This window comes from Oerskovia paurometabola (assembly GCF_016907365.1).
Taxonomy (GTDB): domain Bacteria; phylum Actinomycetota; class Actinomycetes; order Actinomycetales; family Cellulomonadaceae; genus Oerskovia; species Oerskovia paurometabola.
This window is the reverse complement of record NZ_JAFBBV010000001.1, coordinates 3,952,518-4,066,125: the sequence shown is the minus strand read 5'-3', so window position 1 is coordinate 4,066,125 and position 113,608 is coordinate 3,952,518. Positions and strand designations below refer to the sequence as shown.

At 71.8% G+C, this 113,608-nt stretch carries 100 protein-coding genes, 1 tRNA gene and 1 riboswitch (1 of these 102 running past the window's edge); of the genes, 51 read left to right on the top strand and 50 right to left on the bottom strand.

The window, feature by feature from the left end:
• Positions 1–12, bottom strand: the 5' end (the start) of a protein-coding gene (gene narH / locus JOD48_RS18125; protein ID WP_191790246.1) for a nitrate reductase subunit beta. 1,695 nt of this gene lie to the left of the window's left edge; the window shows 12 of its 1,707 coding nt (coding positions 1–12); it begins with the start codon at positions 10–12; its stop codon lies beyond the left edge, outside the window.
• A complete protein-coding gene (locus JOD48_RS18120) occupies positions 12–3,938 on the bottom strand; it encodes a nitrate reductase subunit alpha (protein ID WP_204810000.1) in 3,927 nt (1,308 codons plus the stop codon). The genes narH and JOD48_RS18120 overlap by 1 nt, the downstream gene beginning before the upstream one ends.
• Positions 3,939–4,069: 131 nt before the next feature.
• Here JOD48_RS18120 and JOD48_RS18115 point away from each other — a divergent pair, with 131 nt between their 5' ends.
• Positions 4,070–4,600 carry a MogA/MoaB family molybdenum cofactor biosynthesis protein gene (locus tag JOD48_RS18115; protein WP_191790248.1) on the top strand — a complete coding sequence of 177 codons (531 nt, stop codon included), beginning with the start codon at positions 4,070–4,072 and terminating at the stop codon, positions 4,598–4,600.
• 90 nt (positions 4,601–4,690) lie between these two features.
• Here the strand turns inward: JOD48_RS18115 and JOD48_RS18110 are convergent, their stop codons facing one another.
• From JOD48_RS18110 to JOD48_RS18080, 7 genes are read right to left on the bottom strand one after another with little or no spacing between them, the layout of a single operon-like run.
• On the bottom strand, positions 4,691–4,927 hold the full coding sequence (locus JOD48_RS18110) for a MoaD/ThiS family protein (protein ID WP_204809999.1): 237 nt from the start codon (positions 4,925–4,927) through the stop codon (positions 4,691–4,693).
• A gap of 1 nt (position 4,928) precedes the next feature.
• The gene (locus JOD48_RS18105) at positions 4,929–5,258 is read right to left on the bottom strand and encodes a DUF6457 domain-containing protein (RefSeq protein ID WP_204809998.1); all 330 of its coding nucleotides are present in this window, start codon (positions 5,256–5,258) and stop codon (positions 4,929–4,931) included.
• Positions 5,255–5,908, bottom strand: coding sequence for a molybdenum cofactor guanylyltransferase (gene mobA, locus JOD48_RS18100; RefSeq protein ID WP_307824248.1), 654 nt, complete (start codon positions 5,906–5,908; stop codon positions 5,255–5,257). Before mobA ends, JOD48_RS18105 begins: the two co-directional genes overlap by 4 nt.
• On the bottom strand, positions 5,905–6,378 hold the full coding sequence (moaC, locus tag JOD48_RS18095; RefSeq protein WP_191796781.1) for a cyclic pyranopterin monophosphate synthase MoaC: 474 nt from the start codon (positions 6,376–6,378) through the stop codon (positions 5,905–5,907). The genes mobA and moaC overlap by 4 nt, the downstream gene beginning before the upstream one ends.
• Complete coding sequence (locus JOD48_RS18090) at positions 6,375–7,736, bottom strand: molybdopterin molybdotransferase MoeA (protein WP_204809997.1); 1,362 nt, start codon at positions 7,734–7,736, stop codon at positions 6,375–6,377. Before JOD48_RS18090 ends, moaC begins: the two co-directional genes overlap by 4 nt.
• Before the next feature lie 26 nt (positions 7,737–7,762).
• A complete protein-coding gene (locus JOD48_RS18085; RefSeq protein WP_204809996.1) occupies positions 7,763–8,524 on the bottom strand; it encodes a methyltransferase domain-containing protein in 762 nt (253 codons plus the stop codon).
• 58 nt (positions 8,525–8,582) lie between these two features.
• The gene (locus JOD48_RS18080) at positions 8,583–9,809 is read right to left on the bottom strand and encodes an MFS transporter (RefSeq protein ID WP_307824247.1); all 1,227 of its coding nucleotides are present in this window, start codon (positions 9,807–9,809) and stop codon (positions 8,583–8,585) included.
• Between the two features lie 203 nt (positions 9,810–10,012).
• Here JOD48_RS18080 and JOD48_RS18075 point away from each other — a divergent pair, with 203 nt between their 5' ends.
• Together JOD48_RS18075 and JOD48_RS18070 are read left to right on the top strand one after the other, a co-directional pair.
• Positions 10,013–10,717, top strand: a complete 705-nt coding sequence (locus tag JOD48_RS18075) for a DUF1361 domain-containing protein (protein ID WP_191790254.1) — start codon at positions 10,013–10,015, stop codon at positions 10,715–10,717.
• 49 nt (positions 10,718–10,766) lie between these two features.
• The gene (locus tag JOD48_RS18070; protein ID WP_204809995.1) at positions 10,767–11,267 is read left to right on the top strand and encodes a hypothetical protein; all 501 of its coding nucleotides are present in this window, start codon (positions 10,767–10,769) and stop codon (positions 11,265–11,267) included.
• 91 nt (positions 11,268–11,358) lie between these two features.
• Here JOD48_RS18070 and JOD48_RS18065 read toward each other — a convergent pair whose 3' ends face one another.
• A complete protein-coding gene (locus JOD48_RS18065) occupies positions 11,359–12,435 on the bottom strand; it encodes a LacI family DNA-binding transcriptional regulator (protein ID WP_343903023.1) in 1,077 nt (358 codons plus the stop codon).
• Positions 12,436–12,687: 252 nt separating this feature from the next.
• On the opposite strand from JOD48_RS18065, the gene JOD48_RS18060 reads away from it, so the two are divergent.
• The 5 genes from JOD48_RS18060 (at position 12,688) to JOD48_RS18040 (ending at position 17,318) form a co-directional block, all read left to right on the top strand.
• Positions 12,688–13,431, top strand: a complete 744-nt coding sequence (locus tag JOD48_RS18060; protein ID WP_191790257.1) for a glutamine amidotransferase — start codon at positions 12,688–12,690, stop codon at positions 13,429–13,431.
• The gene (locus JOD48_RS18055; RefSeq protein WP_204809993.1) at positions 13,431–14,414 is read left to right on the top strand and encodes a ribokinase; all 984 of its coding nucleotides are present in this window, start codon (positions 13,431–13,433) and stop codon (positions 14,412–14,414) included. The genes JOD48_RS18060 and JOD48_RS18055 overlap by 1 nt, the downstream gene beginning before the upstream one ends.
• Before the next feature lie 142 nt (positions 14,415–14,556).
• On the top strand, positions 14,557–15,648 hold the full coding sequence (locus tag JOD48_RS18050; RefSeq protein WP_204809992.1) for a DMT family transporter: 1,092 nt from the start codon (positions 14,557–14,559) through the stop codon (positions 15,646–15,648).
• Entirely contained in the window at positions 15,645–16,694 is a 1,050-nt protein-coding gene (locus JOD48_RS18045; RefSeq protein ID WP_204809991.1) for a phosphotriesterase family protein, read from the top strand. The genes JOD48_RS18050 and JOD48_RS18045 overlap by 4 nt, the downstream gene beginning before the upstream one ends.
• A gap of 177 nt (positions 16,695–16,871) precedes the next feature.
• Positions 16,872–17,318: a YdeI/OmpD-associated family protein gene (locus tag JOD48_RS18040; RefSeq protein WP_204809990.1), complete on the top strand. Its 447-nt coding sequence runs from the start codon at positions 16,872–16,874 to the stop codon at positions 17,316–17,318.
• Positions 17,319–17,354: 36 nt separating this feature from the next.
• Here JOD48_RS18040 and JOD48_RS18035 read toward each other — a convergent pair whose 3' ends face one another.
• Both JOD48_RS18035 and JOD48_RS18030 read right to left on the bottom strand, forming a co-directional pair.
• The gene (locus tag JOD48_RS18035) at positions 17,355–18,782 is read right to left on the bottom strand and encodes a serine hydrolase (protein WP_204809989.1); all 1,428 of its coding nucleotides are present in this window, start codon (positions 18,780–18,782) and stop codon (positions 17,355–17,357) included.
• Positions 18,783–18,849: 67 nt separating this feature from the next.
• Positions 18,850–19,119 carry a DUF4235 domain-containing protein gene (locus JOD48_RS18030; protein WP_138822447.1) on the bottom strand — a complete coding sequence of 90 codons (270 nt, stop codon included), beginning with the start codon at positions 19,117–19,119 and terminating at the stop codon, positions 18,850–18,852.
• 171 nt (positions 19,120–19,290) lie between these two features.
• A riboswitch (TPP riboswitch) is annotated at positions 19,291–19,417 on the top strand.
• A 58-nt stretch (positions 19,418–19,475) separates the two neighbouring features.
• Between JOD48_RS18030 and JOD48_RS18025 the strand changes: the two genes are divergently transcribed.
• From JOD48_RS18025 to JOD48_RS18010, 4 genes are read left to right on the top strand one after another with little or no spacing between them, the layout of a single operon-like run.
• Positions 19,476–20,567, top strand: coding sequence for a thiamine ABC transporter substrate-binding protein (locus tag JOD48_RS18025; protein WP_204809988.1), 1,092 nt, complete (start codon positions 19,476–19,478; stop codon positions 20,565–20,567).
• 5 nt (positions 20,568–20,572) lie between these two features.
• A complete protein-coding gene (locus JOD48_RS18020; protein ID WP_191790306.1) occupies positions 20,573–22,282 on the top strand; it encodes an ABC transporter permease in 1,710 nt (569 codons plus the stop codon).
• Positions 22,282–23,460, top strand: a complete 1,179-nt coding sequence (locus JOD48_RS18015; protein ID WP_204809987.1) for an ABC transporter ATP-binding protein — start codon at positions 22,282–22,284, stop codon at positions 23,458–23,460. The genes JOD48_RS18020 and JOD48_RS18015 overlap by 1 nt, the downstream gene beginning before the upstream one ends.
• A gap of 49 nt (positions 23,461–23,509) precedes the next feature.
• On the top strand, positions 23,510–23,836 hold the full coding sequence (locus JOD48_RS18010) for a DUF4235 domain-containing protein (RefSeq protein WP_191790265.1): 327 nt from the start codon (positions 23,510–23,512) through the stop codon (positions 23,834–23,836).
• A gap of 6 nt (positions 23,837–23,842) precedes the next feature.
• Here JOD48_RS18010 and JOD48_RS18005 read toward each other — a convergent pair whose 3' ends face one another.
• Positions 23,843–24,496: a response regulator gene (locus tag JOD48_RS18005; RefSeq protein ID WP_204809986.1), complete on the bottom strand. Its 654-nt coding sequence runs from the start codon at positions 24,494–24,496 to the stop codon at positions 23,843–23,845.
• Positions 24,493–25,689 (bottom strand): sensor histidine kinase, encoded by a 1,197-nt coding sequence (locus JOD48_RS18000; protein ID WP_239527480.1) that lies wholly within the window; start codon positions 25,687–25,689, stop codon positions 24,493–24,495. Before JOD48_RS18000 ends, JOD48_RS18005 begins: the two co-directional genes overlap by 4 nt.
• Positions 25,690–25,878: 189 nt before the next feature.
• Here JOD48_RS18000 and JOD48_RS17995 point away from each other — a divergent pair, with 189 nt between their 5' ends.
• The 3 genes from JOD48_RS17995 (at position 25,879) to JOD48_RS17985 (ending at position 27,912) form a co-directional block, all read left to right on the top strand.
• On the top strand, positions 25,879–26,349 hold the full coding sequence (locus JOD48_RS17995; protein WP_239527478.1) for a DUF6069 family protein: 471 nt from the start codon (positions 25,879–25,881) through the stop codon (positions 26,347–26,349).
• A 169-nt stretch (positions 26,350–26,518) separates the two neighbouring features.
• Positions 26,519–27,139 (top strand): dihydrofolate reductase family protein, encoded by a 621-nt coding sequence (locus tag JOD48_RS17990; protein WP_191790268.1) that lies wholly within the window; start codon positions 26,519–26,521, stop codon positions 27,137–27,139.
• 92 nt (positions 27,140–27,231) lie between these two features.
• On the top strand, positions 27,232–27,912 hold the full coding sequence (locus tag JOD48_RS17985; RefSeq protein WP_204809985.1) for a hypothetical protein: 681 nt from the start codon (positions 27,232–27,234) through the stop codon (positions 27,910–27,912).
• Between the two features lie 204 nt (positions 27,913–28,116).
• Here the strand turns inward: JOD48_RS17985 and pgi are convergent, their stop codons facing one another.
• The 5 genes from pgi to JOD48_RS17960 form a co-directional block, all read right to left on the bottom strand.
• Complete coding sequence (gene pgi, locus JOD48_RS17980) at positions 28,117–29,823, bottom strand: glucose-6-phosphate isomerase (protein WP_191789732.1); 1,707 nt, start codon at positions 29,821–29,823, stop codon at positions 28,117–28,119.
• Positions 29,824–30,036: 213 nt separating this feature from the next.
• The gene (locus JOD48_RS17975; RefSeq protein ID WP_204809984.1) at positions 30,037–31,245 is read right to left on the bottom strand and encodes a GNAT family N-acetyltransferase; all 1,209 of its coding nucleotides are present in this window, start codon (positions 31,243–31,245) and stop codon (positions 30,037–30,039) included.
• A gap of 67 nt (positions 31,246–31,312) precedes the next feature.
• Positions 31,313–32,488: a GNAT family N-acetyltransferase gene (locus tag JOD48_RS17970; protein WP_204809983.1), complete on the bottom strand. Its 1,176-nt coding sequence runs from the start codon at positions 32,486–32,488 to the stop codon at positions 31,313–31,315.
• Positions 32,485–33,618 carry an N-acetyltransferase gene (locus JOD48_RS17965; RefSeq protein ID WP_204809982.1) on the bottom strand — a complete coding sequence of 378 codons (1,134 nt, stop codon included), beginning with the start codon at positions 33,616–33,618 and terminating at the stop codon, positions 32,485–32,487. The genes JOD48_RS17970 and JOD48_RS17965 overlap by 4 nt, the downstream gene beginning before the upstream one ends.
• A 118-nt stretch (positions 33,619–33,736) precedes the next feature.
• Positions 33,737–34,003, bottom strand: coding sequence for a GlsB/YeaQ/YmgE family stress response membrane protein (locus JOD48_RS17960; RefSeq protein WP_030150204.1), 267 nt, complete (start codon positions 34,001–34,003; stop codon positions 33,737–33,739).
• Positions 34,004–34,215: 212 nt separating this feature from the next.
• Between JOD48_RS17960 and JOD48_RS17955 the strand changes: the two genes are divergently transcribed.
• The gene (locus tag JOD48_RS17955; RefSeq protein ID WP_191789728.1) at positions 34,216–34,584 is read left to right on the top strand and encodes an RNA-binding S4 domain-containing protein; all 369 of its coding nucleotides are present in this window, start codon (positions 34,216–34,218) and stop codon (positions 34,582–34,584) included.
• 93 nt (positions 34,585–34,677) lie between these two features.
• Here JOD48_RS17955 and JOD48_RS17950 read toward each other — a convergent pair whose 3' ends face one another.
• The 3 genes from JOD48_RS17950 to JOD48_RS19985 all read right to left on the bottom strand — a co-directional run bounded on the left by JOD48_RS17950 (position 34,678) and on the right by JOD48_RS19985 (position 37,934).
• Positions 34,678–35,667, bottom strand: coding sequence for a type IV toxin-antitoxin system AbiEi family antitoxin domain-containing protein (locus JOD48_RS17950; protein WP_204809981.1), 990 nt, complete (start codon positions 35,665–35,667; stop codon positions 34,678–34,680).
• A 418-nt stretch (positions 35,668–36,085) separates the two neighbouring features.
• Positions 36,086–36,844: a lytic polysaccharide monooxygenase gene (locus JOD48_RS19770; protein ID WP_239527476.1), complete on the bottom strand. Its 759-nt coding sequence runs from the start codon at positions 36,842–36,844 to the stop codon at positions 36,086–36,088.
• A 271-nt stretch (positions 36,845–37,115) separates the two neighbouring features.
• Entirely contained in the window at positions 37,116–37,934 is an 819-nt protein-coding gene (locus JOD48_RS19985) for a lytic polysaccharide monooxygenase (protein ID WP_275581482.1), read from the bottom strand.
• Between the two features lie 463 nt (positions 37,935–38,397).
• Between JOD48_RS19985 and JOD48_RS17935 the strand changes: the two genes are divergently transcribed.
• Positions 38,398–38,964, top strand: a complete 567-nt coding sequence (locus JOD48_RS17935) for a flavodoxin domain-containing protein (protein WP_204809979.1) — start codon at positions 38,398–38,400, stop codon at positions 38,962–38,964.
• 181 nt (positions 38,965–39,145) lie between these two features.
• Positions 39,146–39,487: a YciI family protein gene (locus tag JOD48_RS17930; protein WP_191789724.1), complete on the top strand. Its 342-nt coding sequence runs from the start codon at positions 39,146–39,148 to the stop codon at positions 39,485–39,487.
• A 51-nt stretch (positions 39,488–39,538) separates the two neighbouring features.
• Here JOD48_RS17930 and JOD48_RS17925 read toward each other — a convergent pair whose 3' ends face one another.
• Both JOD48_RS17925 and JOD48_RS17920 read right to left on the bottom strand, forming a co-directional pair.
• Positions 39,539–39,946 carry a GntR family transcriptional regulator gene (locus tag JOD48_RS17925; protein ID WP_191789723.1) on the bottom strand — a complete coding sequence of 136 codons (408 nt, stop codon included), beginning with the start codon at positions 39,944–39,946 and terminating at the stop codon, positions 39,539–39,541.
• Complete coding sequence (locus tag JOD48_RS17920; RefSeq protein ID WP_204809978.1) at positions 39,943–40,893, bottom strand: hypothetical protein; 951 nt, start codon at positions 40,891–40,893, stop codon at positions 39,943–39,945. Before JOD48_RS17920 ends, JOD48_RS17925 begins: the two co-directional genes overlap by 4 nt.
• A 216-nt stretch (positions 40,894–41,109) precedes the next feature.
• Between JOD48_RS17920 and JOD48_RS17915 the strand changes: the two genes are divergently transcribed.
• Both JOD48_RS17915 and JOD48_RS17910 read left to right on the top strand, forming a co-directional pair.
• Positions 41,110–42,645, top strand: a complete 1,536-nt coding sequence (locus JOD48_RS17915) for a helicase associated domain-containing protein (protein ID WP_204809977.1) — start codon at positions 41,110–41,112, stop codon at positions 42,643–42,645.
• A 71-nt stretch (positions 42,646–42,716) separates the two neighbouring features.
• Positions 42,717–43,346, top strand: coding sequence for a GNAT family N-acetyltransferase (locus tag JOD48_RS17910; RefSeq protein ID WP_204809976.1), 630 nt, complete (start codon positions 42,717–42,719; stop codon positions 43,344–43,346).
• A gap of 19 nt (positions 43,347–43,365) precedes the next feature.
• On the opposite strand, the gene JOD48_RS17905 is transcribed toward JOD48_RS17910, so the two are convergent.
• From JOD48_RS17905 to JOD48_RS17890, 4 genes are all read right to left on the bottom strand, one after another.
• On the bottom strand, positions 43,366–43,890 hold the full coding sequence (locus JOD48_RS17905; protein ID WP_204809975.1) for a putative immunity protein: 525 nt from the start codon (positions 43,888–43,890) through the stop codon (positions 43,366–43,368).
• A gap of 120 nt (positions 43,891–44,010) precedes the next feature.
• Positions 44,011–46,590, bottom strand: a complete 2,580-nt coding sequence (locus JOD48_RS17900; RefSeq protein WP_191789718.1) for an ABC transporter permease — start codon at positions 46,588–46,590, stop codon at positions 44,011–44,013.
• Entirely contained in the window at positions 46,590–47,402 is an 813-nt protein-coding gene (locus tag JOD48_RS17895) for an ABC transporter ATP-binding protein (protein ID WP_204809974.1), read from the bottom strand. Before JOD48_RS17895 ends, JOD48_RS17900 begins: the two co-directional genes overlap by 1 nt.
• A gap of 258 nt (positions 47,403–47,660) precedes the next feature.
• Positions 47,661–49,922, bottom strand: a complete 2,262-nt coding sequence (locus JOD48_RS17890) for a transglycosylase domain-containing protein (protein WP_191789717.1) — start codon at positions 49,920–49,922, stop codon at positions 47,661–47,663.
• Between the two features lie 191 nt (positions 49,923–50,113).
• Here JOD48_RS17890 and JOD48_RS17885 point away from each other — a divergent pair, with 191 nt between their 5' ends.
• From JOD48_RS17885 to JOD48_RS17875, 3 genes are all read left to right on the top strand, one after another.
• Complete coding sequence (locus JOD48_RS17885; RefSeq protein WP_204809973.1) at positions 50,114–50,638, top strand: SRPBCC domain-containing protein; 525 nt, start codon at positions 50,114–50,116, stop codon at positions 50,636–50,638.
• Complete coding sequence (locus tag JOD48_RS17880; RefSeq protein WP_307824245.1) at positions 50,635–50,949, top strand: ArsR/SmtB family transcription factor; 315 nt, start codon at positions 50,635–50,637, stop codon at positions 50,947–50,949. Before JOD48_RS17885 ends, JOD48_RS17880 begins: the two co-directional genes overlap by 4 nt.
• A 119-nt stretch (positions 50,950–51,068) precedes the next feature.
• Entirely contained in the window at positions 51,069–51,368 is a 300-nt protein-coding gene (locus tag JOD48_RS17875) for a hypothetical protein (RefSeq protein WP_204809972.1), read from the top strand.
• An 88-nt stretch (positions 51,369–51,456) separates the two neighbouring features.
• Here JOD48_RS17875 and JOD48_RS17870 read toward each other — a convergent pair whose 3' ends face one another.
• A complete protein-coding gene (locus JOD48_RS17870; protein ID WP_204809971.1) occupies positions 51,457–52,155 on the bottom strand; it encodes a phosphatase PAP2 family protein in 699 nt (232 codons plus the stop codon).
• A 125-nt stretch (positions 52,156–52,280) separates the two neighbouring features.
• Here JOD48_RS17870 and JOD48_RS17865 point away from each other — a divergent pair, with 125 nt between their 5' ends.
• Together JOD48_RS17865 and JOD48_RS17860 are read left to right on the top strand one after the other, a co-directional pair.
• Complete coding sequence (locus JOD48_RS17865; protein ID WP_204809970.1) at positions 52,281–53,072, top strand: TIGR02569 family protein; 792 nt, start codon at positions 52,281–52,283, stop codon at positions 53,070–53,072.
• A 94-nt stretch (positions 53,073–53,166) separates the two neighbouring features.
• Complete coding sequence (locus JOD48_RS17860; RefSeq protein WP_204809969.1) at positions 53,167–53,805, top strand: NUDIX domain-containing protein; 639 nt, start codon at positions 53,167–53,169, stop codon at positions 53,803–53,805.
• Here JOD48_RS17860 and JOD48_RS17855 read toward each other — a convergent pair.
• Both JOD48_RS17855 and JOD48_RS17850 read right to left on the bottom strand, forming a co-directional pair.
• Complete coding sequence (locus JOD48_RS17855) at positions 53,713–54,687, bottom strand: DNA polymerase III subunit beta family protein (RefSeq protein WP_204809968.1); 975 nt, start codon at positions 54,685–54,687, stop codon at positions 53,713–53,715. The genes JOD48_RS17860 and JOD48_RS17855 overlap by 93 nt on opposite strands.
• 33 nt (positions 54,688–54,720) lie before the next feature.
• Positions 54,721–55,908, bottom strand: coding sequence for an MFS transporter (locus JOD48_RS17850; RefSeq protein ID WP_204809967.1), 1,188 nt, complete (start codon positions 55,906–55,908; stop codon positions 54,721–54,723).
• A 147-nt stretch (positions 55,909–56,055) separates the two neighbouring features.
• On the opposite strand from JOD48_RS17850, the gene JOD48_RS19980 reads away from it, so the two are divergent.
• Positions 56,056–56,985 carry a cold-shock protein gene (locus JOD48_RS19980; RefSeq protein ID WP_204809966.1) on the top strand — a complete coding sequence of 310 codons (930 nt, stop codon included), beginning with the start codon at positions 56,056–56,058 and terminating at the stop codon, positions 56,983–56,985.
• Between the two features lie 331 nt (positions 56,986–57,316).
• On the opposite strand, the gene JOD48_RS17840 is transcribed toward JOD48_RS19980, so the two are convergent.
• From JOD48_RS17840 to JOD48_RS17830, 3 genes are all read right to left on the bottom strand, one after another.
• Positions 57,317–61,009 (bottom strand): YobI family P-loop NTPase, encoded by a 3,693-nt coding sequence (locus JOD48_RS17840; RefSeq protein ID WP_204809965.1) that lies wholly within the window; start codon positions 61,007–61,009, stop codon positions 57,317–57,319.
• Entirely contained in the window at positions 60,972–62,237 is a 1,266-nt protein-coding gene (locus tag JOD48_RS17835; protein WP_204809964.1) for a COG3415 family protein, read from the bottom strand. Before JOD48_RS17835 ends, JOD48_RS17840 begins: the two co-directional genes overlap by 38 nt.
• Before the next feature lie 82 nt (positions 62,238–62,319).
• Entirely contained in the window at positions 62,320–63,048 is a 729-nt protein-coding gene (locus tag JOD48_RS17830) for a TnsA-like heteromeric transposase endonuclease subunit (protein WP_204809963.1), read from the bottom strand.
• A gap of 385 nt (positions 63,049–63,433) precedes the next feature.
• Between JOD48_RS17830 and dnaK the strand changes: the two genes are divergently transcribed.
• The 5 genes from dnaK to JOD48_RS17805 all read left to right on the top strand — a co-directional run bounded on the left by dnaK (position 63,434) and on the right by JOD48_RS17805 (position 68,209).
• Positions 63,434–65,314: a molecular chaperone DnaK gene (dnaK, locus tag JOD48_RS17825; RefSeq protein WP_204809962.1), complete on the top strand. Its 1,881-nt coding sequence runs from the start codon at positions 63,434–63,436 to the stop codon at positions 65,312–65,314.
• The gene (gene grpE / locus JOD48_RS17820; RefSeq protein WP_204809961.1) at positions 65,311–65,952 is read left to right on the top strand and encodes a nucleotide exchange factor GrpE; all 642 of its coding nucleotides are present in this window, start codon (positions 65,311–65,313) and stop codon (positions 65,950–65,952) included. The genes dnaK and grpE overlap by 4 nt, the downstream gene beginning before the upstream one ends.
• 178 nt (positions 65,953–66,130) lie before the next feature.
• Positions 66,131–67,150 (top strand): DnaJ C-terminal domain-containing protein, encoded by a 1,020-nt coding sequence (locus JOD48_RS17815; RefSeq protein WP_204809960.1) that lies wholly within the window; start codon positions 66,131–66,133, stop codon positions 67,148–67,150.
• A gap of 55 nt (positions 67,151–67,205) precedes the next feature.
• On the top strand, positions 67,206–67,709 hold the full coding sequence (locus tag JOD48_RS17810) for a heat shock protein transcriptional repressor HspR (RefSeq protein ID WP_191789706.1): 504 nt from the start codon (positions 67,206–67,208) through the stop codon (positions 67,707–67,709).
• Positions 67,710–67,900: 191 nt separating this feature from the next.
• Positions 67,901–68,209 carry a DUF1540 domain-containing protein gene (locus JOD48_RS17805; protein WP_204809959.1) on the top strand — a complete coding sequence of 103 codons (309 nt, stop codon included), beginning with the start codon at positions 67,901–67,903 and terminating at the stop codon, positions 68,207–68,209.
• Positions 68,210–68,355: 146 nt separating this feature from the next.
• Here JOD48_RS17805 and JOD48_RS17800 read toward each other — a convergent pair whose 3' ends face one another.
• Positions 68,356–69,123 (bottom strand): hypothetical protein, encoded by a 768-nt coding sequence (locus JOD48_RS17800; RefSeq protein WP_191789704.1) that lies wholly within the window; start codon positions 69,121–69,123, stop codon positions 68,356–68,358.
• Positions 69,124–69,358: 235 nt separating this feature from the next.
• Here JOD48_RS17800 and JOD48_RS17795 point away from each other — a divergent pair, with 235 nt between their 5' ends.
• Entirely contained in the window at positions 69,359–73,378 is a 4,020-nt protein-coding gene (locus JOD48_RS17795) for a sigma-70 family RNA polymerase sigma factor (protein WP_204809958.1), read from the top strand.
• 79 nt (positions 73,379–73,457) lie between these two features.
• Here the strand turns inward: JOD48_RS17795 and JOD48_RS17790 are convergent, their stop codons facing one another.
• The 4 genes from JOD48_RS17790 to upp all read right to left on the bottom strand — a co-directional run bounded on the left by JOD48_RS17790 (position 73,458) and on the right by upp (position 77,388).
• Complete coding sequence (locus JOD48_RS17790) at positions 73,458–74,543, bottom strand: glutathione S-transferase family protein (protein ID WP_191789702.1); 1,086 nt, start codon at positions 74,541–74,543, stop codon at positions 73,458–73,460.
• Positions 74,544–74,587: 44 nt separating this feature from the next.
• Positions 74,588–75,580, bottom strand: coding sequence for a DUF8094 domain-containing protein (locus JOD48_RS17785; protein ID WP_204809957.1), 993 nt, complete (start codon positions 75,578–75,580; stop codon positions 74,588–74,590).
• Between the two features lie 166 nt (positions 75,581–75,746).
• Positions 75,747–76,427, bottom strand: coding sequence for a winged helix-turn-helix domain-containing protein (locus tag JOD48_RS19975; protein WP_204809956.1), 681 nt, complete (start codon positions 76,425–76,427; stop codon positions 75,747–75,749).
• Between the two features lie 325 nt (positions 76,428–76,752).
• A complete protein-coding gene (gene upp, locus JOD48_RS17775) occupies positions 76,753–77,388 on the bottom strand; it encodes a uracil phosphoribosyltransferase (RefSeq protein ID WP_191789700.1) in 636 nt (211 codons plus the stop codon).
• Positions 77,389–77,544: 156 nt separating this feature from the next.
• On the opposite strand from upp, the gene JOD48_RS17770 reads away from it, so the two are divergent.
• Together JOD48_RS17770 and JOD48_RS17765 are read left to right on the top strand one after the other, a co-directional pair.
• The gene (locus JOD48_RS17770) at positions 77,545–77,976 is read left to right on the top strand and encodes a nucleoside deaminase (RefSeq protein ID WP_204810674.1); all 432 of its coding nucleotides are present in this window, start codon (positions 77,545–77,547) and stop codon (positions 77,974–77,976) included.
• A gap of 169 nt (positions 77,977–78,145) precedes the next feature.
• Complete coding sequence (locus JOD48_RS17765) at positions 78,146–80,110, top strand: glycoside hydrolase family 5 protein (protein WP_204809955.1); 1,965 nt, start codon at positions 78,146–78,148, stop codon at positions 80,108–80,110.
• Between the two features lie 57 nt (positions 80,111–80,167).
• Here JOD48_RS17765 and JOD48_RS17760 read toward each other — a convergent pair whose 3' ends face one another.
• Together JOD48_RS17760 and JOD48_RS17755 are read right to left on the bottom strand one after the other, a co-directional pair.
• On the bottom strand, positions 80,168–81,322 hold the full coding sequence (locus JOD48_RS17760; protein WP_191789698.1) for a metallophosphoesterase family protein: 1,155 nt from the start codon (positions 81,320–81,322) through the stop codon (positions 80,168–80,170).
• The gene (locus JOD48_RS17755; protein WP_204809954.1) at positions 81,319–83,397 is read right to left on the bottom strand and encodes a DUF5054 domain-containing protein; all 2,079 of its coding nucleotides are present in this window, start codon (positions 83,395–83,397) and stop codon (positions 81,319–81,321) included. Before JOD48_RS17755 ends, JOD48_RS17760 begins: the two co-directional genes overlap by 4 nt.
• Positions 83,398–83,656: 259 nt before the next feature.
• On the opposite strand from JOD48_RS17755, the gene JOD48_RS17750 reads away from it, so the two are divergent.
• The 4 genes from JOD48_RS17750 to JOD48_RS17735 all read left to right on the top strand — a co-directional run bounded on the left by JOD48_RS17750 (position 83,657) and on the right by JOD48_RS17735 (position 88,851).
• Positions 83,657–84,673, top strand: coding sequence for a carbohydrate ABC transporter permease (locus tag JOD48_RS17750; RefSeq protein WP_372440783.1), 1,017 nt, complete (start codon positions 83,657–83,659; stop codon positions 84,671–84,673).
• Between the two features lie 134 nt (positions 84,674–84,807).
• Entirely contained in the window at positions 84,808–85,614 is an 807-nt protein-coding gene (locus JOD48_RS17745) for a carbohydrate ABC transporter permease (RefSeq protein WP_191789776.1), read from the top strand.
• A 53-nt stretch (positions 85,615–85,667) separates the two neighbouring features.
• Complete coding sequence (locus JOD48_RS17740) at positions 85,668–86,996, top strand: extracellular solute-binding protein (RefSeq protein WP_191789695.1); 1,329 nt, start codon at positions 85,668–85,670, stop codon at positions 86,994–86,996.
• Between the two features lie 79 nt (positions 86,997–87,075).
• Positions 87,076–88,851, top strand: coding sequence for a glycoside hydrolase family 35 protein (locus JOD48_RS17735; protein ID WP_204809953.1), 1,776 nt, complete (start codon positions 87,076–87,078; stop codon positions 88,849–88,851).
• An 11-nt stretch (positions 88,852–88,862) separates the two neighbouring features.
• On the opposite strand, the gene JOD48_RS17730 is transcribed toward JOD48_RS17735, so the two are convergent.
• Positions 88,863–89,915, bottom strand: a complete 1,053-nt coding sequence (locus tag JOD48_RS17730; RefSeq protein WP_204809952.1) for a LacI family DNA-binding transcriptional regulator — start codon at positions 89,913–89,915, stop codon at positions 88,863–88,865.
• Between the two features lie 93 nt (positions 89,916–90,008).
• Here JOD48_RS17730 and JOD48_RS17725 point away from each other — a divergent pair, with 93 nt between their 5' ends.
• From JOD48_RS17725 to JOD48_RS17705, 5 genes are all read left to right on the top strand, one after another.
• The gene (locus tag JOD48_RS17725) at positions 90,009–92,228 is read left to right on the top strand and encodes an alpha-galactosidase (RefSeq protein ID WP_204809951.1); all 2,220 of its coding nucleotides are present in this window, start codon (positions 90,009–90,011) and stop codon (positions 92,226–92,228) included.
• Complete coding sequence (locus JOD48_RS17720) at positions 92,225–93,070, top strand: EamA family transporter (protein WP_307824244.1); 846 nt, start codon at positions 92,225–92,227, stop codon at positions 93,068–93,070. Before JOD48_RS17725 ends, JOD48_RS17720 begins: the two co-directional genes overlap by 4 nt.
• Before the next feature lie 216 nt (positions 93,071–93,286).
• Positions 93,287–94,450: an OmpA family protein gene (locus JOD48_RS17715; protein ID WP_204809950.1), complete on the top strand. Its 1,164-nt coding sequence runs from the start codon at positions 93,287–93,289 to the stop codon at positions 94,448–94,450.
• Positions 94,447–95,070, top strand: coding sequence for a hypothetical protein (locus tag JOD48_RS17710; protein ID WP_204809949.1), 624 nt, complete (start codon positions 94,447–94,449; stop codon positions 95,068–95,070). The genes JOD48_RS17715 and JOD48_RS17710 overlap by 4 nt, the downstream gene beginning before the upstream one ends.
• Before the next feature lie 54 nt (positions 95,071–95,124).
• The gene (locus JOD48_RS17705) at positions 95,125–95,688 is read left to right on the top strand and encodes a hypothetical protein (protein ID WP_204809948.1); all 564 of its coding nucleotides are present in this window, start codon (positions 95,125–95,127) and stop codon (positions 95,686–95,688) included.
• Between the two features lie 71 nt (positions 95,689–95,759).
• Here JOD48_RS17705 and JOD48_RS17700 read toward each other — a convergent pair whose 3' ends face one another.
• Positions 95,760–96,611, bottom strand: coding sequence for an NAD-dependent protein deacetylase (locus tag JOD48_RS17700; RefSeq protein WP_307824243.1), 852 nt, complete (start codon positions 96,609–96,611; stop codon positions 95,760–95,762).
• Positions 96,612–96,910: 299 nt separating this feature from the next.
• Here JOD48_RS17700 and JOD48_RS17695 point away from each other — a divergent pair, with 299 nt between their 5' ends.
• Complete coding sequence (locus JOD48_RS17695; RefSeq protein WP_191789691.1) at positions 96,911–98,623, top strand: glycosyl hydrolase family 18 protein; 1,713 nt, start codon at positions 96,911–96,913, stop codon at positions 98,621–98,623.
• A 97-nt stretch (positions 98,624–98,720) separates the two neighbouring features.
• Here the strand turns inward: JOD48_RS17695 and JOD48_RS17690 are convergent, their stop codons facing one another.
• Genes JOD48_RS17690 through JOD48_RS17680 form a run of 3 tightly spaced genes read right to left on the bottom strand, consistent with a single transcriptional unit; the run spans position 98,721 to position 102,366 of the window.
• Positions 98,721–100,874, bottom strand: a complete 2,154-nt coding sequence (locus JOD48_RS17690; RefSeq protein ID WP_204809947.1) for a carbohydrate-binding domain-containing protein — start codon at positions 100,872–100,874, stop codon at positions 98,721–98,723.
• Positions 100,874–101,731, bottom strand: a complete 858-nt coding sequence (locus JOD48_RS17685; protein WP_204809946.1) for a polyphosphate polymerase domain-containing protein — start codon at positions 101,729–101,731, stop codon at positions 100,874–100,876. The genes JOD48_RS17690 and JOD48_RS17685 overlap by 1 nt, the downstream gene beginning before the upstream one ends.
• Complete coding sequence (locus JOD48_RS17680) at positions 101,728–102,366, bottom strand: DUF4956 domain-containing protein (protein WP_204809945.1); 639 nt, start codon at positions 102,364–102,366, stop codon at positions 101,728–101,730. The genes JOD48_RS17685 and JOD48_RS17680 overlap by 4 nt, the downstream gene beginning before the upstream one ends.
• 238 nt (positions 102,367–102,604) lie before the next feature.
• On the opposite strand from JOD48_RS17680, the gene JOD48_RS17675 reads away from it, so the two are divergent.
• From JOD48_RS17675 to JOD48_RS17655, 5 genes are all read left to right on the top strand, one after another.
• A tRNA-Ser gene (locus JOD48_RS17675) sits at positions 102,605–102,691 on the top strand.
• Positions 102,692–103,633: 942 nt separating this feature from the next.
• The gene (locus JOD48_RS17670; RefSeq protein WP_204809944.1) at positions 103,634–104,740 is read left to right on the top strand and encodes a PTS sugar transporter subunit IIC; all 1,107 of its coding nucleotides are present in this window, start codon (positions 103,634–103,636) and stop codon (positions 104,738–104,740) included.
• Between the two features lie 632 nt (positions 104,741–105,372).
• The gene (gene lepB, locus JOD48_RS20260) at positions 105,373–106,359 is read left to right on the top strand and encodes a signal peptidase I (RefSeq protein WP_307824242.1); all 987 of its coding nucleotides are present in this window, start codon (positions 105,373–105,375) and stop codon (positions 106,357–106,359) included.
• A gap of 93 nt (positions 106,360–106,452) precedes the next feature.
• Positions 106,453–107,679: a polysaccharide deacetylase family protein gene (locus JOD48_RS17660; protein ID WP_204809943.1), complete on the top strand. Its 1,227-nt coding sequence runs from the start codon at positions 106,453–106,455 to the stop codon at positions 107,677–107,679.
• Positions 107,680–107,682: 3 nt separating this feature from the next.
• The gene (locus tag JOD48_RS17655; RefSeq protein ID WP_307824241.1) at positions 107,683–108,150 is read left to right on the top strand and encodes an NUDIX hydrolase; all 468 of its coding nucleotides are present in this window, start codon (positions 107,683–107,685) and stop codon (positions 108,148–108,150) included.
• A 95-nt stretch (positions 108,151–108,245) separates the two neighbouring features.
• Here JOD48_RS17655 and aztD read toward each other — a convergent pair whose 3' ends face one another.
• The 4 genes from aztD to JOD48_RS17635 form a co-directional block, all read right to left on the bottom strand.
• The gene (aztD, locus tag JOD48_RS17650; protein WP_204809942.1) at positions 108,246–109,517 is read right to left on the bottom strand and encodes a zinc metallochaperone AztD; all 1,272 of its coding nucleotides are present in this window, start codon (positions 109,515–109,517) and stop codon (positions 108,246–108,248) included.
• A gap of 135 nt (positions 109,518–109,652) precedes the next feature.
• Entirely contained in the window at positions 109,653–110,378 is a 726-nt protein-coding gene (locus JOD48_RS17645) for a hypothetical protein (protein WP_204809941.1), read from the bottom strand.
• Between the two features lie 5 nt (positions 110,379–110,383).
• Positions 110,384–111,172 (bottom strand): ABC transporter permease, encoded by a 789-nt coding sequence (locus tag JOD48_RS17640; RefSeq protein WP_204809940.1) that lies wholly within the window; start codon positions 111,170–111,172, stop codon positions 110,384–110,386.
• The gene (locus JOD48_RS17635; RefSeq protein WP_204809939.1) at positions 111,169–111,882 is read right to left on the bottom strand and encodes an ABC transporter ATP-binding protein; all 714 of its coding nucleotides are present in this window, start codon (positions 111,880–111,882) and stop codon (positions 111,169–111,171) included. Before JOD48_RS17635 ends, JOD48_RS17640 begins: the two co-directional genes overlap by 4 nt.
• A gap of 130 nt (positions 111,883–112,012) precedes the next feature.
• Here JOD48_RS17635 and JOD48_RS19730 point away from each other — a divergent pair, with 130 nt between their 5' ends.
• The gene (locus JOD48_RS19730) at positions 112,013–112,867 is read left to right on the top strand and encodes a sensor histidine kinase (protein WP_307824240.1); all 855 of its coding nucleotides are present in this window, start codon (positions 112,013–112,015) and stop codon (positions 112,865–112,867) included.
• A complete protein-coding gene (locus tag JOD48_RS17630; RefSeq protein ID WP_307824239.1) occupies positions 112,864–113,592 on the top strand; it encodes a response regulator in 729 nt (242 codons plus the stop codon). Before JOD48_RS19730 ends, JOD48_RS17630 begins: the two co-directional genes overlap by 4 nt.
• Positions 113,593–113,608 lie beyond the last annotated feature (16 nt).

Genomic DNA, 113,608 nt, shown 5'->3' with positions numbered 1-113,608 from the left:
CATCACCCGCATCAGTACGTCACCTCCTGCGAACGACGACGGATCGTCGTGACCTCGTCGCGCTGGTTGCCCGTGGGGCCCAGGTAGTTGAACGCGAAGGCGAGCTGCGCGTAGCCGCCCACGAGGTGGCTCGGTTTGAGCAGCACCCGCGTCAACGAGTTGTGGATGCCGCCACGCAGCCCCGACGTCTCGGCGAGCGGGACGTCGATCGTGCGGTCGGTCGCGTGGTGCATGTACACCGTGCCCTCGGGCATGCGGTGCGAGACCACGGCCCGCGCCACGACCACGCCGTTGCGGTTGTACGCCTCGATCCACTCGTTGTCGCGCACCCCGATCTTGTCGGCGTCGCGCGGCGACATCCAGATGTTCGGCCCGCCGCGCGACAGCGAGAGCATGAAGAGGTTGTCCTGGTACTCCGAGTGGATGGACCACTTCGAGTGCGGCGTCAGGTACCGCACCGCGACCTCGGCCTGGCCCTCCGAGCCCGGGTAGCCGCTCGGTGAGCGGTCGCCCAGCGGCGGCGAGTCGGGGAACAGGCGGTGCATGTCGAGCGGCGGCCGGAAGACCGGCAGCTGCTCCCCGAGCTCGGTCATCCAGTCGTGGTCGAGGAAGAAGTGCTGGCGTCCCGTCAGGGTGTGCCACGGCTTGAGGCGTTCGACGTTGATCGCGAACGCGGTGTACCGCCTGCCCCCGTGCTCCGAGCCGGACCACTCCGGGGAGGTGATGACCGTCGTCGGGCGGGACTGGACGTCCGGGAACGTGACGCGCTTGCCCTGCTCGTCGCGCGCGAGGTCCGCGAGCTCGACGCCCGTGCGCTTCTCGACGTGCTCGAAGCCCTGGACCGCGAGGCGACCGTTCGTCGTGCCCGACAGCGCGAGGATCATCTCGCACGCGTGCGTGTCCTTGTCGAGCCGCGGGCGCCCCGCCGCGGGGCCCGAGGGGACGAGGCCGTTCTTCTGCCCCAGGACCCGCACCTCCTCGCCGGGCGAGAACTGCACGCCCTTGGTGACCATGCCGAGCTTCTCGGTGAGCGGTCCGAGCGAGGCCATGCGGTCCGCGAAGGCGGGGTAGTCGCGCTCGACCACGACCAGCTTGGGCATGGTCACGCCCGGGACCAGAGGACGGGACGCGGACCCCTCGCCCGAGTCGACGATCGTGCCGTGCGGTACCGACATGGCGTCGGGGGTGTCGTGCAGCAGGGGAGCGGCCACGAGGTCCTTGCGCACGCCCAGGTGCTCGACCGAGTACTCGCTGATCTTCCGCGCGATCGTGTGGAAGATGTCGAAGTCCGTGCGGGTCTGCCACGGCGGGCTGATCGCCGGGTTGAACGAGTGCACGAACGGGTGCATGTCCGTCGTGGACAGGTCGTGCTTCTCGTACCAGGTGGCCGCGGGCAGCACGACGTCCGAGAACAGCGTGGTGCTCGTCATGCGGAAGTCGAGCGTCGTGAGCAGGTCGAGCTTGCCGCGCGCGCCCTCCTCGGCCCACTCGATCGACTGCGGGCGCCGCGCGGGCGCCGACTCGTCCGCGAGCACCGCCGAGTCCGTCCCCAGCAGATGCTTGAGGAAGTACTCGTTGCCCTTGCCCGAGGACCCCAGGATGTTGGCCCGCCACACCGTGACGCAGCGCGGGAAGTTCTCGGGGGCGTCGGGCGCCTCGACCGCGAACCGGAGCGCGCCGCTGCGCAGCTCGGAGACCACGTAGTCCGCGGGGGCGACGCCCGCCGCCTCGGCCTGGTCCACGAGGTCGAGCGGGTTCCGGTCGAACGTCGGGTAGCTCGGCATCCAGCCGCGCTGCGCCGACTCGACCAGGCAGTCGGCCGTGGTCCGGCCCGCGAAGAGACCCGAGCCCAGCGGTGTCGCGAGCGCGTCCGCCGGCAGCCCGTCGTAGCGCCACTGGTCCGTGGCGACGTACCAGAACGCCGTGCCGATCATCTGGCGCGGTGGCCGCGACCAGTCCAGGCCGCCCGCGTACTGTGCCCATCCGGTGACGGGCCGACACTTCTCCTGCCCGACGTAGTGCGCCCAGCCGCCGCCGTTGACGCCCTGGCAACCCGTCATGGTCGTCAGCGCGAGCATGGCCCGGTAGATCGTGTCGGCGTGGAACCAGTGGTTCGCCCCCGCGCCCATGATGATCATCGAGCGCCCGCCCGACCGCTCGGCGTTGTCCGCGAACTCGCGACCGATCCGTGCGGCCGCCGCGGCCGGGACCCCCGTGAACTGCTCCTGCCACGCCGGGGTGCCGGGCGAGTCCGCGTCGTCGTAGCCCGAGGGCCACTCACCCGGCAGGTCCAGGTCCTCGCGGTTCACGCCGTAGCGGGCGAGCAGCAGGTCGAACACCGTGGTCACCAGGTGCCCGCCCACGCGCCGGACCGGCACGCCGCGCGTGACCGAGCCCGCGCCGCCGGTGTGCCTCCCGGTCTCGCCTTGGTCGGGGTCGGGGGACAGGTCGAAGCGCGGCAGGTCCACGCTGACGGCGGTGTGGTGGGACGCGCCGTGCGTCTCGTGCGCGGCCCCCGGGATCCCCGGAGCGCCCGCCACGCCGTCCGCGACGGACAGCAGCGGGACCACGCCCTCCAGGTCGAGGTTCCACCTGCCCTCGTCGGCCTCGCCGAACCGGTGCCCGAGCGTGCCGTTGGGGATGACGACGCCCCCGTCGGCGTCGAGCAGGACGGGCTTGAAGGCCGCGTTGGCGGCGCTCGCGGCTCCTGGCAGCACGTCGTCGCCCAGGTCGGCCGCGGTGAGGAACTTGTCCGGGACGTAGGTGATGCGTCCCGCGGTGTGAGCTCCGCCGTCGGGCCCCGACGAGGCCGACGCCGGGCTCGGCGTGAGCGTGACCAGGAACGGCGAGTCCGTGTATCTCCTCAGGTAGTCCACGAACGGCGCCGTGCGACGTTCCACGTGGAACTCCCGCAGGATGACGTGCCCCATCGCGAGCGCCAGCGCGCCGTCCGTGCCCGGGTGCACGGCGAGCCACTCGTCGGCGAACTTCGTGTTGTCGGCGTAGTCGGGCGAGACCACGATCACCTTCTGGCCGCGGTAGCGCGCCTCGGCCATGAAGTGCGCGTCGGGCGTGCGGGTCACCGGGATGTTCGAGCCCCACATGATGCAATACGACGAGTTCCACCAGTCGGCGGACTCGGGGACGTCGGTCTGGTCGCCGAACACCTGCGGGGAGGCGACCGGCAGGTCCGCGTACCAGTCGTAGAACGACAGCATCGCGCCGCCCAGCATCGAGATGAACCGTGCGCCCACGCCGTGCGAGACCATCGACATCGCCGGGATGGGCGAGAAGCCCGCGATGCGGTCCGGGCCGTACGTCTTGATCGTGTGGACGTGGGCCGCCGCGACGATCTCCGCGGCCTCCTCCCACGACGCACGCACCAGGCCGCCCTTGCCGCGCGCCTGCTTGTACGCGCGCGCCGTCTCGGGGTTCCCCGTGACCTCGGCCCACGCGCGCACGGGGTCGCCCGTGCGCGCCTTCGCGTCGCGGAAGGCCCGCAGCAGCACGCCCCGCACGTACGGGTAGCGGACCCGCGTCGGGGAGTACGTGTACCAGCTGAAGGCCGCGCCGCGCGGACAGCCGCGCGGCTCGTACTCGGGCGAGTCCGGGCCGACCGACGGGTAGTCCGTCTGCTGCGTCTCCCACGTGATGATGCCGTCCTTGACGTACACCTTCCACGAGCACGACCCGGTGCAGTTCACGCCGTGCGTCGAGCGCACCACCTTGTCGTGCGACCACCGGTCCCGGTAGAAGACGTCGCCCTCGCGACCCCCCTGGAGGAACAGCTGGCGCAGGTCCGGCGAGACCTCGCCGCGGCGCAGGTGCTTGCCGAGCCGGAGCAGGGCGTCCTCACCGCTGCCCCCCGGGGACTCAGGGCGTGGGGCGTCCGCGGCGCGGGCGTCGGTGCCCGGGCCGGGGACGGTGGACTGCGACATGCGACCTCCTGGGGCGAGCAGGACCGTGCGTGTTCGTTCGTCTGCCTCGCAGTATGCCCACGTCCCGCAGGGTTCTGCCCGGGGAGCAGGGCCACGTCGCCCGGTGCGCCCTGATTGTCTACGGTGCTCCCATGACCACGTTCGACGGGCCCCACGCCACCTTCCCCCTCGCCCACCTGCCCGTCACGGTCGTCACGGTCTCCGACCGCGGCTCGCGCGGCGAGTACGTCGACCGTTCGGGGCCGCTCCTGGTCTCGCTCCTGGAGACGGGCGGCTTCGAGCGGGTCACGTCGCGTCTGGTGCCCGACGGCGTCAGCTCGGTCCGCGACGCGCTCACCTCCGCGCTGGTCGAGGGGGCGCGGCTCGTGATCACCACGGGCGGGACGGGCATCGGCCCGCGCGACCACACGCCCGAGGGGACGGCCGAGGTCGTCGACCAGGAGCTGCCGGGCGTGGCCGAGGCGATCCGGCGACGCGGCGCGACCGTCGTGCCGAGCGCGGTGCTGTCACGGGGGATCGTGGGGACCGCCCCGGGGGCCCGTGGGCTGCGGGCGTTCGTGGTCAACCTGCCGGGTTCGCCGGGCGGTGTGCGCGACGGCTGGTCGGTGCTCGAACCGCTGCTGCCGCACGTGTTCTCGCAGCTCGCGGGCGGGGACCACTGAGGGGAAGACGTGTCGTTGAGTGCGGAGCAGTTGTCGTCGATCGGCTCTCCGGACGACAACTACTCCGCACTCAGCGGAAGGTGGGGACAGTCAGCCGCCCGCGAAAGGGGGCAGGACGTCGACCTGCTGGTCGGGCGCCAGCGCCACGCCGTGGTCGGCGGTCCGGATGCCACCCACGAGCACCGAGCAGCGCGGCAGCACGTCGGCGAGCGCGGGGTGGCGGGCGGTCATGGCCGTGAAGAGCTCCCCGACCGAGGCCCCCGGGAGGGACTCGGCCTCGAGCCCGGCGGCCTCGGCCGCACCGGCGAAGTAGCGGACCCGCGGCACGTCACGCCCTCTCGGGGGCGGCGGGCTCCACAGGGTTGTCGGCGTCCGCAGCACCGTCGACGACGACCTCGTCGAGCGTCGGCTCGACCTCCCACGCGAGTGCGAGCTCGGTGGCCCGCTCCATGGCGTCCAGACCCGGGTGGTCGGCGCCCTCCCCGGCGGACAGCCCGGCGACATAGCCCGCGATGAAGGTGGTCAGCGGGGCCGCGGGCCGCTCGACCCGGTGCGCGGCGTCGCGCGCCAGGTCCAGGATGGCCCCGATGTCCACCGCCTCGCGGTCGAGGTCGAACTCGTCGACGAGGGTGTCCACCCAGCGTTCGAGGTTGCTCATGCCGTGCCTCCCGATGGTCCGTGCGGGTCGCCAGTGCCGAACCGCGCGCGCCGCAGCGTGTACGTCTCCGCATCCTGCCACGTGTCCACGTCGGCGCTCAGACCGTCCACGTCCTCGACACGGGTGAGTTGCATCCCCGAGACGAGTCGGCGCACAGGAGCACCCGCGAGGCCGCCCTGCGCGGGGTCGCCCTCGAGCCGGGCCACGGCGTCGTCCAGCGCCTCGCGCCGGTACAGCCCGACGAGCCACTGGTCCCGCCCGTCGTGCGCGAGGTGCACGCCGTCGATCTCCCCGTGACCGGCGGCGGTGCCGGTGGCGGCCGCCACGAGCAGCGGCACGGCCTCCGCGGCCCGCGGCACGTCGCAGGCGAGGAGCAGGACCCAGGGCACTGCGCCGTCGGGCAGTGCGGCGAGGCCCGCCGCGGTCCCCGCGACCGGACCGCCGAACGGCGGGTCCTCGCGCGTGAGGACGTACGCCTCGGACGCCAGGTCGTCGGGCCCGACGACGACCGTCGCCCGGGCGTCGCGGGTCGCGGTGAGCACGTGGTCGAGCAGGCGCGCGCCCGCGACGACGAGCTGCGGCTTGGACGTGCCGAGCCGCCGCGCCCGCCCGCCCGCGAGCACGACCGCGTCGAACAGGGGCCCGCTCACACCGGGCGCACCCACTCGCCCGACTTGCCGCCCGTCTTGGACTGGAGGCGGACGTCGGTGAGCTCGACCGACTTGTCGAGCCCCTTGACCATGTCGACGACCGCGAGCCCCGCGACCGCGACCGCGGTGAGCGCCTCCATCTCGACCCCCGTGCGGTCCGCGGTGCGCACGGTCGCGCGGATCTCGACGCCGTGGTCCTGGACGTCGAGGTCTACGGCCGCGCCGTGCACCCCGATGATGTGCGCGAGCGGCAGCAGCTCGGCCGTCTTCTTGGCTCCCTGAATGCCCGCGATGCGCGCGACCGCGAGCACGTCGCCCTTGGGGACCTCGCCGGACCGCAGCGCCGCGACGATGTGCGGACCGCACCGGACGACGCCGGTCGCGGTCGCGGAACGGACGGTCGGCTGCTTGAGGGTGACGTCGACCATGCGGGCGTGGCCGCGCTCGTCGAGGTGGGTGAACTCGCTCATGCGATCACCATGACACGCACGACCTCGCCCGGCCCAACCGCCTCGACCTCGGGCGGTACGACCGCGATCGCGTCGGCCCGGGTCAGGGCCGAGACGTGGTGCGCGCCGGGCCCGACCGGTGCGACGCCGTCGGCCCCGACGAAGCGCACCGGGAGGAACTGCTGCCGCCCCGCGGGGGAGCGCCAGCCCTCGGCGGCGACGCGCTCGACGAGCGGCTCGACGGGCTCCGGGTGGCCCGCGAGGCGGCGCACCGCCGGGCGCACGAACGCCCGGAACGACACGTACGCGCTCACCGGGTTCCCGGGCACGCCGAGCAGGGGAGTGCCGCGCCAGCGTGCGGCGGCCTGCGGCTTGCCGGGCTGCATCCCGACCGCGACGAGCCGCACCTCCGAAGCCCCGTGATCCTCGCCGTACGGGCCGGACAGGACCTCCTTGACGACGTCGAACGCGCCCGCGCTGACTCCGCCCGAGGTGACGATCAGGTCCACGTGGGGGGCGACGTCGTCGAGCACCGCGCGCAGCGCCTCGGCCGTGTCCGGGACCGCGCCCACGCGCACCGGCACGCCGCCCGCGTCGCGCACGCACGCCGCGAGCAGGAGCGAGTTGGAGTCGGGGATCTGGCCCGGACCGGGGGCGGTGCCGAACGGCACGAGCTCGCTGCCCGTCGAGAGGACCGCGACGCGAGGGACGCGGTGCACCGGAAGGGTCGCGTGCCCTGCCGAGGCTGCGGCCGAGACGAGCCGCGGGGTCGTCGTGGCGCCCGCCGCGGCGACGAGGTCGCCGACCGCGACGTCCTCGGCGCGGCGGCGGACGTTGGGCCTGGACGGCTCGTAGACCTCGATCCGCTCCTCCAGCGGGGCACCGGGTACGAAGCGTCGCGTCGAGGTCCGCTCCACGGGCACGACGACGTCGCACCCGTCCGGCACCGGGGCGCCGGTCATGATGCGGACGGCTTCGCCGGGGGCGCCCAGGCCGGACGACGGGCCGCCGGGGGCGGCGGAGGGTGCCGCCGCGATGTCGCCCACGACGCGCAGCGTGACGGGGGAGTCCGGGGTCGCGGCCGAGAGGTCCGCGCCGCGCAGCGCGTACCCGTCCATGGCCGAGGCGTCGAAGCGCGGGACGTCCAGGAGGGAGCGGACGTCGTGGGCCAGCACGCGCCGGGCGGGGGCGGCGGTCGCGAGCTCGTCGAGGGGGACCTGCTCGGGGGACGACGGCGAGACCAGCGCGAGGACGTGGTCGCGGTACTCGTCGACCGTCGTCCCGGCCGGTGCGGGGCCGTCGCCCGCACGGGGCGACCCGTCAGGACGCGGCCGGTCCACGGGTGCTTGCGACGGCTGGTCCAGGGCGTGGGGGTCCATGGGGACACCGTAGGCCGCCGCGTCGCTCAGACTCGTGTCGCGACCGCGAAGACCCGCCGGAAGGCGAGCGGCGTCCCGTAGGGGTGCGCGGGGTACGCCGCGCGCAGCGCCTCCTGGAGGTCGGCGACGAAGGACGGGCGCAGGACCTCGGGCAGGGCATCGAGCACCGGGCGGGCGCCTGTCGCCGCGATCCAGGCGTAGACCGGGTCCTCGCCATGGAGGACGTGCACGTAGGTGGTCTCCCAGGCGTCGACCCGCCAGCCGGGCCGGGCCAGGTCGCCGAGGTACTGCTCGGCGTCGAAACCGCCCGGACGGGCGGCCGAGCCGGTCGCCTCCCGGTACCGATCGCGTCCGGCGACCTCGCGCAGCGTCACGTGGCTCGGGGCGTCGTGGTTGCCCGGGACGGAGAACGCGAACGACCCGCCGGCGGCGACCATCGACGTCAGGCGTGGCAGGAGGGCGCGGTGGCCAGGGACCCACTGGAGCGTCGCGTTGCTCACGACGAGGTCGACGGGGGCCGGGGGCTCGAACGTGCGCAGGTCGGCGAGCACGTACCGCCCGCCCGGGTCGTCGCGTCGGGCCCGCTCGATCATCGCGGGCGACGAGTCGACCCCCAGGACGTCGGTGCCCGGCCACCGGTGGCGCAGGGCCTCGGCCAGGTGACCGGGTCCGCAGCCGAGGTCGACCACTGTGCGAGGCGTACCCGGCACGCGGGCCAGGAGCTCGACGAAGGGCCGCGAACGCTCGTCGGCGTAGTGCAGGTAGCTCTCCGGGTTCCAGTCCGCCACGACACACTCCTCTTGATGTCAACAGTCTTGACATCAAGATACATCAGCCCCGGGCCGGTCAGCCCCGCGTCCCGCGCCGCACCGGCCCCAGCGTGAACAGCAGCGTGAGCAGGGCCGTCACCGACAGGGCCGCGAAGCCCAGGCCGTAGTCCCCGTTGAGCTGGTACACCGCGCCCATGATGAGCGGCGGGATGAACCCGCCCAGCCCGCCCGCGGCCCCCACGAGCCCTGTGACAGCGCCGACCTTGTCCTGCGGGGCGACCTTGGCCACGAGCTCGAACGTCGCGCCCGACGACGCGCCGAGCCCGACCGCGAGGCCCAGGAACGCGATGGTCCCCAGGGGGACGAGATCCGGCTGGAACGCGACGACCGCGGCCAGGACCGTGACGAGCGCGAAGCACGCGACCGACACCGGGATCCCGCCGAACCGGTCCGAGAGCGTCCCGCCGATCGGGCGGCACGCGACCGCGAGCACCACGAACCCGGCCGTCCGCGCGGCGGCGTCGGCGGCTGTCAGGTCGTAGGCGTTCACCAGGAACGTCGGCAGGTACACGCTGAACGCCACGAACCCGCCGAACCCCACGGCGTACAGCCACGAGAGCTGGAGCGTCGCCGGGAGCCTGAACGTGGCCCACGTGCGCGCCAGGAAGTGCCCGTGCGCAGCCGCCGCCCGGCCCGGGGCGTCGCGCACGAGGAGCCACGACACGACCGCGTACACCGCCAGGACGCACGCCACGAGCACGAACGGTGCGCTCTTGCCGTACGCGTCGGTGATCCGCACCGTCGTGAACGCCGAGATCGCGGTGCCGCCCATCCCTATCCCGAAGATCCCCAGCGCCGTGCCGCGCCGAGCCGGGGGGTACCAGGCGTTGACGAAGGGCACTCCGACCGCGAACGCCGTCCCGCCCAGCCCCAGGAAGAACCCGCCCAGGATGAGCAGCGGAAAGCTGTCGGCGACGAAGCCGATGAACAGCACCGGGACGATCGTCGCCGCGCTGACCAGCGGGAACATGATGCGCGCCCCGAAGCGGTCCGTGAGCGCGCCGACCGGGATGCGCCCCAGCGAACCCACGATGACGGGTACCGCGACGAGCACCGACTGCTGGACCGCCGTCAGGCCGAGCGCCGCGCTGTACGCACCACCGAGCGGGCTGATGAGCGCCCACGCCCAGAAGTTCACCGCGAACCCGATCGTCGCGAGGGCCAGCATGAGCGTCGCGGACCCGCCCGACGGCGCGCCGCCGGTCGAGGCGGCGGCGCCCTGCCCGGCGCCGGGAGCCGTCACCGGCGCGGCTGATTCGTCAGGTTGCGTCACTGTGACTCCCGGGGGTCGGTCGCCCGTCCTCGGGCGAATCGGTGGAGCTCGAGATTCCCGCCCGACCCACGCTATCCGCGCAGGTGACGTGTCGCGCGGGCTGGCGGGGACGCCGTCGGGCCCTAGCGTGGTCCCCACGCCCCCGCCCACGCCGCACCACGAAGGCCCCACCCATGACCCTGCTGTTCCTCGGCGTGATCCTCGTCAACGTCTTCGCGTTCACGCTGATCCTCCTGCGCGCGCCCCTGTTCCGTACCGAGGTCTACCGGCCGATGCTGCTCAACGTCGGGCTGTCGGTGCTGCCCGTGTTCGTGCTGACGGCCCTGATCGTCGTGGACCTCGTGCTCGCTGCGGCCGGGGCAGCGCCCTGGCTCGTCGCGATCCTCGCGGTCGCGGGCCTCGCGATCTGGCTCCTGCTGCTGCCCAACGCCGGATACCTCGTGACCGAGCTCAACTTCAGCCACCGCAAGGACGGCGAGGACGTGCCGCTCTGGTACGACATCGTCGCGGTCCTGACCCTCGCGATGTCGGGCGTCCTCAACACCGTCGTCAACATCTTCCTCGTCCAGATGTTCTACGCCGTCCTGCGCTACCCCGAGGACCTGCGCCCCTTCGAGCGCCCGGCGTCCTGGCTCGTGGTCCTCGTGATCCTCGTGCTCGTCTCGTTCGGGATCTACCTGGGGCGGTACATCCGCTTCAACAGCTGGGACCTGGTGCACCCCGTCGGGTTCCTGCGCAAGCTCCTCGGGTACTTCCGCACGCCCGGCAAGGTGCGCGACGCACTGCTGTTCAGCGGCCTCTACACGGTGTTCTTCGCGCTCATCTACCTGGTCGTGATCGGGTCGCTCCTCGAGACCATCACCGCTGTCACGGGCTGACGGGGCGACCCTCTTCCTGCGGTCGACGTTCTGCCCTACGCTCACCGCTGTGAACGCACCCATCGCCGTGACCGCAGCCGAGTACCTCGACGCCACCCGCCGCCGCATGACCGACGACGGCTGCGAGGTGGGACGGGACCAGGTCGGCCCGGTGCAGGCACTGGTCGGCTACCGCGCGAAGTTCGTCCCCGCCGCGATGTCTCGTGTCCACGTCGTCACCGCGGTCGCGCACTTCACGCCCACCGACCTGCAGGTGGACCTCTACACCCGCGACGTCTCGGCCTTCGCCAAGCGGCGCAGCAACGCGCTGCGCGGTGTCCAGTCGGGGATCGGTGCGTTCGCGGTGATCGTCGCCGACGGCGTCACGCCCGAGCTCGTCGCCGCCGCCACCGTGAAGCCGCGCCTCGAGTTCGCGGTGATCGTCCAGCCCGTCCTCGTGGACCTCGCGGCCCGCGAGATCCACACGTTCCGCGGGCGCCGGTTCATCGGTGCCGCGCTCAACGGCTTCCTGCGGCGCACGCTCGACGCCCAGATCCAGGTGCCCGCCTGACAGGTCGAGGTCCGGGTGCGAGCCGCCGTGCGATCAGCGCGGCGGCTCGTCGCTCCGCTCGGCCGGTGTGCGGGGCGCCTGAGGCGGAAGGTCAGGGGACCGACGGCGGCGCGACCGAGCCGCGGATGACCAGGTGGAGCGGCAGGACCGTGCGAGCGGGCTCCGCGGCGTCGTCGGGGGCGTCGGCCCCGCGGCGGGCCATGGCCCGTTCGAGCGCGTCGACCGCCGCGAGGGCGAGCGCCGCGACGGGCTGCTCGAGCGTCGTGAGCTGGGGGCGCAGCCACTGGCCGATGCGGATGCCGTCGCAGCCCACGACCGACAGGTCCTCGGGGATGCGGATGCCGTGGAGCTCGGCAGCGCCGAGCATCCCGACGGCCACGATGTCGCTGCCCACGAACACCGCGGTGGGGGAGTTCCCGGGCCGCGTCAGGTAGGGGAACGTCGAGGCGCCGAACTGCTCGGTGTACGGGCCGTGGCGGACCAGCTCGGGGTCGACGGGCAGTCCCGCGTCGGTGAGGGCGTCGACGTAGCCGCGCTTGCGCTCCTGGGTCGTGGAGAGCTCGGGCGGGCCGGCGACGTGCGCGATCCGGCGGTGCCCCTGCTGGATCAGGTACCTCGTGGCCTGGTAGGCGCCGCCGTAGTTGTCGACCGTGACGGTGTCGACCGCGAGGTCGAGGTCGATCTCCTCGTCGATCACGACGACGGGCAGCCCGCCCTCGACCGCGCGGGCGAGGCGCTCGTCGGTCCGGCTCATGCCGAGGTAGATCAGGCCGCCCAGCACGTCGCTGCCCCCGATCAGGGGGCTCAGCCCGCCGTCGCGCTCGCCGTGCTTGCCGGAGACGGCGACGACCAGGGGGATCTGGCGGGACGCGGCGAGGTCGGCGCACTCCTCGGCCAGCGTCGTAAAGAACGGGTTGGTGAAGTCGGGTACGACGAGCGCCACGACGCCCTGCCCGGCGTCGGAGCGGGCGTGCGGTCCCGCGCTCGGGCGGGCGGCGCGGACCCCGCGGCTCGTGGTGGCGCCGCGGTAGTCGAGCGCGGCCACGGCGGCGTCGATCCGGGCCGCGGTCTCGGGCTGGACGTTGAGCTGGCCGCGCAGGTAGCGGGAGGCCGTCGACGTCGAGACGCCTGCGTGTTGCGCAACTTGCGTCAGTGTCATCGTCGCCACCTCTCTGCTCGTGCCCCGGCCGTCGGGGTGCTGCCCGAGCCTATCGCTGCGCCGGTGATGGGCAGGCCGGGAGTCCGTAGGGGCCGCGGTTTCCCGGTGCCGTCGGCTCCGCAGCGGCCCGTCGGTGGGTGCCTCGTCGCGACTCGGTTGACACCAGGATGCCGCGCGCCTAGGTTGTTGCGCAACAGCAACACAACATTGCGCAACGTCGCCGATGTGCGGCGGAGCCCGAACCGTCTTGAGGAGAACCGCATGAGCCGCGTGCTGCTAGCCGGAGAGTCGTGGATCAATGCCGCGACGGACTACAAGGGCTACGACGCCTTCCCGCACGCCCAGCTGGAGATCGGCTGCGCCAAGCTGCTCGAGGCGCTCGCCGCCGAGGGCCACGACGTCACGCACCTCCCGTCGCACCTCGTCGCGACCGACTTCCCGTCGACCCTCGAGGAGCTCGACGCCTACGACGTCGTCCTCCTGTCGGACATCGGCGCGAACACCCTGCTGCTCCCGCCCGTCGTGTTCTCCGAGGGACGCCCCTTCCCGAACCGCATCAAGCTCCTCGCCGAGTGGGTGCGTCGCGGCGGCGGCCTCATGATGGCCGGCGGCTACCTCAGCTTCCAGGGCTTCCAGGCCAAGGCGAACTACCACGGCACCGCGGTCGAGGCCGTCCTGCCGGTCGAGATCCTCCCGTACGACGACCGCGAGGAGACCCCCGAGGGCATCAGCGGCGTCCTGACCGACGTCGAGCACCCCGTGACCGCGGGCCTCGATGCCGAGTGGCCCATCCTGCTCGGCTACCAGAAGCTCACGGCCAAGGCCGACGCGACCGTCCTCGCGACGATCGAGGGTCGCCCCCTCGTCGCCGTCCGCACCGAGGGCGAGGGCCGCACGCTGGCCTTCGCGTCCGACATCTCCCCGCACTGGGCACCCCGCGAGTTCATGGAGTGGTCCGGCTACGGCAAGCTCTTCGGCCAGGCGATCACCTGGCTCGCAGGCTGATGAGCGCCCGCCCCGAGGGCGGGGTCACCCCCGCCCTCGCCCCGCAGGTCACGGCCCCCCCGGAGGTGACCGTCGTCGGCAGCCTGAACATGGACATCCGGCTGACCGTCGACCGGATCCCGCGCTCGGGCGAGACCATCAGCGCGGCCGGGCTCAAGCGCTCGCCCGGCGGCAAGGGGGCCAACCAGGCCGTCGCCGCCGCGCGCCTGGGCCGTCGCGTCGCGATGGTCGGGGCCGTCGGGGACGACGACGCGGGCCGCGCGATCACGACCCGACTCGTGGCCGAGGGGCTCGACGTCGCGTCGGTCGCGATCTCCGAGCAGCCCACCGGCACCGCCGTGATCCTCTGGGAGCAGCCCGAGTCCACGATCGTCATCGAGGCGGGCGCCAACGGCGACGTCGACGAGCAGTTCGTCGACTCGCGCGACGCCGCGGTCCGGGCGGTCGCCGACGCACAGGTCGTCCTGTGCCAGTGCGAGACCCCGCTCGGTGCGCTCGCCGCCGTCACGCGCCTCGCGACCGGGACGACGATCCTCAACCCGGCCCCCGCGGTCCCGGTCCCGACCGAGATCCGCGACCGGTTCGACGTCCTGGTCCCCAACCGGTTCGAGCTCGCGACCCTCGCGGGCGCGAACGAGGCCCCCGGGTCGCTCGCCGACGTCGTGGCCATGGTCCGAGGTCTCGCCTTCCCGGGCGACGTCGTCGTGACCCTCGGGGCCGACGGCTCGGTCGTGGTGCCCCGCGACGGGCTGCCGACCCCCGTCCCCGCCGTGCGCGTCGACGCGATCGACACGACCGCCGCGGGCGACAGCTTCTGCGCAGCGCTCGCCGACGGGCTGCTGCGCGGGGAGGACCTCGTCGGGGCCGCCCGCTGGGCAGCCCGCGTCGCGGCCGTCACGACCACTCGCGACGGGGCCATCGAGTCCCTGCCGCTCGCCGACGAGGTGCCCGCCGCACCGCAGGACCCCACGCCGGAGCACTGACCCTCACGACCCGTCCGACCGCACGACCCCCACCCCGCACGACCCCCACCCAGCCCGACCACTCAGCGTCGACCCAGGGCTGGCCGTTCGATCGGTCCACCGATCCGACGTACCGTCGAAAGATGAAAGGCACGGCCAAGCAATGAAGCACACCACGCCGGAGACCGCCTCCCGCTCGGGAGGCGCCCAGACGGTCGCTCCGTCGCAGCGCAACAAGGTCAAGAGCACCGCGACCGCGCTCCTCGTCCTCGCGACCGTCCTCGCCGGAGCCCTCGGCCCCATGCAGGCCGCGGTCAACGGTCAGCTCGGCAAGACGATCGGCGACGGTCACGCGGCCGCCCTCATCTCGTTCGGCACGGGCCTGGTCCTGATGTGCGTCATCGTGTTCGCGCGCCCCGTGACGCGGCGCGAGGCGCTCTCGATCCCGAGCCTCATCAAGGGCCGCACGATCCCGTGGTGGAACTTCCTCGCGGGCCTCTGCGGCGCCGTCATCGTGCTCTCGGAGGGCGTGACGGTCGGCGTCCTGGGCGTCGCGACGTTCCAGATCTCGCTCATCTCGGGTCTGGTCATCTCGGGCGTGATCTGCGACCGCCTGGGCGTCACGGCCTCGGTCAAGCAGCCGCTCACGTTCTTCCGCCTCGCGGGCGCCGTCCTCGCGATCGTCGCGACCGTCATCGTCATCTCGCCGAACTTCTCGACCCCGCACACGATCGCCCTCGCGATCATGCCGTTCGTCGGTGGTCTCCTCGCCGGCTGGCAGCCCGCAGGCAACGCCGCGGTCGCCGACGCCACGGGTTCGATGCTCGTCTCGATCGGCTGGAACTTCCTGGTCGGCTTCACGGCCCTGGGCATCGCCTACGGGATCCGCGCCATGACCTCGGGCGTCGACTTCCAGCTGCCGCCCACGTGGTGGATGTACCTCGGCGGCCCGCTCGGCCTCCTCTCGATCGCGCTCATGGCGCTGCTCGTCCGGGGCCTCGGGCTGCTGCTCCTGGGCCTCGCGTCCACGGCGGGCCAGCTCGTCGGCTCGCTCCTGATCGACTGGGCCGTCCCGTCGCTCGGCCACACGATCTACGCGGCCACGATCATCGGCACCGTGATCGCGCTCGTCGCGGCGGTGATCGGCATGATCCCGTCCGGTAAGTCGACCGAGACCTCGTCCGGCGTGAGCGGTGACGCAGCAGTGGCCGCCGCCGTCGGCGGTGGTGAGGCAGGAGAGGTGAGCCCGCGATGAACGTCACGCCGGCCGGATTCGTCCAGACGGTCACCGGACCCGTCGCGGTGCACGACCTGGGGCTGACCCTGCCCCACGAGCACCTGTTCAACGACCTGTCGGGAGTGCTCGACGCGCCCAGCTACGAGTTCTCCCGGGCCGTGGTCCGCGAGCCCGTGTCGGCGTCGGTCGCCTGGGCCCTGCGCCAGGACCCGTACTGCTGCGCCGACAACATCGCCGACAAGCCCGTCGCCGCGGTCGAGGCGGAGATCCGCAGCTTCGCGGCCCTCGGTGGACGGACCGTCGTGGACGCGACGTCGAGCGAGGCGATCGGGCGCAACCCTGAGCGCCTCGCGGACGTCGCGAGCCGCACCGGCCTCAACGTCGTCATGGGCGCGGGCGCCTACCTCGAGAAGTTCGAGGGCGAGCGCATCACGGCCCAGGCCGTGGAGGCCCAGGCCGCGGCGATCTCGCGCGAGCTGTCGGACGGCGTGCGGGACACGGGCATCCGGCCCGGCGTGATCGGGGAGATCGGCGTCTCGCCGGACTTCACCGCGGGGGAGCGGGCGTCGCTGCGCGCCTCGGCACTGGCGCAGCTCGAGCACCCGCACGTCGCCATGCAGATCCACCTGCCGGGCTGGCAGCGTCGCGCGCACGAGATCCTCGACCTCGTGCTCGACGAGGTGGGCGTGCGGCCGGAGAAGGTCGTGCTGTGCCACATGGACCCCTCGGCCGAGGACCCCGCGTACCAGCGGGCCGTCGCGGAGCGGGGCGTGTGGCTCGAGTTCGACATGGTCGGCATGGACATCACCTACCCCAAGGAGGGCGTCTCGCCCGACCCGCACACCACGGCGGGCGCGGTGCACCGGCTCATCGACGCGGGGTTCGCGGGCCAGGTGCTCATGAGCCACGACGTGTTCCTCAAGCAGATGTGGGTGCAGAACGGCGGGAACGGGTTCGCCTACGTGCCCACGGTCTTCACCGAGATGCTCGCGCAGCGCGGGGTCGAGCGTGAGGTGCTGCGCCGCCTGACGCACGAGAACCCGGCGACGATGCTGACGGCGTGACCGGGTGACCGGGTGACGGTGTGTGACCGCGAGGTAGGACGTGCTGCGCGAGGTAGTGCGCGGTGCGTTCTACCTCGCGCAGCACGTCCTACCTCGGCCCCGTGCTCCGGCCCGACGGCGGGGCGACCGTCGAGCGGTCGGCGCGCCACGTCGTCGGGCCGGTGGAAGACTCGGCCCATGCGATTCCGGACCACGATCCTCCAGAGCGGCAAGACGGCCACCGGCATCCCCGTGCCGGACGACGTGGTCGCCGCGCTCGACGCGGGCAAGCGTGTGCCGGTGCGCGTCACGGTCGGCGGGCACACCTACCGCAGCTCGGTCGCGCCGTACCAGGGCCGGTTCATGATCGCGCTCAGCGCCGAGAACCGGGAGGCCGCAGGGGTGTCGGGCGGCGACGAGGTGGACGTCGACATCGAGGTCGACGACGCCCCGCGCGAGCTCGCCGTGCCCGACGACCTCGCCGCCGTGCTCACGCCCACGGCGCGCGCCGCGTTCGACGCCCTGTCGTTCAGCCGCCGCCGCGCGCTGGTCGAGCCGATCGAGGCCGCGAAGACCCCCGAGACCCGGCAGCGGCGCATCGACAAGGCCGTCGAGGCCATCGCGGGACCGGCTCCCGGCACGTAGGGCCGTCGACGTCGAAGGCGCTGCGCGAGGCCCCCTCTACGTCGAGCCCGAACCCGCCACGCCACCGAGCAGCGCGAAGGCGCTCTCCGCGGTGTCGACCAGCACGGTCGGGTTCGCGAGCACGGCCGGGTCCGTGGCTGCGAGCTGCACGGTCACGACGTAGCTGTCGCCCTCCGCGTCCTCCGCGAGCCACGATCCGGCCAGGACGCCCGGCGCACTGCCACCCTTGAACGCGACGTAGGGCCACGCCTCGGCGTCGACCTCGATGCCGGGGTTGACCGAGAGCACCTCGCGCACGACGGGGTCCTGCTCGCCGCGCTCGTGCAACCAGACGTGTGCGGCGCACAGGTCCGACGACGTCGCGAACCAGTCGACGTCGTCCTGCCAGACGGGCGTGGTCACTCCCGCAGGGTCGACGTCGAGGGGCCCACCGGGCAGCGCGTCGAGCATCGCGCGCCGCTCCGCGGTGCCGGCCGCCGCCCACCCGGTGGCCTGCGACGGCGCTCCCCAGGCGATCGCGAACGCGTCGCGGGTCGTGAGGAACGGGGTGTTGAGCGACGGGTCCACGTGCCCCAGCGCGCCCTGCGCGCGTTCGACCGCGTCGCGTCCCACGGCCTGGACCAGCAGGTCGGTCGCGGTGTTGTCGCTGATCGAGATCATGAGCCCGGCCGCCTCACGCACCGTGACCACGGTGCCCGTGGGCGCGTCCTGGAGCTGGCCCGCGGGCAGCGACCGCACGTCGTCGGTCACGGTGAGCGCGTCGTCCCAGGTCAGCGTCCCGGCCTCGACGGCCTGCGACACGGCGCCCAGCACGTAGAGCTTGAAGATCGAGCCGAGCGGCAGCACCTCGTCCGCGTCCGAGCCGCCGGGGGCCTCCTCGACCGGCCGGCACGTCCCGTCGTCCAGGACCTGGGCCACGAGCAGCGAGCTCCGTGCGTCCACGGCGTCGAGACGTTCGCCCAGCTCGTCCCAGCTCTCGGCGGGCTCACGGTGCGGGTCGTCGCCCGGGCCGAAGAAGAGGGTCTCGATGCGGCTGTCCGCGTCGACCCCGATCTGCATCGTGAAGAACTGACCGCTCGCGCCGACGATCGTCAGCGCGGCCTGCTGCTCGCCCGGGCCGACCGCGTCGACCGAGACCGGCACCCACTCCTGGTCCGCGCGGAGCTGCTCCAGCACGGGCACGAGCTGTGCGGCGGGCACCTGGTCCAGGAACGGCCGCGCGAACCGCCGCTCGAGCGTCGCGGCGTCGGGGGACGCGTCCGCGTTGAGCACCTGGATGACCCACCCTGCCGCCTTGCCGACGGTCCCGCCCGGCAGCGCGACCGCGGTCGGGGCCACGCTCGGCGTGGGCGACACCTCGGAGCCGGGGCCGGGCGACGAGCACCCGGTCAGTGCGAGCCCCACGACGAGGAGGCCTCCTACGAGGGACGAGCGACGGCGTCGGGCAGCAGGAGGGGAGGGCATCGGGACACCCTACGGAACACCCCTCGCACGGCGGGCGCGGACCCGCCGGGGCCGCCCGACCTCGACCTCAGGACGCGCGCGCGACGAAGCGCTTCACGACCCGCTTGGCCTCGCGTCCCGCGAACCGGCGCGCGAACACGCTCGCGGCAGCCGCCGCAGCGGCGAACGTCACGGCGCTGATGATGCCGACCTCCGGGTCGTCCAGGTCCTTGGGCGCGTCGTGCCCCGTCGCCTTGGCCCACGCGTAGCTCACGGCCTTCTGGGCGATCCAGCCTGCGGCCAGCGTCAGTGCGACGGTCGTGACCTTCTCGGCGAGGGTCTGCTCGTTCTCGGCCATGTGTGTTCCTCCGGTGAGGGTGAGGCGGGCGGGGCGGTGCCGCCGTCGTACCCGCAGGCCCGACGGCGAAGCTCACTCCCACCGTAGTCGTCCCCCGGGGCGCCGCGCTCCCCGGGGGACGTCACCCGCGAGAGCCCTGCCCGCGCCGTCGGGCCGCGGTGTAAAGTCGCAGGTGAACGACAGGGGAGCGCCGACCGCCCGGGAGACACCGGGCAACGGGCGCTGAGAGTGCGGACCACCGCAGACCCTCGAACCTGATCCGGTTAGCACCGGTGGAGGAAGTCGGGCTTCTCTAGCCTCGCTCACGGGACCTCCCGTGCGCGAGGTCCCCCTCCTGTGACGTCCAAGGAGGACACGTGAACACCATCAGTACCCGCCGCAGCACTCCCCGCAGGCTAGGCCTGGGGCTCGTCGGCGGGATCGGCGCGCTGGCCCTCGCGGCCTGCGCAGGCACCACTGACGCGGGATCGGGCGAGAGCGGGTCGAGCGCCGCGAGCAGCACAGTCACCCTCGTCACGCACGACTCGTTCAACGTCAGCGAGGACGTCCTCGCCGCGTTCGAGAAGGAGTCCGGGCTGACCGTCAAGCAGGTCGCCCCCGGCGACGGCGGGGCGCTCGTCAACCAGCTCGTGCTCACCAAGGGCTCGCCGCTGGGCGACGTCGTGTTCGGCATCGACAACTCGTTCGCGACGCGCGCGATCGACGAGGGCGTGCTCGAGCCCTACACGCCCGCGGGCCTGGCCGGCTCGGCCGCGCAGTACGCGGTCGGCGACGGCGCGCTCACACCCGTGGACCTGGGCGACGTGTGCGTCAACGTCGACCACACCTGGTTCGCCGACAAGGGCCTCGCGGAGCCCGTGACCCTCGACGACCTCACCAAGCCCGAGTACAAGGACCTGCTCGTCGTCACCAACCCCGCGACGTCGTCGCCCGGGCTGTCGTTCCTGCTCGCGACGGTCGGCGCCTACGGAGAGGACGGCTGGGAAGGTTACTGGGCCGAGCTCAAGGACAACGGCGTCAAGGTCGTCGACGGCTGGTCCGACGCCTACTCGGTCGACTTCTCGGGCTCCGAGGGCAAGGGCCCACGCCCCCTCGCGCTGTCCTACTCCACGTCGCCCGCGTTCACCGTGTCCGAGGACGGGACCTCGACCAGCACGGGCGCGCTCCTCGACACGTGCTTCCGCCAGGTCGAGTACGCGGGCGTGCTCGCCGGCGCCGAGAACCCCGAGGGCGCCAAGAAGCTCGTCGACTTCCTCGTGAGCGACGCGTTCCAGGCCGACATCGCGGACAACATGTACATGTATCCCGCGAACGCGGACGTCGCTCTGCCCGAGGGGTGGGCCGAGTTCGCGCCGCTGTCCCCGGCGCCGTTCGAGGTCGCTCCCGCCGACATCACTGCGCACCGCGACGAGTGGATCAAGGCGTGGACGTCGACGGTGATCGGCTGAGCACGATGCCCGTGAGCCGCGGCGTGCCTGCGGCCGTGCAGCGCGGCGGGCGGGTCCTCCTGTGGGGGCTCGCCGCCGGGCTGCCGCTGCTGTTCCTCGGGGTGTTCTTCGCGTGGCCCGTCGTGACGCTGGTCGCGCGCGGGTTCGTGACCCAGGACGCCTCGGGTGCCTCGCTGGACCTTTCCGGCTTCGCCGAGGTGTTCTCCGAGCCGCGGACCTGGCGCATCGTCGGGCTCACGCTGTGGCAGGGCGTCCTCGGGACCGTGATCTCGCTGCTGCTCGGCGTGCCCGGCGCCTACGTGCTGTACCGGTGCAGGTTCCGGGGGCGCACGTTCCTGCGGGCCTTCGTGACCGTGCCGTTCGTGCTGCCGACCGTCGTGGTCGGCGTCGCGTTCCGCTCGCTGCTCGTCGAGGGCGGGCTGCTCGGGTTCCTGCGGCTCGACGGCACGTTCGGGGCGATCGTCCTGGCGCTCGTGTTCTTCAACTACTCGGTCGTGGTCCGCACGGTCGGCGGGCTGTGGGAGCACCTCGACCCGCGCGCCGAGGAGGCGGCCCGCGCCCTCGGCGCCTCGCCCTGGCGTGCGTTCCGGTCCGTGACGCTGCCGTCCCTGGCCCCGGCCATCGCGTCCGCGGCGTCGATCGTCTTCCTGTTCTGCGCGACGGCGTTCGGCGTCGTGCTCGTCCTGGGCGGCGTCCAGTACGGGACCATCGAGACCGAGATCTGGATCCAGACCACCCAGTTCCTCGACCTGCGCACCGCGGCCGTGCTGTCCGTGGTGCAGCTCGTGGTCGTCGTGGTCGCGCTGAGCGTCGCGAACCGGACCCGCTCCCGGCGCGAGCGCGCCCTCAACCTGTCCGCCGCGACGTCCGCGGCCCGGCCGCTGCGCCTACGGGCCGACGCCGCCCCGCTCGCGGTGACCGCCGTCGTCGTGCTGGGCCTGATCGCGCTGCCGCTCGTCAACCTCCTCGTCCGGTCGTTCCAGACCCCCGCCGGGTGGAGCCTCGCGAACTACGCGAACCTCGGCACGACCGGCGGTCGCAACGCCCTGACCGTGACCGTGTGGGAGGCGACCGCGAACTCGCTGCGCACCGCGGCGCTCGCGACGCTCATCGCGGTCGTGATCGGGGGGCTCGTGGCTCTCGTCGTCTCGCGGCGGCCCCGGTCCCGCACGGCGCGGCGCGCGATCGGCGCGCTCGACTCGGTCTTCATGCTCCCGCTCGGCGTGTCCGCCGTCACGGTCGGGTTCGGCTTCCTCATCACGCTCGACAAGCCGCTCGGCCTCGACGTGGACCTGCGGACCTCGGGGATGCTCGTCCCGATCGCCCAGGCGGTCGTCGCGATCCCGCTCGTCGTGCGGACCGTTCTGCCCGTGCTGCGCGCGATCGACCCGCGCCTGCGCGAGGCCGCCGCGACCCTCGGGGCGTCGCCCGCCCGCGTGTTCGCCGCGGTCGACGGTCCCATCGCCGCCCGGTCGCTGGGCCTCGCGATCGGGTTCGCGTTCGCGGTCTCGCTCGGGGAGTTCGGGGCGACGTCGTTCCTGGCCCGCCCCGACACCGCGACCCTCCCCGTCGTGATCTTCCGGCTCATCGGGCGGCCCGGCGCGGAGAACTACGGGATGGCGCTCGCAGCGAGCGTCGTCCTCGCGGTGCTCACCGCGACGGTCATGATGGTGGCGGAGCGCCTGCGCGGCGACCGCTCGGCAGGAGAGTTCTGATGGACGGAGCCCAGGTGGTGGAGCGAACGACCGGTGGTCCCACGGCGTCGCATGACCCTCACGAGGTCTCGGCGGGCCGGGGGCTCGCGGTGCGTGACGTCGTCGTGCGCTACGCGGACCCGGCGTCCGGCAGAGGACCAGGGACGACGGCGGTGCGCGGCGTGAGCCTCGACCTCGCCCCGGGCGAGGTGCTCGCGCTGCTCGGCCCGAGCGGGTGCGGCAAGTCGAGCCTGCTGCGCGCGGTCGCGGGGCTCGAACCCGTGGCCGCCGGGTCCGTGTCCTGGGACGGGCGCGACCTCGCGGGCGTGCCCGTGCACCGGCGCGGGTTCGGGCTCATGTTCCAGGAGGGGCAGCTGTTCCCGCACCGCGACGTCGCGGGGAACGTGGCGTTCGGCCTGCGGATGGCAGGCGTGAAGCGCCCCGCCGCGGCGGGACGGGTGGCCGAGCTGCTCGACCTCGTGGGCCTCGCGGGGTACGCGCAGCGACCCGTCGCGACGCTCAGCGGCGGCGAGCGCCAGCGCGTCGCGCTCGCCCGCGCGCTCGCCCCGGAGCCGCAGCTCCTGCTGCTCGACGAGCCGCTGTCCGCGCTCGACCGCGGGCTGCGCGACCGGCTCGCGGGCGACCTGCGCGCCGCGCTCGTCGCGACCGGGACCACCGCGCTGTTCGTCACGCACGACCACGACGAGGCCTTCACCGTGGCCGACCGCGTCGCCGTCATGGACGCCGGACGGCTGCTCCAGGTCGCCGCACCCGAGGACCTGTGGCGCGCGCCCGCGTCGCGGCGGGTCGCGGAGTTCCTGGGGTACCAGGCCTTCGTGCGGGCGACGGAGGGTGGGCCCGCGGGCGACGGCGCGCTGCTGGCGATCGGGCCGACGGGGCTCGTGCTCGCGACTCCTCGTCCCGCCGGTGTGCCAGAACGGGCGAGGGGTGGTTCTGACAGCTCGGCGGGGTGGGCCGGCACGGTCGTGCGCAGCAGCTTCCGCCGCGGGCGCACCGAGGTCACGGTCGACGTGGACCTCGGCGCGGGGGCCCAGCGCGTCGTCGCGCTCGGCTCTCCGCTCGGCGGTGCCACGACGACCACGCCCGACGGCGCCGCGCACCACCCGTTCGCGCCTGCACCGGGGGAGCGGGTCCGGGTCGTGCTCGACCGTGCGGGCTGCGCGGTGGTCCCGGGGTAGAGGTGGCACCCGCCCTGCGACCGACCGGCTCCCGCGTTAGCGTCGAACGATGACGAAGACCACGAGCGACCACGTGTCCGACCGCACCGAGGAGCACGGCGGCAAGGCCGCGAAGATCCTGTACCGGCCGTTCGGGCTGGCGAGCTCGATCATCGGCGGGCTGATCGCCGGCCAGGTGTTCAAGCAGGTCTACAAGCGCGTCTCCCCGGGCCACCGCAAGGACGCCCCCACGCCGCTGCAGTCCGAGTACCCGCTGCGCGAGATCCTCGTCGCGTCCCTCATCCAGGGAGCGGTGTTCTCCGGGGTCAAGGCGCTCATCGACCGCGGCGGGGCGCGGGTCTTCCAGAAGTGGACGGGGGAGTGGCCGGGCGACTGAGCGGCTTCACACGGGTCCCGCGTCCCTGACCAGCACCGCGAGCTGCGTCCTGTTCTCCAGGCCCAGCTTGTCCAGGACGCTCGACACGTGGGCCTTGACGGTCGGGAGGCTGAGGTAGAGCTCGCGCCCGATGTCCGCGTTGCTCGCGCCGCGCCCCACGGCGAGCGCGACCTCGCGCTCGCGTCCTGTCAGACGGTCGAGCGACGCCGCAGCACGCGCACGCGCCTCGCCGACCGAGGCGGCCGACGCCATGAGGCGTCGCGCGACGTCGGGCGAGAGCACCGGTTCCCCGGCAGCGGCTGCCAGGACGGCTGCGGCGATCCGGGCCGGGGGCATGTCCTTCAGGAGATAGCCGACGGCCCCCGCGCGGAGCGCGCCGAGCACCTCGTCCTCGGTGTCGAACGTCGTGAGCACGACGACGGCGGGCGGGTCGGTCCGTGCGCGCACCCGGGCCGTCGCGGTGATCCCGTCGATCCGTGGCATCCGCAGGTCCATGAGGACCACGTCGAGCGGGTGGGCGTCGAGGAGGCCGGGGACCTCCGCACCGTCGGCGGCCTCCCCGACGACCTCGATGCCGTGGGTGCCGTGCAGCATCATGCGCAGGCCGGACCGCACCAGGGCGTCGTCGTCGACGATGGCGATCCTCACGGGGTCGGTCATGCGTCCCACGGTAGCGACACCGTGAGCCGGAACCCGGCACCGTCGGTGGCCGGACCGGCGAGGACCTCGCCGCGCAGCAGCCCTGCCCGTTCACGCAGGCCCACGAGCCCTGTCCCCGTTCCCTGACGCGACGGGACGTTCCCGGAGGAGGGACCGTCGTCGGACACGTCGACCCGGACCTCGCCCGGGACCACGACGACCGCGACGCGGACCGCGCTGCCGGGCGCGTGGCGGCGGGCGTTGGTCAGTCCTTCCTGCACGGCGCGGAAGGCCGCGGCCTGCACGGTGGCCGGCACCCCGGCGGGGTCGCCGTGCTGCTCCCAGTCGACGTCGACGCCCGCGACGCGGGACTCCTCCACGAGCCGCGGGACGTCGGCCAGGCCGGAGGCAGGGCGCAGGGCGTCGGGCTCGGCGCGCAGCACGCCCACGACCTCCCGGAGCTCCTCGAGCGCCGCGCTCACGCCCGCACGGACCAGGCCTGCGGCGCGAGCGACCTCTGCGGGCGGCGTGTCCGGCCGGAACTCGAGCGCGCCCGCGACGGTCGCGAGCAGGGAGAGCCGGTGGGCGAGGGTGTCGTGCATCTCGCGGGCGATGCGCGCACGCTCGGCGGCCCGGGCCTCCCTCACACGGAGCTCCTGCTCGCGCTCGGCCCGCCGTGCCCGCTCCCGGAGGTCGGCGACGACCTGGGCGCGGGCCTGGGCGAAAGCACCCCAGCCGACGAGCGCGGCGTGCACGGCCGCGTCGCACAGCAGCCACCAGCCGAGCGGGAGGCCCACCGGGCGCCACAGGGCCTGGACCGCGTGCCCCGCGAACCCTGCTGCGGCGACGAGCACCGCGACCCGCAGCGGTCGGCGACGGGCGACCTCGAGCGTCGCCACGGTCGACGCCGGGGTCGCTGCGGGAGACAGGGCGGCGAGCGCGGCCAGCACGAGGGCGGGTCCGACCGGCCCGGCGAGCACCGCCGTGACGCGCGGCGTTCGCGCTCCCCGCGGCGACCACCACAGGAGCGGGGCGAGGGCCACGGCGACCAGGGCGACCCCGAGGTCGAGCACCACGCGCGAGCCGGACTCCTGCGGCAGCACCCCCCACAGCATCAGTGCGGTGAGCGCGCCCACGGCGAGCACGACCCATGCCAGCACGGCCCGTGAGGGGGCGGGCGGAGGCGAGCATTCCTCGGTCGGAGAGCTGTTCATGCGGCCAGCGTAGGGACGCCCGTCGCCGGGCCACCACCGACTTTCGGAGGGGGGGAGGGGGCCGTCGGTCGGGCCGCTGACAGCCGTCGGGAGGGTCCGGCGGGACCGGTGCGCGGGGCACGGTGGGGAACGCCGGCCACCCGGTCGGCGCAGGCTCCGCAGGGAGCTCTGGCGGCAGAAGGAGGAGTCATGGACGCGAACGGCACGCGGACGACGCGCACAGGCACGAGGAGCACGGGGACGACCAGCGCGGGCACGAGCACCGTGGGCAGGCCGACGCGGCGGCTGCCCGCGTGGTGCGTGCCGCTGCTCGCGGCGGTCGCCGCGGTGCTCGTCTGGGCGGTGGGGACGGCGGCGGGCGTCGAGGCCGTCGTGGGAGACGCTGGCGGCGGCATGGAGGTCGGGCCGGCCGCGGTGGTCGTGACCTCTCTGGTCGTCGGCTTCGCCGGGTGGGGTGTCCGGTCGCTGCTGCGCAGGACCGGTCGGGCGCCGAGGGCGGGGCGCACGTCGGGCGAGCGGGCCTGGACGGTGACCTGCGCCGTCGTGCTCCTGGTGTCCCTGCTCGGCCCCCTGGGCGCGACGAGCACGTCCGCGACGCTGCTCCTCCTCGCGCTCCACGTCACGGTCGGGGCCGTGGTCGCGCTGGGGCTGAGACGCTGAGCGCGCGGGGACGGCGGCCCTGAGCCGCCCGCCGGAGGGCCCGACGGCGCCCGCGCACCTGCGCGCGCCGCGAGCCCTCGCGCGTGCCACGGTGGGACCAGGGACCGATGAGTTCGCGGCCCGGTCCTGGTCCAACCGTCGTACCGGCAGACTCCCGAAGGGACCCATCATGGCCAAGCTCGTCTCGACCCTGTTCATCTCGCTCGACGGCGTGGCCGAGATCGACCCGGCCTGGCACTTCCCCTACTTCGACGAGCACATGGGAGCGGCAGTCGACGAGGACTACACGGGTGTCGACACCCTGCTCCTGGGGCGCGTCACCTACGACAGCTTTGCGGGCGCGTGGCCAGGACGCGAGGAGGCCGGCGAGGAGGACGCCGTGTTCGCGAAGCGGCTCGGGGACGTGCGCAAGATCGTCGCGACCCGGGGCGATGCGGACCTCGGCTGGCGCAACGTCGAGCGGATCGACGGGGACCTGGTCGAGTCCGTGACGACGCTCAAGGAGACCCCCGGCATCGCGAAGGTCCTCGTCGCGGGGTCGCTCTCGGTGGTCCGCCAGCTCCTCGCCGCCGGGCTCGTCGACGAGCTGAGCCTGCTGGTCCACCCCGTCGCCGCGCGCAAGGGCGAGCGTCTCTTCGACGAGGGGGAGCCGATCTACCCCCTGCACCTGCTGCGCTCCGAGGTCTTCCCCACGGGGGTCGTGCACCTGGTCTACGGCCCGAGCGCCCTGCCGGGCAGCGAGGACTACGAGGACGTGAAGGACAAGGTGCCGGGCGGTGCGGAGGGCTGACCGCCCGCCCGGTTCGTGGCGCCGCTGACGCGTGAGCCGCGTCGGCCGCGTCTCGGCCGGACACCTACCGACCATATGGTTGGATTTGACCGGTGAACTCGTTGCGGAGGCATGTCCTCACTGTTGTCCTGCCCGGTGTGCTCGGTGCGACCCTTCTGACGGGGTGCGCGTCACCCACGGACGCCGGTGGAGACGGCCCGGCGACCGGCGCTCCCGCCCCCGCAGCTGCCTCGGAGACCCCGTCGGCGGCCGGGGCGTGCGACCTGATCGGTGGCGACCAGGTGACCGCGCTGGCCGGTCAGTCGCTCGACGGCCCGTTCGAGACGACGGTCGCGGGCAACGTCGAGTTCCCCGCCTGCGTGTGGGGCGACCCGGCGGGCGCCACGGTCCAGGTCTCGCGCATCCCCGCCGCGGACTGGGCGCAGCAGCTGCCAGAGATGCTTCAGCAGCTCGAGGCCACGGGCCTCGTCGACGACGCGGAGAACACTCGCAAGATCCGCGAGGCGTCCGCGCTCGTCGGCACGGGCGAGAAGCTCGACGCGGTGCAGGCGTGCGAGATCTTCTCCACGACGATCGAGATCGCGGGCGGGGAGCCGGGCCGGACCGAGACGGTCAACATCGTGCCCTCGCTCGAGGACCCGCAGGCGCTCACCGGCCAGTCGTGCCGCGACGGCGTCTTCTCGTCGGTGCTCGTCATGAAGGACGGGATCACGGGCGCCCCCGAGGAGGTCGCGACGGTCGAGCAGGCCCTCGCGGCGGTAGCGGCCCACTAGCCGCCCGTCTAGCTGCCGAGCCGCCTAGCCGCCTGCCTAGCCGTCGAGCATGCGGTTGGCGTCGTGAATCAGGTGAATCACGACGCCAACCGCATGCTCGACGGACGACAACCGCATGCTCGGCAGCCGGCAGCCGGCAGCCGGCAGCCGGCAGCCGGCAGCCGGTAGCCGGCAGCCGTCAGCCGGCCAGGAGACGGGTCTGCGTCAGCTCCGCTGTTCCAGGTACCAGCCGATGAGCGCCTGCGTCGACGGGTCCTGCTCGGCGAGCGCGGCCGCGTCGCCGGCGACGGCCGGGGCGATCTCGTTCGCGAGCTTCTTGCCGAGCTCGACGCCCCACTGGTCGAACGAGTCGATGCCCCACACGACGCCCTGGACGAACGTGATGTGCTCGTAGAGCGCGATGAGCTGGCCCAGGACCGAGGGCGTGAGCGCGGGCGCGAGGATCGACGTCGTCGGGCGGTTGCCCGAGAACACGCGGGCGCTCACGAGGTCCTCGGCAGTGCCCTCGGCGCGGACCTCGTCGGCCGTCTTGCCGAACGCGAGGGCCTTGGTCTGCGCGAAGAAGTTCGCGAGGAACAGCGAGTGCACGTCGACCCCGCCCGCCGAGGAGTCCACCAGCGGGTGCGCCGGGTTCGCCACGGCGATGAAGTCCGCGGGGATCAGGCGCGTGCCCTGGTGGATGAGCTGGTAGAACGCGTGCTGCCCGTTGGTGCCGGGCTCGCCCCAGAAGACCTCGCCGGTGTCGGTCGTGACGGGCGACCCGTCCCAGCGCACGGACTTGCCGTTGGACTCCATGGTGAGCTGCTGCAGGTACGCGGGGAAGCGGTGCAGGTACTGCGCGTAGGGCAGCACGGCGTGGGTGTGCGCGCCGAGGAAGTTGACGTTCCACACGTTGAGCAGGCCCATGAGCGCGGGCACGTTCTGCGCGAGGGGCGCGGTGCGGAAGTGCTCGTCGATCGCGTGGAAGCCGGCGAGGAACTCCTCGAAGCGGGCCGGGCCGATCGCGATCGCGAGCGACGTGCCGATCGCGGAGTCGACCGAGTAGCGCCCGCCGACCCAGTCCCAGAAGCCGAACGCGTTGGCGGGGTCGATCCCGAACGCCGCGACCTTGTCGAGGGCCGTGGAGACCGCGACGAAGTGCTTGCCGACGGCCTCGGCGCGGGCTGCGTCGTCCGCGTCCGCGGCGAGGGCCCCGACGGCCGTGAGCTCGGTCCAGAGCCAGTCGCGTGCGAGGCGCGCGTTGGTCAGGGTCTCGAGCGTCCCGAACGTCTTGGACGCGACGATGAACAGCGTGGTGCGCGGGTCGAGGCCCGCGGTCTTCTCGGCGACGTCGGTCGGGTCGATGTTGGACACGAACCGGACGTCGAGGTCCTCGGCCTTGTAGGGCAGCAGGGCCTCGTAGGCCATGACAGGGCCCAGGTCGGACCCGCCGATGCCGATGTTCACGACCGTGCGCACGCGCTCGCCCGTGACGCCCGTCCACTCGCCCGAGCGCACCTTGTCGGCGAACGCGTAGACCTTGGCGAGCTCGGCGTGCACGTCGTGGTCCACGTCCTGGCCGTCGACGGTCAGCTCCGGGGTCGCCCCGGACGGGCGGCGCAGCGCGGTGTGCAGCACGGCGCGGTCCTCGGTCACGTTGATGTGGTCGCCGCGGAACATGGCGTCGCGGCGCCCGACCAGGTCGACGTCGTCCGCGAGGCGCACGAGCAGCTCGAGCGTCTCGTCGGTCACGAGGTTCTTCGACAGGTCGACGTGGAGGTCGGCGGCGTCGAACGTGAGGCGGTCGGCGCGGCCCGGGTCCTGGGCGAACCAGGTGCGCAGGTCGGGGGACAGCGCGGCCTGGTGGGCCGTGAGGTCGGCCCAGGCGGGAGTGGTGGTGGCGTCGATCGGCGGTGTGCTCGCAGTGCTCACGATGGTCTCGCTGCTCCCTGGTCGGTGGGGGTCGTGGGGTGTCGCGGGGTCTTGGCCGGACCCGACCACCGTAGGCCGCGACCTGCAGGGTTGTCCTGGTGGCTCACGGTGCGAGCGGTTGTGAGGTGCGCTGCCGGACAACCGTGCACGCCCGACGCCGGAGCGTCCGTCGGGCGTGCACGTCCCGGCGCGGCGTGGCCGCCGAGGATCGGGTCAGGCGAGCTTCTTCTGCCACACGGCCGCGACCCCGACGGGCTCGAAGCCGAGCGCGACGTTGATCGCGAGCATGTGCTCGTTCTCCTGGGCGTTCCACGTGTTGATGCGCCGCTCGCCGGGGCGTCGCTCGGCGTAGGCGCGCAGGTTGGCGACCTTGACGAGCATCCCGAGGCGGTTGCCTCGGTGCTCGCGCAGCACGAGCGTGTCCTCCTGGAAGGCGAACGGGACGTCCGACACGGGGATCTGGAGCACCGAGAACGCGGTGAGCGTCCGGGTGGCGACGTGCTCGGCGACCGTGACGAGCACGTGCTGGTGGCGTCCGGCCATGTCGGCCAGGTAGGAGCGGACGCGGGCCGCGTCCCACGGGCTCTCCTCGACGTCCAGGTCCGCGGAGGGGACGTCGGTGCTCATGCGGGTCCACAGGATCGCGACCTGGTCCTGCCACGTGGTCGGCACCTCGTCCCACCAGGTGTGCAGTCGGTAGTCGTCGCCCGCTGCCCGGGTCGCCTCGTGCTCGAGCGTGTCGAGCCGTGCGGGGTCGACGGGCAGGCGCAGCACGGAGGCGCGCTCGACCTGCTCGAGGGCGTAGCCGTGTCCCCGGGCGAAGCGTGCTCCCCGGGAGTCGGCGGGCACACGGCCTGCGCCGGTGGGGGCGTCGAGTGCGCCGGGGCCGGGCGGGGGCTCGGGAGAGTGGTTGCTCGGGACGATGACGGTGGTGCGCCCGTCGGCGCGGGCGATCTCCTCGGCGCGGGCCAGGAGCGTCTCGCCGATGCCTCGGCCCTCGAGCGTGGGGCGGACCATGAGAGTGACGTACGCGAGGTGGGGGTTGGCGTCGGTCGCGAGCCACACGATCGCGGCACCGCCCACGTCCTGCGGCCTGGGCGTGGCCTCGCCGTCGGGCGTTCCCGGGACCACCTGCTCGGGGAGCGCGAGGACCAGGACCTTGCGCTGGTACTCCTGGTGCTGGAGGACGCCCAGCATCACGGGCAGCGGCGCCCACCAGTCGGTCCAGCCCCAGGTCGCGAGCTGCACGTCGTGCTCGATGTCGGTGTACGCCCGCACGGCCCAGACGTCCGGGTGGTCCAGGGCGGGAGCGACGGGCGGTGCGTCGACCGCGCGCCATGTCGTGGTCGGCGGTGCGGGCGGCGGGGTCGGGCTCGCCGACCAGGGGTCCTCGTGCCCAACGGCGGTGTCGGTGGTCGTCATGCGTCCACCCTGGCGGGCCGCCGCCCGCCGCCGCCACGGATTTTGCGTGCCTCCCGGGCGGGCACCGTCACACCAGCCGCAGCTGCCACTCCGCGGTGACGCTCGCGACCTCGAACCCGAGGGCCTCGTTGATCGCGAGCATGTGCCGGTTCTCCTGCGCGTTCCAGGTGTGGATGCGTCGCGACGAGGGGCGTACGCGGGCCAGCTCGTCGAGCACGGCGATCTTGGCGAGCAGCCCGAGCCGGTGGCCGCGGTGCTCGCGCAGGACCAGGGTGTCCTCCTGGATGACGACCTCGGGGCGGTCGTGCGGGTAGGACACCATCGAGAACGCGGCGAGCCGCCCCGACGGGACGTGCTCGGCCACCGCGACGAGGTATCCCTGCCCGCGGTCGGCGAACGACTGCGAGGCGACGCGTACCCGGTCGGCGTCCCACGGGTCCTCCTCGAGGTCGAGCCCGCCGCTGGGGGCGTCGGTGCTCATGCGGGTCTCGAGGACCGCGAAGTCGTCGATCCACTCCTCGGGGACGGTGTCCTGCCAGAGGTGCACGCGGTAGTCGTCGCCCGCGGACGCCAGGGCTGTGTCGCGCAACGGGTCCACGACGTCGGCTCGGGGAGGCAGCGTGATCGTCGACTGCCGCATGACCTGTTCGAGCGCGAAGCCGCGCGAGAGCGCGAAGCGCGTGCCCGGGTCGTCGAGAGGCACGCGCCCGCTGCCGGTCGGCGAGTCGAGCGCACCGGGGCCGGGAGGGGGCTCGGGGGCGTGCGCGGAGTCGGCCAGGAGCACGGTGCGCCCGGCGTCGCGCGCGATGCGCAGGCACTCGTCCCAGAGCGCCGCCCCGACCCCCTGGCCGCGGTGCGCGGGGTCGACCCCGACGTACACGATCGCGAGGTGCGTGTTCCCCTTCTGGGGAAGGCCGACGAGCCCGCGCCCGACGACGTCGCCCGCCACCGGGGCCGGGTCCGGCCCGCCTGTGGACGAGGCCCCGTCGGCCACCGCGACGAGCCGGACGGTGCGCTTGTACTCCTGCTGGGCCGTCATCGTGACGAGGACGGTCGCCGCGTCGAGACCGAGGTCGGCGTGCCCGTGGATCTCCCGGTCGATCACGTCGCCCACGCGCACGGTGCCGTGTACCGCCCACGCCTCGGGCGCGTCGAGCGAGTCCGGGACGGGCGCGCGCACGACGCGCCACGCCGTCGGGCCGGAGAAGGATGCCGGAGCCGCGGCCTGCGACGGGCCGCTCACGCGCGCACCCGCTTCTGCCAGCCGGCGTACGCGCCCGCGGGCGCGAAGCCCAGGGCGACGTTGATCGCGAGCATGTGGTCGTTCTCCTCGGCGTTCCAGGTGTGGATGCGCTCGGTCGTGGGGCGTCGGGCGGTGAGCTCGTCGAGGTTCCGGACCTTGACGAGCATCCCGAGCCGGTGGCCGCGGTGCTCGCGCAGGACCAGCGTGTCCTCCTGGAACGCGAAGGACGGGTGGTCCTTGGGGTAGGCGAACACGGAGAACGCGGCGAGCGTGCCCGACGGGACGTGCTCGGCGACCGTCATGAGCAGGCCGTCGCCCTTGCCCAGGAGCTCGTCGGCCCAGACGCCCACGCGTCGCGCGTCCCACGGGTCCTCACGGAAGTCGATGTCCCCGTTCGGGGCATCGGTGCTCATGCGCGTGAACAGCGTCCCGACCTGCTCGCGCCACTCCCGCGGCACGTCGTCCTCCCAGACGAGGGTGCGGTAGTCCGGTCCCGCGGCGGCCTCGGCCTGCGCGCGCAGCCGGTCCAGCAGCGCGGGGTCGACGGGCAGCGGCAGGATCGAGTGCCGCTCGACCTGCTCCAGGGCGTACCCCCTGCTCCGTACGAAGCGAGGTCCGGGGTCGTTCGCCGGGACGCGGCCCGCGCCGGTCCGGGCCTCGAGGGCGTCGGGGCCGGGCTGCGGCTCGGTGCCGTGCTGGGTGTCGGTGAACAGGACGGTGCGCCCGGCGTCGAGCAGGAGGCGTTCGCCCAGGTCCCACAGGTCCGTGCCCAGTCCCTGGCGGCGGGCCGCCGGGCGCACCTGCACGTACAGCTCGCCCAGGTGTTCGTTGCTGCTCGTCATCATGAGGACGAACAGGTGGCCCAGCACGTCCTGCGGCCGGGGTGTCTCGGGTGCGTCCGCGCGGATCGCGACGAAGCGCTGCTTGGTCGCGTACTGCTGGTTGTCCATGCCGGCCAGGACGTCGCGGGCCTCGTTCGCGAGGTCGTCGTAGCCGTGGGCCTCGATCATGACCTCGGCCTCGATCTCGGCCACGCCGTGGTACGCCCACGCGTCGGGGGAGTCGAGGTCCGCGGGGTGCGGGGCCCGGGCGATGCGCCAGGTCGTCGTCGACTCGGTGGGAGGGCTCATGCCCTCAGCGTCTCGCGCGAGGCGCGAGCGGTCCACGGGTTTTCCGAGGTCGTCGGGGGAGGCGCGGCCCGGTCGACCGGGCCGCGCCTCCTCAGGACGCCCGACGGCGCAGCGTGCGTCAGGCCTTCGACCTGCGCCCCGCGATGAGTCCCCAGATCAGCAGGACGACGAGCGATCCGATGAACGCCCAGAACCAGGTCGAGAACGACCAGAACTCCTGGTTGGGGTCCGAGCCGAACGCCCGGCCGATGAACCCGCCGACGAACGCGCCGACGACACCGACGATCAGGGTCACGACCCACCCGCCCGCTGCCCTGCCCGGCATGATGGCGCGGGCGATGGCGCCCATGATGAGTCCGATCACGATCCACGACAGAAACCACATGGTCCACTCCGTTCGTCGAACGAGCTCGCCGGCCGACGACACGGTCGAGGCCGGACCGGCGCCGTCGCCGGTCGGTTCCACCGTGGCACGAACGGGCCGGGCACGCACGGCCGACGCTTCGAGGCCCGGGCCGTCGGACCGCTGCGACCGGTCCCGCGGGAGCCGCGAGCCACCTACGCTGGGGTGGTCCGACGTCGGGAAGGGAAGTGAGCATGCGGGTCGACAGCTGGCTCTGGGCGGTCCGTCTGACCAAGAGCCGTTCGGTCGCGACGGCCGCGTGCCGTGCCGGTCACGTGAAGGTCGACGGGGTGCGCGTCAAGCCGTCCGCGACCGTGCGGGTCGGGAGCACCGTGACCTACCGCGGGGGCGAGCGCGAACGTGTCGTCGAGGTCGTCGAGCTGCTCGCCAAGCGGGTCGGGGCGCCCGAGGCCGCGAAGGCGTACGTCGATCACAGCCCGCCCGTGCTGCCGCGCGAGGCCGTGCCGTTCGTTCCCGTGCGCGACCGCGGCGCAGGGCGACCGACCAAGCGGGAGCGGCGCGAGATCGACAAGCTGCGGGGCCGCGAGCTGCCACCCGTCTGACCCGTTGCGGTGAGACGGGTGTCTCGGTCCGACACGGGGCTCCCGGACGCTGGCGCGGGCACCCGTCTCGGGCCGGACCACCCGTCTCGCGGCTCAGACCCCGCCGAACCACAGGTGCGGGCGCCGCTCGACGTCGACCGACGTGCCCGGCGGGAGAAGACGCAGCACACGCCGGACGAGCTCAGCGCCGTCCATGAGGTCCCGCATGGTCACCCGGAGGACCCGCCAGCCCTCCTCCTCGATGCCCTCGTGGCGCCGCTTCTCCTCGAACAGCACCTTCGCAGGGTCGCCCTGGGCGAGCGTGGAGTACTTCACGAACCCGTCGAACTCGACGAGCACCCGCCACTGCGGCCAGCCCAGGTCGGCGCGGAACGTCCCGAGCCGGGTCACGACCGGGATCTGGGTCGTCGGCACGGGCAGTCCGCGCCGCAGCAGGTGGAACCGGACTGCCGACTCGCCGGGCGACTCCGCGCCCCCGCTGCCGAGGCCCACGAGGACCCGGGCCCGCGCGGTCCCTCGCCCGCCCCCGACCCGGTCCAGAACGTGGCTGAGCTCCTCGGGCAGGACGCCGCGCCGGAGGGCGGCGTCGACGACCACGAGCGCGTCGAGCGCCGGCAGCGTCCGAGCGCAGTCGACGACCGTCCGGGCGAGCGACGTGACGAGACGTCCCCGGCGCACCGTGGTGTCTGCAGGGGTGAGCACCGTCAGGTGCCGCACGAGGTCCGCGCCCGGCCTCGGCGTGCCGGGACGGTGCTGCTGCACGACGTGCACGCGGCCGGGCACCCGCCACAGCGGCAGGTCCCACACGAGGGCTGCCGAGTCCTGGCACAGGACGAACGCGCTCTGCAGCTGGCGCGAGACCGCCTCGATCCGCGCGACGGCTCGGAGCCTGTCGAGCGCGTGACCGGGAGCAGGCTCGTCCGGGGCCCTCCAACGGTAGGCGCCATGACGGACCTTCTCGAGGAGGTCATGGGAGAGCGCGGCGCGCAGGACGGGGCGAGGGAGCTGCGCGGTCAGGAGCACGCCGCCCTGCCGGGAGGCGAGCGCGGCCAGGGCGTCGGTGTCGTGGGTCGGTGAGGTCATGGTCGCGATGGTGCCCGCGGCAGCGGCCTGACGGCGTCGTCCGGGACGGGCTGTGGACGACCCGTCGGTCTGTGGTCGGGCTCCGGGCGGTGGACGGTCTGACTCCACGGGACCGCCGGTGTACGACATCGTCGGTGCGATCGCGCACGAGCCAGGGGCGGGTAGACCGCGCACGAGATGGGTGCTCCGGCGCCAGACGGGTCTCCCGGACGCTGGCGCGGGCACCCGTCTCGGGCCGGACCACCCGTCTCGGGCCCGACCACCCGTCTCGGTCCGGACCACCCGTCTCGCCCGGAGGCGTGCGACCGGGGCGGGCGGCACGACGCCCGGGCCTCCTGGTGGTCCAGGGGCCCGGGCGCGGTTCTGGTGCGGTGCCGGTCAGCCCCTTCTCCCGCGGGCCGCCGGTTCGGTGCTCACGTCAGCAGGCGCCGAGGTCCTTCCAGACGCCCCACTGGCCGCTCGTGCCGGGGTTCTCCCCGGTGTTCCACCACTTGGCCTCGTAGGTCTTGTTGTTGTACGAGACGCGGGTACCGCCCGTGTAGACCGAGCCGGCCGCCCAGGCGGGAGCCGTGCAGACGCCCGTCCCGGTCGTCCCGCCGGTCGTGCCACCCGTGGTGCCACCCGTGGTGCCACCGGTCGTCCCGCCGGTCGTCCCGCCGGTCGTGCCACCCGTGGTGCCACCTCCGTTGACCGTGAGGTCGACGCAGTTGTAGAACGCGTTGACGGTGTTGGACACGTTCCACCGGGCGAGGATCGTGTGGTTGCCCGAGGGCAGGTTGGTGAGCGTGTGCGAGATGTTGCTCGGGGGCTGGGCGCCGCCCTGGCTGAACGTCTGGTGCAGCTTGCCGTCGACGAAGTACTCCCACGTGCTCGTGTTGTGCGCGGCCGTGAGCTTCCACTGGAACGTCACCGAGCTGCCCACGCTCTTGCGCGGCCACGGCTTGCTGTTGTCGTCGAGGATCGAGAACCCGCTGCCGCCCGAACACTGCATCGAGCCCTTGGGCGCCTCGACGGACTGCGGCTCGTACTTCACGCCGCCGCAGTCGAAGGACGTGGCGCCGGTCGCGCAGTTGTCCTGCCGGCTGGGTGGTGACGTGATCCAGCCGTGGGCCGAAGCGGCCGGGGCCATCACGACAGGGGCCGCGATCGCGGCCACACCGAGGACGGCGGCAATCATTGCCGCGCGTAGTCGTCTCATCTTTTCTTCTCGCTCTCCATGGCAGTCGGTAGGGCCCCATTGCCGGGCGACCTACACATGTCGAATCGGACAACTTCGACGCTATGCAATGAAAACGCACCGCACAATCCGGTGAAGCACGTAGGGGGTCCTACGTAGCCGCGGGAATTTCCATCGGCCGGAAAAGCAAAAAGTGACGCCGGGTCAGGAATTCCTGACCCGGCGTCACCGGCGACGCATCACGCGTCACGCATCATGCGTCGTGCAGTCCTCAGCAGGCGCCGAGGCTCTTCCAGGGGCCCCACTGCGCGGCGACGTCGGGCTTTTCGCCCTTGGTCCACCACTTGGCCTCGAAGAGCTGGCCGTTGAGCGAGACCTTGGTGCCACCCGTGTAGGCGACGGCCGCGTCCCAGGGGCCGGCGGCGCACTGGGGCGTGCCCGTCGTGCCACCGGTGGTGCCGCCGGTCGTGCCACCGGTGGTGCCGCCGGTCGTGCCACCGGTGGTGCCACCCGTGGTGCCGCCGGTGGTGCCACCCGTGGTGCCGCCGGTGGTGCCACCCGTGGTGCCGCCGGTGGTGCCACCGGTCGTGCCGCCACCGGTCACGGTGAGGTCGACGCAGTTGTAGAAGGCCATCGGGGTGTCGGCGACGTTCCAGCGAGCGAGGACCGTGTGGTCACCGGCAGGCAGGTTGGTCAGCGTGTGGGAGATGTCCTTCGCGGGCTGGGCGCCGCCCGAGCTGAAGGTCTGGTGGAGCTTGCCGTCGACGAAGTACTCCCACGTCGTCGTGGCGTGGTTGGCCGTGAGCTTCCACTGGAACTTCACGGAGGAGGCCACCGTGGTGCGCGGCCAGGGCTTGCTGTTGTCGTCGAGGATGGCGTAGCCGCTGCCACCCGAACACTGCATCGAGCCCTTCGCGGCCTCGACGCTCTGCGGCTCGAACTTGATGCTGCCGCAGTCGAAGGACGTCGCGCCGGTGGCGCAGTTGTCCTGACGGCTCGGCGGGGAGGTGACCCAGCCGTGCGCGGAGGCGGCGGGGGCCAGCACCACGGGGGCAACAATGGCGGTGGCGCCGAGCACGGCGGCGATCATTGCCGCACGTAGTCGTCTCATCTGCATCTCGCTTTCGTTGTGGTGGACGGCGAGACACAAGGCCCCGGGTCCACCTCGACCAGAACGCTGCGACGCTAAGCCAGAGTTCGTTGAGTCTTCAAACAGCGACGCGGCATAAGGGTAAACACGTAGATGCCCGGGAGGTGCCCGGGAACTGGCGTCCTGGCGCGCCTGGTGAGCGCCGCCGTCGGGCAGATGAGAAGCGCGTGAGAGGAGGGTCACCTGGAATCGTGTGGAGAACCCCTATGTGGACAGATCGCCCCATAACACGCGAGGCAGCCTTCGTGCTCGTCGAACGTTCGTCCGACCCCCGCCCCGAGCGCAGACGACTGTCCGTCCGGAGCGCCGAGGAGGTCGGGACCCGCGTCGGGGGACGAAAGTCCCACCGCGCAGGGACCGTCGCCCGTGGTTCGCGAGAGCCCGTCCCGGGGAGCCTGGGAGCATGTCGAACCACGAAACGAACCTGACTGCTGCCGTCGTCTTCGAGTCGATGTTCGGGAACTGTGAGAAGGTCGCCCGGCAGATCGCCGCCGGCATGGCGACCGGCGTCCCGGTGAAGGTCGTGGACGTCGCCGACGCGGTCGCCGACCCGTCGATCCTGGACGACGTCGCGCTCGTCGTCGCCGGTGGACCCACGCACTCCATGTCGATGAGCCGCCCCGGCACGCGCGCCGAGGCCGTCCAGCGCTCGGGCGGGACGGTGCCCGCCCGCAACGTCGGCCTGCGCGAGTGGTGCGTCGCCCTCCGGGACCGCTCGGACGAGCACGGGCCCCGCTGGGTCACGACGTTCGACACGCGCACCTCCCTCGGTCGTGCCATCCCCTCGTCCGCGTCCCGCGCGGCCGCGCGCATCGTCACGCGCAAGGGTTACGAGATGCTCGTGCCGCTCCGCTCGTTCCTGGTCGAGGACGCGGCCGGGCCCCTGGTCGACGGCCACCTCGAGGAGGCGTACGTCTGGGGCGAGAAGATCGCCGCGGCGTTGCGCGCGCAGGTTCCGGTCGCCGTCTGAGACGGTGTGCGGACGATCGTCCGCAGCTGAGCACGGACGGGGAAGACGGGCTCAGCCGCGGTGGTCCCCTCCGCCGTCCGACGATGCCGCGCTCCCACCACGGGAGCGCGGCATCGTCGTGCCCGGGGCCCCCGCGTCGGCGAGGATGGTCTCCTGGAACCCGGCAGAAGGAGACGGCGCGATGACGAAGTACCTGATCTCGTTCCCGAGCGGCGCCATGGACGTCCCCGCGGAGGGCCTGCACGTGGTCGCGGACGCGTCCCACGCGGTCGTGGAGGAGGCGAAGAAGGCGGGCGTCTGGGTGTTCGGCGGAGGGATCGACGAGAGCGTCCCGCCCGTCCTGGTCGACGGGGACGGCACGGTGACCGAGGGCACCTACCCGCAGACGAGGCAGATCGAGGGCGGCTACACGGTCCTCGAGGTGCCGACGCGCGACGAGGCGTTGGAGTGGGCCGCGAAGATCGCGGTCGCCTGCCGGTGCCCGCAGGAGGTGCGTGCGTTCCAGCACGACCCCGCCAGCTGACGGGGTCGCCCGACGTGCGTCCGGGCGAGCCGGGCGGCGTCGGCCGTCCGGTCAGCGCTGCACGGGTGTCGCCGGCGCGTCGACCGGTTGCTGCAGGAGGCCCGCGACGACGTCGAGGATCGCGGAGTCGTCCAGCCCGAGCTCGCGGCCGCGGCCGACCATCCGCGTGGCGAGGTCGGCGAACGACTGCTGGTCCGCGACCGACGACCGTCGGTGGGCGGGGGCCGCGACGACGGTCCCCGTGCGTGGCCGTGACGAGACCGCGCCCGACGCCTCGAGCTCACGGTAGGCGCGCTGGACCGTGCCCACCGCGACGCCCAGGTCACGTGCGAGGGCGCGCGACGAAGGCAGCCTGTCGCCGGGGTTGAGCGAGCCCAGCGAGACGAGTGCCGCGACCTGGGTCCTGATCTGCTCGTAGACGGGGACGGGCGAGTCCAGGTCCACCGTGAGCGTCTTCATGCCTGGGGCTCAGGCGTCACAGGCGTCACAGGCGTCACGGGCTGCGCGGGCCATGCCGACGAGGTGGAGGCGCCGGGCGGGGCGGGGAGGGCCTGTCGGGCGAGCACCGAGAGCCCCACGACGACCGACGTGATGCCGATCGCGGACCCGACGGCGAACGCGAGGACGGAGGCTCCGGTCCGGTCGGCCCCGAACAGGGCGAGGGCAGCGGTGAGCATGACGGCGGCCGATCCCAGGCCGACGAGGAGCTGGGTGCCGGCCAGGACGTGGGCGGCGCTGAGCCGGCGCAGCGAGTCGTCCTCGTGCGCCGTGGCGCCGCCGACGGCGCCGCGGCGCGCGATGAGGTGCAGCACTCCGAGCAGCCCGAGGGTGACGACTGCCAGGAGGACGAGGAGGGGGCCGGCGTACGGCCAGCCCGGGTACGGGCCGGACGTGCCGGTGATCCATCCGTCGACCGTCACGAGGAGCGGTGCGTCCACCGTGCCCCCGCCCTCGCCCGCGGTGACCCCGAAGACGACGAGGGCGACGGCCGTGAGCGCCGCCGTCGCGAGGAAGAGGGGCAGCCGCCACTCGCCGAGGCCGCGTACGGTCCGCCGGGTGAGCGGGGCTGTGCGGACCGTCCCCTGGGGGCGGGGCCAGGCGAGCTCGCCGATCGCGCGGACGACGAGGACCATGACGACGGCGATGAACGGCGAGAGGGCCACGAGCAGGCCAGGGGTGGTCGTGACGCTCGTGAGGTTCGGGAGCCCGGCGGGGGAGATCACGTACGCGATCAGGGACAGGGCGACGATGCCCGCGACGACGGACGTGGTCCGCTCGTGCCGGAGCGCGGCGTCGAGCACGGTGCGCCGGGGATGGCGCCGGGACCGGACCGCGTTGGCCGTCGTCAGGGCCGCGGCGGCAAGGGCGCCGAGCACGGCGAGGGCGACGAGCGACAGACCGGTCATGTGGGCTCCTCCGAATGGATCAATGAATCAGAGTATTGACTCATTGGGCTCGCGTTGTCCACCCAGGGTGCCCGTCTCGCGGTCTGCACACCGGGCCAGCGGATGAAAAAGAGGGGCCGTCGACCCGTTGCCGTCACACGCGCGGTCCCAGCGTGTCTTTCCCGGGTGACCTGCCCAGAGGGGCGGGCGCGGCCGTCGAGGAGAGGAGGCCGTCGAGTGGGACGCTACGAGGAGCGATGGTGGCAGGGCCATGCCCACCTCGTGCAATTCGTCGCCGCGAACGGTCACTCACGGGTGCCCGTGAGCCACCGCACCGATCCGGACGGCTTCACCCTGGGGGCCTGGGTCAAGGTCCAGCGCCGCGAGCACGCCGTGGGGACGCTGAAGGACGAGCGCCTGCAGGCCCTGCGCGAGGCCGGGTTCGCCTTCGAGGTCCGGCAGCCTCTCAAGCAGTGGCAGCGCAACGTGGACAGGCTGGCCGCGTTCAAGGACGAGCACGGGCACACCCGCGTGCCGTACTACTTCGAGGCGGCCGACGGATTCGGGCTCGGGACGTGGGTCGGGCGCATGCGTCGTCGTCGTGCGGCGGGTGCCCTCACCGACCTGCAGGTCGAGAGCCTCGACGCGGTCGGGATGGACTGGACCTTGCCGGCCGAGACGTCGCGACGACGCAGCCACCGGGCGTTCGCGGCGTTCGTCGCCGACCACGGGCACGGCCGGGTGCCGGACCCGTACCGCACGGGCGACGGCTTCGACCTGTCGGGCTGGGTGGCGCGGGTGCGCCGCGACCGGCGCGCCGGGAGGTTGTCCGCCACGCAGGAGCGGGAGCTGCGCGACCTCGGGTTCGAGTTCCCGAGCGTTCTCGACGCCGACGACTGGGACGCCCACCTGGCGTGCCTGTCGAGGTACATCGTGCGCAACGGCCCCGACATCTCCACGACCTTCGAGTGCGAGGACGGGACCCGCCTGGGCCGCTGGGTGTCGAGCCAGCGCGCGTCCAGGCAGGCGGGCACGCTCTCGGGCGAGCAGGTCGCGCGGCTCGACGAGGTGGGGTTCGTCTGGCAGGCGCGCGACGAGGACGACGACGGTTGGCTCCAGGGCATCGGGCTGCTCGCGCGGTACGTCGAGGAGCACGGGCACAGCCGGGTCCCCGGGGACTACTGCACCCCCGACGGCACGGCCCTGGGCGCCTGGGTCGCCCGACGCCGGTGGGAGCACCGCCACGGGCTGCTGCGTGCAGAACGGGTCGGTGAGCTCACGGGCCTGGGGTTCGAGTGGACCGTGTCGCCACAGCCGGGGGTGACGCGCGCGACGGACGACCGGGCGTTCCGCACCTGGGTCGCCGCGCTCGAGACCTACCGGGCCGACCACGGGCACTGCCGTGTCCCCGCGAGCTTCGTGACCGCGGACGGCAAGCGCCTGGGCGACTGGGTCGCGTACGTGCGAGCCCGGTACGCCAAGGGCCTGCTCGCCGCCGACCGCGTCGAGGCCCTCGACCGGCTCGGCTTCGCGTGGCGCGTCCGCGACAACGACGCCCTGTGGCAGCAGGGCGTCGACGCCCTCGCCGCGTACGTCGCCGACCACGGGCATGCGCGCGTGCCGATCAGGCACCGGCGCGACGACGGGTTCCGGCTGGGACAGTGGGTGCGCAGCCGGCGCAGCGAGGGGACGGGCGGGAGGCTGAGCCCCGAGCGGACCGCGGCTCTCGATGCGCTGGGCTTCGTCTGGGACCCGACGGCGCCCGCGACCTAGGTCGCGGCCCGGCCCTGAGCGGTTCGTGACGGGCGCCGGGCCGGCGCGACACGACCGTACTGTTGACGCTCGTGAAGGTCCTCACCACGACGCTCCAGATGCTCCAGGCACCCGACCGGCCGCCGCGCGCGGTCCCCGACGGGGTCCGGCTCGAACGGACCGTGGGGGTCCGCCCCGAGTACGCACGGTTCCTCTACGGTCTGGTCGGCGGCCCTTGGTCCTGGACCGACCGCCTCGGGTGGACGCGCGAGCAGTGGGCCGCGGAGCTCCAGGTGCCGGGCACGGAGTTCTGGATCCTCTACGGCGAGGACGGGCCGTGGGGCTACGTCCAGCTCCAGCCCGTCGTCGCCGAGGACCGCACGCACGTCGAGGTCCGGTACTTCGGGCTCGCGGAGCAGGCGATCGGTCGCGGGCTGGGCGGGGTGCTGCTCGAGCACGGGGTCGCGGCCGCGTGGTCGCTGCCGCGGCGGTTCGACCTCCCGCGGGTCGCCCGGGTCTGGGTGCACACGTGCTCGCTCGACGGACCCGCGGCCCTGGCGAACTACGAGGCCCGGGGCTTCGTGGTCTGCGGGACCAAGGAGACGGACGAGGACGTACCGTCGCAGCCGCTCGGTTCCTGGACGTCGACGGGCGGACCTGCCGCCGGCGCGCAGCCCGCAGTCGGTGGGGAGCCCGGGGTCGGCGCGGAGCCCGCGGCCTGAGGCCGGGCCGGGCGGCGCGTCAGTCGTCGAAGGCGTCCCAGCAGATCGCGCTCCGGCGCCGCTGGTCGTCGAGGACCAGGTCCCGGACGGCGTCGGGGAGCTGGTCGCGCTGCCAGTCCCTCTCGGCGAGCCGGGCCGCCTCGCCGTCCTCGCCGCGCGCCGCCGCGTCGGCGGAAACGGACCGGATCGCATACGCAGCGGCTCCCAGGTCGTGCGCGGCGACGTGGGCCACGGCGACGGCCTGGCCGGCCGCGAGCGCGGCGTACCTCGCCGGGGCGGGCAGGTCCCGTCCGGCGGCGTTCGCCGGGAACGCGGCCCGGTGTGCGTCCTTCATGGCCACCTCGCCGCGGATCCAGGCGCGTCCGACGTCGAGGGCCTCGCGCGGACGCGGGTCGTCGGGTGCGGCCTGCTCGAACAGGGGCAGGACGTGCTCGGCGCAGACCGCGGCCCACTCCGCAAGGAGGTGGTGGTCGTCGTCGGTGAGGGTGCCGCCTCGGCGCACGGTGACCAGCCGTGGGTCTCGGTCGGTGGGCAGGATCGGCATGGGCCGATCCTCCGGCACGCACGGCGCCTGTGCCAACGGGTGCCAACGGGTGCCAGCGGGTATCTACGGGTGCCAACGGGTGCCGGCCGCCCCTCCAGGGCGACCGGCACCCGTCAGCCGTCAGTCGACCGTGACGGCGTCGAGCACCGGGAGCCGGGCCGCGCGCAGCGCGGGCCACCCGGCGGCCAGGACGCCGACGAGCACCGCGATGCCGACCATGGTCCCCAGCGCGGGCCACGGGATCACGAGGTCGGTGAAGCCCGTGCTGGCGAACACTGTCGGCATCCCGGCGGCGAGGCCGACGCCGACCGCGAGGCCCAGCACCGTCCCGAACACGGCCGTGAGGACCGACTCGATGACGATCGTCCCGGCGAGCTGCGAACGGCCGAGCCCGACGGCCCGCAGGAGACCGATCTCGCGGGTCCGCTCGATCACGGACAGCGCGAGGGTGTTGACGATGCCGAGGATCGCGATGACGATCGACAGCCCCAGCAGCGCGTAGAGGATCGTGAGCATCTGGTTGACCTGGCTCGCGAGGGACGAGATGAACTCCTCGTTGTCCATGACGGACACGATCATGTAGGGCTTGGCCGCGGCGGTGACCGCGGTGTCCAGCTCTGCCTGGGTCACGCCGTCGGCGGCCTGGAGGAGCAGCATGGTCGACATCTCGGCGGGTGCTGCGGAGAGCTCCGCGAACACGGTGTCCGGCACGACGACGGGCACGCCCAGGGCGGGCGAGTCGAAGACCGAGCCGATCGTCACGTCGGCGCTGCCGAGCTGTGAGCGCAGCGTGAGCTCGTCGCCGAGCTCCCAGCCCTCGTCGTCGGCGGTCGCCCGCAGGACCGAGACCTGCCCGTCGGCGAGCGTGTCGAGGTCGCCCTCGACGGCCTCGGTGCGCCACGTCTGGCCGAAGAGGCTCGGGTCGACGCCGAGCACGAACAGTGCCGCCGCGTCGTCCGCGGCCTCGCCCGCTGCTCCGACGAAGTACCGGTCGGCGGTCATGGAGTCGGCCCGTCCGACCTCGGGCAGGTCGGAGATGTCGCTCACCGCGCCCGAGGGGACCGTGCCGGTCGCGGACTGCACCACGAGGTCGGCGAGGGACTCCTCGGTCACGATGTTCTTCATCGACGCCTGCATGGACGCGGCGAGGACCGACGCGGCGCCGACGAGCGACATCCCGATCATGAGGGCGCCCGCGGTGCTCGCGGTACGTCGCGGGTTGCGGGTCACGTTGCCCCGCGCGAGCGTCCCCAGCGGCTTGGCCCACGCGACGAACGGCGCGGACATGACGTGCAGGACGCCTCGGGCCACGACGGGCGCGAGCAGCAGCGTCCCGACGACGACGCCCACGGCACCGAGGCCGAGCAGGCCGCCGGTGCTCGCGGCGTCGTCGGCCGCAGCCTGGACGACGGCCAGCACGACGGCCCCGGCGCCGGCCCCGGCGACGACCGCGCCGATGATCCCGCGGACCCTGAGCGACCCGGCCTGGGCCGGGGAGTCGTCACGCATGGCCTCGACCGGGGCGACGAGCGCCGCGCGCCGGGCGGGCAGCGCGGCGGACGCGACCGAGACGACGATGCCCAGCACGAGCGAGACCACGATCATCGATGCGTCGACGGGGATCTCGCCCGCGAGGTCCATCCCCATGGACTCGAACACGGACTTGAGGGCGGTCACGAGCCCGAGCCCGCCGAGGATGCCGAGCGCACCGCCCAGCGTGCCGATGATCGCGGCCTGGACCAGGATCGAGGAGAACACCTGGAGCGGCGAGGCCCCGACCGCGCGGAGCAGGGCGAACTCGCGCTGACGCTGGCGGACCGTCATGGCGAACGTGTTCGCGATGATGAACCCGCCGACGAACAGCGAGATCCCGGCGAAGACCAGCAGGAACGTCTCGATGAATCCCAGCATCGACGCGATGTCCTCGCGGGCCTCGTCGCGTGCGACCTGGCCCGTGACGACCTCGACGGCCTCGGTCGGCGACGAGGCCTCCAGGGCGGCCGCGACGTCGTCGCGCAGCTCCTGCTCGCTCACCCCGTCCTCGGCGAGGACCGTGATGGCGGAGACCGCGCCGTCGGGCGCGAACGCCTCCGCCGCGGTGGCCTCGTCGAAGAACACGATGCTCGCCCCGGCCATCGAGGCGCCCATGTCGACGATCCCGGTCAGGGTCGCCTCGGTGATCTGCCCGGCGACGACGAGCGTCGTCGTGTCGCCGACCGCGAGGCCGCTGGCCTGCGCCGTGGCGGCCTCGAGCGCGAACTCTTCCGGGCCCGACGGCGCCGCCCCCTCCGTGAGCGGGGTCGCGGGGTCCTCGGCCCGGTAGGCGAGGCCGAACGTCGGGGCGCCCGTGGTGGGCGGCGGGGTGCCGTCCGCCCCGACGAGCACGAGCGGACCGGTGTAGTCGGCGAAGGCGTGCGCGACGCCGTCGACCTCCTCGATCGTGTCCGTGAGGTCGGCCGGGATCGGGTTGCGGACCGCGCCGGCGCTCGCGTTCTCCTGGGTGAGCGCGGACGACTCCTCCTCGCCGCGCACCAGGACGTCGGCGGACGAGCTGTCGACGATGCCGTCGAACGTCGCGGCGAGCATCTCGCGCAGCGAGAACGTGCCCGCGACGAACGAGACACCGAGCACGACCGCGAGGATGGACATCCCGAGGCGCACGAGGTGCGCCCGGACGTTGCGCAGGGCGACGCGCAGCATCAGGCGGCCGCCTTCTTGCGCGTGAGGGAGCCCAGGACCGCGAGGACGGAGTCGGGCGTCGGGTCGGTGACCTCGTCGACGATGCGGCCGTCCGCGAGGAACAGGACGCGGTGCGCGTAGCTCGCGGCGACCGGGTCGTGCGTGACCATGACGACCGACTGCCCCAGGTCGTCGACCGACTCGCGCAGGAACGTCAGGACCTCGCGCGAGGACGTCGAGTCGAGGTTCCCCGTGGGCTCGTCGGCGAACACGACGGACGGCTTGGAGACCAGGGCGCGCGCGCACGCGACGCGCTGCTGCTGCCCGCCGGACAGCTCGCTCGGACGGTGCTTGAGCCTGTCCGTCAGCCCGACGGCGTCGACCACCTTCGCGAGGTACGCCCGGTCGACGGGCTTGCGCGCGATGTCGAGGGGCAGTGTGATGTTCTCCTCGGCCGTGAGCGTCGGGACGAGGTTGAACGACTGGAAGACGAACCCGAGCTGGGTGCGGCGCAGCTTCGTGAGCTGGCGCTGGTTCATCGTGGAGACGACGAGGTCGTCCACGACGACCGTGCCGCCCGTGGGGGTGTCGAGGCCCGCCATGCAGTGCATGAGCGTCGACTTGCCGGAGCCGGACGGGCCCATGATCGCGGTGAACCGACCACGCCCGAAGTCGACGTCGACGCCCGCGAGCGCGTGGACCGCCGTCGGGCCCTTGCCGTAGGTCTTGACGAGGCCCCGGGCCGTCGCGATCGCGTCGGAGCCTGAAGGGGGAGTGCCGCCGGCGGCTGCAGCCGCCGCGACGGGGGCCGGGGCAGGGGACGGGGAGGGCATGTCGGGACTCTCTCTCGAGGGGTGCGCGTACGGGACGGCGACCCGGTCGAGGGGAGTGGTGCGGTGGGGACCGCCCACGGTCGTCCCTCCGAGCCGCTGTGCTCATCCTGGCGGCGGCCCGGTGGGCGGAGCATCGGGGATCCCCCTGAAAGAACCCTGAACGTGACCCGAGAGCGTGGGGCGTCCGAGGTACGTCGTCCGACGGACGGTCGGCGGCGGGGAGTCGCCGGCTGCGGCGGACGAGCTAGGGCGGCTCGGCTACGGCGTCGGGGGCACACCCGGGTCGGCGGGCGGGGCGGGGTCGGTCGGGGGTGCGGGGTCGGTGGGCGGAGCAGGGTCGGTGGGTGTGGCCGGTGCGTCGTCCTCGGGCCTCTCGGCGGGCCTGGGTGCGGGCGCCTGGCCCAGCATCGCCGGGTCCGGGCCGGGGAAGCCCACGACGGGGAGGCCCTCGAGCGCGGTCTCCATGTAGGACCGCCACGTCGGCGCGGCCAGCGTCGAGCCGTACCAGCGCTTCTCGTAGTGCCCGTTGATCTTCATGTAGCTCATGGACACGTCGTTCTCGGCGTTGCCGATCCACACGGCGGTGACGAGCTGCGGCGTGTACCCGATGAACCAGGTGTGGTTGTTGTTGTTGGCCGTGCCGGACTTGCCGGCGCTCGGCCGGGAGAGCTGGGACTTCTTGGCGGTGCCCTGCGTCATGACGTTCTCCAGGGCGAACGTGACGGTGTTCGCGATCCGGGGGTCCACGGCTTCGGGGCGGCAGTTCGCGGACGGCACGGGCAGGTCGGCTCCGTCGGCCCCGACGACGCGGGTGATCGCGATGGGGTCGCAGTACGTGCCGCCGCTCGCGAACGTCGCGTAGGCGGCGGCCATCTGCAGGGGGGAGGAGTTCTGGGTGCCGATCGTCATGGTCGGCATGACGTGGATCGACGACGCGTCGCCCGTGATCTCGGCGGTGCGGGAGGGGCGCAGCCCAGCGGTCCACGCCATGTCGCGGACCGCGCACAGGTCGAGCTGGGACTCCATCGACGCGTAGGCGGTGTTGACGGAGTTGAACGTGGCGCGCAGGACCGGGATCGACCCCTGGTCGGTCGAGCCGTCCGAGTTGCCCGGAGACCACGGGATGCGGTCGAGCCGGGCGCACGAGGCGTGGAAGTCGCGGGTCGGGACGAACGACCGCTTGTTCGCGTTCACGGTGTCGTTGAGCGTGCGGCCCGAGCGGAGCCACTCGGCGAGCGTGAACACCTTCCACGTGGATCCGGGGGAGAACCCGCTCGAGGAGCCGTGGAGCTGGTCGGAGCTGTAGTTGACGGCGGTGGTGCCGGGCGCAGGTTCCCTGGAGACGTCGTAGGGCCGGTTCTGAGCCATCGCGAGGATCTTCCCGCTGCCCGGCTCGACCGTCACGAGAGCGTCCTCGAGGCCGCTGGGGTCCGAGGGCGGGACCGCGGCCGAGATGTTCGCCTCGGCGGCCTGCTGCATGCGGGGGTCGAGCGTCGTGGTGATGTCGAGGCCGCCGCGGTAGAGAAGAGCCCGCCGGTCGGCCTTGGTCTCCCCGAACGCGGGGTCGGACGTGATGACCTTGGTGACGTAGTCGCAGAAGAACGCCGCCCCGCCCGCGGTCTGGCACCCGCCCGAGATGGGCTGCACGTGGAGAGTCGCGGGCAGCGGGGTCGCGACGGCTTCGTCGTGCTGCTGCTGCGTGATGTAGCCCTGCTCCAACATCTTGAGCAGCACCCGGTTGCGGCGCTTCTCGGAGTCGACGGGGTTGGTCACCGGGTCGTACTTGGTGGGGGCGTTGGTGACGCCTGCGATGGTCGCCGCCTCGACGACGCTGAGCTCGGACGCGTGCTTGCCGAAGTAGTGCAGGGATGCGGTCTCGACGCCGTAGACCCGGATGCCGAACTGGGCGATGTTGAGGTAGCCCTGGAGGATCTCCTCCTTGGTCATGACGGTCTCGAGCGAGATCGCGAGCTTGGCCTCGCGAGCCTTGCGGCCCAGCGTGTCGTCGCGGGCCGCGCGCATCGCCACCGGGTCGTCGTCGCGCACGGCCTGCTCGATCAGGACGTTCTTGACGTACTGCTGGGTGAGGCTGGACCCACCCTGGGTGTCGCCGCCCGTGAAGTTGTTGACCGCGGCGCGGGTCACCCCTTCGGGGTCGATGCCGCCGTGCTCGTAGAAGCGGTGGTCCTCGATCGCGACGACCGCGTCCTTCATCGGCTGGGAGACCTGGTCCAGGGGGACCACGATGCGGTTCTCGGTGTAGAACGTCGCGAGGAGGGTGGTCCCGTCGCTGGCGAAGACGCTGGACTTCTCGGCCAGGGGGCCGGGTTCGAGCTCGTCGGGCAGCTCGTCGAACATCTGGGTGACGTCCTCGGCCGCGGCGTTCGCCCCTGCGGCGAGGGGCAGCAGGAGGCCGGCCGCGAGGACGCCCCCCACGGCCGACACGAGCAGGAAGGCCATCAGGAGCGCGAGCGCCTTGACGGCGGAGGTCTGCTGACGGGGTCGTGTGGACTGGCCCATCTGCCGACTGTACGTCCCGCGTACCCCGGCGGCTCGGCGAGCGGATCTTCGTTGTCGGGGCGTGACCTGGCGCTGTCGCGGGCGCGGGCGTCCCGGCGAGCTGACTGCAACCGAAGGGTTGCGCACGCCCGTGTTCAGTGCAACCCTAAAGTTGCACATGTAGCCCGCCAAGACCCGAGAGAGGAACGACCATGACGACCACCGACCAGCAGGCCTCGATCGACACCGAGGCGTTCCAGGTGACCCGCACCCTGCTCGTCCACGCCGCACCGTCGACGGTGTGGGCCGCGCTCACGCGCGACGACCTGATCGCCCGATGGTTCGGCCAGGAGGCCCACCTGCCCGACCTGCGGGTGGGCGGCGAGGGCACGTTCGGCTTCGACGGGTACGGGCAGTTCGCCGTCCGCATCGAGGAGTACGACGAGCCCTCGGTCTTCGCCTTCACCTGGACCAACCAGGCCGGCGCCGAGCTGCGCCCCGACAACGCGACCCTCGTCCGGTTCACGCTGACCCCCGAGGGCGAGGGCACCGTGCTCGCCGTCGTCGAGTCCGGTTTCGAGCGTCTCGGGGACGGTGCCCAGCGCGCGATGGCCGACAACCGCTCGGGATGGACCAGCGAGCTCGACGAGCTCGTCGCGTTCGTCGAGGGGCCGGGCTTCCCGGCGGGGGCGCCCGTCGAGGACGTCGTGCGCCCCGCAGACGGCCCCGCGGCGTGAGCACCGAGACGCTGGCCCCCGTGTTCGCGGCGCTCGCCGACGACACGAGGTGGCAGATCCTCCAGGAGCTGGGGCGCGCGGACCTGTCGGCGTCCGCGCTCGCGACCGTGCTGCCCGTGACGCGGCAGGCGATCGCCAAGCACCTGACCGTGCTCGCCGAGGCCGGGCTGGTCGAGCCCGTGCGCGTCGGGCGCGAGGTCCGCTACCGCGCGATCGGGTCCCGCCTGGGCGAGACCGCCCGTGCGCTCGACGCGATCGGCGCCGAGTGGGACCGTCGCCTCGCCGCGATCAAGCGGATCGCGGAGGGGTAGTTCTCCGGTGCCCTCCCGGTGCCGAGCATGCGGTTGGCGTCGCGATGACCGTCCTTCGCGACGCCGACCGCATGCTCGAGGAGCGCCAGACGCATGCTCGGCACCGGTAGCGTGGGCGCGTGCCACTCACGCTCTGCGTCCTGCTCTGGGCCGTCGACGGCCAGGTCGAACCCCTCGCGCGCTACGAGGACGAGGTCCTCGCGCTCGTCCCCGTCCACGGCGGCCGGGTCGCCTCACGGGTGAGGAGCGTGCCCGGTGAGGACTCTGCGCTCCCCGCCGAGGTGCAGGTCATCGAGATGCCCGACGACGGCGCGCTCGCCGCGTACATGGCCGACCCCGCCCGCGTGGTGCTCGCGGACGTCCGGGACCGGGTGGTCGCGCGCACGCAGATCGTGCGCGTGGAGCCGGTCGCGGGGTGACGGTGACCGACGGACCCGCCGAGGGCGACCGGCGGACGCCGAGGGTGACCGGCACCTGCTGACGCTCGGCCCGCGACGACTGCCGCCGTCAGGCGCGGACCCGCGACGTGTCGCGGCGCAGGTAGCCCCATGCGAGGACTGCGCACACGACGCCGTTGACGAGCCCTGCGAGGACGTCGGTCAGCGAGTGCATGCCGCGGTAGAGCCGCGCGAAGCCGACCGCGAACGGCACCAGCACCGCGAGGACCGTGAGCGCGACCCGGAGCGCGGGGTTCTGCACGCGCTGCGCGAGGAGTGCGAGCGTCAGGTAGAACGCCGTGGACGCGCCGGTGTGCCCGCTCGGGAAGCTCGACGTGGGCGGGGCGTGGTCGAGCATGTCGACCTCGGGCCGCGTGCGACCCACGACGATCGACGACGTGAGGAAGATCAGGGCCTGGAGCGACACCGCGAGCGCGGGGACCAGGGCGAACCACCACTGCCTGGTCCGCCACCAGATGAGCGCGACCGCGAGCACGCACGCCCCGATGATGAACTCGGTCATCCCGATCGCGGACAGCATCTCGGTGACGGTGTCGAGGAACGGGGTCCGCAGGTCGACGAGGGCCTGGTTGACCCCGTCCTCACCCGGCAGGTTCTCGAGCGGGCCCTTGATGAGGAATCCCAGCCCCACGATCGCTACCCACAGGGCGGCACCCGGCAGGAACGCCCGCAACGCGAGATCGCGGGCGACCTCTCGGCCGGTCGGTCGCGAGGTGTCGAGCTCGTAGCGGTGGACGAACGGGTACACAGGGCCTCCAGGCGGGGGTCGGCGCGGGGCGGCCGGGCTGGACGCCGCGCGAGTTCCCGGACATTACGTGCACACGGGACGACTCGCACGGCGAGGCGCTCGCGGCCGCTGGGTAGGCTCGGCCGGTGCACCCACCCAGACGTGTCCTCGAAGAGTTCGGCGCCGTCGGGCCGGTGACGAGGCTCGACGGCGGACGCGGCAGGGCCTGGCGCGTCGGGGACACGGTGCTCAAGCCGCTCGACGTGCTCCCGGCCGAGCTCGGCTGGCTGCGGGACCACGCGCCGTCCGGCGGGGGCGATCTCCGGCTGAGCCTGCCGCTCGCGAGCCGGTCGGGCGACCTCGTCGTCGACGGCTGGACGGCGTTCCCGGTCCTCCCGGGCGAGCACGTCGCGGGCAGGTGGGCCCGGATCGCCGACGTGGCGCACCGCTTCGCCCAGGTGTTCGACGGCGCCGCTCGGCCCGCGTTCCTCGACGAGCGGACGCATGCCTGGGCCCGGGCGGACCGGCTCGCCTGGGGCGAGGGTGCGGTGCAGGTGCCCGACGACGTCCCGCACCTCCCTGCGCTGCTCGCCGCCCGGCGGGTGGTCACGGACGCGTCGACGCTCGTCCACGGCGACCTCACGGGCAACGTGCTGTTCGACGACGACCTGCCGCCAGCGGTGATCGACCTGACGCTGTACTGGCGGCCGGTGCGGTACTCGGTGGCGATCGTCGCGGTCGACGCGGTCTGCTTCGAGGGGGCCCCGCAGTCGCTGCTGGAGACCATCGACCCGGGGGAGGGCTTCGCGCAGCAGCTCGTGCGCGCGCTGGTGTTCCGGATCGCGACGGACTGGTTCAACGAGCTGCCGTCCGGCGTCTACGACGCGTACACGGCGACTGCGGGACGGGTGCTCGACCTGGCGGCGCAGGGGCGTTGAGGACGCCTCTCGTACTGAGGCGTCGGGCGTCGGCGACCCGATCCGCCGTCGGGCAGGCCTGGAGCGGGGCCCGCGCGGCTGCGAGGATGCCTGGATGGCTGACGCGGAGACCTGGGACCTGCTCGACGACCAGGGCAGCCCGACCGGGGAGGTCCACCGCCGGGGCGATCCGGGATGGCCGCCGGGCCGCTTCCACCTCATGGTGGCGACGTGCGTCGTGCGGTCCGACGGGCTGGTCCTGCTGACCCGCCGCGCCGCGACCAAGACCTTCCCGTTCCTGTGGGAGATCCCCGGCGGCAGCGTGCTCGCGGGCGAGACCGGCGCACAGGCAGCCGTGCGCGAGGTGCGCGAGGAGACGGGGCTCGTCCTTGACGAGGGCGCGCTCGAGCGGGTGGGACGGGGCGTCGCAGGCGTGTCGTTCCTCGATGTCCACGTCGCGGCCGTGCCCGGGCGCCCACGGCTGGACCTCGACCCGGCCGAGGTCGACGACGCCACCTGGGTCACGTGGGCCGAGGTGGAGGCGCACCGCGCGGCAGGGCGGATGCCCGCTCCCTGGGTCGGGTGCTTCGCCCCGCTCTGGCCGGACCTCGCCCGGAAGGTGGCGGAGGCGGCGCGGAGGCAGGACCGGTCCGCGGAAGCGTCAGCGGCCCAGGCGGATCGGCATCAGCACGTGCACGTCGTCCGGTCGGTCGGCGGCACGGACGCTGAGGGCCGACCGGTCGTCGAGGGCTAGCGCGACGTGCTCGGCGCGGGCCGCGCGGACGCTGTCGAGCAGGAAGCTCCGCGAGAACCCGAGCGTGCCCGGCGGCCCCGGAGGGGAGATCTTCACCCGGGCGCCGTCCAGCCGAACGGCGACGACGTCGTCCGCTTCCGCGACCGTCCGGAGCAGGTCGTCGGACGTGACCGTCGTGCGCGGGGACGTGTCCGATCGCACGAGCCGCTCGTAGTCGGGGTACGTCGCGTCGAGAGGAGCGCTCTGCGCCCCGAGGACCTCCAGGACGTCCCTGCCCAGGGTGACCGGCCCGACGTCGGGCGGCGTGGCAGCGAGCCCGTCCAAGAATGCGAGTGGCGCGACGACCCGGACGGGCGGGCCCGACACCCGCTGCACGCGCACCGTCGCGACGGCGAGGCGGGATCGGTCGCAGCCGACGAGGCGGAGCGCGTCCCCGTCGAGGTGGAGCAGGACGCCGGCGAGGCCGGGCCAGGCGGGGTCGGCGCCGACCGCGTGCCGCACCGCAGCGACCGCCGCGACGAGGTCCTTGGAGGCGACCGTGCAGCGGCCGGGCTGCGCGAGGAGGTCCGCTGCAGCGTCGAGATGCGCACAGGCCGCGGCCAGGTCCTCCTCGAGACGGCGACGGTGGCGCGCCAGCGCGGCCACGGCCTCGCGGGGAGCCGCGAGGACGGTGACCAGTTCGGACACCGGGAGGCCGGCTTGGCGCAGGCTCGCGACCAGCCGAGCCGTGTCGACCTGGCCCGAGGTGTACCAGCGGTACCCGGTCGCGGGGTCGACGTACGCCGGCCGGAGCACGCCGGCCGCGTCGTAGAACCGGAGCGCCGTCACGGGCAGGCCGCCGGCGCGGGAGAGGGCACCGATGCTGAGCAGGTCGTCGGGCATGCGGACACTGTGGACCCTCGACCCGCACGAGGGTCAAACCAGGCGGCGGGCCCAGATCGCGCAGGCCCCAAGGCCTGCTGCCGTCACGCCCAGCGCCCAGTGCGGCGACGCGTGCTCGGCCAACGCACCGAGAACCGCGTTCGTGACCATCACGGGCACGAGCTGGGCGAGCCCGACCAGTGCCTGGACGCGCGCGAGGTGCGTCCGTGGCGCGCTGCCGAGGACGAGCGGCGCCACCCGTGCGACGAACGTCCCGTTCCCGAACCCGAAGACCAGGGCGCCGAGCACCGTGACCACCATGGGCAGCGTCCCGACCGCCATCAGGAGCGCCCCACCCGCGCTCACGGCGAGCCCGGTGGCGGCGGACGCCGGCCGACGGCGCAGGGCGAGAATCGCCGCGCAGACCACCCCGACGCCGACCATCGCGGCGACGGCGCCCGTCGTCCCAGGTCCCCAGCGGGACGCCCGGCCGAGGAGCGGCACGAGGAGCGACGGGACGGGCAGGATCAGGGCCGCACCGGCCCCGGTGAGTGCGAGCGCGCTGCGCAGTCCGGGGGTGCGGGCGACGACGCGGAAGCCGTCGACCAGGCCGAGCCGCGCGGCCATCGCCCCGGTGGGAGCGGCGTCGGCCGCTGGACCGGACATCTCCCGGACGGCGACGAGGACGCACAGCGATACAGCGAACGTCACCGTGGTGCCCCACGCGATGACGGGAAGCCCCGCGGTACCCACGAGCAGGCCGCTCAGGGGTGCTGCGGTCAGGAGCACCACCTGGACCAGGCCCTGGCGCAGCGCGAGCGCGCGCGTGAGCTGGTCGTCGGGGACGAGGCGTCGGGGCATCGACCCCGTCGCGGGCAGGCAGAAAGCGGTGACCGTGCCGAGGGCGAGCGCCGCGGCGAGGAGCAGCCAGGTCGGGGTGCCGAACCACGCGAGCGCGAGCGCGAGGACCGCGGTCAGTATGAGCAGTGCGGCTTCGCCAGCGATCAGGATGCGCCGCGCCCCGACACGGTCGGCGACCGCGCCGCCCACGACCAGCAGGACGAGGCGCGGCAACCCGCCGAGGGTGAGCACGAGGGCTGCCGTCGTCCCGCCGAGCCCGGCGGCGGCCCAGCCGAGCGCGAACGCGAGCACGGCGTCGCCGAGCCGGGAGACGGTGACACCGCCGAGCCACGCGAGGTAGCGGCGGGGGAGCGTGCGCGGCGGGGTGTCGATCGTGACCATGCCGCCACGCTGGTGCCTCGAGCCGGTCGAGGGTCAAGGAGGCCACGCGGCAGGTCGCCTGTGCGAACGGCGGCCGGACCGACCGGTCTGCGGTCCTGCCGGGGGACAATGGGAGACAGCACTGTCTGCCGAGTTGAAGGAGTCTTCGTGGTCCAGGGAACTGTCCGATGGTTCGACGCCGACCGAGGGTTCGGTTTCATCGACCTCGGGAACGAGGCCGAGGACCTGTTCGTCCACGCGTCCGAGATCCTCGGTGACGACGGACCCAAGCTGCTCCGCGAGGGGCAGACGGTCGAGTTCGAGATGGGCGAGGGAGACCGTGGCCCGCAGGCGCGCCGCGTCCGTGTCACGGGCGACCGTGCCGCCGACGCGCCCGTGGGCGTGCTCGGCACGGTCAACTGGTACGAGCCGACCAAGGGATACGGGTTCGTCACGCCCGACGACGACCGCACCGAGATCTTCGTGCACAGCTCGGCGATCGTCGGGGGCGGGGTGATCACGGAGGGCCAGCGGGTGGCGTTCCTCGTCGTCGACGGTGAGAAGGGGCCGCAGGCCGACCACCTGCTCCCGCTCAGGGCCGAGGCCGCGCGGCCGGCCTCGGACGGCGCGGACGGCACGGTGTCCTGGTACGACGACGTCAAGGGCTTCGGGTTCGTCGCCCCCGACTCGGGTGGCGGCGACGTGTTCGTCCACGTGAGTGCTCTCGGCTCGGGGATGACCGAGCTCTCCGAGGGCGACCGCGTGACGTACGACGTCGTCGACGGTGACAAGGGGCCGAACGCCCGCAATGTGCAGCTCGCCCGCGGCTCCGGGGGCGGGCGTGGCGCCGTGGACCGTGGTCGGCCGGGCCGTCCCGCGGCATCCGGTGGCCCCGTGCGCGGAGGCGAGGGCACCGTTGCGCGCTACGACGAGGAGCGCGGCTTCGGCTTCATCACCCCCGACGACGGGGGCCTGGACCTGTTCGTGCACGTGTCGGTCGTGCGCGGCGACGAGGTCCTGGAAGAGGGCGACCGGGTCCGGTACAAGGTGCGCCAGAGCGACCGGGGACCTCAGGCGGACGCCGTCGAGCTGGTGTGATCGAGCAGCGAGCGGCGTGACTGTAGGTTCTCGCGGTACCTGACGGAGGCCCGGGGCTGTGACCGGCAGGTTCGCAATAGCGTGTCGTAGCCCGATTCTCACAAAGGTGGCGGAATCCTCAGCATCCTTGCTGAGAGCGCTGTGATTCGTCCCGTTGTGCTGGGCTGGCGGCTTCTGGCGTGGGGGAAGCTGCTGGTCCGGGCACGTGTTCTTCTCGCATGGGACTCACGATCGCCCAGTGGGAGACCCACGAGGAACTGCTGCCCGGTAGCACGATCCCACTATTGCCGCCGAACCTCTGACGCACGCCCGCGCTACCCAGAAGCTCCGACTACGCCTTCCTGAGGTTGACCCGGATGCTACCGCCCTTGCTCTTGAAGCTCGAGACCACCCCCGCACCTTGTAGACGCTCTAGGAGTGCCCGGTGGGTGGGATTGTCAGCCAGCTGGCGCCACTGCGGCCCAGGGTCGGCGATGACTGAGTACGGATCACCGAGCCTCCGAAGGATGCTCCGGAGGTCTTCGATTGGCAAGGCATCGTCGGCCATGGCAAGGAGTGCAACGACGCTGGTCCTTCGAGCCCCGCCGACCAACACCGTCTCGATGCCCGGCGCGTCGAGGACGATACGCCGGTCGAGCGCTGCCGCAGCTACCGCCTCGAACGCGTCTACGGGCACGCTGGCGAACTCGTCGAGCCTCGCGGCTACATCGGCCTGGATTTCCCGCTCCATCGTCGCGCTTCGCATCAGCGGGGCGATGTGGGCGACGGGCAGCGTCTCGGGACCGACGAACAGGCCATACTCCTGGGACTTCCCGATTGCATACTCCTGAGTCGCCCAGTCGACCATGAGCCGGGAGTCGAAGGCGTCTTCGTCGTCCTCGATCAAACCAGCCTCGAGGAGTCGGCCGACGAATTCGCCCGGCTCCGGCTCGATCGATGTGGTCGCAATCTTCCCGGGCTCAAGTGCAAGGGCCAGGCTGACCCTGTGCCCCAACTCGACGACGGTTCCCCGCAGGATGTCGACGGCCAGGTCCGCACGGGCACTCTGGTCGTCGGGAAGGTCCCTGATCTGGTCTACCGAGCCCAAGAGAGTCGCTAGCGGAAGGTCGACGGCGCCCCGTTGATCGACGTACGCGGCAACATTGTCGAAAGTTGCCGGTGCACGAAGCGACCTCACGAGGGCGGGCCATGCTCCTGGCGGAACCTCGGTGAGCGAAGGAATCCTCCCGTCAGGGTGCGCGCCCTCGACGAGCCATCCGTGTGTACTCTCGTCCCAGGAACCAGTCTCCTTAAGGATCTCGACTGTCAATCCGGGGTCCTCGATCGTGTAGGGCGTCGACGCAGACTCTGAGTGCGCCTGGACGTACTCGTCAGGCTTAGCTATGGCAGTCCTGTAGACCCGTTCGGACGCCTGCTTGATGACGTCGAGTGCGATGTTCTCGGTACCTGTGAGGCGCACGAGGTTTGACCGGGTCAGTCGGTATGCCCGGGTGTCCGAGAGTGCTTCACATGCCGCATCAGACAGTTTCGAAACGTCGTCGAGCTCGATCTTGAGCCTTGCAATGAACTGCACCGTGCGGGCTGCCGAGCCGTTCTCATCTGAGGTGAGGGACGGCATTTCAAGATAATTGTCCTCGACGAACTGCGACAGCAAGGGACTCAAGTGATACGTTTTGTATTCTTTGCGGTGGACCGACGCTACATCGATCAGGCGGGCTTTTTCCTGACGCTCAACCGGGGCGCGTTCCACCAGGTAGACGAACAGGTTTCTGACGTACGGCACCAGTTCGGCGACCAGTTCGTGCGTCGCTGCGCCTGAGGCGAAGTAGATGTCGAGAAAAGCGAGCTCTTCTGGCCCCCAAGATCTCAAATTTGCGATTACCACGTCAGTCCTGTGAGTATCCTTCAGCAGGAGATGATCCAGGATGGAGACGTTGTACATGGTGGTCTCGCGCAGTACAGAATTTCCCTGATCGCGAAGGATTGCCGCCACGTCGTCCGAGTCTAGCTCGTAGTGCGGGTCTGTGACTCCCTTATCGATGTTGTGCACCACGTAGTTCATTGCATCGGGACGGATGAGCTGACCGTAGAATGCCGAGACGTACAACGAGAAGTAAGGCGTGATCCACCCGTCGGTGACGAGCTCGGCAGCGAGCCTCGAGGGTAGGAGGTGGCCGATCCACCACTGGAAGTTCTTGCTCTTCTCGACTGTCGCCGCAGCGCTCAGTTTCGCATCGTTCGGGTCGTCGTGGGACGTAGGGAAATATTTGAACTCAGTGCGGAGCGTCAGAGCCTTCCAATCATGGCGACGAAGGAACTCGGCGCCAGCCCGATTCTGGTCGATCTGTGCCCGATCTTCGGTCTCAGAATTCTCGATGTGAGCCAATGGACTCAGATCCGAGCCGATTAGCGATTCGAGAGCAGTCGCCGACAGTGTCATCGGTGTGCGATGGGGATACTCTCGAGACAGAACCCTAACCGTGATCGACCGTGTTCCCCCAGCGACATCCTCCCAGAACGCGGTAGAGGTGATCTCCTCATCCTCAATCACGATACCGTCCACGTACACGTGCTCACCCAGGAGGGCACTCCCTGGTGCGCTTGCGAGGGTGCTGATCACCGCACGGAGTCTGCCACCGAGCCTAATGGCGTGCTCGGCACTGGCTTCCTTTTGCTCGATCCGACCGATCAGCCGTTGATCCTCCGCAAGGAGGTGCTGGATGTTCGCATCGACCAATGCGCGCCACGTCTCGTAGAGCCTATCGAGAGAACTGTTCCCTAGTCGTATGGCCTCGAAGTCGTGCGCGTGCGCGTTCTTGAACAAGACCATCGCGAATAGTCGCTCGGGAGTTAGGTCGGGTACGGTGGTCGGGGCGTCAAGCAGGCGATGCTTGAATACCTCGTACTCGTTGATGATGTTCTGGATCAAGCGCATGTCTGCGACATGTCGCGCTGCCAGGCTGATCAACTCCTTCGACAGAGCGTGCCCGCGAGAGGTGAGGTGATCGTGCATCAGATCGCGCGCGTTCTTGTGTGTGATAAACGGGACGACCGGGACTACCAACTCAAAGAACTTGGTGCGGTTGGCCCGCACTAGCTCAGCCTCGGCTTCGCGGTTCTTCGGAATGTCCGAATCTCGACCGAGGTTCTCGAAGATGCTGTCTTTGACGGCGTAGATGAAGCGAATGTTCCGATTGTCAAGCTGGCGTGCGGTGTTCAGAACGAGGTTAAGGGATCGTAGCGACTCGAAGATGTGTGGGTCATCGAACCGGTCTAGGTCCTCGATGATGACGATGTCCAGTTTACGGTTCGTCTCGAAGAAGTAGATGATCTCGTCTAGATACTCGTCAAAGTAGCTCGTGGATCGCGGTGGAAGCGTGATCGTGGCTGGTCCTGCCGTGACCTTCTCGAGGCCGAGCCGTCCTCGTAAAAGCAAGCGGATAGCCAGAACTATCAGACTTGTGGCGGCGATGATTGCGACGTAGGACATTACTGAGCTCACCCATGGGGGTGCAACCGGAAGCGCAATTCCGAGGCGTGCGAGGGGAGACGTGTCAAGTCCGGCGGCGACCAGGACGGCCAGGGTGAGTATTCCAGCTAGGACGGCTATCCCGATCTCGCGACCGCTCCTGAACCGAGCGATCCGGTTGAACCGGGACTCAGGCGCCTGCGAAGGGCTCCGCCGGTAGAGCAACTGCTTGACGATTTCCTTTTGGACCCGATTCGTCGGGGTCCCCGCTGCGGGATTTCCTTCGGCGCCCGTGGCGATTGGATCCAGCTTCTTCCCGAGAGTCATGAGTGAGATCTCGACGACACGCCCCTTGAAGCTGTCGGCGAGCTTTCGCAGGATACTGCTCTTGCCCGTCCCATACGCACCGGCCAAGGCAATGTTGCGCACACCTGCCTGCTCATCGATCGCTCGCACGAGGATGTCGAGGTAGACCTGGTGCTGCTCGCCGTTGAACTCGGGCCCGAGGCTCTTGAGCTCAGGGGCGGGCTGCGCCGTTGCCTGCGATTCGTCCATGGGGAGACCGTATCTGGGGAAGCTGCGGCCGGGCCGCCATTTGGGGAAAGTTCGCCCTCAGGGCGCTCCGTTCGGGGGACCCATTCTCCGCAACCAGCGCGAAGGCGTTCTCGCTGCGGCAGGAGAGGGCCCTCCACGCAGGGGGCGGGAACTGACAGCGGGCGCCGGGCACATGTGTCAGATTCGTCCTGACGACGAAGCCTGGCCAGGCGGACTGTGACAGCACCGCTGGCGAGATGACGTGTGACGAGATGTACTGCTTGCCGCGGTCAACGACGATGGTCATGGCGAACACCGCTGGCAGGCCTCGCTGCCTGGAGAGGAGACGCTCGTCGGGCACCTCGGTGCCGACCAGGACCGCGTCCGGGACACCGTGGTACGGGAAGCCCGGCCCCTGCTCTGACTCGTTGGACGGCCGCACGCACTGGTAGAGCACGCTCGCGACATCCACCGCCTTCGTTGACACCGGCGTCACCTTCAGCCCGACGATGCACCGCGAGTACAAGTCCATCGCCGCCGTGAGCTGCACCTTCACCCAACGCAACGTCACCGGCTCCATCGCAAAGACGTCGAGGTCATTCGTATCCAGGACGACGTACTGCCCGGGACGGTCGGCCCTGAGGCGGCCGAGAACTCCTTGGGGCCTCTCGGCCACGGATCGCCGCCCCGTAGCGCTGCCGAAGCTCTGCTTGCCCTTGGCGAGGCTGTTCAGCCGACGGTATGCCGTTGTTGTGGCCGGGATCGCCACGACATCGGGGCCGTACTGATCTTCGAGGTCCCGGGCGATCTGTGCGAGGACGGCTGAACGGGTTGGAGTCGACGCGTACGTATAGGAACGCAGCACTCGGACGCAGGCCTCGTCCCAGCGCGGGTCGACAAGGGAGGAGCGTGTTCGCGTCGCCCGAGAGTCCACCAGTCCGGCGACGCCCGTTCGGCGGTAGGCGGCGATGCGGCGCTCGAGCGAACGTGGCGACATACCGAGCTTCTTCGCGGCGCGTGCCACCCGAGGAGCGAGTGGGGACGCGTCGTCCAACAGCTGCTGGACGACACCCGCCAGCTCTTCGACCTTGCGCCGATCCGCGGCTTCCAGGGATGCCAGAGCCGCAGATCCATCGAGGCTCGTATCGGGACCGGCGTCCACGCTGTGGTGACCTTCGTCGATCACACACCGTGCCAGCTCGCTGATCGTTACCGCGACTGATCGGCCGCGGAGCGCGAGCTGGGCCATTCCGTCACCGAGCCCACGGACCTCCCAGAATTGGCCGTCCCACCACGCACGAGAACCGACGGATAGGTTGACGACCTGGCGCTCATTCAACTGCTGGCTCCAACCAGGTCCGCGAATCGAGAACTTGGGACAGGTCGCACCGCAGGTCGCCTTGCCAGAGAGCGCCGAGGATCTCCATTCGTGGTGCGGGCCGACCAGCAGCGCTCAGCCTTCGCTCGAGCACCTCGAAGGTGCATCCGTCAGCGACCTGTCTAGAGGTCGTTGGAAGGTCGAGCGTCGACGATACGTGTGGCGGGCGCGCCGCTGAAAGCCACCTCACGTTTCGCAGCATGGTCGGCTCCGGCCCGGTCCAGACCTCGTAATCCCAGCCTCGATCGCGAACGACTCCGCCTGTCCAGGACAGCGAAGCCTTGACCTCGGTCTTCGCCAACATCGCCGAAGGCTTCACGTCGATGACACGGATGGTGCCGTCGCGCATCACGCTGATGAAGTCGGGGATCCTGTTGCGCATCCGGGCCACGTCGTGACCCCGCAACACCATCGGTTGGGCGGCGATCCGCAGGACCCTCGGGTCGAAGTCCGCGAGCCAGAGCCAGGAGAGCTCTAGCAGGCTCTCGTAGACCACGTGCCGCCTCATCGTCGACGACCAGAAGAAGCCAGAGTAGTTCCGTCGTCCCACGTAGACCGGGAAGTCGCGAACGGGGATGCCCTCGGCTATGCGACGCGCGTCGACGCGCGAGATGTCCGCGGTGACCTCGTCACCGACGTCGGTCACGTAGGTGACTCGAGTGCTGCCCGTTCCGACCGGCATGTCCGGATCGTAGCGCTACGACACGTTGGTGGAAAGGCTCGCCACGACCACGACACCTTGGTGGAAAACTCGCCACCTTAGGTGGAAACCTACAGTGACCGCTCTGCGTGGCTCCCGACGCGCCGACCGTCCCTGGCCGGGAATACCCCGCCCCGCCCCATAGTTGAGCCTAGTGGACTCAAGTTCTGGCCCCCACCGCTTGCGCAGCGGGACGGACCGGCATAACTTGAGTGAAGACGACTCAACCGGCAGTCGGGTGGCGACACCCAGCAGGGGAAGGTCCGGACGTGCGCACCACCACGCGCCGCCGGGCAGGGAACCACCGCGGGCTGCCGCACGGACATCGCACACGTCGCAGCACCAGCAACACAACGGAGGCACGAACATGGCACGAGCGGTCGGAATCGACCTGGGCACCACCAACTCGGTGGTCGCCGTCCTCGAGGGTGGGGAGCCCACCGTCATCGCGAACGCCGAGGGCGCTCGCACGACCCCGTCGGTCGTCGCGTTCTCGAAGACCGGCGAGGTCCTCGTCGGCGAGATCGCCAAGCGTCAGGCGGTCACCAACGTCGACCGCACCATCACGTCGGTCAAGCGCCACATGGGCACCGACTGGTCGGTCGAGATCGACGACAAGAAGTACAGCGCGCAGGAGATCTCCGCACGCGTGCTCGGCAAGCTCAAGCGCGACGCCGAGGAGTACCTGGGCGAGCCCGTCACCGACGCGGTCATCACCGTCCCGGCGTACTTCAACGACGCCGAGCGTCAGGCGACCAAGGACGCCGGGCAGATCGCGGGCCTCAACGTCCTGCGCATCGTCAACGAGCCCACCGCTGCCGCTCTGGCCTACGGCCTGGAGAAGGGCAAGGAGGACGAGCTCATCCTCGTCTTCGACCTCGGTGGTGGAACGTTCGACGTCTCCCTCCTCGAGGTGGGCAAGGACGAGGACGACTTCTCGACCATCCAGGTCCGCGCGACCTCTGGCGACAACCGCCTCGGTGGTGACGACTGGGACAACCGCATCGTCGAGCACCTCATCCAGCAGGTGAAGAACAGCTCGGGCGTCGACCTGTCCAAGGACAAGATCGCGCTGCAGCGTCTGCGTGAGGCCGCCGAGCAGGCGAAGAAGGAGCTCTCGTCCGCGACGAGCACCAACATCTCCATGCAGTACCTCTCGATGAGCGAGAACGGCCCCATCCACCTGGACGAGAAGCTCACGCGTGCTCAGTTCCAGCAGATGACGCAGGACCTCATCGACCGGACCAAGGCGCCCTTCCACGCGGTCATCCGCGACGCCGGCATCTCCGTCAACGACATCGACCACGTCGTGCTCGTGGGTGGTTCCACCCGCATGCCCGCCGTGACCGAGGTCGTCAAGGAGCTCACGGGCGGCAAGGAGCCCAACAAGAGCGTCAACCCGGACGAGGTCGTCGCCGTCGGCGCCGCGCTGCAGGCCGGTGTCATCAAGGGCGAGCGCAAGGACGTCCTCCTGATCGACGTCACCCCGCTGTCCCTGGGCATCGAGACCAAGGGTGGCGTGATGACCAAGCTCATCGAGCGCAACACGGCCATCCCGACCAAGCGCAGCGAGGTGTTCTCGACCGCCGAGGACAACCAGCCGTCCGTGCTGATCCAGGTCTTCCAGGGTGAGCGCGAGTTCGCCCGCGACAACAAGCCGCTGGGCACGTTCGAGCTCACGGGCATCGCCCCGGCGCCGCGCGGCCTGCCGCAGATCGAGGTCACCTTCGACATCGACGCGAACGGCATCGTGCACGTCGGCGCGAAGGACCGCGGCACCGGCAAGGAGCAGAAGATGACCATCACCGGTGGCTCCGCGCTGCCGAAGGAGGACATCGACCGCATGGTCAAGGAGGCCGAGGAGCACGCGGCCGAGGACAAGAAGCGTCGCGAGGAGGCGGAGACCCGCAACCAGGCCGAGGCGTTCGTGTACTCGACCGAGAAGCTCGTCGCGGAGAACAAGGAGAAGATCCCCGCCGACGTCGTGACCGAGGTCGAGTCCGACATCGCGTCGGTCAAGTCCGCGCTCGAGGGCGAGGACGCCGAGGCCGTGAAGTCCGCCCACGAGAAGCTCCTGGCCTCGAGCCAGAAGATCGGCGAGGCGCTCTACGCGTCGGCCGAGCAGGAGCAGGCCGCGGGCGACCAGGGTGCCGCTGACGCGGACGCCGCTGCGGCCGCCGGTGCGACCTCTGCGCCCGACGAGGACATCGTCGACGCGGAGATCGTGGACGAGGACGACAAGAAGTGACGAGCGACGCGCAGGGCCCCGAGGAGCTCGGCTCCGAGGACCAGCCCTTCCACTTCACGGACAAGCGCAAGGTGACCCCGGAGGGGCAGCCCAAGGAGGCTGCCCCCGAGGGGGCCAGCTCCGTGCCCGGTTCGGCCGGGAACGACGCGGAGAGCGACCCGCTGGCCGGGCTCGACTTCGAGCCCACCGGCGAGGCCGGGGACGACGCAGCGCTTCTCGCTGCGCAGTCCGAGGCGGCTGCCCACCTCGACGCCCTCCAGCGCGAGCGGGCCAGCTTCACCAACTACCGCAACCGGTCGCTGCGTGACCAGGAGGCCGCGCGCGTCAAGGGCGTCGAGGACGTCCTGGCCGCGCTCCTGCCGGTCCTCGACGACATCGACCGGGCGCGCCAGCACGGCGAGCTCGACGGCCCGTTCGTCGCGATCTCCGACAAGCTCGACGCGAGCCTGGCGAAGTTCGGCATCGAGCGGTACGGCGTCGTGGGCGAGGAGTTCGACCCGACCGTCCACGAGGCGCTCATGCACCAGGTGGACCCGGCCGCGACGTCGGCCACGGTCAACATGGTCATCGAGCCGGGCTACCGGATCGGCGAGAAGATCGTGCGCGCCGCGCGCGTCTCGGTCGTCGGACCGGAGTAGAGACACAGGTGGGTGCCAGGTCCCGCGGGACCGGGCACCCACCACCCGGGCGCCCGACGGCGGAGCGCACCTTCCACGTGAAGGTGACCTCCGCCGTCGGGCCCCGGGAGCACGACCACTATGGACGTAAGCACCACCACCGGCCCCGGGGCCGGTGAGACCTATGAGAGGAGGCGCCTTGACCGGTCAGGACTGGATCGAGAAGGACTTCTACGCCGCGCTTGGCGTCCCCAAGGATGCCGACGACGCCGCGATCAAGAAGGCGTACCGCAAGCTGGCCCGCACGTATCACCCCGACCAGAACCAGGGTGACGCGAAGGCCGAGGCGAAGTTCAAGGAGATCGGCGAGGCCTACGCGGTCCTGTCCGACGCCGAGCAGCGCCAGCAGTACGACGCGATCCGTGCCATGGCCGGCGGGGGCGCCCGCTTCTCCGCAGGAGCCGGTGGACCCGCCGGCGGTTCCGGCGGGTTCGAGGACATCTTCGGCGGCATGTTCGGCGGAGGCGGCGGCGGGGGAGGCCGCGTCCGGTACTCCACGCAGAGCGGTGGTGGCGGCGGCTTCGAGGACATCCTCGGGTCGATGTTCGGCGGCGGGGCAGGCCAGACCGGCTTCCGCCCCAACGCCGGGTACCAGCGCCCGCAGGCGGGCGCCGACGTGCACTCGTCGGCCACGCTCGGGTTCCGGCCCGCGGTCGAGGGCTCGACCGTCAACGTCACGACCGAGGGCCGCACCATCACGGCCCGCATCCCGGCAGGCGTCCGCGACGGCCAGAAGATCCGGCTGCGCGGCAAGGGACGCCCCGGCGTCGCGGGCGGCGCCCCCGGCGACCTGGTCATCACGGTGCACGTCACGCCGCACCCCGTGTTCTCGGTCGACGAGAAGCACAACCTGCGCCTGACCGTCCCCGTGACGTTCGCGGAGGCCGCGCTCGGCGCGACCATCGAGGTCCCGACGCTCGACGGCAAGCCCGTCAAGGTCAAGGTCCCCGCGGGCACGCCGTCGGGACGCACGCTGCGCGTCAAGGGCAAGGGCGTCAAGACGGCCAAGGCGACGGGCGACCTGCTCGTCACGATCCAGGTCGTCGTGCCGCAGAAGCTCTCGAAGGCCGCCAAGGAGGCCGTCGAGGCGCTCGCCGCCGCGACCGACGGCGAGAGCACCGACGTGCGCGCCGACCTGTTCGGGCGCGCGGCAGAGTAGAGCCGACAGGCACCAAGCAGGACGGTTCCGCAGCACCAGCGAGAGGAGGCAGGGCATGGCCAGGAACGAGGCTCCCACGGGGAGCGAGATCCCGTTCAACGCGTACGACGACGCCCCCGTGCTCGCCATCTCGCAGGCCGCGACGCTCGCCGGGATGCACCCGCAGACCCTGCGCCAGTACGACCGCCTGGGACTCGTGACCCCGCGCCGCACCATGGGGCGCGGACGCCGCTACTCCCAGCGGGACGTCGCCAAGCTCCTCGAGGTCCAGCGGCTCTCCCAGGAGGAGGGCATCAACCTCGCGGGCATCCGTCGCATCCTCACGCTCGAGGAGCAGGTGAGCCGGCTCGAGTCCCGACTCGACGCCCTCTCCGCCCAGCTCGAAGGAGGGCGCGTGTTCGCCGCCGGGGTGAGCGGCGACGTCGTCATGGTGCCGCGCGGGCGGCGGGTGCGCCGCTCGGCGGGGGAGCGGACGGTGGACGCCGGTCGCGGCGGCCAGGTCGTCGAGACCGGCGAGGCACGGGCGCTCGTGCTGTGGCGACCCGGCCGGGGCTCCTGACCTGCGCGGTGGCGTTCGCGCGTCCCGGCAGGAATTCCCGCAGCGCAATTACGTGCGGTCTGCATGACGTAAAAATGGCGGAATTCCGCCGAAGTGAGTGAGGCCTTGCTTCCTATACACAGGCTGCGCGAAGGAATACCGTGAGGGAAAAGCACGGTAGAACGCCCCGCCCTTCGAGCAAGGAGAAGTCCATGAGCAGCCTGATGGAGATGCCCCAGGTCGTCGAGTGTTCGATCGACGGCTGCGGATACAACCACGAGCACGGCTGCCACGCCGGCGCCGTGACGATCGCCGCGCACGGCAGCGAGGCCGAGTGCGCCACGTTCATCCCCCTCACCGCCAAGGGCGGCCTCGAGAAGGTCATCGCGCACGTCGGTGCCTGCCAGCGCGGAGAGTGCTCGCACAACGAGTCGCTCGAGTGCAACGCCTCCTCGATCCGCGTCGGGGCCGGCCCGCAGGGCGCCGACCACGCGGACTGCCTGACCTACAGCCCCCGCTGACCCTCGCGTCCTCCCCCCGACGCGATTCCTCCACGACGCCCCGCTCGTCCCTCGCCGGACGACGGGGCGTCGTGGCGTGCTGGGGGCCTCGCCGGGCGGCCGGAGCGCCCGACGACGGCGTGGTCTAGCGAGAGAGGCCGGGGCGCCTAGCGAGAGAGGTCGTGGAGCATCTTCGCCGCGTCGGCATGCTGCGCGGGAAGAGGCTCGACCCAGATGCGGGGCGGGCGCCGGAGGATCGCCGTCACGCCGAACGTGAGCGCGATGCGTTCGATCCTGTGCCGGAGCTCCGCACGGACCGGCCCGACGTCGGCCGTGCGAGCGCAGAGCGCCGCGTAGATCCCGCCACCGAGCGTCGCGACCGGGTGCCCGAGGCCGAACGTCTCGGTCAGCACCTTGCCCATGGCTGCCGCGCGGGCGACCTTCTGCCAGCCGTCGATGCGTTCGACCGCGACGTCCACCAGGACGAGGCAGTGCGTCGCGGAGGCCGGGGTCCCCAGGCGGTCCGCCTGCCCGTACGTCTCCTGGAGGCGCTGGACGAGGTAGGGGACCGTGACGAGCCCCGACCGAGGATCGGTCGTGGGCGGCGCGCCGGGGATCACCTCGTTGCCCACGGCCCACCCTGTGCTGACTGCCCGCAGCACGCGAAGGTCGGGAGCGGTGCCCCAGAGGTCGAACAAGCAGGTCAGGTCGTCGATGGTCTCGCCGATGCTGATCCCGTCGCGGCCGCGGGCCTCACCGAGCCGCTCGGCGGCAGCGGCCGGGCAGCGGGAGTCCGTGAGCGCCTCGACGAGCGCCTCGACGGCAGGGTGGTACCAGTCGCCTGGCCGCAGCCAGACGCTGTTCGTACTGGCCGCCTGCCACTCGTCGAGCAGCGAGGCGACGGCTGGCTCGGGGTAGCCAGGTCGTAGGTCCATACCCATGAGACGTGTGAGCCCCGTGCTCATGACGCGACAGCGGCGTCCTGATTCTCTTTCATCCACTCGACACACCGACGGACATGCAGCACATTCCGTCGGTTCTGTCATCCTGACAGACGGACAAGACGGGCGAAACCGCGTTGAGACGTAGATAACACCACCAGTTTTCCCGTCTAGGATGAACGGGAGAGCCTTACCTGACGAGGTGAGGCGGAGTCAGAGGCGGTAGGGCATGACGCAGGTCGACACGTCGAGGGACGACGCCCCGACGAGCGATGCCGAGCTGATCACCGCTGTACGCGCGGGAGACTACGCGGCATTCGGTGCGCTGTACGAGCGGCATGCCGCCGCGGCGCGCACCGTGGCGCGCCAGTACGTGCGCTCGGGCTCGGACGCCGACGACATGGTGTCCGAAGCCTTCGCCAAGGTCCTGGGCATCCTGCAGTCCGGCGGCGGACCCGACGTGACGTTCCGCGCCTACCTCTTCACCGTCGTCCGGCGCCTGTCCTACGACCTGTCGAACGCGGGCCGACGCACGCAGCCCACCGACGACATCGAGACGTTCGAGAGCGCGTTCGGACCCATGGCGTCGACCGAGGACCCCACGCTCCTGGGGTTCGAACGATCCGTCGTGACCAAGGCCTACCAAGGTCTGCCCGAGCGATGGCAGGCCGTGCTCTGGTACACCGAGGTCGAGGAGATGAACCCGGCCCAGATCGCACCGCTGCTCGGCCTCACGGCCAACGGTGTCTCGGCGCTCGCCTACCGGGCCCGCGAAGGGCTGCGCCAGGCGTACCTCCAGCAGCACCTCACGGGCGCGAGCAGCGCCGGGTGCGAGAACGTCAACCCGCTGCTCGGGTCCTACGTCCGCGGCGGTCTGGCCAAGCGGGAGACCGCCAAGGTCGACGCCCACCTCGAGGAGTGCGGTGAGTGCCGCGCGCTCGTGCTCGAGCTCGGCGACGTCTCGCACGGCATGCGCGCCGTCATCGCCCCCCTGGTCTTCGGGGCGGCAGGGCTGGGCCTGGTCGGGACAGCTCTCCCGCTCACCGGAGGTGCCGCGGTCGGCGCAGGCGCCGCGGGGGCCACGGGCGCGGCCGGTGGTGGCGCCAGCGGCGGTGCTGGCAGCGGCGCAGCGGGGGCCTCCGGCTCTGGCGCCGCTGGTTCAGGGGCCGCGGCGGGCAGCAGCGGTGCGGCTGCCGGGACCGGCGCCGTGGGTGGTGGAGCCGCCGGAACCGGCGCCATGGGTGGCGCGGCGGCGGCCGGTGCGGCTGCCACGAGCGGCGGGCTGGGCGCAGCCGCAGCCGTCGGCGCGAGTGCCGCGGTCGGCACCGGAGCTGCGGCCGCAGCCGGCGCGACCGGCCTGGCGGCCTTCATCGCCGCGTCCCCCTTGATCGCCGCAGCCGTCGGCGTCGTGGCGGTCGCGGCCGTGGGAGCCGGCGTCGTCGCGGTGTCCGGGGGCTTCTCGTCCGACCCGCCCCCGAGCGCCGGGGCCAGCCCCGACCCGTCGCAGAGCCCGTCCGGCTCGCCCTCGGACTCTCCCACGGGCACCCCGAAGAGCGAGGCCCTGCCCGCCCCGGGGACCGATCCCACCTCACCGGCGAACACGGCGCCGCTCGACAGCGCGCCCGCCGAGGCCTCGAACCCCGCGGAGCCTGCCTCGAACGGGAGCGGCTCGGGGGCTGCGGGCTCCGGAGAGACCGCTACGACGCCCCTCACGCCGCCGAGCGTCCCGTTGACGCCGGTCGACCCGTTCCCGGGCGCTCCGGACCCCGTCCTGCCTGTGACCCCCGCTCCGCCGGCCTCCCTCGACCTGGCCTTCTCCCCGCTCACCCTCGCTGCCCGTGCCCCGCAGGACCTGGCCCTCACGGCGTCGAACTCGGGTGGCACGTCGGCCGAGGAGGTCGTGGTCGACGTCCTGCTCCCGCCGAACGTCTCGGTCGTGACGTCCGCGGTCACCGCGGGCAGGGGCGTCGTCCCGGCGATCCGGCTCGCCGCGCTGCCGTGCGGCCCGGCGACTGCGCAGGACGGCGGGTCGTCGCTCGTCACGTGCTCGGTCGGGGTGCTCGCTCCCGGGGAGAAGAAGGACCTCGTCATCACCGTCCAGGCCTCGCGCGGCGGGAGCTACACGTTCGGTGGTGCCGTGCACGGCAAGGGCCTGAGCCCGGTGAAGACGACGTACGCCCCGGCCCCCGTGCCGTCGTACGGCGCCGAGATCGACCTGACGACGCCCGTCGTGGGAGACCTCCTCAACCCGGGAGCGACCGCGGTCCGCCTCACGGCCCACAACTCCGGCGACGTCGACGCCCAGGGGGTGAGGTTCTCCCTGGGCAACCTGCCCGACGGCGTGACCGCCAAGCCGCTGACCGGGGGCTGGGCCTGCACGCCGAGCGGCGGATCGCTGACGTGCGCGAACGACGCCGCAGCGCTCCACGCTCCTGACGCGAACCAGAACGGCGGCCCTCCCGTGTCGCTCGACGTCCAGCTGCTCGCGGGCGACGGCATGAAGCAGTCCACGACGGGCCTGACGTTCTCCGCGACCACGTCCTCGGCAGGCCGGACCCTGAAGGACTCCGCGAGCGCGGACCTGACGGTCGGCGAGCCGTGGGCCGGGGCCGCCGGAACGGCCCCGGGCGGGGGGACGATCGTCCCGTCGTGCACCGACGGCACGGCGAGGATCGCCGTGGACGCCACGAACACGACCGCCTACGACGACCTGCGCGTGACCCTCGGCGCCGGCGCGGTGTCCTCCGAGGCCGTGCCGCTGCGTCGTGGTGCCAGCACCGTGCTCACGGTGTCCCACGACCTGCGCGTTCCCGCGCAGGGCGCACCGGCGACCCTGAACCTCGAGACCACCGTCGACGGGCAGACGTTCAGGACGACGGTCGACGCGGGTTCGGTCGGTCCCAAGGACTGCTTCGTCCCGCAGTGGCTCGCGAGCGGCGACGTCACGACCCGTACGGTCAACGAGGCAGGGACGATCGGCCTGGAGGCCGACGTCACGAACCGGACCGGTCGGCCCCTCACCGTGCAGGTCGACGGCATGACGCCGGTCGGTCAGGAAGCCTCTCGCGGAGCCGTGACGATCGCTCCGCAGACCACGGTGGCGTTCGCGAGGGCGACCGGGGTGAAGGACCTCCCTGCGGGTGTCCTGACCGTGCGCCAGCACCTCTCGGCCCCCGACGAGCAGGGCGACCCCGGCGAGTACGACTCGCAGCTCACGGCCGGCTACGCCGCAGCACGGATCGCACCCGCGAGCCCGAAGCCGACGGTCGGGCAGTGCACGTACGACCCGGCCGCTCTCACGTCCTCGGCTCCGGTGACCCTGGTGTTCGACAACACGGCGTCGACGCTTGCGGTGTCGTTCACCGTCGCGGGCAGGGACGACCTCGCTCGTGAGGTCGCGGCGGGTGCGAGCGCCAAGGTCACCGCGTCCGTCGGGTACCAGGGCGCAACGTTCGCCGTCTCGGCCGACGGCCGCCAGGTCGCGACGCACGCGCTCCCCGCCACGAGCTGCTACGTGCCGAACTGGTCCGCGCAGCAGTCCGCGAGGTCGGAGGTCGTCGACCAGGCGATCCGCATTGTCGGCACCTACACCAACACGTCGCCCGGTCCCGTGCAGGTCGGCATGAAGACGAGCTACGGCGAGGCCAAGAAGGTCGAGGTGCCCGCAGGGGCGACGAAGGAGTTCGTCGTCCCGGTCGCGGGGACGCGGCTCCCGCCAGGGGCGGTGGAGTTCCAGCAGTCGCTCACGGCCGACGGCGTGGTCCGCAGCAGCACGGTCACCGCCCGGTACGAGGCCGCGCGCTACGAGATCTACGCCCCGACCGTGGGTGCCCCGATCCTGGGCGTCTGCTTCTTCGAGGACAACGAGCAGCAGTCGTACCGACCGGTGACGTTCGTCTACGACAACATGGCCTCGACCGCCGCCGTCACGTTCCACGTCGAGGTGAACGGTGTGCTCGCACCCGAGACGAAGCGTGTGGTGCAGGACCAGAAGAGGGTCCAGCTCAAGGTGCCGAACGTGCCCGAGGCCGGCGCGACCTACCGCGTGGTGGCGGACTCCGGGCAGTCGTGGACGTTCGAGGTCGCCGGGCAGACCTGTCTGCCGACCTGGCACTGGACCGAGGCCTACCGGGTGGGCGACCGCGTCGCGTACGAGGGGCGGAACTACACCGCGACCCAGCGGAGCGTCTCGGTCGCGCCGAGTTCGCTGCTCGGTCCGTTCTTCTGGCGTGACGAGAGCCGCGGCTGAGTCACGGGTGCACGACGAAGGGCCCCCGGCGCAGCGCCGGGGGCCCGTCGCGGTCGCGGACCGGTGGCGGCCGCCCTCCTCAGTCTCTGGGGCGTGCCGCCCGGGGCTCGCCCTCGACGGGCACCGCGAGCGGCGCGAGGTGGTAGGACGCCAGGTCCGTGGCGGCGGTGGGCGCGCTGCCGGCACCGAAGGGTGAACCGCCGAGCGCCTCGCGTCCGTGCGGCGTGAGCCACCCGGACAGGTCGGGGCCGTCGGGGACGATCCCGCTCGGGTTGAGCTGGGAGTGCACCCGGTAGTAGTGGTGCTTGATGTGCTCGAAGTTCACGGTGTCGCCGAACCCGGGCGTCTGGAACAAGTCGCGGACGTATCCCCACAGGACCCTGTCCTCGGTGATCTTGTTGCGGTTGGTCTTGAAGTGCCCGTGGTAGACCGCGTCGAACCGGACCAGCGTCGTGAACAGGCGCACGTCGGCCTCGGTGATGTGGTCACCGACGAGGTAGCGGCGCTCGGACAGCCGGTCCGACAACCAGTCGAGCCGTTCGAAGAGGATCCCGAACGCCCTGTCGTACTTCTCCTGCGAGTCGGCGAACCCGGCCCGGTACACGCCGTTGTTGACGTCGAGGTAGACCTTCTCGGCGACGTCGTCGATCTCGTCGCGCCACGCCTCGGGGTAGAGGTCGGGGGCGCCCGGCCGGTGGTACGCGGTCCACTCGGTCGACAGGTCGAGCGTGATCTGGGGGTAGTCGTTGGTGACGAGCAGCCGCGACGGGACGTCGACGAGCGCGGGCACGCTCACCCCGCCGTCGTCCTCGGGGTCGCGTGCGAGGTAGTGCTCGGCGAGGAAGTGCGACCCGAGCTCGGGGTCGACGCCGTCACGGTCGAGCGTGAAGCGCCACGACCGGGAGTCCTGGATCGGGTCGACGACGCCCAACGAGATCGCGTTCTCGAGCCCGAGCAGCCGGCGCACGATGATCGACCGGTGCGCCCACGGGCACGCGAGGCTCGCGACGAGCCGGTAGCGGCCGGGCTCGACGGGCCACCGGCCCTGGTCGTCGCCCTGCCCGCCGGGTGCCGACGTGCTGTCCGCGGCGATGCGGTCGGTGAAGTGCGGGCCGCGGCGCTTCCAGCCGCGGGGGACGGGATTCGTTCCGGTGGTGTCGCTCATGGACCGAACCTACGCCGCGCCCCGGGGGACCGCAGCGACCCGGGTCATGGGGCGGGTGTGACGTCCGTCCGGACCGGTCGCAGACGCGACCCGACCACCCGGGACGTGCCGTCGTCGTGCACCTCGACGAGGATCGTCACGGTCTGCGTGACGGTCCACGCGGACAGGCGCGAGCCGGGCGGGACCGTCCCGAGCGTGCTGCTCGTCGGGGTGGGCGCGGTCCAGCCCCCCGTGAGGGTCACGGACTGCGTGCACTCGACGGACGCGAGGGCGAAGATCCCGTCGGTGGACGCGAGCCAGGCCGCGGCAGGGGCCTCGTAGGCGCACGAGCGGTCCTCGGTCCCGCTCTCGGCGGACAGGTCGGCGACGGGGAATCCCTGGGTGTGCGCGGTCGCGAGCTGGTCGGCGTGGGTCACGTCGAGGGTCGCCGCGGCCGTGCCGGAACGCGCGTAGGCGAGAACGTCGTCGAGTGCGGCGTCCCCGCGGGCGCGCGTGCCGTCGTCGGGCTCGACGGCGGACCCTCCCACCAGCACGGGCTGCGGGAGGGCGACGGCCGGGTCGGTCGCGAGCTGGTAGGCCAGCAGCCACGGGGCGTCCGCGGACGCGCGGGTGAAGAGCGTGGTCTCGACGAACTCGCCGTCGGAGGCGGCCGGGTCGCCCTGCGCGCGCAGGGAGTAGAACCAGTCCGCGGTCCCGGCCTCCGGGGCAGCGAGCGTCCCGGGCACGGACGTGTGGGGCGCGACGGGGGCCGCTGCCTGCGCGGTCTGCGCGGCGAGGGCGAACGCCGACGACCGCAGGACGGGGCCCGTCTCGATGCTCGCGAGGGCGCCGGCGTCACGGGCCGCGTTCGCGGCGTTGCGCGTCGCGGTGAGCGAGGCGAAGACGGTCGTGGCCGCCGCGCGGTCGATCACGGGTCGGCGCACCTGGGCGGGGGCCGCGGCGACCTCGGTGCCCACGCACCCCGACAGGAGGCCGAGCGTGGCGAGCGCCCCGATCATGCCCGCGAGGGGACGGTGGGCGGGTCGGAGCACGGGCACGACGACGGGGACCTCACAGGACGGGGCGGGCGGGACGCCCTCATCCAACCGTGCGCGAGGCGCTCGACCAAACTCGTCGCGCGTCGGTCCGGTGGGGGTTCGTGCTGCCGGGCCGGACGGGATCCCCCCACGAGACCACGAACGTGCGACCCGGCAGCACTGGTCCTCAGGCGGCGTCCCCCGAGCCCCTGAGGACGACGTGGGTCTGCGGGTCGAACCGGTAGCCGAGCCCGCGGACGGTCGAGATGACGTGCTGGAGGCCGAGCTTCTCGCGCAGCCGGCGCACGTGGACGTCGATGGTCCGGCTGCCGTCGCGCACCGCGTCGGCCCCCCAGACGGTCGACAGGAGCTCGCCCCGCGTCACGACGCGGTGCGCCGAGCGGTACAGGTGCGTGAGGAGCTCGAACTCCTTGTGGGTGAGCCGCTGCTCGGAGCCGTCGACGGTCACGCGCCGGCTCGCCGGGTCGATCACGACCCGCGGGAACGGCGACAGGGCCGCGAGGCGGTCGCGGAACGCCTCGACGTCGCCGAGCGGCGCGAGGTCGGGTGCGGGGACGGGGACCTCGGCGCGGCGCGCGGCACTGCGGCCCCGCGCCTTGCGGCGCCCCTCGTCGACGAGGTGCTCGTGCCGGTCGGTCGCGGGCTCCGACAGGGTCAGGGCCGTGTACGTCTCGGCGTCGGGCAACCACTCACGGGCGAGCTCGCCGAGAGCCTCCGCGAGCTCGACGAGCTCGGCCTGCGGGTGCTCCCCGCTCGCGGCGTCGACCCCGACGTACAGGACGAACCCGGGGTGGGTGCGGCGGTGGGGTGCGTGCGGACGAAGGGTCTTCTGGGTCAGGGTGGACATGCGGCGCTCCGGGGGTCTTTCCGCTCGACGGCCGAGGCCGGAGCGGCGCCGACGACGGTCGGCAGGGTTGTCAGGGGGCTGAGCGAGTCAGGCCGGACAACAGACGCCGGAGGGCATGCTGACGCTCGGGCGCCGGTCGGCGCCTCGGGAGCTCAGCGAGGGGGTCATGTGGCGAGCATGGCAGCGACGCGCAGGGTCGCCAAGGGCAGGAGCCAAGAATCTCACGGGATGAGACGCCAAAATGAGACGGACGTGGCGCCGTCGGGCATCGTGGGTGCGGGGCGACGCGGCAGCCCGGCCGCCCCGCGCCCACGGGGGACAGGTCTCAGACCACGCCGTAGAGGCGGTCGCCCGCGTCACCCAGGCCGGGCACGATGTACGCGTTCTCGTCGAGGCGCTCGTCCACGGCGGCCACGACCAGCTGGACGTCGACCCGGTCGCCGACCGCCTTCTCGAGGACCTCGATGCCCTCGGGGGCGGCGAGCAGGCACACGGCCGTGACGTCCCGCGCACCGCGCTCGAACACGTAGTCGATCGCCGCGACGAGCGTCCCGCCGGTCGCGAGCATCGGGTCGAGCAGGAACACGTGGCGACCCGTCAGGTCGTCCGGGAGGCGGTTCGCGTACGTGACGGCCTCGAGGGTCTTCTCGTCGCGCTGCATCCCCAGGAAGCCGACCTCGGCCGTGGGCAGCAGGCGGGTCATGCCCTCGAGCATCCCCAGGCCCGCACGCAGGATGGGGACGACGAGCGGGCGCGGCTCGGCGATACGGACCCCGACCGTCGTGGTGACCGGGGTCTCGACCTCGTGAGGCTCGACCCGGACGTCCCGCGTCGCCTCGTAGGCCAGCAGGGTCACGAGCTCGTCCACCAGGAGGCGGAAGGTCGAGGAGGCGGTGTCCTTGTTGCGAAGGACGGTGAGCTTGTGGGCGACCAGCGGGTGGTCGGCGACGTGCAGGCGCATGGTTCGAGGGTACCGCCCGGTAGCCTCGGGAGCATGGTCCCCGACGACGTCGCCCCCGCCGCAAAACCCGGTCCCGTCGGGCTCGGCCTGCCCTGGGCGGCCGGCACGTTCCCGCCCGACACCGTCGCGGCCCGCCGTGCCGTGTGGGACGAGCTCATGGGGCTCGCGCTGCACGAGGCGACCCACGCCCTGGCCACGGGAGACGTGCCCGTCGGGGCGCTCGTCGTCGGGCCCGACGGGCGGCTGCTCGGCCTCGGCCGCAACCGGCGCGAGGAGATCGGCGACCCCACCGCGCACGCCGAGGTGCTCGCGCTGCGCCAGGCCGCCGCGACGCTCGGCTCGTGGCGCCTCGAGGGGTGCACGCTCGTCGTGACGCTCGAGCCGTGTGCGATGTGCGCGGGTGCGACCACGCTCGCCCGCGTCGAGCGGCTCGTGCTCGGCGCGTGGGACCCCAAGGCCGGGGCGTGCGGGTCCGTGTGGGACATCGTGCGCGACCGTCGCAACCCGCACCGCGTCGAGGTGGTCGGCGGCATCCGTGACGTCGAGTGCGGCGACCTTGTCCGGGAGTTCTTCGAGACGCAGCGCTGAGGGCGGGCGCACACAGCGGCCAGGCCGATGTTCACGTTGCCATCCTGGCGGATGTTTACGTTGACATCGCCAGTTCGTCAACCTAGCCTGACCGGATCAGCCGCGGCGCCGCGGCCTTCCACGGTCGAGCGCCGCGGACACGCACGAGACGAACAGAGAGGTTCGCAGCATGCAACGTCGCATCATGCGGCTCGCGGTAGCACTGGTCACGATCGGGCTCACGACGTCGGTCGTCAGCCCGACGTCCGCCGCCCCCGGAGCGCCCCCGTCCACCACGTCCACCACGGCCACGCCAGGAGCGGTCCCGGTACTGACCGGTCCACAGCTGTCGGCGTCGTGGGACGCGCCGCTCAGCACGCGCGGTCGGTACGTCGTCGACGCCGACGGGGACCGGTTCAAGCTCAAGTCCGCCAACTGGGACGGCGCGCAGGGGCACTGGAACGGCAGCGGTGACCGGAACGACCCCGCCAACCACAACAGCGGCATCAGCTACGACATCCCCATGGGCCTCGACCGCGTGCCGATGGCGACCCTCATGAGCGACTTCCACGGGCTCGGGCTCAACAGCATCCGACTGTCCTACTCGAACGAGATGCTCGGCATGACCGCACCCGTGCCCGACGTCGCGGTGACGGCGAACCCGCAGCTGCGAGGCAAGACACCGCTGCAGGTCTTCGACGAGGTCGTCGAAGCGCTCACGGCCGACGGGTTCGCGGTCATCCTCAACAACCACACCACGACGTCGCGCTGGTGCTGCGGCGCCGACGACGGCAACTCGAAGCCGTACAGCAGCCAGACCATCGAGAAGTGGATCAGCGACTGGGTCATGCTCACCGAGCGCTACGAGGACAACCCCCGCGTCGTCGGGATGGACCTGCGCAACGAGGTGCGCCGAGACATCCTGGACGACCCCAACTGGGGCATGGGCGACAAGAACGACCTGTACAAGTCCTACCAGCAGGCCGGTGTCGCGATCCAGCGGGCCAACCCGGACGTGCTCGTGATCATGGAGGGCATCAACTGGCAGGGGATCCCGCTCGACGGCCTGTTCCACGACCGGCCGCACCTCAAGCCCGTCGCGAACCTCTCGAACACCCTCCCGTACCCGGACAAGCTCGTGTACGCGGCGCACATCTACGCGTACACCGGACCGCAGCACACCGGCGCCACCGGGCTCGGCGAGACCCACGACGCGCGCTACCGAGACCTCAGCGCGAGCGAGCTCGCGGCCGAGGTGAAGAGGGCCGCCGCGTTCGTCAACACGGCGAACCAGCACTACACCGCCCCCGTGTGGTTCAGCGAGTTCGGCATCGGTTCCTCCGACGAGACGAGCGCCCTCGACAAGGCGTGGTGGGCGAACTTCACCGACATCCTCGTCGCCAACGACAGCGACTTCGCGGCCTGGCCCCTCGTGGCCCACGCCACCGACGACGGCACCTTCGTCGACAGCTACTCGCTCCTCGCCTACAAGACCGACGGCACCCGGCTCAGCATCGCCGACGACTGGCGCTACCCGCAGTGGACGAAGCTCGTGACCTCGGACGGCAAGACCGGGCAGGTCGCGCGCGCGGCGCGCTGGAACATGCTCGGCAGCGGCAGCCACTCGCCCGACACGAACGCCTCGGCTCTCATGAACACCCGGCCTGACTGGGACTCCGGCAGGTGGAAGGGGAGCTGCCCCGACTCCCAGCGGCTCGTCGGAGTCGCACGGAGCACGAACCGAGCGCTCTGCACCGACAACCTGCAGCCCGCGCTGACCGACGTCCGCACGATCGTCAAGGACGAGTCGACCGTGCAGACCGACTGGGCGAGCGGGTACGACAAGCTGCAGTGCCCGGCCGGGCAGATGGCCGTGGGCTACAGCCTGACGATCGGGACGACCAACAAGTGGTCCACCTCGAAGCTCCTGTGCGGCCAGAGCGCGACGGTGCTCCCCGCGAGCCAGGGGCGTCTCGTGTGGTTCGACCAGGGGGACAACCGGCCGGTCGGAGGCGGCTCGACCGCGAGCGACTGGGCGCCCGGCAGGTACAAGGGCCAGTGCGCCGACGGCGAGTACATCTCCGGCGTCGCCTTCACGTGGCGCTGGAACCACGGGGGCGTGCCTGACGCGCTCCTCTGCAAGCCGCTGAGGTGAGGGGACGACGAGGGGGCCGGGTCGCACGAGCGACCCGGCCCCCTCGTCGTCTCGTCGTCAGGTGAGCGGCGGCAGACGGACCTCGTGCAGCACCGTGCCGGCGAGGTCGCGCATGGTGAGCACGAGCTCGTCGGCCGACGCCGAGCCGTCGATCCACGCGGCGGCCTCGTCGGAGGTCGTCTCGGCATCCGGCCCGCCGCTGATGAGCTGCGCGTACGGGAACTCCTCGGTCGCGGGGAGCGAGGCCTGGTAGTGCGTGTGCCCCGACACGATCACCTGGGCCCCCCACTCGACGAGCGTGTCGTGCCACGCGTCGCGGCTCCTGCGGCTGAACCAGTCGTAGCCGTCGGCGTCGTAGTCGACGACGGTCTCGTCGATCCACCGCAGCGGGATGTGGCAGAAGACCACACGGTAGGGGGCGTCCGCGATCTCGGGACGCGCCGTGACCTCACGCAGCCACCGTGCCTGCTCGGCGCGCAGCGGCTCGAACGCGACGCGGCCCTCGAACGTCGGGTGGTCGTCGGGCTTGTCCTCGCCCGTGTGCAGCACGATGCACGCGACCGGCCCGACGCGGTACGCCGTGAACGGCCGCCCCTCCGGCGTGGCGACGAAGTCCTCGAGCTGGTACGCCCACGTGCCGCGCACGTCGTGGTTGCCCACGACGATCGCGAGAGGCCGGCCGTCGCTCACGTCCAGGCCCGCAGGGTTCAGGACGGTCGTGGCGAACTCCGCCGGGTCCGTCCAGTCGTTGCAGAGGTCGCCGTTCCAGACGAGCACGTCGACCTCGGGGGTCGCCTCGTGCAGCGCCCTCAGGGTGTCGTCGCGCTGGTGGGTGTCGTTCCACACCGCGAAGCGCGCGTCCTCGGACGCACCGTCGAGCGTGCGCACCGATTTCCAGGCGCTCTCGTGCCGAGGGGACGAGGCGTCGACGGCCTCGGTGACGGTCCTGACGCGCAGGGTCGAGCCGTGCGGCAGGCCGTCGACCCGCACGCGCAGCACCCGGGCCCCCTGGGGCACCATGCCGAACGCGTCGCCCGAGACGGTGCCGCGCGAGCCGTCGGCAGCCTCCCACTCGACCCAGCCACGGGACAGCCTGCTCACCCCCCAGACGACCTCGAACCCGTCGGGGCGTGGAGCCATCACGACGGGAGGGCTCGTCACGAGCGCGCCGGTCATCTGGGTCTCATGGGTGGTCGTGGTCGTCGCGGTCATCGCGCACCCCCGAGGGTGAGCACGAACCGGAAACGCAGGTCGTCGTCGAACCACATCGTGAAGTTCGTTCCCCAGACGTTGTTGTGCAGGTTCACATGGAGGCCTTTCTCCGGATCGGGGACGGTGTTGTCGAAGCGTAGGAGCGCGGGGCGACCGACCGCGACGAGCGCCGCGTCGAGCGGGCGCAGCGAGAACGTCCGCGCCGCGGTGTGCACGACCGCGTCGACCGCGTGCAGGCTGCGGTTGCCGTTGCGCACGACCGACCGCGGGTCGACGGGCGTGCCGATCTTGGTCAGACGCCAGTCACCGGGCTCGGTGCGCGGACGGAAGCCCAGCCAGCTCGCCTCGGGGAGACGGGAGGCGTCCTTGCCGCGGAGGTCGAGGGTGACCGCGATCGGTCCCGGGGCGTCCGGGAAGCGGTAGCTCAGCCGGATGTCCCGTGGCCCTCCCCAGGTCTCGCACGCGACGTCGGGCAGTGCGAGCCGCAGGGACAGGACCGTGTCGGTCCCGTCGGACCAGCGGTCGGCGGATTCGAGGCGGGGCGCGAAGGTCGTGGCCGGGAGACGATCGGCGATCGCGAGACCGGGCTTCGACTGGTCCGGTACCGCCCAGCAGGCGTTCTCGTCGAGGTCGCGGCAGTACTCGCTCATCCAGCGGGCCTCGTCGCGCTCGTCGAACGTCTCGTAGCGGTAGGCACCGAGAGGATGCTCGGGCCCTGCCCACTGCGTGCCGTCGGCGTCGACCAGCGAGACGAGCGCGCCGTCGTCGCCGACGCGCACACGGTAGGCGCCGACCTGCAGCTCGCCGTCGAGGACGACGGCAGTCCCCGTCGTCCCTGCGCCGCTGGCAGGACGGGTCTCGGCGATCGCCGCCTCGGCCACGGCGCGGAGACCGGGGGAGAGCGCCGCGAGCGCGCGGTCGACGTGGGAACGCTGCTCGGCCCACGAGCGCTCGAACGCCGCGTACCCGAGGCCCTGAGGGCTCGGGTGCTCGGTGTGCGCCCAGGCGTACTCGTCGAACGCTGCGGGGTTCGCCTCAGGGTCGACGACGTCGGCCGCGCGGGCGCGTGCGAAGTCGGTCTTCTCGTAGTTCACGTAGTCGGGGAGGTAGGTCTTGAGGTCCTCGCCCCAGGTGTGCTCGGGCACGAGCAGCAGACCGTCGCTGAAGGCGTCGCACTCGACCGTGCCGGGCACGAGCGCGCCGGAGGCGACCCACTCGGTGCGCAGGCGCAGCAGCGCCCGCAGTCGTGCGGTCTGGACCGGGTCGCTCGCGACGCCGTGGATCCAGGAGTCGCCGATCTCCTGCTCGAGCACGGGCAGGCTGGCTCGTGCGGCGACCGCCTCCCGGCTGAACGCGTCGAGCGTCGAGGCGACCACCCGAGCACCTGGGTGCGCGGCCTGGAGGTCGGCGAACAGTGCCTCGACCTCGTCGACGGGCGGGGGGCCGAAGTTGTCTCCGGTGTGCGCGAGGTGCAGGGCGTGCGTGCCCCCGGGCACCACGGCCACGCCGAGCTCGGTCGCCCCGTAGCTCTGCGCGTAGTTGACGACCACCTCGCTGCCGTCGGGAGCGCGCCAGACGAAGAACTCGGGGACCTCGGGCACGGCCGAGGCGCCGTTCACGCCCAGGTGCAGGAAGTCGAGCCCCGCCCGGGCCAGGAAGGGCACGAGCCCGATCGTGTGACCCGGGACGTCGGTCATCTTCGCCGCCCGCGTCCGGTGGCCGAAGCGCGCGTCGAGCGAGCGTCCGATCCCGATGCCGTGCTCGACGAGGCCGGCGTCCATGAGCTCGGTGTGGGTGGTCATCGGCAGCCCGTGCCAGGTCACCTGACCGGCTCGGATCGCTCGTTCGAGGGCCGCGCGTTCCGTGGGGTCGCCGAGGCGGAGCGCCTCGTGGATCAGCCAGGAACCCGTGGTCCACACGAACCGGGCCGGGCCACCCCGGCGTTCGAGCTCCTCGGCCAGCGCGATGGCGCGCGGCAGGTACTCGTGGACGTACCGGTCGGTGACGTTCGCGGCGGTGTCGGTGAACCCCAGGTCGAGGTGTGTCTTGAAGACGACATGGACGGTGGTGATCATGAGTGCATCCAGACGGCGGTGTCGGAGGGGAGGGTGCGGTCGAGGGCTCGGCGCCGACGCGCTCGCTGGGCGAGGTGCGCCGCCGCACGCCCCAGGCCGTGGGTCTGCGGACACCCCCTCGGGCGCGGGTCCTCAGGGTCTGTCGCCAGCATTCGTTACTCCTTCGTGACGTGCGGTAGCTCCAGGCTGTTTGCGTAAACATCATCGTTGCTTATATCGTGCTGGGAACGCAAACACCCACGAAGGAGTGCGGTCGCGAATGTCGAAGAAGTCATCAGTTCACGAGGCGGGCAGCAGGCCGCGCATCGCTGTCGAGCACCCATCGGTCGAGCCGTCGGCCGGCCGGGCGCCCGCGGTCCTCGCGCGAGTCCCCGCGACGGGAACCGCGTCACCCCCTCGGCGCCGCATCCGCCGCGACTGGGCGGGCTGGTGGTTCGTCGGGCCGTTCATGCTCGTCTTCGCGCTCGTCTTCCTCGCGCCGCTGTTCTACGCGATCTACCTCAGCCTCTTCCGCGAGACGCTCATGGGCGGCAACTCCTTCGTCGGAGTGGCGAACTACGCGCAGGCCTTGGCCGACCCGAAGTTCTGGGGGGCCATGGCCAGGGTCGCGACCTTCCTCCTCGTGCAGGTCCCGATCATGCTCCTGCTGGCTCTGTTCGCGGCTCTCGCGCTCGACAGCGCGCGCCTGCGATGGGTGCCGTTCTACCGGCTGTCGATCTTCCTGCCCTACGCCGTCCCCGGGGTCGTCGCGGTCATGATCTGGGGGTACATGTACGGCTCGCAGTTCGGCCTCGTCGCCGACCTGAACCACTTCTTCGGGGTGGAGCTGCCGTCACCGCTGGCCTCGAACCTGATCCTGGTCTCGATCGGCAACATCGTGACGTGGGAGTTCGTGGGCTACAACATGCTCATCTTCTTCTCCGCGCTGAAGTCGGTGCCCCAGGAGCTCTACGAGGCCGCCGAGATCGACGGCGCCGGGACGTTCCGCACGATCTTCTCGATCAAGCTCCCGTCGATCCGGGGGGCGCTGGTCATCGCCACGGTCTTCTCGGTGATCGGCAGCTTCCAGCTCTTCAACGAGCCGTCGATCCTGCAGACCCTCGCGCCGAACTCGATCCCGTCGTACTACACGCCGAACCTCTATGCCTTCAACCTGTCGTTCGCCGGCTCGCAGTTCAACTACGCGGCAGCGATCGCCATCATCTCGGGAGTCATCACCATGGTAGTGGCCTACCTCGTCCAGCTCGGCGGCGAGAAGAAGGGGGCCGGGGCGTGAGCGCCGTCGGCACCGGACGCCGGTCGGTCCGCACGCCGAGCCGTCTCGCGAGCGGTCGCCTGCCGGGGGGCGCGGCGCGCGGCGCGCGAGCGAAGCCGCGACACAAGCGACCCTCCCTCCTGCTCGGCCTCCTCATGACGCTGATGATGCTCTACTGCCTCGTACCGCTGTGGTGGCTCGTGGTGAACTCGACGAAGACGATGGACTCGCTCTACAGCTCCTTCGCGTTCTGGTTCAGCGGCGAGTTCTCGCTCTTCCAGAACGTCGCCGACACGTTCACGTACCAGGACGGCATCTTCCTGCGCTGGCTCACGAACACGCTGTTCTATGTCGTCGTCGGCGCCGGGGGAGCAACTCTGCTCGCCACCCTCGCGGGGTACGGGCTGGCGAAGTACAAGTTCCCTGGCCGCAAGTGGGTCTTCGCGATCATCCTGGGCGCGATGGCCATCCCCGGCACGGCGCTCGCGGTCCCGCAGTTCCTGCTCTTCAGCGGACTCGGACTGACGAACACGCCCTGGTCGGTGATCATCCCGGCGATGGTGAGCGCGTTCGGCCTCTATCTCGTCTGGGTGTACGCCCGCGACGCGATCCCCGACGAGCTGCTCGAGGCGGCACGCCTCGACGGCGCCGGAGAGATCCGCATCTTCTTCGTGATCGCGTTGCGGCAGCTCGCGCCGGCACTGATCACGGTGCTCATGTTCGCGGTCGTCGCGACGTGGAACAACTACTTCCTGCCGCTCATCATGCTGAGCGACGCGCAGTGGTACCCGCTCCCGGTCGGACTGGCGCAGTGGTCGGCGCAGTCGAGCTCGATCGGGGGCCAGGCCATCCCTCATCTCGTCATCACGGGATCGCTGCTGACCGTCATCCCCATCTCGGCGGCCTTCCTCTACCTGCAGCGCTACTGGCAGTCAGGGCTGACCGCCGGGAGCGTCAAGTAGTCCGGTTCATCCGGTACCAGAGATCGAACACCAACCGCAAAGGAACTACCTCGATGAAGAGAATCTCCACTCGCCGGTGGGGGCGCCTCGGTGCCGTCGTCGGCACCGGTGCCCTGCTCGCCGGCGTGCTCGCGGGCTGCGGCAGCGGGACCGCCGGGACCGACAGCGGCTCGACCGACACGGACGCGGCGCTCAAGGAAGACGTCACGCTCACGTGGTGGACCTGGTCGGACGACACGCAGGTGATCGCGGACGGCATCTCGAAGGAGTACCCGAACGTCACGTTCGACGTCGTCAAGCTCGAGAACCCGGACGCCGTGGTCACCAAGCTGCAGAACGCGATCAAGGCGGGCAAGGGCGCGCCCGACCTCGTGCCGGTCGAGTACCAGACCCTGCCGCAGCTGACCCTCGGCAAGGCGCTCGCCGACCTGAACGGCTACGGCCTCGAGACCTACCAGGACGCGTTCACGGCCTCGACGTGGAACGCCGTGAACGTGCAGGACAAGCTCGTCGCGCTGCCCATGGACTCCGGCCCGATGGTCATGATCTACAACAAGGACATGTACGACAAGGCGGGCGTGACCGAGGCCCCGGCGACCTGGGACGAGTTCGCGGCGGCGTCGCAGGCGATCCACGCAGCGGACCCCGAGGCCTACATCGCGAACAGCGGTGACGCGGGCTTCTTCACCAGCATGATCTGGGCGTCGGGCGGGCAGCCGTTCCGGACCGACGGCGAGAACGTCACGATCGACCTGCAGGACGACGGCACGAAGAAGTTCGCGGACTTCTGGGGCGAGCGGCTCACCGCCGGAGAGCTCTCCGGCCTCTCGACCTGGTCGGACGAGTGGTCCAAGGCGCTGACCCAGGACAAGCTGGGCACGCTCTTCATGGGCTCCTGGATGATCAGCGGGATGGACGACTACGGCCCCGCGGGCAAGTGGCGCGTCGCCCCGATGCCGACGTGGGACGGCGAGCCGGCCTCCGCGGAGAACGGTGGCAGCGGCCTCGCGGTCACGGAGCAGAGTGCGAACAAGGCGGCCGCAGCGGGCGTCCTCAAGTACCTCGCCGAGGGTGACGGGCGTGCGCTGCTGAACTCGACGGGCTTCCCGTCGACCGTCGCGGACCTCGCCGACCCCGAGTTCCTCGACCACCCGTTCGAGCCGTACGCGGGCCAGCCCGCCAACCAGGTCGGTGCGGCATCTGCGGCCTCGGTCGTCGCCGACTGGCAGTACCTGCCGTACCAGGGGTACGCCAACAACGTCTTCGGCGACTCGGTCGGCAAGGCGCTCGGATCGAACGGTGACCTGAACGCAGCGCTCCTCGAGTGGCAGGACACGCTCGTCGCGTTCGGCAACGAGCAGGGCTTCAGCGTCAACAAGTAGCAGCCTCGCACCAACCCGCGGGGCAGCCGCCGTCACGGTGGCCGCCCCGCGGACCATCCCACGACCTACAGGACGATGCATGCCCAGCTTCGCCGTCGGCGAGACCGACTTCCTTCTCGACGCCGCGCCCTTCCGGATCCTCTCGGGTGCCCTGCACTACTTCCGCGTGCACCAGGACCAGTGGAGCGACCGGATCCGCAAGGCGCGTCTCATGGGACTCAACACGATCGAGACGTACGTGCCGTGGAACGAGCACGCGCCGGTACGGGGCGAGTTCCGGACCGACGGCCTGCTGGACCTGGGCCGCTTCCTCGACCTCGTGCACGCCGAGGGCATGCGCGCCATCGTGCGTCCGGGGCCGTACATCTGCGCCGAGTGGCACGACGGCGGGCTCCCCGGGTGGCTCGTCGCCGACCCGACGATCACGCTGCGTTCGAGCGATCCGGCGTACCTCGAGGCCATCGCCGAGTACCTCGAAGAGGTCTACGCGATCGTCCGGCCGCGACAGATCCAGCACGGCGGACCTGTCGTCCTCGTGCAGATCGAGAACGAGTACGGCGCGTACGGCGCCGACCGGGAGTACCTGCGGCGTCTGACGTCGATGACCCGCGACCTCGGGATCGACGTGCCGCTGACCACGGTCGACCAGCCGAGCGACGAGATGCTCGCCAACGGCAGCCTCGACGAGCTGCACCGGACCGCCTCGTTCGGTTCGCGGGCGACCGAGCGGCTCGCCACCCTGCGCCGGCACCAGCCGACGGGGCCGTTGATGTGCTCGGAGTTCTGGTGCGGTTGGTTCGACAGCTGGGGCGAGATCCACCACACGTCGTCCGCCGAGGAGTCGGCACGCGAGCTCGACGAGATGCTCGCGGCGGGGGCCTCCGTGAACGTCTACATGTTCCACGGCGGCACGAACTTCGGGTTCACGAACGGCGCCAACGACAAGGGCACCTATCGGCCCATCGTGACCTCGTACGACTACGACGCGCCGCTCGCCGAGGACGGCACCCCGACCGAGAAGTACTGGCGTCTTCGCGAGGTGATCGCGAGGTACGCGCCCGTGCCCGAGGAGCGTCCCGAGGTCCGGCGTGATGCTCCGGTGCTCGGTGTCCGCTTCGACCAGAGCGTGCCGCTGCGGTCGGTCCCGGTGATCGACGCGCAGCCCTTCGACCACCTTCCCGACGCGACCGAGCTCGGCTCGACCCGGGGCTTCACCTGCTACTCGACGACGGTCGAGCACGGGGGGCTCCTCACGTTCTCCGAGGTGCGGGACCGTGCCCAGGTCTTCCTCGACGGCGCGCTCGTCGGGACGCTCGACCGTGAGCTCCACGAGCGGATGCTGCCTCTGCCGAGCCGTGCCAGCGGCGAGCTCACCGTCCTCGTCGAGAATCTCGGCGGCGTGAACTACGGGCCACGGCTCGGCGAGGCGAAGGGCCTGATCGGTCCGGTCACCCTCGACGGCGTGGAGATCACCACCTGGGTCGCAGGGGGCGTGCATCTCGAGGATCTCGAGCCGATCCGGGACGCGCTGTCCCGCGCCGACGACGGAGGGGACGTCGTCGTCGGCGCGCCGAGCCCGGCGGTCTGCGGACCCGCGTTCGCCCGCGGTTCGTTCGTGCTGGACGAGGCCGCCGACCTCCACCTCGACCTGCGAGGTTGGGGAAAGGGCGTCCTGTGGGTGAACGGCGTCAACCTGGGCCGCTACTGGAGCCGGGGTCCGCAGCGCACCTCGTACGTGCCTGCGCCCGTGACCAGGGCCGGGGAGAACGAGGTGCTGGTCTTCGAGACGATCGGTGCCGCGTCGGCCACCGCGCAGTTCGTCGCGCGTCCCGAGCTGGGACCGACCGAGGCATGACCCTCTCGGTGCTAGGCGCGGCGCACGGGGCCGGTGCTCTCGCGGACGACGAGCCGGGTCGGGATCAGGATCTTCTGCGTCTCGCTCGGTTCGCCGTCGATGATCGAGAGCAGGAGCCTCGTCGCCTGCCGGCCCACGGCGTCGAAGTTCTGGTGCACGGTGGTGAGCGCCGGCCAGTACGATGCCGCGTCGTCGGTGTCGTCGAAGCCGACCACGCTGACGTCGGCAGGAACGCTCCAGCCGTGCTCGTGGATCGCGTGCATCGCGCCGAGCGCCATCTGGTCGTTGGCGGCGAACACCGCGGTCGGTGGCTGCGCGGAGGCGAGGAGCTCGCGCGTGAGCGCGAGCCCCGAGCTCGCCGTCCAGTCACCGACGAGGACCGGGTGGGCGGGGAGCCCGGCGTCGAACATGATCTGGCGGTAGGCCGCGGCTCGGCGCTTGGCCGAGAAGGAGGTCGAGGGGCCGGAGATGTGCACGATGTCGCGGTGCCCGAGGTCGAGCAGGTGCTGCAGCGCGATCTGGGCGCCCTGCTCCTGGTCGGTGTCGACGATCGTGTAGGGAAGGTTGGCGTCGGAGTCGACGATCACCAGGGGCAGGCCGGCCGTGAGCTTGAGCTCGTCGAGCGAGTCGATCTTGGCCGACATCACGAGGATGATGCCGTCGACGGCCTGCTCCTCGAGCCGGCTGAAGGCGCCCGCGACGTCGATCTGCGTCGGATCCTTGACCGGCAGCAGCGTGGTCGTGTACCCGGCGGCCTCGGAGGCCTCGGCGATGGCGTTGAGCGTGCGCTCGGTGCCGAGCGTGGCGAGGTTGAAGGTGACGAACCCGATGCTGCGGAACCGGCCCGACTTCAGGTTGCGTGCCGCGCTGTTGGGCCGGTATCCGAGGGCCCGCATCGACGCCTGCACCCGTTCACGGGTCGCCGGTCTGACGTTCGTCTGTCCGTTCGCGACGCGCGAGACGGTCTGCGCGGAGACACCGGCATGCTTCGCGACGTCGTTGATCGAGGCGCGGGGCCGGGCAGGAGAGTCGGCTCCGGACGGTGTGTTCGATGAGGGCCTCATGATGACGCAAACACTAGCGGATCCCGCTCGCTCCGTCCCGTGCGGTATCGAGACGGGCGCCGACCGCACCACCCACCCACGGAAAGGTCCCCGATGACCACCCAGCAACCACTCCTCGGCCTGATCCTGCGCTCCGGTGGAGTCATGCTCGCGCTGGACCTCGCAGACGGCGCCCTGCCCTCGATCGTGCACTGGGGTGCAGACCCCGGGCCGCTCGACGAAGAAGGCTTCGACGCGCTGCGGCGGACCGCGGTCCTGCCCGTCGGTGCGAGCGAGGTCGACGTCCCGGTGCGGATCGCGATCCTGCCGGAGCACGCGCGCGGTTGGATGGGCACCCCAGGAGTCAGCGGGTCCCGGGCGGGCACGGCCTGGTCGCCGCTCTGGCGCACAACGTCCGCGCTGCTCGACGGGCGCGAGCTGCTCGCACCGACGGCTCCTCGTCTCGTCGAGCAGGGGAGTGGTGCGCTCGTCGTGAACGCCGTCGACGACGCCGCCGAGCTGAGACTGACCCTCACCGTCGAGCTGTCGGTCGCGGGGGTCGCGCGCCTGCGCGCCGAGGTCGAGAACACGGGGGACAGCCCCTACCAGCTCGACCAGGTCCTGCTCAGCATGCCCACCCCGCCCGTGGCGAGCGAGATCCTCGACCTGGCCGGTCGGTGGGGCGGCGAACGTGCACCGCAACGCAGCACGGTGACGGTCGGGACCCATCGTCGAGAAGGTCGACGCGGTCGTACCGGGCTCGACGCGGCGACCGTGCTCTCGGTCGGCACGCCCGGGTTCGGCTTCGGTCACGGTGAGGTCTGGGGGGTGCACACCGGGTGGTCCGGCAACCACGTCCACCAGGTCGAGCGGGTCCTGAGCGGCGAACAGCTGATCGGTGGCGGCGAGCTGCTGCTGCCCGGAGAGGTGCGCCTCGCCCGGGGGGAGCGGTACACGAGCCCGTGGGTCTACGGCATCTACGGAGCCGGCCTGGACGACGCCGCGCGGCGCATGCACCGGCACCTGCGCGCCCGCCCGCAGCACCCTCGCACGCCCCGCCCCGTCACGCTCAACGTGTGGGAGGCCGTCTACTTCGACCACGACGTCGACACCCTGCGAGACCTCGCCGATCGTGCGGCAGAGCTCGGCGTCGAGCGATTCGTGCTCGACGACGGCTGGTTCGGAGGCCGGCGCAACGACCGTGCCGGTCTGGGCGACTGGTTCGTCTCGCCGGACGTCTGGCCCGAGGGGCTGCACCCGCTCGTCGATCACGTGCGAGGACTGGGCCTGCAGTTCGGGCTGTGGTTCGAGCCCGAGATGATCAACGTCGACTCCGAGCTCGCACGCGCACACCCGGAGTGGATCATGGCGACGGGCGGACGCCTGCCCGTCGAGTCACGCCACCAGCAGGTCCTCGACCTCGGGATCCCCGAGTGCTACGCCCACGTCCGTGACGCCATGTGCGCGATCCTCGACGAGTACGACATCGCGTACATCAAGTGGGACCACAACCGCGACCTGGTCGACGCGGGATCGGGACCCGACGGCCGCCCTGGCGTGCACGAGCAGACGCTCGCCTTCTACCGGCTCGTCGATGAGCTGAGGTCGCGCTACCCGGGTCTCGAGATCGAGTCGTGCTCCTCGGGGGGCGGCCGGGTCGACCTCGGTGTCCTCGAACGCACCGACCGCGTCTGGGCGTCCGACGACAACGACCCCCTCGAGCGCCAGCAGATCAACCGGTGGACGGGTCAGCTCGTGCCGCCCGAGATGATCGGGGCGCACGTCGCGTCGGGCGCCTCGCACACGACCGGGAGGGTCCAGTCCCTGTCGTTCCGCGCGATCACCGCCCTGTTCGGGCATCTCGGCGTGGAGTGGGACCTGCGAGCGGCGAGCGCCGCGGAACGTGCCGAGCTCGCCGGGTGGATCGCCTTCTACAAGGAGCACCGTGCGCTGCTGCACGGTGGTGAGGTCGTGCGCCTCGACCACCCGGACACCTCGCTCACCCTCCACGGCGTCGTGGCCCCGGACGGGTCGGAGGCGGTGTACGCGTACGTGTCCCTCACGCGTGCCGCGGTGGCGAGCCCAGGACGTGTCCGGCTCCCCGGGCTCGAGCGTGGCGGGACCTACCGCGTCGAGCCCGTTCTCGTCGGCGGCCTCCCCGACGGTGCCGACCCGGCGCCGTGGTGGGCGGGCGGGGCGGTCACGCTGAGCGGGGCGGTCCTCGCCACGGTCGGCGTGGTCATGCCCGCGCTCCGGCCCGAGCAGGCCGTCCTGATCCGCGCGCGGCGCGTCGCCGACGCTGCCGGTGAAGACACGCCGGGGTCGGCAGGGTGACCGGGTCCGTCGTCCTCGTGGTCCTCGGGGCCGCGCTGCTGCACGGCACCTGGAACGCGATCGCCAAGGCCATCCCCGCCCGACTGGTCTCCTCGACCTTGATCGCGCTCGTGTACCTCGTCGTCGGAGGGATCGGCTGCCTGGTCCTGCCGCTCCCCGAGTCGTCCGCGTGGCCCTACCTGCTGGTGTCGGCCGCCGTCCAGACGCTCTACCTGCTGCTGCTCACGGCGGCGTACGCGACGTCGGACTTCGGTAGCGCGTACCCCCTCACCCGCGGAATCGCCGTGCTCGGCGTCACCCTCGTCTCGACGCTGTTCCTCGGGGAGCGGATGACGGCGGCGCAGCTCGGCGGGGTCGCGGTGGTCGCGCTGGCGCTGCTCACGCTGGCCTGGGCGCCGAAGGGGCGCGCGAGCACGACGGGCACGCTCATCTCGGTCGTGGTCGGCGTCACCATCACGGCGTACTCGGTGCTCGACGGCGTCGGGGTACGCCTCTCGGGGGAGCCGCTCAGCTATGCGGCGTGGCTGTTCCTGCTCCAGGGGGTCTCGATCCCCGTCGTCTGCCTGGTGCTGGCCAGGGACAAGCGCGAGTTCGCCCGGGGACTGCGCGCGCACGCCCCGATGGGTGCGCTCGGTGGCGTCCTCTCGCTCGCGGCCTACACGATCGTCGTCTGGGCGCAGTCGATCGCGCCGCTCGCGGTCGTCTCGGCGCTGCGTGAGACAGGCGTCCTCGCCGCCGGTGCGATCGGCTACCTCGTGTTCCGCGAACCGTTGAGCGTGCGGCGCGTCACGGCGACGATCTGCGCCGTCGCGGGGATCGTGGCGATCCGTCTCGGGGCGTGAGTGCGGCGCAGCCAGGGCGTGCGAACGGACTACTCCGTGACACGGTGCTTCGTCGTCCGGCGCCCGCTCTTATGCTCGCGGTCGCGGTGATCACCGAGGCCGTACGAGCTCCCTGCCCCGGCGGCGCCACGGTGGCCGCCGGGGTCTTCGAGCAGCAGGTGATCCCCGTGCAGCTGGAGAGAGCACGAGGCTCGACGAGTCAGGGGAGGCGCCGCCATGAGAGCTGTTCGTCACGAGAGGCTGGTCACGGTGGTGGCCGTCTCGTTGATCGCCGGAGGGCAGGTCTCGGCGGCCGCCTCGACGGACGCGGCCGCCTCGACGGACGCGGCCGCCTCGACGGACGCGGCCGCCTCGACGGACGCGGCCGACGCCGCGGGCGGGGAGCTCGACCTCACGCAGGGTGCGGTGCTCGTCGACGGCGTCGAGGTCCCGATGTACGGGACCTTCGCGTACCCGTCCTTCGGCCTGGGCGGCGACCCTGTGGTCCGGGGGATCGTGCACGGCGCCTACCGGGTGGACGGCGCGACGGCGCTGTACTACTCGCTCACCGAGAAGACCCAGGGCATCGGGTTCGGCGAGACGGACGCGTTCCCGTCAGACCTCCAGGAGCCGTCGGTCTACGACTACAACATGGCCTCGGCCGTCGAGCTGCTCGACGTCGCCGACCTGCAGGGATACCGGCCGCTGGTCGTCGACGGGCGTGCGCTGACCTCCTCGACGGGGGACTTCGCAGCGGAGCCGGGGGAGCTCGCCGTGGCGTTCGCGCTGTTTCCCGAGCTCCCGGAGGGGACGGCGACCGTGGACGTGCGGATCGGCAGGGACGTCGTCGCCGACGTCCCCGTGGAGGAAGGGGCCCTGACCCCGGTCGCCGAGGAGCCGGCGGTGCTGCTGGGCCAGGGCTGGCCCCGGCTCCCGAGTCCCGACCAGGTCGCGGCGGCCCCCGTCGAGGCGAGCACCTTCAGGCTGTCCCAGCGAACCGCCGACGTCGAGGAGGTCGCGCAGACCGAGGAGACGGTCGAGCAGGTCGCCGTGACGCTCGACGCCAACGTGGTCTTCGACAAGGCGTCGGCGGTGCTGTCACCCGGAGCGCGGTCGAGGCTCGCCGAGGTCGCTGCGGACGTCGCGGCCCGCGGGACCGGGAACGTGGTCGTCACCGGGCACACCGACTCCGACGGCAGCGATGCCGACAACCGGGTGCTCTCCGAGGAGCGGGCCGCGTCCGTGCTGGCGGTGCTCGAGCCGGCGGTCGGGGACGACGTCACGCTCGAGTCGGTGGGCAAGGGCGAGTCCGAGCCCGTCGCGAGCAACGACTCGGCCGAGGGGCAGCAGGCGAACCGGCGCGTCACGATCGTCTACTCGGTGCAGGAGGCGAAGCGATGAGCGCCCGGGCCCGCGGGACCGTGCCGGCCGGTCTGCTGGTTGCTCTGCTGCTGGGCGGGTGCTCGGGCGGCCCCGAGACGGCCGAACCGTCGGGGAGGCCCTCGCAGACGCCCGATGCCGCGCCGGAGGTCTCCGCCCAGGAGATCGCCCGCGCACTGACGGCGGCCGAGGCGGCTGCCGTGGTGGGGACGACGAGCGGGGACGTCCCCGTGGAGGGCGACCGGACCCGCCCCGTCGTCGCCGAGGTGTACTCCGTCGTGGCGTACCCCGACAGGACGGTCGTGCACTTTGCGCTCGCCTCGGGTGACGGCGAGGAGGTCGATCTGCTCCCGTCCTCGCTGTCGGTCGAGCCGGGAAGCTGGCAGTATCTCGAAGGGCTCGCGATCATCGACCCCGAGTCCCGGCAGAGACTCCTGAGCTATCGCGACGCGGACGGGCAAGGATCGATCGGCGAGAGCGTCTTTCAGACGTGCTCCCTGCGGCCCAAGACGCTCACGGTCGAGAAGGTCCCGCAGACCTGCGTCCTCTCGGCGCTCGATCCGGAGACCGAGTCGGTCACCTTCGAGATCCCCCACCTCCCCGCGATCGAGGACGTGCCCGTCACCCGGCACGGGAAGTGAGAGAACGAACATGACGGTGCGGTCGAGGGACAACGACACGGCAGGGGCGGGCTGATGCCCTCGGCGCGCGTCCGGCCGAGGCTCGTCGGCTACCTCGTGGTGGCCGCGCTGGGAGTCGTGGGCGTCTGCCTGGTGCTGGACCGGGGGCCCGGTACCGCGCCGGCTCCGGTGTCGACCGAGGCGCCGCTCCCGGTCGTGTCGGTCGAGGAGGGGCAGACGGTGGGCGACGACGTCGTGGTGCTCGGGCCCGACGGCGCCACGTACGGCCCACCGTCGGTCAGGTGGGACTCCTCTGCGGTGGTCCGCGTGGGGCTGGCCGTCACCGTGCCGGCGAGCGAGGGCATCGTCGAGGTCCAGGCGCCGGAGGTCGTGCTGGTGCGTGCCGGCCGGGAGATTACCCCGGGCCCCGCTGTCGAGCCCGGCACGGAGGACCGGGGGACGCGACTGCGTGGCGGCGGTGCCGCAGGCTTCACGTGGCACTTCGACGCGGAGGACGGTGGTGCGGCGATCGAGCCCGGCGACCTCGTGACCGTGCGCGTTCGCACCCCGGACGGCCTCGCGTACGACGTCGAGGGCATCGAGGTGGGACGGCCGTCAGGACGAGGCTTGTCCCGGTAGACCCGGACCTGGGTTCGCTCGTCGGCACACCGCAGCCGCACCTCACCCGCACGGCGGCCGTGCGGCACCGCTCAGAGCCTGTCCGCGAGCTCCTCGAGCGTCTCGGAGACACCGGCCTCGAGCTTGATCGTGGCGAGCGGGTCTCCCCGGGTCGCGCCGCGGTTGACGATGACGACGGGCTTGTCGGTCTTCACGGCGTGCTTGACGAACCGGAGCCCGCTCAGGACGGTCAGCGACGAGCCGGCGACGAGCAGCGCGTCGGCGGCGTCGACCATGGCGTAGGCCCGCTCGACCCGCTCGCGTGGCACGTTCTCGCCGAAGTACACGATCTCCGGCTTGAGCATGCCGCCGCAGAACTCGCACGCGGCGGGCACGAAGTGGGCGGTCGACTCGATCACGGCGTCGGCGTCGGGTGCGGTCTCGACGTCGTCGAGGTCGCCGATGCTGTCGAGGAAGTGCGGGTTGAGCTCGGTGAGCCGGTCGGCCAGGTGCTCGCGCGAGATGACGCGTGCGCAGGACAGGCAGATCACGCGGTCGTAGCGGCCGTGGAGGTCGATGACGTTGCGAGAGCCCGCGTCCTCGTGGAGCAGGTCGACGTTCTGCGTGATGATCCCTTCGAGGACGCCGCGCTCCTCGAGCCGGACCAGGGCCTTGTGCCCGGCGTTGGGGTGCGTGCGGTGCACGCGCTGCCAGCCCACGTGGTTGCGCGCCCAGTAGTGGCGGCGGAACGCCTCGTCCCCGACGAACTGCTGGTAGGTCATGGGGTTGCGGGGCGGGGAGTCGGGCCCGCGGTAGTCGGGGATGCCGGAGTCGGTCGAGATGCCCGCGCCCGTCAGCGCGGTGAGCCGCTTGCCGCGCAGCAGGTGGACGACGTCGTCGATCGTGGGGCTGGTCGCTGGGGTCGCGGGGGTCTGCGGGGGCACGATCCGAGCGTACGACGGCCGCGGGAGGGGTTCCACAAGGAACGGTGTGAGGTGCGGCGTCCCGGGCAGGAGGTGGCGTGGGAGGCGTCACGGGAGCTCGCGACGAGCCGGAGCGGACACCCGACAAACCGGGGAAAAGCACCGAGTAGGACGCCCGTCCAGGGGGCAAATCGGGGCGTTCGACCCAACACGCCCTCGTATTGGTTAAGACCCTTGGCAAAGGGTTCTTTCGGGTCTACTGTGCGAGGCGTCCGAACAAAGTTCCGGGCGTGCCCGGAGGAGAGCAACGAGGCCCTCACATGCAAGACACACCCAGACGCCGGCTCGCGCCGGTGGCGATCGCCGCAGCCGCGGTGCTCGCCGCTTCCGTCGTGGTGGCACCGGCAACCCAGGCCGCCGCGACCCAGTCCGTCGCTTCTGCCAAGCCCGCCACCACCTCGTCGTCCGCAGGCCCTGACGACATCAACGGCTACCGCAGCGTCGGCTACTTCATGGCCGACGGCCCGATCACGCGCGACTTCCACGTCGCGAACCTCGTGTCGACCGGGGCGATCAAGGACCTGACCCACCTCAACTACGCGTTCGGCAACGTCACGACCGACCTCGTGTGCGACATCAACCAGGTGCCCGGAGAGGGCGACGCGCAGAACGACTTCCTGCGCCTCGTCCCGGCCAAGCAGTCCGTGGACGGCAAGGCCGACAAGGCGGGCCAGGCGCTCGCGGGCAACTTCAACCAGCTCCGCAAGCTCAAGGCCGTCAGCCCCGACACCAAGATCCTCGTGTCGCTCGGCGGCTGGACCTGGTCGGACAACTTCTCCGAGGCCGCGTCCACGGCCGAGGGGCGGACGAAGCTCGTGAGCTCGTGTCTCGACATCTACATCCGGGGCAACCTGCCGCAGATCGGCGACAAGGGGGGCCCGGGAGCTGCGGCCGGCATCTTCGACGGCATCGACATCGACTGGGAGTGGCCGGTCACCGGGGGCGAGACGGCGAACGCCCGCCCCGAGGACAAGGAGAACTTCCTGCTCCTCATGGAGGAGTTCCGCACCTCGCTCGACGCGCTGGGCGCCCAGAACGGTCAGGACTACCTGCTGACGGGCTTCGCTCCCGCGGGTGGTTGGAACGCCGGCCAGGGCGGATGGCTCGACCCGCGGCTCTTCGCGGTCGTCGACTTCCTCAACGTCCAGGGCTACGACTTCCACGGCGGCTGGGTCCCCAACAAGACGGGCCACCAGGGCAACCTGCACCCGGACGGCACCGAGAACTGGGGCCTGGGCCTCGACGGCGCCATGGGCATGTACGTCAACGCGGGCGCGGACCCGCAGCAGCTCAACGCGGGCCTCGCGGCCTACGGCCACGGCTGGTACGGCGTCGCGGACGGCAGCGCGGGCTGGAAGCCTGCCGCGGGCTACATCGGCACCAAGACGTACGCCGAGCTGCGCACGGTCGGCAAGGCGTACTTCGACCCGACGATCGGCGCCTCGTGGCGCTACGACGGCGACCAGTGGTGGAGCTACGACGACAAGGCGTCCGTGAACGCGAAGGCCGAGTGGCTCGCGGTCCAGGGCTACGGCGGCGCCATGTGGTGGGACCTCACGGGCGACTACAAGAACGAGCTCGGTTCGACCCTCGGTGCGACGCTGCGCGCGTCGACCCCCGGCCCGCAGGTCGGCGCGCAGTGCGCCGCCCCCTGGTACGGCTCGGGCGTCTACACGTCGGGTGACGTCGTCTCGCACGACGGCGCCGAGTACAAGGCCAAGTGGTGGACGCGTGGCACGGCCCCGGCCGCGACCTCGGGCAGCCCGTGGCAGAAGATCGGTCCGTGCGGCACGGCCCCCGTGGTCGAGGTCGTCAAGTGCGCCCCGGCGTTCTCGCTCGAGGCCACGTACTCGGGCGGCGCGGTCGTCTCGCGTGCGGGCGTGAACCACACGGCCCAGTGGTGGACCCGTGGCGAGGTGCCCGGGAGCGACGTCTGGGGTGCGTGGGACGCCGGTCGGCCCTGCTCGGCCTGATCTGCGTGAAGGTCCCGGGTCGGTCCGGGACGGCCAGGGGCGCCGCACCGTCGGGTGCGGCGCCCCTGGCGCGTAAGGCCTCAGCTGCCCGACGGCGTCACGCGCCGCTCGTGGTCGTCGCGCCCGAGGAGTCGCTCGAGCCGGTCGAGCCACCGGTGCCGGGCCTGCGGCCGCCGCCCGTGCCGCCCGTGCCGCCGCCCGCGAACTCGCCCGCGACGGCCGTCGCCGCCTGCGTCGCGCCGTCGGTGGTGCCGTCGGACGAGAGCCCGGCGTCGTCCGGGGTGCCGAGGGTGCCACCGGTCTGGACGACGTAGGTGGCGCCCGTCTCGATCTCGGAGGACGAGTAGACGACGTTCTGCGTGTCCTTGGTGACCTCGTAGGACACGAGGGGCGTGCCGTCCTCGGCGAGGACGTGGACCACGGTCCCGGCTGCGGCGCTCTGGTCGAGGTTCGCGGCGACCCAGCCTTGCGACGAGTCGGTGTCGGGGGCCACGGCCATGCCCGAGCTGCCCGCGGCGAGCAGCGTGCCGCCCGAGATCGTGAACGTGCCGTTGACGTCGAGCGCACCGTTCCCCGCGTTCGTCGGCCCCTGGACCACGGTGGTCCCGCCCGTGATCTCGAGCGAGCCGTTGCTGTCCAGGCCGTCGCCGCCCGCGTCGACCACGAGCGTCCCGCCCGAGATCGTGAGCGAGTAGTCGCCCGCGGCCTCGCCTCCGGGTGCGCCACCGTCCGGACCGCCGGCCTGCCCACCGGGGGCTGCGCCGTCGGGCATCTCGCCCGCGGGCATGGTGGGCATCTCGCCGGACGGCATCTCGCCGTCGGGCATGGCGGGGGGCGCGCCGGCCGTGCCGTCGCCGGGGACCGTGCCGTCGGGCGGGGTGGGGCGCTCGCCGTCGGCCGGGGGAGTGACGTCACCCGGCGCCTGGCCGTCCTGCGGGGCAGGGCCCTCCTGCGCCGTCTCGGTGCCTGTGGTGTCGGTGCTCGTCCCGCCCGCGGCGTTCACGCCGTCGTCGGACGCGGTGATGTGGACGTCGCCGCCCGCGAGCGTGATCGTGGCGCCTTCGAGGCCCTCGACCGACTCGCTGACCGTGAGCGTGCCGGCCGTGATCGTGAGGTCGCCGTCGGCGTGGACGCCGTCGTCGCCCGAGGCGAGCGTGACGTCCCCGCCCGAGACCGACACGGCGCCGTTCGAGTGCAGGCCGTCGTCCGCGGCGGCGACGTCCACGGTCGCGCTGCCGCCGACCACGACCCCGACGTCGCCCTTGATGCCCTTGGCCGAGGCGTCCTCGGCGACCTCCGTGCCGGGCCCGCCCGCCGCGGCGATCGTCACGGTCGCGTCCGCGACGATCGCGTCGGTCTCGGCCTGGATGCCGTCGTCGCCCGACGTGACGTCGAGCGTCCCGCCGAGGACCGCGACGTAGCCCATGGTCTCGTCGTCGGAGTTCGTGGACTTGAGGCCGTCGGCCGCCGCTGTCACGGTGACCGACGCGTCGTCGGTCACGACCAGGTAGTCCTTGCCGCGGACGCCGTCGTCGCCCGCGTCGACCGTGAGGTCGCCCCCGGTGATCACCAGGCCGTCCTTGCTCGCGATCCCGTCGGTCGCGGCGCTGACCACGTCGAGGGAACCGGTGCCGCCGATCGTGAGGTCGGCCGAGGAGAACAGGGCTGCGTCGGGCTCGTCGGTGCTGCCGTCAGTCTCGGTGTCATGGTCGGAGTCGACCGTCGTCTTGGCCGCCTCGAGGTGGTTCGTCGAGCCGTCGGCCAGGACCACGACCGCGGTCGCGGCGTCCTCGACGACCAGCGCCGAGGTCGTCGAGGAGGTGATGCTCGCGCCGTCGAGAACGAGCCGCACCACGCCGTCGCCCGACGACGCCACGACGAGCCGCCCGTCGGTCAGGTCCCCCGTGACGCGGTAGGTGCCGGCCTGGGTGATCGTGACGGTCGAGCCGTCCACGCTCACGCCGTCACCGTCGGCCTGGGCCGAGTCGCCGTCGAGCGTGACCGCGACCTCCTCGGACTCGTCCCACGAGAGGTCCTCGTCGTCGGCCCCCGAGGAGTGCGGGTCGGCGTTCGCGGCCATGGCCTCCTCGGGGGTCAGGCCCGCGACGGCGGTCGAGGCCGTGGTGGCAGAGGCCGCGTCGCTCGTGGTGGTGCTCGTGCCGGTGTCCGCCGAGCAGCCGACGAGCGCGGCGGCCGTGAGCGTGGCGGTCAGGACTGCGGTCGTGGCGGTGGTGGGTCTACGGAGTCGCATCAGGTGCTCCTGTCGGGAGTGGTGGTCAGGGAGGGTTCGACCCAGCGGCGGACGACACGTCGCCACGGGGTGCTCGGCAGGTCGGGGCGCAGGACCGCCAGACCCGTGCCGTACTTGGAGATGCGCTGCGGCCGGTGGCCGCTGCGCCAGAGCAGGTGGTCGAGGCACGACGGCGTCGACCCGGTCTTGGTCTCGACGACCACGAGGTCGGGGACCGCCGCGACGCGGCCCGCGGGCGTGCCCTCGTCGAGCAGCCACGTCAGGCCCGTGTCGAGCGTCGCGCGGGCCGCAGGCGCACCGGGTCTCGTCCCGGGAAGGAGCAGCGTCGAGCGCCGGTACCTGGTCACGAGCCCCGCCGCGAGCGGCAGTTCGGCCCCCTCGGGGATCGCTGCGCCGTCGAGCGTCGCCGACACGAAGCCCCGGCCCTCGCCCAGCTCGCAGCGGCCCGCGAGGTCGTGCGCCACGCGGTCCTTGACGGTCGAGCCGCGCGCGGCCCGCGTCTTGACCTCGAGCCACGCCTCGCCCGAGTCCAGGTAGGTCCGGGTGCGGACCTTGAACCGCCGCCGACGGCGGTGCGCGGCCAGGTGGAAGCTCGTCAGGTCCGGGGTGTCGAAGTACACCGACTCGTAGGAGAACTCCCGACGGCCGTCGACGTCGAGCACCCGCACGCCCGGCTCGCGCTCGGCCAGGTCGGCCAGGACCTCCCGTGCCTGCGCACGGCGCAGGACGTACTTGCGGTCGATCCGGGTCTGGAGCGACGCCGAGGCGACGAGCTCGTCGAGCGACACGGGGCAGAACCCCGCGAGAGGCGCGACGAGGGTGTCGGGCGCGGCGCCGTCGGGCAGGAGCGTGGTCATGCCGACACCCGGGCGGCGGGCCCGGCCGGGGCGGTGAGGGCCGCGGCGACGTCGGTCGCGCTGCTCGCCGCGACGCCGCCGCCCGGGGCGACCTCGAAACGGACGTCGACCAGGGTCGTGTCGTTCACGAGGTCGAGGCGCTGGACCGACGCCGAGTGCACGTGCGCCCCCAGGAGCTGCTCGAGGTAGGCCACGAGGCCGGCCTCGTCGGGGAAGGCGCGGTCGAGCAGGACGACCTGGCTGCGGTGGCGCCGCAGCAGCCGCGGGTGGTCCGCGACCGCCATGACCACGAGGATCAGGGCGCTGCCCGCGACGCCGAGCCAGCCCGCGGTCGCGCCGAGGCCACCCAGGAGGCCCAGTGCGAGGGCCGCGAAGTAGTACGCGACCTCGTGCTGGCTCAGCTCGGTCGACCGCAGCCGGATGATCGACAGGACGCCGAAGAGGCCCAGGCCCAGGCCCGCGCCGACCGTGCTGCTCGCGAGCGTCGCCGCGACCGCCAGCACGCCCACGTTCACGCCCAGGTAGGCCACGACTAGATCACGGCGCCGATGGCGCGGGAAGTAGAGGCCGAACGTCAGGACGAGCACGGCGACCAGGTCGACGAGGTACAGCGCGAGCTGTGGGGGCTGGGTCACGGGTGACCTCCAGGTGACGGGGAAGTGAACTCCTCCATGGAGCCGCCCGAACCTGTGAGATCGCTATGACACGGGGTAGGTGAGGATGTGAGTTCGGGGTGCGTCGGGTGCCCGACGGCGGGGCTCGCCCCGGGCGTCCGACGGCGGCCTCCCACGGGTGCCGGCAGGCGTGCGGGGTGCCCGATTCGGTCCAGGCGCCGCGAGCGGGTATCCTTCTGCAGCCGGGACTTCCCGGCTGGGTAGCGTGTCCGAGTGGCCTAAGGAGCACGCCTCGAAAGCGTGTGTGGGTGAAAGTCCACCGTGAGTTCGAATCTCACCGCTACCGCAAGCACGAAGGGTCCCGACCAGTGGTCGGGGCCCTTCGTCGTTCCAGGTGCCCTCGCGCGATGCCGGAGGACTTTGCCCTCGTCGGGCGAGCCCATGCTCCTCGTCGCGTTGACGATCGTCGTCGAACTCGCTACCGGTACCGCCTGGGTCAACGGTGGATGTCACGGGTGCCTGTGACGCTGGTTGGGGACGAAGCGGGTTGCCCTTGGCGGTGTGGCGCCTGCGGTGATCAAGGTGGAGGCGAGTGACGGACCGCAACATGTCGAGGTCTAGCGCCTTCCGGCAACGAGATACGCCAGGACGTGGTCGTGCGAGGCGGCAGGTCGGGTATTGGATTGAGCTATCACACACGAGCCGAACTCCGGCCCGAAGGGCCGCCCCGCCGATGGCATACGTTGGGTCCTCGCAACGAGGTTGATTTCCGCCACATGCAGAAGGCGCCACTCCGACAACTCGACCCCTTAAATCGACGACCGTCGAGTGTTGGAGAGTATCCTACGAAAGGCCGTCTATCAGGAGGGCCGAGTGCCTGGACTGCCGCCTCGGCGAATTTTCCAGGACACTCCTGCGGTGCGGTTCAAGCGCAGTCCGCGCTTTCGAGGATATGTACATCCTCGCATGGCTGTGGGCTCCCGGCGGAGAATTTGTATAACAAATGTTTGATTGGTGTTACGTTAATCGAAGACAAGAACTGTTTCCGATGCATGCGGTTCGCCAACTCGTGGCCGATTCGGCCTCAAGCCGAGGGGTTGTTCGCACAGTGGTTGATGCAGTGCTCTCGGAGACCGGCGCGGGGAGGGGGTCGCTAGGCGCGTCTCTTGCGTAGGGCGAGCTCGGCCGTTAGATTCTTGCCCATGCAGACTGTGCGAGCGGGCGACTTTCCGCCTCTCCGGCCCGAGGTTGCTCAGGAGTCGAAATGAATAGAAATGCGCCCCGCCTTGTGTCTGATCTGCCCGGAGTGCGATCGTCGCTCATCGAAGTAATTCTTCTTGCGTTGGCCGTGTCTCTCGGGGTCAATATGGTGTCAGGTGCGATATTGACGGCACTCCCTTCGTGGGCGGCTGCCACGCTGGGCGCGATTGTAGGACTGCTGCCGGTGGTTTATGTAGTTCGCAGTCGACTGAGGCCGATCGAGCACGACCTGGAGATTGAAGGGTTCTATGTTAGCGAGCGCGACTCGTGCACGATTATCGAGGTTCCTGGATATAAGCTGAGTGAGAAAGCTGTTGAATACCTGAATTCTGCGTTCGCGGAGAACCCTGCCCTGCGGCGCCAGTGGGAGTCGACACCCACCTTCCATGATTGGGACTTCCACAAACCGTCTGCGCGACCTCAGAGTGCGCGTCTGCTGCAGGAGTTGATGGAGTACATACTCCTTGATGAACTAAGCCTTAGTCTCAGTGGATACTTTAATCGCGCTGAGTTTGCGCGAGGTCGGCTAGAACAGTATGAGCGCGACGATCTTCCTGACATTCTCTTAAAGAACCGGTTTCTTGAGCTCTTTTCAAGGGATCCGGCCGATCGAGAAGGATTCGATCCCGTAGATGAAGGGCCGGATGGGTGGACTGTTATCTACTCGAACAGCTCCACCGGCGGCCTCTATAGCAAATTCGAACTGACCCTGCCTGCCAATAGCACCATTAGGCGCACCTCGGGTCAATGCCTAGAGGTATCGGGACCGGCGATGACGGTCTTGTTGTCGGTTGACACGCGACCCTTTGGCGCTGGCGTCCCTTACTCGTTGCTGCCTCTGTATGTTGGTCGACAGTTCTCTGATTGCCGTATCCTTCGTGTCGAATTTAGCATCCAAGTTAAGGTGAGGCGTGGTCTGTTTATGAAGCGCGATGATCTGAGATACCTGGGTTGGATTGAGAAGGCACTGCAAGACCTCGATGATGAATTGTCCGGCGCGGCCTTCGTTGAGCGCATACGTTGGGAGAGCATCGAGGCGTCGCATCGTGTCTTCAGGGAAGGGGATCGGCGCCCGCCGGAGACGACGGCCATGCCGGACGCAGAAGGAGAGGTGGAAGCTGGCGATGGTTCGTGATGCAGCGAGGTGCCTGTTGGTTTGCCGATGAGAAAGTCGTGTCCTGCCGAGGGCGATCGATGGGTCGCTCAGGGAGGCTGATCCATGATGGCTTTGCGCACTGATCTTCGGGTCGGCAGGGCAGGTGCTAGCGTGCCCAAGCGGAGTAGTGCGCGGTGAGGCGGAGCGAGGGCGACTTACACCACCGCACATCGTTCGCTTCGGGGGTGTGCACCTGGTCGCACCCTCGGGCATTTGCTACGACGTAAAGACGTGATAGTCCGTTACGTGACTTCTTGGTTGGAATCCGCGTCTCGCTCATTGCGTCCACTCCGCAGTTTTTTCGCGCTGCTTGGCCGTTGCGGCAACGTCTCGCCAGGTGTCCGCGGTAGGCGGGCTCGGGGAAGTGAGTGGCTCGGCAACAGTGGGGTGCGTTTGGCTCGGGCCTTGGCTTATGTCGTATCGTGCGAGCCGGGTTCGGGACAGTGATTCAGAGGAGTGCAAGGTGCCGGGGTGTCGGGGCTGCATGCGTAGTTTCTCCATGGCTTGTCCTACGGAGCGTGGTCATCAGGGAGGACCAGTGCGGGGCTGATCGTGTCCGGTCCGCCCGAGATGAACCAGCCGGTTCGGTCCATCGGTGGAAGAGTGTCCCCGTGACCTCGAACGACGCAGACAGCGCAGACGACCAGCCGAGACCGTCCGGTGCGTTCGCCGCAGCCCCCGACGTCGACTCGGTCTTCCCTGCGCGTCCCGCGCCGGCCCCTGACGAGGGCGCGCGGGGCGGGGCGATCTCCGGTGGCCGGGCCACCCCGGCAGACCTCGCCACCCCGGCAGACCCCGCCACCCCGGCAGACCCCGCCACCCCGGCAGACCCCGCCACCCCGGCAGACCCCGCCACCCCGGCAACTCCGGCCGATCCGGCGCCCCCGACCGACCCCGTCCAGGACGCCGACAAGGCCCCCGCTCCTACCCGCCGCCGCTGGTCGTTCGCTCGCGAGGTCGGGATCATCGTCGTCGCGGCGCTGATCATCTCATTCCTCATCAAGACGTTCCTGGTCCAGCCGTTCGTCATCCCGAGCGAGTCGATGGAGGACACGCTCATCAAGGACGACCGGGTCCTGGCCTCGCGCCTGGTCCCGCGGTTCCTCGACGTGCACCGCGGCGACGTCGTGGTCTTCAAGGACCCGGGCGGCTGGCTCGCGAGCCAGCCGCAGAACGAGTCGACGGGGCTGGTCAAGGCGGGGGAGACGTTCCTGACGTTCATCGGCATCCGTCCGGTGGACGCGAACGAGCACCTCATCAAGCGGGTCATCGGCCTGCCGGGCGACCACGTGACGTGCTGCGACGCGCAGGGTCGGGTCTCGGTCAACGGTGTGCCGATCGACGAGACGTACATCAAGCCGGGCTCGGCCCCGAGCGAGATCCCGTTCGACGTGACGGTCCCGGAGGGGTACCTGTTCGTCCTGGGGGACAACCGCCAGAACTCGGGCGACTCGCGCTACAACACCGACAAGCCGGGGAAGGGTTTCGTGCCCATGGAGAACGTGGTGGGCACCGCGGTCGCGAAGGTGTGGCCGCTCGACCGGGCCGCGTTGATGCGCAACCCGGGCAGCGTCTTCGAGGACGTCCCGGAGCCCTGAGCGGCCTCACCCGCACGACGACCCCGCCGCCCGGGCACTCTGACCCCGCATCCCCTAGCGTGGGGGCACTGCCCGCGCGCGGAAGGACTGCCCGTGTCTGAGAGGTCTGCTCGTCCTGTCGGGGGCCTGCGTCGCAGGGCGGTCCTCGTCGCGACCGCGGCGGCCGCTCTGGTGGTCGCCGCGGGCTGCACGGGGTCGCCCTCGCAGGACCCGGGCCCGACGCCGGAGCGCCCCACCGCGGGCGCCTCGCCGTCGGAACGGCCCACGCCCACGCCCAGCCCCACACCGACCCCGACCCCGACACCAACCCCCACGCCCACCACCCCGACGCGTGCCGCGTCGAACGTGCCCATGACGCGTCTCGCGCCGGGCGAGAACCCGCCGCAGTTCGTCATCTTCTCGTTCGACGGCGCGGGGTGGCACGACCGCTGGACCGAGTTCCGCGAGGCCGCGGCGCAGGTGAACGCGCGGTTCACGGGGTTCCTCACGGGCATCTACCTGCTCACGGACGAGCACCGCGACGCCTACACGGGTCCCGGGCACTCGCCGGGCAAGGCGTCGGTGAGCTTCGGGGGAGACGCGGCGACCGTGACGACGCTCGTGGGCGACCTCAACGCGGCGTGGATGGAGGGGCACGAGATCGGGACGCACTACAACGGCCACTTCTGCGCGGACAACCCGCCGGGCGGGGCGTCGTGGTCGACGGCCGACTGGAACAGCGAGCTCGACCAGTTCTTCGGGTTCTGGAACGGCTGGCAGGAGATCGACGGCCTGCAAGGCACGCCGCCGCTCGCGATCCCGGCGTCCGAGGTCAAGGGTGGCCGGACGCCGTGCCTCGAGGGGAACTGGGACCAGATCGCCCCGGCGTGGGCCGCGCACGGGCTGACCTACGACTCGTCGATCCCGGGCAGCGGCATCGCGTGGCCCAAGCAGGAGTACGGCGTGTGGGAGTTCCGCATGCAGACGACGAGCTCCCCGGCGCTCGGGAGCGTCATGGCCATGGACTACAACTTCTGGTACAAGTTCAACAAGGCGAAGAACCAGCCCGAGCGGGCCCCGGAGATCCACGCCGCCGTCCTGGAGACGTACCGCCACATGTACGAGGCGGCCTTCATCGGCAACCGGGCGCCGGTGCTCGTGGCGAACCACTTCAACCAGTGGAGCGGCAACGCGTTCAACCCTGCCGCGAAGGAGTTCATGCTCGAGACGTGCGCCAAGCCGGAGACCATCTGTGCGACGTACCAGGACGTCATCGCCTGGATGAACCTGCAGGACCCGGCGGTGCTCGCCGAGCTCCAGGCGCGCCCGGCGGTGTACTGAGCCGTGGTCACGAGCGCGGGGCTCCTGCTGTACCGGGTCGCGGACGACGGCGCGGTCGAGGTGCTGCTCGGCCACATGGGCGGGCCGTTGTGGGCGCGCAAGGACGAGCGCGCGTGGACGATCCCCAAGGGTGAGCACACCCCGGACGAGGACCCGCACGACGCAGCGGTCCGCGAGTTCACCGAGGAGCTGGGATCGTCGCCGCCCGACGGCCCCGAGGTCGACCTGGGCGAGATCCGGCAGCGAGGGGGCAAGACGGTCCGGGCCTGGGCGCGCCGGGCCGACTTCGACGTGAGCACCGCGGTGAGCAACACGTTCGAGATGGAGTGGCCGCCGCGCTCGGGGCGCCGGGCGAGGTTCCCGGAGCTGGACCGTGTGGAGTGGGTGCCGTTCGGGCGGGCGCGCGACCTGGTGGTCGCGGGTCAGGTGGCCCTGCTGGACCGCCTCGAGGAGGCGCTCACCGAGCCCTGACGTGCCCGACGACGGAGCGCGCCCCGGGCGACCACCTCTCCGTCGGGAGGTGGCCGCCCGGGGCGCGCGGCGCCGTCGGGCAGGGAGGGCGGGGCCTACTCCGGGAGGCCCGTGACGCCCGTCAGCTCGTTGGGGACGACGTCGAGCGTGGTGCTCGCGTAGACCTCGCCCGACTCGACGTCGACCGCGTGGACGGTCTGGGTCGCGGGGTCGGTCACGTACGCGGTGTGGTCGAGCACGAAGAGCGTGGGGCGCGGGGCCTGCCAGTCGTCGGGCTCGGTCCAGGCGCCCGTCACGGCGATGGTGCGGGTGATCGCGCCCGTGACGGGATCGATGACGCGCAGCGCCCCGTCGGTCCCGAGGACCAGGGCCTCACCGTGCGGGCCGCGGCCGAGCGAGCGGAACGAGTAGCTCGCGCCCGTCTCGACCAGGGCGATCTGCTTGCTCACCGTGTCGACGAGCGAGACGCGGGTGGGGCGTTCGAGGTCGGCGTCGGGGTCGGTCTTGTAGTCGCCGAGGACGACCGGTGACTCCTCCGAGCCGGCCTGGTTGCCGATGCGGCCGTACGCGTCGGCCGACGCGATCTTGGTCAGTACGCCGCCCGCGTAGACGACGACGCCGTCCTGGCAGCCGACGACCACGGCCTCGTCGGACGCGACGGCCTCGCCGTGCACACCGGGGCAGGCGTCGGTGCGGGCGATCTCGTGGCGCGCGCTGTCGAGGACGACGACGCTCGACCGGGCGTCCTCGGTGCCGTCGGTGACCAGCAGGTCACCGTTCTCGAGCTCGACCGCGACACCGTGGTGCGGGGCCGGCGTCGTGTACGTGGTGGTCTTCGGGTCGCCGTCCGCGAGGTCGTGCGGGTCGAACGACTCGACGAGGCCCGAGCCGTCGTTGAACAGGACCGTGCGGCCCGCGTGGCGGACCACGTGCCCGGGGTGGTTCGCGGCGAACTCGGTCGTCGTGAAGGCCGGCTCGGCCGTGTAGAAGTGCGAGTGGTTGCCGTGCGGCTCGCCCCACGTGCCGAGATCGAGGACCCGGAACGCGTCGCCCGCGGAGACGATCACGTGGCGCTCGTCGCCCGCGGGGTTGAGGCGCGTGAAGCCGTCGACGGGCAGGTCGGCGACCTGTTCGAGGCTCGTGCCGTCGAGCACGACGACGCCGCCGTCGTAGCTCAGGGCGATGCGCGGGGTGTCGGTCGCGGCCTCGGTCCCGTGGCCACCCTCCTCGTGCCCGTGCTCGTGGTCGTGCTCTGCTGCGTCGGACGCGGCGGGGGAGCCCTCGCCCGTGGCGCAGCCGGCGAGGACGGCGGCGGGCAGGGCGAGGGCGATCCCCAGGGCGAGGCTGCGGTGTCTGGTGCTGGTCATGGCGTCACGGGACCCCGGCGGGTCCCACCGTCCTTCCGGTAGGTGGATGGGTTCCGACGCAGGAGCGGCGGACCTCCCACACCGTAGCAGAGAATGAGAACCACTCTCATTATCAATCGGGACCCGCGCGTGGACCTACGCGTCGCGCACGAGGAACCGCCACGAGCCCAGGCCGCCGACCACCACCACCCAGGCGAGCGCGACGAGCGTCGCCGTCGGCCCGTCGAGCGCGCCCGGACCGGAGTCGAACCAGGCCGCAGCGGCGCGGTCGGGCAACCAGCGCGCGTGCTCGGTCGCGCCCGCGAGCAGCGGGGACACGACGAGGATCAGCGCGAGGACACCGACGAGCGCCGGCACGAGGTGACGCACGACCAGCGCCACGGCGTGCGAGAACACCCCGATCAGGACGAGGTAGGCCGTAGCCCCCAGGAGCGCAAGCGCTCCGGCACCGTCCGACGAGGCGGGAGCGTCGAGCAGGCGCTGTGCGACCGTGGCCGCGGCCACGCACGCGCCGAGCGTCGAGATCGCCGCGAGCGCGACCACCGCGGTCGCCGCGATGCTCTTGCCCGCGACGAGCAGACCTCGTCGCGGCACCGCTGCCAGGGTCGTGGCGACCTGGCGACCGGCGTGCTCCTGGGAGACCGCCAGCACCCCGACCAGCACCAGGCCCGCTACGACGAAGGGCACCGTCCGGAGCGTGACCTCGACTGCCGAGGCGGGCAGGTCCTGGTCGGCGGTCGCGCCCGCCTGCGCCGCGGCGATCAGGGCGCCGACGACGACGGTCCCCACGACGGCGAGGGCCGTGACGGGCAGCGTGCGCAGCTTGTCGAGCTCCGCGGCGACGACGGACCGCAGCCCCACGGCCCTCACGCGTCCCGCCGGGAGAACACGGCGCCCGCGACCACGAGGAGCGCCAGGGCCCACCCGGTCATGACGAGCGCGCCGGGTCCGGCGGCCAGCCCGCCGGCGACCGTGTCGACGTCCCCGAACAACCTGCGCCCCGCCATGTCCGGGAGCCAGTGCGCGACCGGCGTGAGCATCGTGAGCAGGAGCGACACCGACACCAGAGAGCTGTTGACCACGAGCACGAGGAGGGGGGCGACCCCGCTGCGCGTGAAGACCGTCACGGCCAGCGTGAGGAGAGCGGTGAGCGTCCAGTAGAGGGCCGCGCCGAGGCAGCGCCGGACGGCCTCGTCGACCGGGACCGTCGAGGTCGCGGCGTCGCCGATGATCGCCTCGGCGAGGGCGACGCTCGCCGGGATCGCCACCGCCGCGGTCGCGAACACGAGCAGCACGACCGCGGAGGCCTTCGCGACCAGGACGCCCACGCGGCGCGGGACGGCGACGAGCGTCGTGCCGATCTGCCGCCCGCCCCCGGCGTCGGGGCTGTTCGCGGTGAACTCGCTGCTCATCGCGACCACGCCGATCACGACCGCCCCCACGGTCCCGATCGGCATCGACGCGAACGCGGTGTCGAACGCGGAACCGTAGCCCGAGTCCTCGGGACGTCCGGCGACGAGCGCGTCGCGGACACCGACCGCGTTGAGCAGGGTCAGGGCGGCCGCCCCGAGGAGGGCGACCGCCGCCCCGGTCCACACCGCCGGGAGCGTCGAGAGCTTTTGCAGCTCCGCGACGAACACGTTCCACGCCCTCATCGGACCGTCTCCCGGCCGTCGCTCGTGAGCGCGAAGAACGCGTCCTCGAGGGTGTCGTAGCGGCGGGTCACCTCGTCGAGCGTCCCGTCCGCGACGACCCGCCCGCCCGCGATGATCACGAGGTCGTCGGCGATGTCGGCCACCTCGCCCATGAAGTGGCTCGACAGCAGGACCGTGCCGCCCGCGTCCGCGTGCGCGCGGAGCAGGCCGCGGATCCAGCGGATGCCCTCCGGGTCGAGCCCGTTGACGGGTTCGTCGAGCACCAGGGCCTCGGGCTCGCCCAGGAGCGCGCACGCGAGCCCCAGGCGCTGCCCCATCCCCAGGGAGTAGCGCCCCACGCGCGTCCGTGCCGACGCCGTGAGCCCGACCTGCTCGAGCACGTGGTCGACCCGCCGCTGGGGAATGCCGTTGCTGCGCGCGACCCAGGAGAGGTGGTTGCGGGCCGTACGCGAGCGGTGCGCCCCGGAGCCGTCGAGCATCGACCCGAGGGTGCGCAGCGGGTCGCGCAGGGACCGGTAGGGCCGGCCCGCGACGAGGGCGCGCCCCTCGTCGGCCCGGTCCAGGCCGAGGAGGATGCGCAGGGTGGACGACTTGCCGGCGCCGTTCGGCCCGAGGAACGCGGTCACCCGGCCTGGTCGGGCCTCGAAGCCGACGTGGTCGAGGACGGTACGGGAGCGATGGCGTTTGACGAGGTGCTCGATGGTCAACATGCCCACAGTCCAGCCGCCCGGGGTGCGCAGGTCATGGGGCCAGGGGCCGGACCTGCGGCGCGGCGTCCGACCGTGGTCCCTCGGACCGTGGTCCGATGTGCGCCGCGCGGCGGGTCCCTAGACTCCGGGGGTGGAGACCACCGCTCGACCCGTGCTGCGATCTCGCGTGTGGCCGATCGCGGGTGGCCTCGTGGGCGCCCTCGTCCTCGTGCTCGCGACCCTCGGCGTCGACCGCCCGGTGACGGCCCTCGTCGTCCTCCTGGTGGCGACCGCCGTGACCGCGGGAGTCCTGGCGTGGGCCCTCGTCCGTTCCGGGCGCGAACGCCGCGCGTACGAGGAGGACCTGACGGGCTGGGCAGCGGAACGGGCCGCGCAGGCCGAGCGCCTGCGCATCGCCCGCGACCTGCACGACCTCGCCTCGCACGGCCTGGGCCTCATCACGGTGCGCGCGGCGTCGGCGCGCACCGTCCCGGGGCCCGACGGCGATGCCGAGCGCGCGCAGGCTCTCGCCGACATCGAGCGCGCCGGGCGGGACGCGACCACGGAGCTGCGCAGGATGCTCGCCGTCCTGCGCAGCCCGGGAGACGACGCCCCCTTGCGCCCCGCGGAGACGCTCGACGACCTCCCGCAGATCGTCGAGAGCGCCCGGACGGCGGGCCTGGACGTCACGCTCGACACCGAGGACGTCACGGTGTCGGCAGGTGTGGGGCTCGGCATCTGCTCGGTCGTCCGTGAGGCGCTCGCGAACGTCCTGCGGCATGCGGGCCCGACGAGGGTCCGGGTCGTCCTCTCCCGTGGCTCCACAGGGCTGCGGCTGGTCGTCGAGGACGACGGACCTGTCCCCGGATGGGCGCCCCGTCCGGGGGCAGGGGTGGGGCTCGTCGGCCTGCGCGAGCGGGTCGTGGCGCTCGGCGGCTCGCTCGCCTCGGGCCCCTGCGGGCGCGGTTTTCGGGTGGAGGCCGCGCTGCCAGGCGGGCGGTCGTGACGACGTCGGGGCCCGCGGCCTCGGGGGCGCCCGTGCGGCTGCTGGTCGTGGACGACCAGCCGCTGATCCGCCACAGCCTGCGGCTCGTGGTCGACGGCGCGGACGACCTCCAGGTGGTGGGCGAGGCGGACTCGGGCGAGGCCGCGGTGGCGGTCGCCCGGCGGACCCGGCCCGACGTCGTCCTCATGGACGTGAGGATGCCCGGTGGCGACGGGATCGACGCCACGCGCCGGATCGTGGCCGACCCGGTCCTCACCGGGACGCGCGTCCTCGTGCTCAGCATGTTCGAGCTCGACGAGTACGTCCACGGAGCCCTGCGCGCGGGGGCGAGCGGCTTCCTGCTCAAGGACGCGGAGCCCGCGAGCCTCGTCGACGCCGTACGGCGTACGCACGCGGGCGAGTCGCTGTTCGCCCCGGCCATCCTGACCCGGATCGTCGGGCACTACCTGGACGGCGGTCCGTCGCGCGAACCGGTGAAGCCCCAGGCCCTCACGAGCCGGGAGGTCGAGGTGCTCGCGCTCGTGGGGAGGGGGCTGTCCAACCAGGAGATCGCGCAGCGGCTGACGATCTCGATGGGCACGGTCAAGACCCACGTCGGCAACCTGCTCGCCAAGCTGGTCGCTCGTGACCGGGCGCAGCTCGTCATCGCGGCGTTCGACCACGGCCTCGTGACCGCCGAGCGCCCTTCGCCGGCCGGCCGACCCGCCCGACCCGGCCGCGCGTGACCCCCGACCGCGCCTC

Coding starts and splice junctions, on each gene's coding strand:
- JOD48_RS18120 (WP_204810000.1), bottom strand. CDS start 3,938: ATGTCGCAGTCCACCGTCCCCGGCCCGGGCACCGACGCCCGCGCCGCG.
- JOD48_RS18115 (WP_191790248.1), top strand. CDS start 4,070: ATGACCACGTTCGACGGGCCCCACGCCACCTTCCCCCTCGCCCACCTG.
- JOD48_RS18105 (WP_204809998.1), bottom strand. CDS start 5,258: ATGAGCAACCTCGAACGCTGGGTGGACACCCTCGTCGACGAGTTCGAC.
- moaC (WP_191796781.1), bottom strand. CDS start 6,378: ATGAGCGAGTTCACCCACCTCGACGAGCGCGGCCACGCCCGCATGGTC.
- JOD48_RS18090 (WP_204809997.1), bottom strand. CDS start 7,736: ATGGACCCCCACGCCCTGGACCAGCCGTCGCAAGCACCCGTGGACCGG.
- JOD48_RS18075 (WP_191790254.1), top strand. CDS start 10,013: ATGACCCTGCTGTTCCTCGGCGTGATCCTCGTCAACGTCTTCGCGTTC.
- JOD48_RS18060 (WP_191790257.1), top strand. CDS start 12,688: ATGAGCCGCGTGCTGCTAGCCGGAGAGTCGTGGATCAATGCCGCGACG.
- JOD48_RS18055 (WP_204809993.1), top strand. CDS start 13,431: ATGAGCGCCCGCCCCGAGGGCGGGGTCACCCCCGCCCTCGCCCCGCAG.
- JOD48_RS18050 (WP_204809992.1), top strand. CDS start 14,557: ATGAAGCACACCACGCCGGAGACCGCCTCCCGCTCGGGAGGCGCCCAG.
- JOD48_RS18045 (WP_204809991.1), top strand. CDS start 15,645: ATGAACGTCACGCCGGCCGGATTCGTCCAGACGGTCACCGGACCCGTC.
- JOD48_RS18040 (WP_204809990.1), top strand. CDS start 16,872: ATGCGATTCCGGACCACGATCCTCCAGAGCGGCAAGACGGCCACCGGC.
- JOD48_RS18035 (WP_204809989.1), bottom strand. CDS start 18,782: ATGCCCTCCCCTCCTGCTGCCCGACGCCGTCGCTCGTCCCTCGTAGGA.
- JOD48_RS18030 (WP_138822447.1), bottom strand. CDS start 19,119: ATGGCCGAGAACGAGCAGACCCTCGCCGAGAAGGTCACGACCGTCGCA.
- JOD48_RS18020 (WP_191790306.1), top strand. CDS start 20,573: ATGCCCGTGAGCCGCGGCGTGCCTGCGGCCGTGCAGCGCGGCGGGCGG.
- JOD48_RS18015 (WP_204809987.1), top strand. CDS start 22,282: ATGGACGGAGCCCAGGTGGTGGAGCGAACGACCGGTGGTCCCACGGCG.
- JOD48_RS18010 (WP_191790265.1), top strand. CDS start 23,510: ATGACGAAGACCACGAGCGACCACGTGTCCGACCGCACCGAGGAGCAC.
- JOD48_RS18005 (WP_204809986.1), bottom strand. CDS start 24,496: ATGACCGACCCCGTGAGGATCGCCATCGTCGACGACGACGCCCTGGTG.
- JOD48_RS18000 (WP_239527480.1), bottom strand. CDS start 25,689: ATGAACAGCTCTCCGACCGAGGAATGCTCGCCTCCGCCCGCCCCCTCA.
- JOD48_RS17995 (WP_239527478.1), top strand. CDS start 25,879: ATGGACGCGAACGGCACGCGGACGACGCGCACAGGCACGAGGAGCACG.
- JOD48_RS17990 (WP_191790268.1), top strand. CDS start 26,519: ATGGCCAAGCTCGTCTCGACCCTGTTCATCTCGCTCGACGGCGTGGCC.
- JOD48_RS17975 (WP_204809984.1), bottom strand. CDS start 31,245: ATGACGACCACCGACACCGCCGTTGGGCACGAGGACCCCTGGTCGGCG.
- JOD48_RS17965 (WP_204809982.1), bottom strand. CDS start 33,618: ATGAGCCCTCCCACCGAGTCGACGACGACCTGGCGCATCGCCCGGGCC.
- JOD48_RS17960 (WP_030150204.1), bottom strand. CDS start 34,003: ATGTGGTTTCTGTCGTGGATCGTGATCGGACTCATCATGGGCGCCATC.
- JOD48_RS17955 (WP_191789728.1), top strand. CDS start 34,216: ATGCGGGTCGACAGCTGGCTCTGGGCGGTCCGTCTGACCAAGAGCCGT.
- JOD48_RS17950 (WP_204809981.1), bottom strand. CDS start 35,667: ATGACCTCACCGACCCACGACACCGACGCCCTGGCCGCGCTCGCCTCC.
- JOD48_RS19770 (WP_239527476.1), bottom strand. CDS start 36,844: ATGATTGCCGCCGTCCTCGGTGTGGCCGCGATCGCGGCCCCTGTCGTG.
- JOD48_RS19985 (WP_275581482.1), bottom strand. CDS start 37,934: ATGATCGCCGCCGTGCTCGGCGCCACCGCCATTGTTGCCCCCGTGGTG.
- JOD48_RS17935 (WP_204809979.1), top strand. CDS start 38,398: ATGTCGAACCACGAAACGAACCTGACTGCTGCCGTCGTCTTCGAGTCG.
- JOD48_RS17930 (WP_191789724.1), top strand. CDS start 39,146: ATGACGAAGTACCTGATCTCGTTCCCGAGCGGCGCCATGGACGTCCCC.
- JOD48_RS17925 (WP_191789723.1), bottom strand. CDS start 39,946: ATGAAGACGCTCACGGTGGACCTGGACTCGCCCGTCCCCGTCTACGAG.
- JOD48_RS17920 (WP_204809978.1), bottom strand. CDS start 40,893: ATGACCGGTCTGTCGCTCGTCGCCCTCGCCGTGCTCGGCGCCCTTGCC.
- JOD48_RS17905 (WP_204809975.1), bottom strand. CDS start 43,890: ATGCCGATCCTGCCCACCGACCGAGACCCACGGCTGGTCACCGTGCGC.
- JOD48_RS17900 (WP_191789718.1), bottom strand. CDS start 46,590: ATGCTGCGCGTCGCCCTGCGCAACGTCCGGGCGCACCTCGTGCGCCTC.
- JOD48_RS17895 (WP_204809974.1), bottom strand. CDS start 47,402: ATGCCCTCCCCGTCCCCTGCCCCGGCCCCCGTCGCGGCGGCTGCAGCC.
- JOD48_RS17890 (WP_191789717.1), bottom strand. CDS start 49,922: ATGGGCCAGTCCACACGACCCCGTCAGCAGACCTCCGCCGTCAAGGCG.
- JOD48_RS17885 (WP_204809973.1), top strand. CDS start 50,114: ATGACGACCACCGACCAGCAGGCCTCGATCGACACCGAGGCGTTCCAG.
- JOD48_RS17860 (WP_204809969.1), top strand. CDS start 53,167: ATGGCTGACGCGGAGACCTGGGACCTGCTCGACGACCAGGGCAGCCCG.
- JOD48_RS17855 (WP_204809968.1), bottom strand. CDS start 54,687: ATGCCCGACGACCTGCTCAGCATCGGTGCCCTCTCCCGCGCCGGCGGC.
- JOD48_RS17850 (WP_204809967.1), bottom strand. CDS start 55,908: ATGGTCACGATCGACACCCCGCCGCGCACGCTCCCCCGCCGCTACCTC.
- JOD48_RS17840 (WP_204809965.1), bottom strand. CDS start 61,009: ATGGACGAATCGCAGGCAACGGCGCAGCCCGCCCCTGAGCTCAAGAGC.
- JOD48_RS17835 (WP_204809964.1), bottom strand. CDS start 62,237: ATGGCCCAGCTCGCGCTCCGCGGCCGATCAGTCGCGGTAACGATCAGC.
- JOD48_RS17830 (WP_204809963.1), bottom strand. CDS start 63,048: ATGCCGGTCGGAACGGGCAGCACTCGAGTCACCTACGTGACCGACGTC.
- dnaK (WP_204809962.1), top strand. CDS start 63,434: ATGGCACGAGCGGTCGGAATCGACCTGGGCACCACCAACTCGGTGGTC.
- JOD48_RS17810 (WP_191789706.1), top strand. CDS start 67,206: ATGGCCAGGAACGAGGCTCCCACGGGGAGCGAGATCCCGTTCAACGCG.
- JOD48_RS17805 (WP_204809959.1), top strand. CDS start 67,901: ATGAGCAGCCTGATGGAGATGCCCCAGGTCGTCGAGTGTTCGATCGAC.
- JOD48_RS17800 (WP_191789704.1), bottom strand. CDS start 69,123: ATGGACCTACGACCTGGCTACCCCGAGCCAGCCGTCGCCTCGCTGCTC.
- JOD48_RS17795 (WP_204809958.1), top strand. CDS start 69,359: ATGACGCAGGTCGACACGTCGAGGGACGACGCCCCGACGAGCGATGCC.
- JOD48_RS17790 (WP_191789702.1), bottom strand. CDS start 74,543: ATGAGCGACACCACCGGAACGAATCCCGTCCCCCGCGGCTGGAAGCGC.
- JOD48_RS19975 (WP_204809956.1), bottom strand. CDS start 76,427: ATGTCCACCCTGACCCAGAAGACCCTTCGTCCGCACGCACCCCACCGC.
- upp (WP_191789700.1), bottom strand. CDS start 77,388: ATGCGCCTGCACGTCGCCGACCACCCGCTGGTCGCCCACAAGCTCACC.
- JOD48_RS17770 (WP_204810674.1), top strand. CDS start 77,545: ATGGGGCTCGCGCTGCACGAGGCGACCCACGCCCTGGCCACGGGAGAC.
- JOD48_RS17765 (WP_204809955.1), top strand. CDS start 78,146: ATGCAACGTCGCATCATGCGGCTCGCGGTAGCACTGGTCACGATCGGG.
- JOD48_RS17760 (WP_191789698.1), bottom strand. CDS start 81,322: ATGACCGCGACGACCACGACCACCCATGAGACCCAGATGACCGGCGCG.
- JOD48_RS17755 (WP_204809954.1), bottom strand. CDS start 83,397: ATGATCACCACCGTCCATGTCGTCTTCAAGACACACCTCGACCTGGGG.
- JOD48_RS17750 (WP_372440783.1), top strand. CDS start 83,657: ATGTCGAAGAAGTCATCAGTTCACGAGGCGGGCAGCAGGCCGCGCATC.
- JOD48_RS17745 (WP_191789776.1), top strand. CDS start 84,808: ATGACGCTGATGATGCTCTACTGCCTCGTACCGCTGTGGTGGCTCGTG.
- JOD48_RS17740 (WP_191789695.1), top strand. CDS start 85,668: ATGAAGAGAATCTCCACTCGCCGGTGGGGGCGCCTCGGTGCCGTCGTC.
- JOD48_RS17735 (WP_204809953.1), top strand. CDS start 87,076: ATGCCCAGCTTCGCCGTCGGCGAGACCGACTTCCTTCTCGACGCCGCG.
- JOD48_RS17730 (WP_204809952.1), bottom strand. CDS start 89,915: ATGAGGCCCTCATCGAACACACCGTCCGGAGCCGACTCTCCTGCCCGG.
- JOD48_RS17725 (WP_204809951.1), top strand. CDS start 90,009: ATGACCACCCAGCAACCACTCCTCGGCCTGATCCTGCGCTCCGGTGGA.
- JOD48_RS17715 (WP_204809950.1), top strand. CDS start 93,287: ATGAGAGCTGTTCGTCACGAGAGGCTGGTCACGGTGGTGGCCGTCTCG.
- JOD48_RS17710 (WP_204809949.1), top strand. CDS start 94,447: ATGAGCGCCCGGGCCCGCGGGACCGTGCCGGCCGGTCTGCTGGTTGCT.
- JOD48_RS17705 (WP_204809948.1), top strand. CDS start 95,125: ATGCCCTCGGCGCGCGTCCGGCCGAGGCTCGTCGGCTACCTCGTGGTG.
- JOD48_RS17695 (WP_191789691.1), top strand. CDS start 96,911: ATGCAAGACACACCCAGACGCCGGCTCGCGCCGGTGGCGATCGCCGCA.
- JOD48_RS17690 (WP_204809947.1), bottom strand. CDS start 100,874: ATGCGACTCCGTAGACCCACCACCGCCACGACCGCAGTCCTGACCGCC.
- JOD48_RS17685 (WP_204809946.1), bottom strand. CDS start 101,731: ATGACCACGCTCCTGCCCGACGGCGCCGCGCCCGACACCCTCGTCGCG.
- aztD (WP_204809942.1), bottom strand. CDS start 109,517: ATGACCAGCACCAGACACCGCAGCCTCGCCCTGGGGATCGCCCTCGCC.
- JOD48_RS17640 (WP_204809940.1), bottom strand. CDS start 111,172: ATGAGGGCGTGGAACGTGTTCGTCGCGGAGCTGCAAAAGCTCTCGACG.
- JOD48_RS17635 (WP_204809939.1), bottom strand. CDS start 111,882: ATGTTGACCATCGAGCACCTCGTCAAACGCCATCGCTCCCGTACCGTC.